Origin of the sequence: Pseudomonas sp. p21 (genome assembly GCF_001642705.1) — a bacterium.
Classification (GTDB): domain Bacteria; phylum Pseudomonadota; class Gammaproteobacteria; order Pseudomonadales; family Pseudomonadaceae; genus Aquipseudomonas.
In genome coordinates this window covers 1-114457 of record NZ_LWBV01000010.1, presented here as the reverse complement: position 1 = coordinate 114457, position 114457 = coordinate 1, and the positions used below count along the sequence as shown (strand labels likewise).

At 64.3% G+C, this 114457-nt stretch carries 99 protein-coding genes and 1 pseudogene (1 of these 100 cut by a window edge); 43 read left to right on the top strand and 57 right to left on the bottom strand.

All coding sequences use genetic code 11. The features are described from left to right. The 4 genes and pseudogenes from A4C63_RS24285 to A4C63_RS24275 all read left to right on the top strand — a co-directional run. Positions 1-1145 (top strand): annotated as a pseudogene (locus A4C63_RS24285) (T6SS effector BTH_I2691 family protein); its annotated part reaches 352 nt to the left of the window's first position; the annotation flags it as partial. A 364-nt stretch (positions 1146-1509) separates the two neighbouring features. Further along, the gene (locus tag A4C63_RS26155; protein ID WP_082888413.1) at positions 1510-1767 is read left to right on the top strand and encodes a PAAR domain-containing protein; all 258 of its coding nucleotides are present in this window, start codon (positions 1510-1512) and stop codon (positions 1765-1767) included. 341 nt (positions 1768-2108) lie between these two features. Beyond that, positions 2109-2486 (top strand): histone-like nucleoid-structuring protein, MvaT/MvaU family, encoded by a 378-nt coding sequence (locus A4C63_RS24280; protein WP_063914981.1) that lies wholly within the window; start codon positions 2109-2111, stop codon positions 2484-2486. 303 nt (positions 2487-2789) lie between these two features. Next, entirely contained in the window at positions 2790-4115 is a 1326-nt protein-coding gene (locus tag A4C63_RS24275; protein WP_063914980.1) for an MFS transporter, read from the top strand. Between the two features lie 200 nt (positions 4116-4315). Here A4C63_RS24275 and A4C63_RS24270 read toward each other — a convergent pair whose 3' ends face one another. The 3 genes from A4C63_RS24270 to A4C63_RS24260 form a co-directional block, all read right to left on the bottom strand. Further along, positions 4316-5131: a sugar phosphate isomerase/epimerase gene (locus A4C63_RS24270; RefSeq protein ID WP_063914979.1), complete on the bottom strand. Its 816-nt coding sequence runs from the start codon at positions 5129-5131 to the stop codon at positions 4316-4318. Between the two features lie 17 nt (positions 5132-5148). Further along, positions 5149-6201 (bottom strand): Gfo/Idh/MocA family protein, encoded by a 1053-nt coding sequence (locus A4C63_RS24265; protein ID WP_082888412.1) that lies wholly within the window; start codon positions 6199-6201, stop codon positions 5149-5151. A gap of 140 nt (positions 6202-6341) precedes the next feature. Further along, complete coding sequence (locus A4C63_RS24260; RefSeq protein WP_063914978.1) at positions 6342-7118, bottom strand: IclR family transcriptional regulator; 777 nt, start codon at positions 7116-7118, stop codon at positions 6342-6344. A 195-nt stretch (positions 7119-7313) separates the two neighbouring features. Here A4C63_RS24260 and A4C63_RS24255 point away from each other — a divergent pair, with 195 nt between their 5' ends. Beyond that, positions 7314-9026: an FAD-dependent oxidoreductase gene (locus A4C63_RS24255; protein ID WP_063914977.1), complete on the top strand. Its 1713-nt coding sequence runs from the start codon at positions 7314-7316 to the stop codon at positions 9024-9026. 191 nt (positions 9027-9217) lie between these two features. Here the strand turns inward: A4C63_RS24255 and A4C63_RS24250 are convergent, their stop codons facing one another. The 4 genes from A4C63_RS24250 to A4C63_RS24235 all read right to left on the bottom strand — a co-directional run bounded on the left by A4C63_RS24250 (position 9218) and on the right by A4C63_RS24235 (position 16342). Then, a complete protein-coding gene (locus A4C63_RS24250; protein ID WP_063914976.1) occupies positions 9218-12103 on the bottom strand; it encodes an HD domain-containing phosphohydrolase in 2886 nt (961 codons plus the stop codon). 317 nt (positions 12104-12420) lie between these two features. After that, positions 12421-13914 (bottom strand): aldehyde dehydrogenase, encoded by a 1494-nt coding sequence (locus A4C63_RS24245; protein ID WP_063914975.1) that lies wholly within the window; start codon positions 13912-13914, stop codon positions 12421-12423. 161 nt (positions 13915-14075) lie between these two features. Further along, a complete protein-coding gene (locus tag A4C63_RS24240) occupies positions 14076-15458 on the bottom strand; it encodes an aspartate aminotransferase family protein (protein WP_063914974.1) in 1383 nt (460 codons plus the stop codon). 41 nt (positions 15459-15499) lie between these two features. Beyond that, positions 15500-16342, bottom strand: a complete 843-nt coding sequence (locus tag A4C63_RS24235) for a helix-turn-helix transcriptional regulator (RefSeq protein ID WP_063914973.1) — start codon at positions 16340-16342, stop codon at positions 15500-15502. Between the two features lie 282 nt (positions 16343-16624). Between A4C63_RS24235 and A4C63_RS24230 the strand changes: the two genes are divergently transcribed. The 3 genes from A4C63_RS24230 to A4C63_RS24220 all read left to right on the top strand — a co-directional run bounded on the left by A4C63_RS24230 (position 16625) and on the right by A4C63_RS24220 (position 21499). Continuing rightward, complete coding sequence (locus tag A4C63_RS24230) at positions 16625-18028, top strand: APC family permease (RefSeq protein ID WP_063914972.1); 1404 nt, start codon at positions 16625-16627, stop codon at positions 18026-18028. A 292-nt stretch (positions 18029-18320) separates the two neighbouring features. Then, positions 18321-19901, top strand: a complete 1581-nt coding sequence (locus A4C63_RS24225; RefSeq protein WP_063914971.1) for an aldehyde dehydrogenase (NADP(+)) — start codon at positions 18321-18323, stop codon at positions 19899-19901. Positions 19902-20125: 224 nt separating this feature from the next. Continuing rightward, positions 20126-21499 (top strand): 8-oxoguanine deaminase, encoded by a 1374-nt coding sequence (locus A4C63_RS24220; RefSeq protein WP_063914970.1) that lies wholly within the window; start codon positions 20126-20128, stop codon positions 21497-21499. 88 nt (positions 21500-21587) lie between these two features. Here the strand turns inward: A4C63_RS24220 and A4C63_RS24215 are convergent, their stop codons facing one another. Both A4C63_RS24215 and katG read right to left on the bottom strand, forming a co-directional pair. Beyond that, positions 21588-22079, bottom strand: coding sequence for a GNAT family N-acetyltransferase (locus A4C63_RS24215; RefSeq protein ID WP_063914969.1), 492 nt, complete (start codon positions 22077-22079; stop codon positions 21588-21590). A 120-nt stretch (positions 22080-22199) separates the two neighbouring features. Then, positions 22200-24446 carry a catalase/peroxidase HPI gene (katG, locus tag A4C63_RS24210; RefSeq protein WP_063914968.1) on the bottom strand — a complete coding sequence of 749 codons (2247 nt, stop codon included), beginning with the start codon at positions 24444-24446 and terminating at the stop codon, positions 22200-22202. A 450-nt stretch (positions 24447-24896) separates the two neighbouring features. Between katG and A4C63_RS24205 the strand changes: the two genes are divergently transcribed. Then, a complete protein-coding gene (locus tag A4C63_RS24205; protein WP_063914967.1) occupies positions 24897-25802 on the top strand; it encodes a LysR family transcriptional regulator in 906 nt (301 codons plus the stop codon). A gap of 99 nt (positions 25803-25901) precedes the next feature. Beyond that, positions 25902-26498 (top strand): hypothetical protein, encoded by a 597-nt coding sequence (locus tag A4C63_RS24200; RefSeq protein WP_063914966.1) that lies wholly within the window; start codon positions 25902-25904, stop codon positions 26496-26498. Between the two features lie 106 nt (positions 26499-26604). Here the strand turns inward: A4C63_RS24200 and A4C63_RS24195 are convergent, their stop codons facing one another. Further along, complete coding sequence (locus tag A4C63_RS24195; protein ID WP_063914965.1) at positions 26605-27483, bottom strand: DMT family transporter; 879 nt, start codon at positions 27481-27483, stop codon at positions 26605-26607. A gap of 247 nt (positions 27484-27730) precedes the next feature. On the opposite strand from A4C63_RS24195, the gene A4C63_RS24190 reads away from it, so the two are divergent. Then, complete coding sequence (locus A4C63_RS24190; protein WP_063914964.1) at positions 27731-28555, top strand: aldo/keto reductase; 825 nt, start codon at positions 27731-27733, stop codon at positions 28553-28555. A gap of 173 nt (positions 28556-28728) precedes the next feature. Here A4C63_RS24190 and A4C63_RS24185 read toward each other — a convergent pair whose 3' ends face one another. The 5 genes from A4C63_RS24185 to A4C63_RS24165 form a co-directional block, all read right to left on the bottom strand. Next, positions 28729-30825: a bifunctional diguanylate cyclase/phosphodiesterase gene (locus tag A4C63_RS24185; RefSeq protein ID WP_063914963.1), complete on the bottom strand. Its 2097-nt coding sequence runs from the start codon at positions 30823-30825 to the stop codon at positions 28729-28731. 127 nt (positions 30826-30952) lie between these two features. Next, on the bottom strand, positions 30953-31447 hold the full coding sequence (locus A4C63_RS24180; protein WP_063914962.1) for a GNAT family N-acetyltransferase: 495 nt from the start codon (positions 31445-31447) through the stop codon (positions 30953-30955). Positions 31448-31609: 162 nt separating this feature from the next. Further along, entirely contained in the window at positions 31610-32545 is a 936-nt protein-coding gene (gene catA, locus A4C63_RS24175; RefSeq protein ID WP_063914961.1) for a catechol 1,2-dioxygenase, read from the bottom strand. Between the two features lie 43 nt (positions 32546-32588). After that, a complete protein-coding gene (catC, locus tag A4C63_RS24170) occupies positions 32589-32879 on the bottom strand; it encodes a muconolactone Delta-isomerase (RefSeq protein WP_060497109.1) in 291 nt (96 codons plus the stop codon). A 150-nt stretch (positions 32880-33029) separates the two neighbouring features. Then, the gene (locus tag A4C63_RS24165; protein ID WP_063914960.1) at positions 33030-34151 is read right to left on the bottom strand and encodes a muconate cycloisomerase family protein; all 1122 of its coding nucleotides are present in this window, start codon (positions 34149-34151) and stop codon (positions 33030-33032) included. Between the two features lie 135 nt (positions 34152-34286). On the opposite strand from A4C63_RS24165, the gene catR reads away from it, so the two are divergent. Together catR and A4C63_RS24155 are read left to right on the top strand one after the other, a co-directional pair. Further along, positions 34287-35159 carry an HTH-type transcriptional regulator CatR gene (catR, locus tag A4C63_RS24160; RefSeq protein WP_063914959.1) on the top strand — a complete coding sequence of 291 codons (873 nt, stop codon included), beginning with the start codon at positions 34287-34289 and terminating at the stop codon, positions 35157-35159. Positions 35160-35372: 213 nt separating this feature from the next. Then, positions 35373-36707, top strand: coding sequence for a D-serine ammonia-lyase (locus tag A4C63_RS24155; protein WP_063914958.1), 1335 nt, complete (start codon positions 35373-35375; stop codon positions 36705-36707). A gap of 76 nt (positions 36708-36783) precedes the next feature. Here A4C63_RS24155 and A4C63_RS24150 read toward each other — a convergent pair whose 3' ends face one another. The 16 genes from A4C63_RS24150 to A4C63_RS24075 all read right to left on the bottom strand — a co-directional run bounded on the left by A4C63_RS24150 (position 36784) and on the right by A4C63_RS24075 (position 57340). Continuing rightward, positions 36784-37617, bottom strand: a complete 834-nt coding sequence (locus tag A4C63_RS24150; protein WP_172827555.1) for a helix-turn-helix transcriptional regulator — start codon at positions 37615-37617, stop codon at positions 36784-36786. Between the two features lie 53 nt (positions 37618-37670). Then, on the bottom strand, positions 37671-39083 hold the full coding sequence (locus A4C63_RS24145; RefSeq protein WP_063914956.1) for an aminotransferase: 1413 nt from the start codon (positions 39081-39083) through the stop codon (positions 37671-37673). Positions 39084-39117: 34 nt separating this feature from the next. Then, positions 39118-40221, bottom strand: a complete 1104-nt coding sequence (locus tag A4C63_RS24140; RefSeq protein WP_063914955.1) for a polyamine ABC transporter substrate-binding protein — start codon at positions 40219-40221, stop codon at positions 39118-39120. Between the two features lie 252 nt (positions 40222-40473). Then, positions 40474-41175, bottom strand: coding sequence for an NAD(P)H-dependent oxidoreductase (locus tag A4C63_RS24135; protein ID WP_063915017.1), 702 nt, complete (start codon positions 41173-41175; stop codon positions 40474-40476). A 43-nt stretch (positions 41176-41218) separates the two neighbouring features. Beyond that, positions 41219-42634, bottom strand: a complete 1416-nt coding sequence (locus tag A4C63_RS24130; protein WP_063914954.1) for an aldehyde dehydrogenase family protein — start codon at positions 42632-42634, stop codon at positions 41219-41221. Then, positions 42627-43817, bottom strand: coding sequence for a pyridoxal phosphate-dependent aminotransferase (locus A4C63_RS24125; protein ID WP_063914953.1), 1191 nt, complete (start codon positions 43815-43817; stop codon positions 42627-42629). Before A4C63_RS24125 ends, A4C63_RS24130 begins: the two co-directional genes overlap by 8 nt. Before the next feature lie 24 nt (positions 43818-43841). Then, positions 43842-45071: an alanine racemase gene (gene alr, locus A4C63_RS24120; protein WP_063914952.1), complete on the bottom strand. Its 1230-nt coding sequence runs from the start codon at positions 45069-45071 to the stop codon at positions 43842-43844. A gap of 34 nt (positions 45072-45105) precedes the next feature. Further along, positions 45106-46713: a 5-guanidino-2-oxopentanoate decarboxylase gene (locus tag A4C63_RS24115; RefSeq protein WP_063914951.1), complete on the bottom strand. Its 1608-nt coding sequence runs from the start codon at positions 46711-46713 to the stop codon at positions 45106-45108. Then, the gene (locus A4C63_RS24110) at positions 46706-48823 is read right to left on the bottom strand and encodes an acetate--CoA ligase family protein (protein ID WP_063914950.1); all 2118 of its coding nucleotides are present in this window, start codon (positions 48821-48823) and stop codon (positions 46706-46708) included. The genes A4C63_RS24115 and A4C63_RS24110 overlap by 8 nt, the downstream gene beginning before the upstream one ends. Positions 48824-48840: 17 nt before the next feature. Then, on the bottom strand, positions 48841-50001 hold the full coding sequence (locus A4C63_RS24105; RefSeq protein ID WP_063914949.1) for an acyl-CoA dehydrogenase family protein: 1161 nt from the start codon (positions 49999-50001) through the stop codon (positions 48841-48843). A gap of 33 nt (positions 50002-50034) precedes the next feature. Continuing rightward, positions 50035-50826, bottom strand: a complete 792-nt coding sequence (locus A4C63_RS24100) for an enoyl-CoA hydratase/isomerase family protein (RefSeq protein ID WP_063914948.1) — start codon at positions 50824-50826, stop codon at positions 50035-50037. Positions 50827-51257: 431 nt separating this feature from the next. Continuing rightward, entirely contained in the window at positions 51258-52664 is a 1407-nt protein-coding gene (locus A4C63_RS24095; RefSeq protein WP_063914947.1) for an amino acid permease, read from the bottom strand. 217 nt (positions 52665-52881) lie between these two features. Then, complete coding sequence (locus tag A4C63_RS24090; RefSeq protein WP_063914946.1) at positions 52882-55134, bottom strand: hybrid sensor histidine kinase/response regulator; 2253 nt, start codon at positions 55132-55134, stop codon at positions 52882-52884. Beyond that, on the bottom strand, positions 55131-55907 hold the full coding sequence (locus A4C63_RS24085; RefSeq protein ID WP_063914945.1) for an ABC transporter substrate-binding protein: 777 nt from the start codon (positions 55905-55907) through the stop codon (positions 55131-55133). Before A4C63_RS24085 ends, A4C63_RS24090 begins: the two co-directional genes overlap by 4 nt. Next, on the bottom strand, positions 55904-56620 hold the full coding sequence (locus tag A4C63_RS24080) for a response regulator (protein ID WP_012271826.1): 717 nt from the start codon (positions 56618-56620) through the stop codon (positions 55904-55906). The genes A4C63_RS24085 and A4C63_RS24080 overlap by 4 nt, the downstream gene beginning before the upstream one ends. Before the next feature lie 75 nt (positions 56621-56695). Continuing rightward, the gene (locus A4C63_RS24075; protein ID WP_015270774.1) at positions 56696-57340 is read right to left on the bottom strand and encodes a TetR family transcriptional regulator C-terminal domain-containing protein; all 645 of its coding nucleotides are present in this window, start codon (positions 57338-57340) and stop codon (positions 56696-56698) included. A 102-nt stretch (positions 57341-57442) separates the two neighbouring features. Between A4C63_RS24075 and A4C63_RS24070 the strand changes: the two genes are divergently transcribed. Next, the gene (locus tag A4C63_RS24070; RefSeq protein ID WP_063914944.1) at positions 57443-58189 is read left to right on the top strand and encodes an enoyl-CoA hydratase; all 747 of its coding nucleotides are present in this window, start codon (positions 57443-57445) and stop codon (positions 58187-58189) included. A gap of 52 nt (positions 58190-58241) precedes the next feature. Here A4C63_RS24070 and A4C63_RS24065 read toward each other — a convergent pair whose 3' ends face one another. Genes A4C63_RS24065 through A4C63_RS24055 form a run of 3 tightly spaced genes read right to left on the bottom strand, consistent with a single transcriptional unit; the run spans position 58242 to position 62414 of the window. Then, positions 58242-59297 carry a lipocalin-like domain-containing protein gene (locus A4C63_RS24065; RefSeq protein WP_063914943.1) on the bottom strand — a complete coding sequence of 352 codons (1056 nt, stop codon included), beginning with the start codon at positions 59295-59297 and terminating at the stop codon, positions 58242-58244. Next, positions 59287-61749, bottom strand: coding sequence for an FtsX-like permease family protein (locus A4C63_RS24060; protein WP_063914942.1), 2463 nt, complete (start codon positions 61747-61749; stop codon positions 59287-59289). Before A4C63_RS24060 ends, A4C63_RS24065 begins: the two co-directional genes overlap by 11 nt. After that, positions 61749-62414 carry an ABC transporter ATP-binding protein gene (locus A4C63_RS24055; RefSeq protein WP_063914941.1) on the bottom strand — a complete coding sequence of 222 codons (666 nt, stop codon included), beginning with the start codon at positions 62412-62414 and terminating at the stop codon, positions 61749-61751. The genes A4C63_RS24060 and A4C63_RS24055 overlap by 1 nt, the downstream gene beginning before the upstream one ends. Positions 62415-62758: 344 nt before the next feature. Between A4C63_RS24055 and tssG the strand changes: the two genes are divergently transcribed. Genes tssG through tssK form a run of 4 tightly spaced genes read left to right on the top strand, consistent with a single transcriptional unit; the run spans position 62759 to position 66480 of the window. Further along, the gene (gene tssG / locus A4C63_RS24050) at positions 62759-63769 is read left to right on the top strand and encodes a type VI secretion system baseplate subunit TssG (protein ID WP_063914940.1); all 1011 of its coding nucleotides are present in this window, start codon (positions 62759-62761) and stop codon (positions 63767-63769) included. Continuing rightward, positions 63766-64338: an FHA domain-containing protein gene (locus A4C63_RS24045; RefSeq protein WP_063914939.1), complete on the top strand. Its 573-nt coding sequence runs from the start codon at positions 63766-63768 to the stop codon at positions 64336-64338. The genes tssG and A4C63_RS24045 overlap by 4 nt, the downstream gene beginning before the upstream one ends. Next, entirely contained in the window at positions 64335-65117 is a 783-nt protein-coding gene (gene tssJ / locus A4C63_RS24040; RefSeq protein WP_063914938.1) for a type VI secretion system lipoprotein TssJ, read from the top strand. Before A4C63_RS24045 ends, tssJ begins: the two co-directional genes overlap by 4 nt. Positions 65118-65145: 28 nt before the next feature. Next, positions 65146-66480: a type VI secretion system baseplate subunit TssK gene (gene tssK, locus A4C63_RS24035; RefSeq protein ID WP_063914937.1), complete on the top strand. Its 1335-nt coding sequence runs from the start codon at positions 65146-65148 to the stop codon at positions 66478-66480. A 76-nt stretch (positions 66481-66556) separates the two neighbouring features. Here tssK and tssM read toward each other — a convergent pair whose 3' ends face one another. Further along, positions 66557-70006, bottom strand: coding sequence for a type VI secretion system membrane subunit TssM (tssM, locus tag A4C63_RS24030; protein ID WP_256202974.1), 3450 nt, complete (start codon positions 70004-70006; stop codon positions 66557-66559). A gap of 241 nt (positions 70007-70247) precedes the next feature. On the opposite strand from tssM, the gene mrdA reads away from it, so the two are divergent. The 4 genes from mrdA to sfnR all read left to right on the top strand — a co-directional run bounded on the left by mrdA (position 70248) and on the right by sfnR (position 75410). Further along, positions 70248-72143 (top strand): penicillin-binding protein 2, encoded by a 1896-nt coding sequence (gene mrdA, locus A4C63_RS24025; RefSeq protein ID WP_063914935.1) that lies wholly within the window; start codon positions 70248-70250, stop codon positions 72141-72143. A 399-nt stretch (positions 72144-72542) separates the two neighbouring features. Continuing rightward, positions 72543-73103 (top strand): FMN reductase, encoded by a 561-nt coding sequence (gene msuE, locus A4C63_RS24020; RefSeq protein ID WP_063914934.1) that lies wholly within the window; start codon positions 72543-72545, stop codon positions 73101-73103. Positions 73104-73112: 9 nt separating this feature from the next. Then, positions 73113-74300: an acyl-CoA dehydrogenase family protein gene (locus A4C63_RS24015; protein ID WP_063914933.1), complete on the top strand. Its 1188-nt coding sequence runs from the start codon at positions 73113-73115 to the stop codon at positions 74298-74300. Positions 74301-74309: 9 nt separating this feature from the next. Next, a complete protein-coding gene (gene sfnR / locus A4C63_RS24010) occupies positions 74310-75410 on the top strand; it encodes a sigma54-dependent transcriptional activator SfnR (RefSeq protein ID WP_063914932.1) in 1101 nt (366 codons plus the stop codon). A gap of 197 nt (positions 75411-75607) precedes the next feature. Here sfnR and A4C63_RS26640 read toward each other — a convergent pair whose 3' ends face one another. Both A4C63_RS26640 and A4C63_RS24000 read right to left on the bottom strand, forming a co-directional pair. Continuing rightward, on the bottom strand, positions 75608-75919 hold the full coding sequence (locus A4C63_RS26640) for a hypothetical protein (RefSeq protein WP_063914931.1): 312 nt from the start codon (positions 75917-75919) through the stop codon (positions 75608-75610). A gap of 375 nt (positions 75920-76294) precedes the next feature. Further along, positions 76295-76921, bottom strand: coding sequence for a glutathione S-transferase family protein (locus A4C63_RS24000; protein ID WP_063914930.1), 627 nt, complete (start codon positions 76919-76921; stop codon positions 76295-76297). 177 nt (positions 76922-77098) lie between these two features. Between A4C63_RS24000 and A4C63_RS23995 the strand changes: the two genes are divergently transcribed. Next, positions 77099-77416 carry a DUF2388 domain-containing protein gene (locus A4C63_RS23995; RefSeq protein ID WP_063914929.1) on the top strand — a complete coding sequence of 106 codons (318 nt, stop codon included), beginning with the start codon at positions 77099-77101 and terminating at the stop codon, positions 77414-77416. A 128-nt stretch (positions 77417-77544) separates the two neighbouring features. Here the strand turns inward: A4C63_RS23995 and glcC are convergent, their stop codons facing one another. Next, positions 77545-78309: a transcriptional regulator GlcC gene (gene glcC, locus A4C63_RS23990; RefSeq protein ID WP_063914928.1), complete on the bottom strand. Its 765-nt coding sequence runs from the start codon at positions 78307-78309 to the stop codon at positions 77545-77547. Between the two features lie 195 nt (positions 78310-78504). Here glcC and glcD point away from each other — a divergent pair, with 195 nt between their 5' ends. The 5 genes from glcD (at position 78505) to A4C63_RS23965 (ending at position 85016) form a co-directional block, all read left to right on the top strand. Continuing rightward, on the top strand, positions 78505-80004 hold the full coding sequence (glcD, locus tag A4C63_RS23985; protein WP_063914927.1) for a glycolate oxidase subunit GlcD: 1500 nt from the start codon (positions 78505-78507) through the stop codon (positions 80002-80004). Continuing rightward, a complete protein-coding gene (glcE, locus tag A4C63_RS23980) occupies positions 80004-81056 on the top strand; it encodes a glycolate oxidase subunit GlcE (RefSeq protein ID WP_063914926.1) in 1053 nt (350 codons plus the stop codon). The genes glcD and glcE overlap by 1 nt, the downstream gene beginning before the upstream one ends. 9 nt (positions 81057-81065) lie before the next feature. Next, positions 81066-82301 (top strand): glycolate oxidase subunit GlcF, encoded by a 1236-nt coding sequence (glcF, locus tag A4C63_RS23975; RefSeq protein WP_063914925.1) that lies wholly within the window; start codon positions 81066-81068, stop codon positions 82299-82301. Next, complete coding sequence (locus A4C63_RS23970; protein ID WP_063914924.1) at positions 82294-82692, top strand: heme-binding protein; 399 nt, start codon at positions 82294-82296, stop codon at positions 82690-82692. Before glcF ends, A4C63_RS23970 begins: the two co-directional genes overlap by 8 nt. A 152-nt stretch (positions 82693-82844) precedes the next feature. Further along, positions 82845-85016 (top strand): malate synthase G, encoded by a 2172-nt coding sequence (locus A4C63_RS23965; protein WP_063914923.1) that lies wholly within the window; start codon positions 82845-82847, stop codon positions 85014-85016. A gap of 46 nt (positions 85017-85062) precedes the next feature. On the opposite strand, the gene A4C63_RS23960 is transcribed toward A4C63_RS23965, so the two are convergent. Continuing rightward, complete coding sequence (locus A4C63_RS23960; RefSeq protein ID WP_063914922.1) at positions 85063-85644, bottom strand: flavin reductase family protein; 582 nt, start codon at positions 85642-85644, stop codon at positions 85063-85065. 196 nt (positions 85645-85840) lie between these two features. On the opposite strand from A4C63_RS23960, the gene A4C63_RS23955 reads away from it, so the two are divergent. Next, complete coding sequence (locus A4C63_RS23955; protein ID WP_063914921.1) at positions 85841-86179, top strand: hypothetical protein; 339 nt, start codon at positions 85841-85843, stop codon at positions 86177-86179. Between the two features lie 193 nt (positions 86180-86372). After that, positions 86373-87806, top strand: a complete 1434-nt coding sequence (locus tag A4C63_RS23950) for a PLP-dependent aminotransferase family protein (RefSeq protein WP_063914920.1) — start codon at positions 86373-86375, stop codon at positions 87804-87806. Here the strand turns inward: A4C63_RS23950 and A4C63_RS23945 are convergent. Then, positions 87799-88995: a cyanate transporter gene (locus tag A4C63_RS23945; RefSeq protein ID WP_063914919.1), complete on the bottom strand. Its 1197-nt coding sequence runs from the start codon at positions 88993-88995 to the stop codon at positions 87799-87801. The two genes, A4C63_RS23950 and A4C63_RS23945, sit on opposite strands and share 8 nt — an antisense overlap. Further along, entirely contained in the window at positions 88992-89450 is a 459-nt protein-coding gene (locus A4C63_RS23940) for a nucleoside deaminase (protein WP_063914918.1), read from the bottom strand. The genes A4C63_RS23945 and A4C63_RS23940 overlap by 4 nt, the downstream gene beginning before the upstream one ends. Positions 89451-89647: 197 nt before the next feature. Between A4C63_RS23940 and A4C63_RS23935 the strand changes: the two genes are divergently transcribed. After that, complete coding sequence (locus A4C63_RS23935; RefSeq protein ID WP_063914917.1) at positions 89648-90085, top strand: carboxymuconolactone decarboxylase family protein; 438 nt, start codon at positions 89648-89650, stop codon at positions 90083-90085. 129 nt (positions 90086-90214) lie between these two features. Here the strand turns inward: A4C63_RS23935 and A4C63_RS23930 are convergent, their stop codons facing one another. After that, complete coding sequence (locus A4C63_RS23930; protein ID WP_063914916.1) at positions 90215-91225, bottom strand: AraC family transcriptional regulator; 1011 nt, start codon at positions 91223-91225, stop codon at positions 90215-90217. 168 nt (positions 91226-91393) lie between these two features. On the opposite strand from A4C63_RS23930, the gene A4C63_RS23925 reads away from it, so the two are divergent. From A4C63_RS23925 to A4C63_RS23915, 3 genes are read left to right on the top strand one after another with little or no spacing between them, the layout of a single operon-like run. Then, the gene (locus A4C63_RS23925) at positions 91394-92578 is read left to right on the top strand and encodes an acetyl-CoA C-acyltransferase family protein (RefSeq protein ID WP_025338698.1); all 1185 of its coding nucleotides are present in this window, start codon (positions 91394-91396) and stop codon (positions 92576-92578) included. A gap of 13 nt (positions 92579-92591) precedes the next feature. After that, positions 92592-93440 (top strand): 3-hydroxybutyryl-CoA dehydrogenase, encoded by an 849-nt coding sequence (locus A4C63_RS23920; RefSeq protein ID WP_063914915.1) that lies wholly within the window; start codon positions 92592-92594, stop codon positions 93438-93440. 12 nt (positions 93441-93452) lie between these two features. Next, positions 93453-94034: a TetR/AcrR family transcriptional regulator gene (locus A4C63_RS23915; RefSeq protein WP_063914914.1), complete on the top strand. Its 582-nt coding sequence runs from the start codon at positions 93453-93455 to the stop codon at positions 94032-94034. Positions 94035-94143: 109 nt separating this feature from the next. On the opposite strand, the gene A4C63_RS23910 is transcribed toward A4C63_RS23915, so the two are convergent. From A4C63_RS23910 to A4C63_RS23890, 5 genes are read right to left on the bottom strand one after another with little or no spacing between them, the layout of a single operon-like run. Then, positions 94144-94521 (bottom strand): response regulator, encoded by a 378-nt coding sequence (locus A4C63_RS23910; protein ID WP_009686481.1) that lies wholly within the window; start codon positions 94519-94521, stop codon positions 94144-94146. 43 nt (positions 94522-94564) lie between these two features. Next, positions 94565-95791, bottom strand: coding sequence for a hybrid sensor histidine kinase/response regulator (locus A4C63_RS23905; protein ID WP_063914913.1), 1227 nt, complete (start codon positions 95789-95791; stop codon positions 94565-94567). Beyond that, positions 95761-96360, bottom strand: a complete 600-nt coding sequence (locus A4C63_RS23900; RefSeq protein WP_063914912.1) for a chemotaxis protein CheB — start codon at positions 96358-96360, stop codon at positions 95761-95763. The genes A4C63_RS23905 and A4C63_RS23900 overlap by 31 nt, the downstream gene beginning before the upstream one ends. Beyond that, a complete protein-coding gene (locus tag A4C63_RS23895) occupies positions 96357-97178 on the bottom strand; it encodes a protein-glutamate O-methyltransferase CheR (RefSeq protein WP_063914911.1) in 822 nt (273 codons plus the stop codon). The genes A4C63_RS23900 and A4C63_RS23895 overlap by 4 nt, the downstream gene beginning before the upstream one ends. After that, the gene (locus A4C63_RS23890; protein ID WP_063914910.1) at positions 97175-100642 is read right to left on the bottom strand and encodes a response regulator; all 3468 of its coding nucleotides are present in this window, start codon (positions 100640-100642) and stop codon (positions 97175-97177) included. Before A4C63_RS23890 ends, A4C63_RS23895 begins: the two co-directional genes overlap by 4 nt. Positions 100643-100892: 250 nt before the next feature. Here A4C63_RS23890 and A4C63_RS23885 point away from each other — a divergent pair, with 250 nt between their 5' ends. Beyond that, on the top strand, positions 100893-101243 hold the full coding sequence (locus A4C63_RS23885) for a response regulator (RefSeq protein ID WP_063914909.1): 351 nt from the start codon (positions 100893-100895) through the stop codon (positions 101241-101243). 122 nt (positions 101244-101365) lie between these two features. Here the strand turns inward: A4C63_RS23885 and cobF are convergent, their stop codons facing one another. Next, complete coding sequence (cobF, locus tag A4C63_RS23880; RefSeq protein WP_063914908.1) at positions 101366-102115, bottom strand: precorrin-6A synthase (deacetylating); 750 nt, start codon at positions 102113-102115, stop codon at positions 101366-101368. 67 nt (positions 102116-102182) lie between these two features. Next, entirely contained in the window at positions 102183-103472 is a 1290-nt protein-coding gene (locus A4C63_RS23875; protein WP_063914907.1) for an OprD family porin, read from the bottom strand. Between the two features lie 362 nt (positions 103473-103834). Here A4C63_RS23875 and A4C63_RS23870 point away from each other — a divergent pair, with 362 nt between their 5' ends. The 3 genes from A4C63_RS23870 to A4C63_RS23860 all read left to right on the top strand — a co-directional run bounded on the left by A4C63_RS23870 (position 103835) and on the right by A4C63_RS23860 (position 105287). Next, complete coding sequence (locus tag A4C63_RS23870) at positions 103835-104194, top strand: histone-like nucleoid-structuring protein, MvaT/MvaU family (protein ID WP_063914906.1); 360 nt, start codon at positions 103835-103837, stop codon at positions 104192-104194. A 225-nt stretch (positions 104195-104419) separates the two neighbouring features. Beyond that, positions 104420-104947, top strand: a complete 528-nt coding sequence (gene gloA / locus A4C63_RS23865; RefSeq protein ID WP_063914905.1) for a lactoylglutathione lyase — start codon at positions 104420-104422, stop codon at positions 104945-104947. Positions 104948-105044: 97 nt separating this feature from the next. Beyond that, complete coding sequence (locus A4C63_RS23860) at positions 105045-105287, top strand: hypothetical protein (protein WP_063914904.1); 243 nt, start codon at positions 105045-105047, stop codon at positions 105285-105287. 126 nt (positions 105288-105413) lie between these two features. Here the strand turns inward: A4C63_RS23860 and A4C63_RS23855 are convergent, their stop codons facing one another. Further along, entirely contained in the window at positions 105414-106235 is an 822-nt protein-coding gene (locus tag A4C63_RS23855) for a shikimate 5-dehydrogenase (protein ID WP_063914903.1), read from the bottom strand. Positions 106236-106397: 162 nt separating this feature from the next. Between A4C63_RS23855 and A4C63_RS23850 the strand changes: the two genes are divergently transcribed. After that, positions 106398-106742: a hypothetical protein gene (locus tag A4C63_RS23850; protein ID WP_063914902.1), complete on the top strand. Its 345-nt coding sequence runs from the start codon at positions 106398-106400 to the stop codon at positions 106740-106742. A gap of 93 nt (positions 106743-106835) precedes the next feature. Beyond that, the gene (locus A4C63_RS23845) at positions 106836-107018 is read left to right on the top strand and encodes a hypothetical protein (RefSeq protein WP_028613209.1); all 183 of its coding nucleotides are present in this window, start codon (positions 106836-106838) and stop codon (positions 107016-107018) included. Positions 107019-107215: 197 nt separating this feature from the next. Here A4C63_RS23845 and A4C63_RS23840 read toward each other — a convergent pair whose 3' ends face one another. Next, the gene (locus A4C63_RS23840) at positions 107216-107581 is read right to left on the bottom strand and encodes a hypothetical protein (protein ID WP_063914901.1); all 366 of its coding nucleotides are present in this window, start codon (positions 107579-107581) and stop codon (positions 107216-107218) included. Positions 107582-107744: 163 nt separating this feature from the next. On the opposite strand from A4C63_RS23840, the gene A4C63_RS23835 reads away from it, so the two are divergent. Beyond that, positions 107745-108569 (top strand): S24 family peptidase, encoded by an 825-nt coding sequence (locus tag A4C63_RS23835; RefSeq protein ID WP_063914900.1) that lies wholly within the window; start codon positions 107745-107747, stop codon positions 108567-108569. A 273-nt stretch (positions 108570-108842) separates the two neighbouring features. Here the strand turns inward: A4C63_RS23835 and A4C63_RS23830 are convergent, their stop codons facing one another. After that, positions 108843-109166 (bottom strand): DUF1654 domain-containing protein, encoded by a 324-nt coding sequence (locus tag A4C63_RS23830; protein ID WP_063914899.1) that lies wholly within the window; start codon positions 109164-109166, stop codon positions 108843-108845. Positions 109167-109402: 236 nt separating this feature from the next. Between A4C63_RS23830 and A4C63_RS23825 the strand changes: the two genes are divergently transcribed. Continuing rightward, the gene (locus A4C63_RS23825; protein ID WP_063914898.1) at positions 109403-110077 is read left to right on the top strand and encodes a polysaccharide lyase family 7 protein; all 675 of its coding nucleotides are present in this window, start codon (positions 109403-109405) and stop codon (positions 110075-110077) included. 428 nt (positions 110078-110505) lie between these two features. Here the strand turns inward: A4C63_RS23825 and A4C63_RS26620 are convergent, their stop codons facing one another. From A4C63_RS26620 to A4C63_RS23810, 4 genes are all read right to left on the bottom strand, one after another. Beyond that, on the bottom strand, positions 110506-110679 hold the full coding sequence (locus A4C63_RS26620) for a hypothetical protein (protein ID WP_172827554.1): 174 nt from the start codon (positions 110677-110679) through the stop codon (positions 110506-110508). 412 nt (positions 110680-111091) lie between these two features. Continuing rightward, complete coding sequence (locus A4C63_RS26905) at positions 111092-111370, bottom strand: N-acetyltransferase (protein ID WP_256202975.1); 279 nt, start codon at positions 111368-111370, stop codon at positions 111092-111094. A 299-nt stretch (positions 111371-111669) separates the two neighbouring features. Beyond that, positions 111670-112104, bottom strand: a complete 435-nt coding sequence (locus tag A4C63_RS23815; RefSeq protein WP_063914896.1) for a MarR family winged helix-turn-helix transcriptional regulator — start codon at positions 112102-112104, stop codon at positions 111670-111672. After that, positions 112101-112526, bottom strand: coding sequence for an SRPBCC family protein (locus tag A4C63_RS23810; protein WP_063915016.1), 426 nt, complete (start codon positions 112524-112526; stop codon positions 112101-112103). Before A4C63_RS23810 ends, A4C63_RS23815 begins: the two co-directional genes overlap by 4 nt. Positions 112527-112886: 360 nt before the next feature. On the opposite strand from A4C63_RS23810, the gene A4C63_RS23805 reads away from it, so the two are divergent. Then, a complete protein-coding gene (locus tag A4C63_RS23805) occupies positions 112887-113540 on the top strand; it encodes an HAD hydrolase-like protein (RefSeq protein WP_063914895.1) in 654 nt (217 codons plus the stop codon). A gap of 728 nt (positions 113541-114268) precedes the next feature. On the opposite strand, the gene A4C63_RS23795 is transcribed toward A4C63_RS23805, so the two are convergent. Then, the coding region (locus tag A4C63_RS23795; protein ID WP_156510922.1) for an integrase core domain-containing protein at positions 114269-114457 on the bottom strand (189 nt) is incomplete at its 5' end.

Here is a 114457-nt window from a genome sequence, read left to right as displayed (position 1 = left end):
TGTGGGCCGATACCTGCCCCGATACCGCCAGGGAAGTGTGGATCGGCTACAGCCCGCACCTGTGGACCAACGCCATGACCGCCCGCATCACCAGTTCAGCCGCCTTGCGCCAACGGCACATGCGCCAGCTGGACATGGCCGAACTGATAGCCGGCAACCAGGCACCCTCAACCCAGCCCCATGTCTTGCCGGTCAGCGCTCTGCAAACCTGGGTCGAAGACTTCAAGCCAACCGAGCGGCGCATGCCCCTGACCTGGAGCAGCGACCCGATCACCGAAACCCTGCCGATCGGCAACCTCGTTGCCATCGGCCGGCACTACCCCTACACCCAGCCGAAAGTACCGGTAGTGGTGGCGCTCACCGATGCCGAAGGCATGGCCCTGGACCTGAGCCTGACGGTGTCGGCCTATCAACATCAACTGCGCGACCTGATGCCCGCCGAACAACTGGAGCACATGAAGCCGGCACAAGGGTCCGAGCAGGAACGCGTACCGGCGTGCTACAAACTGGATGCCGAACAGCTGAGCGTGCAAAGCCACGATTTCCACCACCGCAACCTGGTGGCCATGCTGCTGAACAAGACGCTGGAAAGCCTGTACCCGGCGGATGCCCCTTCACCGGAACTGGCCGAATTCCGGCTTGGCACCGAGCGCCGCGGCCCCGCCCTGTCGCCGTCCGAGTCGCGTTTTCAGGCCCTCACCCACGAAGACTACTCACCCAACGGCGCCCGCCTGGCACAGCGCCTCGACCTCGCCAAGTACCGGCGCTTCCTCACCGAGCGTGATGAACTCGAACGCCGGATCATCGCGTTGCGCAACCAGGCCTTGCAGGCCAGCCACGACCATGACGCCTGGCTCGGGACCGCCGAACCCCAGCATGTCGATAACCCCTACAGCCTGGCTGCGGCCCTGGCCTGCTACGACCGCGACGAAATCACTTCCGCCCGCGGCCTGGAAATATCCTTGGCGCTGCTGATTCAGTCGATGGGCCAGCCGGCGCCCGGCACTGAAGAACTGGACCCGCGGCTCAAACGTCTCGAACAGTGGCTGGACCAGCACGACAGCCCGCTGTACACCGCCCTGGCGCCATTCAACCCGTTCAAGGACAAGGCGGATTCGATCGGCAGCCTGCTCGGCGCAACGAACCCACCGAGCCCGGCGTCAAGCACGTCGCCGAAGTCTGGGAATACCTCCGCCACTTCATGGACCACGGCCCGGACAAACTCCCCCCTCCCGGCGAACCCAACTGGTGGCACAAGCCACTGCACGCGATCTGCCTGACCCCGGCAGAAGCCTGGCGCCACTACGCCCCCTGGCGAACCGGCGAACCTGGTGAAATGCAGGGCAAGAAGAACTGGCAACTGCCGTTCTGGGCCGTGCTGTTCCCTTACAACCTCTCCGTTGCCATCTGCTGGTACGGCGTCTGTCGGCTGTTCAACGTCCGGGCAGCCCCACCGCCCCCAGAAGCCTTCGAAGAGGCCCTTGTCCGACCAAGCAAAAGGAAGCGCAAATGAAACCCATCGTACTCGTAGGTCATCGTCATAGCTGCCCAATCCATGGCGTAGGTACCGTGAAAACCGGTGCTAGCGCAACATTCGTCGATGGCAGGGCCGTCGCACGGGTGGGTGATCGCATCAGTTGCGGTGCCGTCATCGAAACAGGCGCTGCCTGCACGATCATCGAGGGACAACCAGCGGCCAGGGAAGGAGACACAACCAGCCACGGAGGGACTCTGATTGAGGGAGATCCAGGCTGGCTCATTGATTGAAAGCATGAGCCAGCCACTTCGACGATAGCGGTTGAACAGCCGCAATCAATTCCCGGATAGAAACAGGCCCATAGGCTGAAGCCTGACAGTCGAGCCTTCTGGGCCGCCCTGCGGCCCATCACCGGCGAGCCAACTCCCACCAGCATGCCCATACCAACTTACTCTATTTCAAAAAATATCGTCGGGTAGGAATATACTTACACTGGCAACTAAAAACCAAACAGACCCAACAACGGCAACACCACCACAGGCACCTAAAAACATTTCACAAATTATTTCATTGCTTGCATTCCCACTTAATACCCACTAACACTACATCCATCAACCGATGGAGAAACGACATGTCCAGACTTGCTGAATTTCGTGCGCTCGAGCGCCTTCTTGCTGCCAAAAAGTCCGAGCTCTCCTTCATAAAAATCAACCCCCACCTAAAACGCGAGTTTGAATTCGAAAGCAAACTCCTCGCGCTGCTTGATGAATACCAATTCGACTTATCTCATGTCCTGGCCATTAGTGAATGTGAAAGCTACAAGACTCAACACCCGTGGTTACCACTTCCACCACTCCCACGCTTCAGGTCTCGGCAAAGCAAGTACTACATAAACCCGTACACCGGCGAGATGGTAGAAGCGAAAAGCACCTTGCACAAAACCCTTCAAATGTGGATTCAGCAGTATGGCCGCGCGGAGGTCGAACGCTGGGCAACGGTATGGTTCTGATTGCTCCAGAAACAGTTCATGCCCAGCCTGGAACACGACCGCCCTTCCCTCCCACCAGCACCTCACCAGCCTGCGGTATTGAGCAACGAGGGGCCACGCCGTCTACCCTCAATATACGTTGACCCGTTGCCTCACCCGCAGGCCAACGCAACCGTTCGATAACCGAACACTAGCCCCTCCCTTGAATTGACGCTGCCGCCTTCACTGCTCACCATGCACCGGCCTTGCGTGTCCCCCTGCCTGGGAATAGGTCACGCACCCGTAGCACCGCAGCTGAATACAATTTCAAGAAACGAGCAGTTTATGAACCACTCCAGGATCACCCCCGCCGCCCCCCGGATGCCCCAGGGTTCGATCGGCGACAAGCTTCGCGGCGCCTTCGGCGTCGGCAAGACCCGTTGGGGCATGCTTGCCCTGGTGTTCTTCGCCACCACCCTGAACTACATCGACCGTGCCGCGCTCGGCATCATGCAGCCCGTCCTGGCCAAGGAAATGAGCTGGACGGCGATGGACTATGCCAACATCAACTTCTGGTTCCAGGTCGGCTACGCGGTCGGCTTCCTGCTGCAGGGCCGGCTGATCGACAAGGTCGGGGTAAAACGCGCGTTCTTCTTCGCCGTGCTGCTGTGGAGCCTGGCCACCGGCGCCCATGGCCTGGCCACTTCGGCCGCCGGCTTCATGGTCTGCCGCTTCATCCTCGGCCTGACCGAGGCCGCCAACTACCCGGCCTGCGTGAAGACCGTGCGCCTGTGGTTCCCGGCTGGCGAGCGGGCCATCGCCACCGGCCTGTTCAATGCCGGCACCAACGTCGGCGCCATGGTCACCCCGGCCCTGCTACCGCTGATTCTGGCCGTATGGGGCTGGCAGGCCGCGTTCATCGCCATGGGCAGCCTTGGCCTGGTGTGGGTGGTGCTGTGGCTGCTGAAGTACTACAACCCTGAAGATCACCCACGCGTACGCCAGAGCGAGGTGGCATACATCCAGCAGGACGACGAGCCCGAGCCGACCCGCGTACCGTTCAGCCGCATCCTGCGCCTGCGTGGCACCTGGGCGTTCGCGGTGGCTTACGCGATAACCGCGCCGGTGTTCTGGTTCTACCTGTACTGGCTGCCACCGTTCCTCAACCAGCAGTACAGCCTGGGCATCAACGTGACCCAGATGGGCATCCCGCTGATCATCATCTGGCTGACGGCGGACTTCGGTAGCATCGGCGGCGGCATCCTGTCTTCCTGGCTGATCGGCCGCGGCGTGCGCGCCACCACGGCGCGGCTGGTGTCGATGTTGATCTTCGCCTGCACCATGGTCAGCGTCACGCTTGCCGCCAATGCCAGTGGCCTATGGGTCGCAGTGGCGGCCATCTCGCTGGCAGTGGGTGCACATCAGGCGTGGACGGCGAATATCTGGAGCCTGGTGATGGACTACACGCCCAAGCACCTGGTGAGTACCGTGTTCGGTTTCGGCAGCATGTGCGCGGCGATTGGCGGGATGTTCATGACGCAGATCGTCGGTAGCGTACTGACCGCTACCAATAACAACTATGCCGTGCTGTTCACCATGATCCCGGCGATGTACTTCCTGGCGCTGGTATGGATGTACTTCATGGCGCCGCGCAAGGTCGAAAGCGCCTGAACGCGCTAGCCACTTTCCTCTACGGGGCCCTTGCGGGCCCTTTTTTTGGCCAGTTGGCAAACAGCAATTCTTGCCTGCCCCGGCCACATCGCCGGCAAGCCAGCTCCCACAGGAGTAGCGGCTTGCGCAGTCCACCCTGTGGGAGCGGGCGTGCCCGCGAACACGGGCGATAGCCCGTGCCATGCGCCGCGTTCTATCAATCAGACTCTGGCCAGCACTGCCATGGCCTTCTCCAACGCCATGCGCGCACGCTGTTCGCCACTTATGCCCTGTTCCAGCAACTGCCGCGTGGGGATTTCCAGGCTCAACGGCACACTTGGTGGCAAGCCGCGCAGCAAGCCGACCAGGTCGGCATCGCCCTCGCCCGGGAAGCGCCGTTCATTGCGTGCCTGACGCAGGATCTCGTCCATGTCGGCCGGTACCGGGCCAGCAACGTCGCACAACTGGGCATAGCGCATGCGCTGCGGCGCCAGCTGCGCCAGATCGTCCAACGAAGACCCGGAGCGGTTGAAGTGGAAGGCATCCACCAACACGCAGCCATTGGCGCGGCCGGCATTGGCCACCACCCGCATGGCCTGGCGCAGGTCACGCACATCGGTCCAGGGCATGAACTCCAGATGCGGATGAATACCATACCCCACCGCCAGGTCGCACAACGCGGCAAAGCGCTCGGTCAAACGCGCCTCATCCGGATCGTTGCCAGCCACCAGCAGCTCCGTGCCGCCCAACTCGGCCCCCACCGCCAGAATCGGCTCGAAATCGGCCACGCAGGTTTCCGGCTTCAGCCGCAGGATTTCCAGGTCGAGCACCTTGATGTGGGTGTCGCGCAGGCGCGCCTGGGTTTGCCGGCGCAGGCCGGCATCGGCCACCAGCGGGAAATGCTGTTCCTGCTCGGTGGCGGGCACCAGGCGCAGGCCTACATGGCTGTAACCGGCGCGGGCTGCTGCTTCGACCATGTCCGGCGGGGACAGCTCGAGCACCGTCAGGGCTGCCAGGGAGAAAATTCGATCAGTCATTATCGTCACCAAACACGTTAAGCAATGTGCTCGGGCGCACAGGCCCGGCCACTTTCCGCTGCCTTGCGGATCGCCTCGATCAGCGCCAGGGTGCGGCCACCGTCGGCGGCATCGATCAGCGGCGCCTGCTCACCCCGGGCAACCCGCACAAAGTGCTGCAGTTGCAGGGTCAATGCCTCGCCGACGGGGATGCTTTCCTCGCTCTGCAACAACGGAGTGTGCCAGCCCGAGCCGGCCTCGGCATAGTGCCAGCGCTTGAGTTGCGGAATGCTCAGCGCCCCTTGGGTGCCGGCCAGCAGGTAGCACGGCTGGCCATCCTGGCGTGGGTACACCGGGCTTTCGCCGGAATCCAGTTCCCAGCTCCACGGTGCGGCCACCGCGTCGGAGCCGGTCAGGCTGCCCAATGCACCATTGGCGAACTGCAGTAGCACCGCCGCGCTGTCTTCGTTGGCAAAACCGCGCACATCGTTGCGGGTGAACGCCTGCACCTGCACCACTTCGCCGCACAGGTGGCGCAGCAGGTCGAGGTCATGGATCAGGTTGGTCAGCAAGAAGCCAGCGCCCGGCTCGCGGCGCCAGGGGGTTTCGAAATAGCTGTCGGGCTTTTGCAACTGCCAGAGCGCGGTGACGTTGATCAGCCGGCCCAGCTTGCCGTCGGCAATCACCTGGTGGGCCTTGGCGATAAGCGGGTTGTGCCGACGGTGATGGCCAACCAGCACGGGTACCCCCCGGCGTCGCGAGGCCTCCACCAGCGCGCGGACTTCATCCAGATTCACGCCCACCGGTTTTTCGACCAGCACCGGTACGCCAGCCTCGACACAGTCCAGGGCGGTGGCGACATGCAGGTTGTTCGGGTTGGCGACGATCACTGCCTCGGGGCGCACGTGCTCCAGCATCTGGCGGTGGTCGGCAAAACAGGGCACGCCGCATTCGGCCGCGAAGGCCTCGGCCTGCGGGCCCGGGTCGGCCACGGCGCACAACTGGGCCTGCGGCACATTGAGCAGATGCTGGTAATGCTGGCGGCCCATGTTGCCAGCGCCGATCAAGGCAATACGAAGGGGTGCGTTCAACAGCCTGTCCTCTTGTCATTGTTGTCATATGAATTCTGAAACCAGGTTCCACAATCCACACTCGACAATTTAGAACCATGTTCAGCTTTTCAGAAGAACCGGCAGAACAGACTGTGCGGTAATCGACCGGAAATGCACCGTCAGGCGAACAGCTCGCTGGCCCGACTGGCCGCCGACAGCTCTTCTGCCGCCGCCAGCAACAGCGGCGCCAGCTCTGCCAGACGGGTTTGCGCCAGGCGGGCACTGGGCCCGGCGATGCTCAGTACACCGATCACCTCGTCACTTTGCGGGCGGCGCACCACCGCAGCCAAGGCCGAGGTGCCAATGGCCGAGGTTTCCTCGACCCAGGCATAGCCGCGCTCGCGGGCGCGGTGCAGGTAAGTGAGCAGCTCGTCGGTGGAGCGTGGCGCATTCGGGCCGAACTGCGCCGGGTCGGCAATGCCCTGGCGCAACACCATCTGCAGCGCCTGCTCATCGTCCAGGCTGGCCAGCCAGGCATGCCCGGACGCGGTATAGAACAGCGGTGCGTCGCGGCCCATGTCCGGGTCGTAGCGCAAACCGGAGCGAGCGCCCTGGGACTTGGCGATCCAGGTCTGGCGGGTACCGTCGATAACGCCAAGGCGCACCAGTTCGCCGCTGTCCTGGGCCAGGCGGTCGAGTATCGGCTGGATGATGTCGGCACCGCTGCTGGCCAGGTAACGAAAGCCCAGCGCCACCAGCTTGGCCGACAGTTGGTAGCGGTTGTTGTCACGGTTCTGCCGCACATAGCCCAGCCGCACCAGCTCGGTGAGCATGCGATGGGCGGCGCTTTTGGGGATGTCCAGGCGCTCGGCCAGGGTTTGCAACGGCAACCCCTGTGGCTCGCCGGTAAGGCTTTCTACAAGACTGAAGGCGCGTTCGATCTGACTACCAGCCATGACACAGGTCCCTGAAATTTTTTGCGAATTCTAGAAGATGATTCCACACCGCCGATAGACGCCGCAGCCTGAGCTGCGCGAACTGTCCGGTTATCGCCCATTACTTGCCCGGCGTGGTCGCCACACCCTTGCGGGACGATTCGCTGCCAATAAGAATATGGAACCTTGTTCCAATAACAATACAGGAATCCCGCAATGCCTTCCGCTCCCTTCGAAACCGAATGCGATGTATTGGTCATAGGCTCTGGTGCCGCCGGGTTGGCTGCTGCGGTGACGGCTGCCTGGCACGGGCAGAAGGTGATCGTGGTGGAGAAGGAGCCAGTGTTCGGCGGTGCCACCGCCTGGTCCGGCGGTTGGGCCTGGGTGCCGCGCAATCCGCTCGCACGCCGGGCCGGCATCGAGGAAGACATCGACCAGCCGCGCAGCTACCTGCGCAATGAACTGGGGGCCTATTACAACGCCGAACGCGTCGACGCCTTTCTCGAAGCGTGCCCGCACATGGTGGCGTTTTTCGAAAAGCACACGGCGCTGCAGTTTGCCGACGGCAACGGCATTCCCGACATGCATGGCGACACACCGGGCGCTGCCGAGGGCGGGCATCAGGTGATCGCCGCCCCCTATGATGCCCGTGAGGTCGGCGCACTGTTGCCACGCCTGCGCAAGACCCTGCGCGAAACTTCGTTCATGGGTATGCCGATCATGGCCGGTGCCGACCTTGCCGCCTTCCTCAACATGACCCGCTCGCCCAAGGCCCTGCTGCATGTGTGCAAACGCTTTGGCCGCCACTTGTACCACCTGGCCCGGTATGGCCGGGCGATGCACCTGGTCAACGGTGTGGCGCTGGTGGCCCGCCTGGCCAAATCGGCCCAGGACCTGGGCGTGCGCCTGCAGGAATCGGCGCCGGCCAAACGCCTGCTGCTCGACAATGGCCAGGTACGTGGGGCACTGGTAGCAACGCCGCAGGGCGAGCAACTGATCCGTGCCAAGGCCGTGGTGCTCGCGGCGGGTGGCTTCCCCAACGACAACGCCCGGCGCCGGCAACTGTTCCCGCGTGATGCCAGCGGCCATGACAACCTGGCCCTGCCTCCCAAGGGCTGTTCGGGCGACGGCCTGCGCCTGGGCGAATCGGCCGGCGGCGTGGTTGCCACCGACCTGAAGTCACCGGTGGCCTGGGCGCCGGTTTCGCAAGTGCCGCACCGCGACGGCAGTGTTGGCCACTTTCCGCACATCATCGAACGCGGCAAACCGGGCATCATCGGTGTATTGGCCAACGGCAAGCGTTTCGTCAACGAAGCACACGGCTACTACGACTATGTGTCAGCCATGATCGCAGCGGTGCCACAGAATGAAGAGGTGTGCTCGTGGCTGATCTGCGACCATCGTTTCCTGCGTCGCTATGGCCTGGGCCATGCCCGCCCGGCGCCGCTGCCGGTGTGGCCGCATGTACGCAGCGGCTATCTCAAGCAAGGCGCCACCCTGGAACAGCTGGCCTTGGCCTGCGGCATCGACCCGGTAGGGTTGCGCGCCACGGTCAGCGACTTCAACAGCCATGCCCGCAACGGCCAGGACCCGGCGTTTGGCCGTGGCTCCACACCGTTCAACCGCAAGCAGGGCGACCCGCAGCACAAAGGGCCCAACCCTTGTGTGGCGCCCATCGAGCATGGGCCATTCTATGCGGTGAAGGTACAGCCCGGTTGCTTTGGCACCTTTGCCGGGTTGCGCACCGACGGCAGTGCCCGGGTGCTGGATGAGGCCGGGCAGCCGATTGCTGGCCTGTATGCGGCGGGTACCGACATGGCCAGCGTGTTTGGCGGCTGGTACCCGTCGGGTGGCATCAACCTGGGCCCGGCGCTGACCTTTGGCTATGTGGCCGGGCGGCATATTGCCGGGGTGCGGGAGTATGAGTGATTGGTCCTGTATGCCGAAAGGAATGTAGCGCCTGTAGGACCGAGCGCCGCCCGCGCGGCGCTTCGCGGGGCAAGCCCGCTCCCACAGGTACTGTGCAAGTCTTGAAGCTTGTGATGAACCTGTGGGAGCGGGTTTACCCGCGAAGAGGCCGGAAACGGCCTACAAGGAAGGGGCTAAATCTGATTCTTCGTTCAGGCCGGGCAACGCATCTGCTCCAACCAGTAGGCCACATCCACCTCGTCGATCTGCTCGGCTCGCAGGAACCGCTCGGCATACCGGCGATACACCCCGCTGCTGAGAAACAGCTGCAGCAGCTGCCCGTCGATGTGCCCGTCGCGGGCCATGCCCACCAGGATCTTCACCGACTCGGACAAAGTCTTCGGCGCCTTGTAAGGCCGGTCGGCCGCAGTCAGCGCCTCGAAGATGTCGGCAATCGCCATCACCCGTTCGGCAATGCCCAGGTCCTGCTCGCCCAGCCGGCGTGGGTAGCCGCTGCCGTCCATTTTCTCGTGGTGGTTGCCGGCGATGTCCGGAACCCGCTTGAGCTGGCGCGGGAACGGCAAGGAACTGAGCATGATGATGGTCTGCACGATGTGTTCGTTGATCTTGAAGCGTTCCTCATCATTCAGCGTACCGCGGCGGACTGCCAGGTTGTACAGCTCGCCGTAATTGCTGGCATGGGCCGGCAGGCGCATGTCGAAGCCCCAACGGTTGCGCGGGTCGTCCTTGGCCACCGGCGGCTTGCGGGGGCCCCAGGGCACGCAATGCTCAGGCCGGTCCGCCAGCAGTGGTTCGTCAACCGGCAACGCAGGCGCTGGCACGTCGGCAAAGCGCTCCGCCTCCTCACGGGAAATGCCCAGGCGGTTGTCGAAGTGGCGCTGCCAGCGGTGCTGGCCAATCTGCTGCAGGCGCTCGATGTCGGCGTCCTGCATGAACTCACCGCCGATGTTGGCCTGGGCCACGAAGGCGAAGTCGTCCTGCAACCGGGCCTGGCTGCGCGCCAGGGTGGCTTGCAGCGCCTGCGGGTCGGCACCGCTGGCCAGGCCTTGCCAATAGGCCAGCTCGGCATCGCGCCACAGCACTTCGAAGCGCATGCGTACCTCGTGGATACGGTTGTACAAGGTTTCCAGCTTGGTCGCCTTGTCTACCACGTATTCGGGGCTGGTGACCTTGCCACAATCGTGCAGCCAGGCCGCCACGCGGAATTCGTAGCGTTCAGCCGCACTCATGCTGAAGCTGGCGTACGGGCCGGTTTCGGCCGCCACCGCCTGGTCCAGCAGCATCTGCGCCAGTTGTGGCACCCGCTCGCAGTGGCCACCGGTATAGGGGCTCTTGGCATCGATGGCGTCGGCCAGCAGCTTGATCATGGCATCCAGCAGGCGTTGCTGGGCTTCGGCCAGCTGACGCGTCTCGATAGCCACCGCCGCCGCCCCGGACAGTTCCTCGACAAAGCGCCGGAAGGGTTGGCCCACCTGCTCGTGCGCATGTTCATCGTCCAGTTGCAGGACCAGGATGCCCAACAGCGCCTGGCTACGGTCATTCAACACCACGGCCAGGCTGCGCTCATGCAGGCCAAGGGTCTGAATCACCGCCGCGGCCAACTGCTGCCGGGCAGTCTCATCCACGGCTAGCTCGCCCGGGTACTGCTCGCCGCGGCAGGCAGCGGCCAGGCGCAGCAAGGCGTGCTCGGCATCAAACAGGTACACCACGCCGGCATTGACCCCGGCGGCTTCCACCAGATGGGTCAGCACACTGTCGAGCATGCGCTCCAAGTTGCGCTCGCGGCTGAGTGTGAGGGTAATCGCCTGAAAGCTGTGGATGGTGCCGGACATGCGGCTCAATACGCGGCTCAATTCACGCACCTCGGACACCCGCGAGCGCACCCCGACGTCTCGGCTGAAATCAAAGCCGGCCAGGCCTTGCACCTGTTCGGCCAGCAGCCGCAGCGGGCGGCCGATACGCCGGCCGAGCACACCACCGAGCACCAGCAGCACGGCCATCAGCGCTGCGGTCCAGAGCAACTGCTCGAACAGTACATTGCGCGCGCCGCCCAGCAATTCGTGGCCTGGCACGGCAATCAGCACCTGCAGGTCCTGCCCGGCCAGGTTGGTCAGTTGCACACGCATGCCATACCAGGTCTGGCCGTCCACCTGATAAGGCTGCGGCCGGGTGCCTTGCGGCAAGTCCGCATAAAGGTGCTCCAGGCTGGGAATGCCCAGTTCGTCGATGCGCGACAGGCGCACGGCCTGCCCTTCGTGCACGATCACCCGCTGCAGGTCCGGGTAGCCCACCACATTGCCCTGGTCGTCGACCACGACGATCTCGGTGCCGGGGGTCATGCGCAGGTCCTGGGTCTCGCTGGCCAGGTCGTCGACCGAAACGTCCATGCCGATCACCGCCCCGCCGTCAACGCTGCGCTGGGCCATGGTCAGGCCGATTTCACGGGTGGTGAAGAACACATAGGGGTGGGTCAGCACGGTGGTGGGTTGGGCGCTGGCCTCGACAAACCACGGGCGTGTGCGCGGATCGTAGCGATACTCGGGTTTGGCCTGGGCCTGCAGCAGGTTCAGCGCGCGGTCGTAGAAGCGCCACTCACCTTGCACCGCCCCGCCCTCACGGCTGACGCTCTGCACCAGGAATGCCGTGCCCGGCGGCGCGGCGAAACGCTGCAGCAACTGCGGCTCGCGCAAGCGGCGCACCAGCAGGAACTCGCCGTTGGGGTAACCCATGTAGGCAGCGCTGAGCATGCGGTTGGCATCTAGCGTCTCGACCAGTTGCGGCAGCCGTTCCAGGCGCTGCGCGGGGGTTTGCGCGGCCGGGTTGTGGGCGAGCAGACGGATACTGCTGTGCACCGGATCGACCAGGCGCCGGGCGCGCTCGTCGATGGTCTTGCCAATTTGCTGGGCAGAATCACCCGCCGCGGCCACCAGGGTCTGGCGAATGCCGCGATAGCCCTGCCAGGCCAAGGCGGCACCGAGCAGCAGCATGCCCAGCACGATGGCCAGCGCCACCAGCCACTGCAGCGAAATGCCACGTCCGGCGTTGCCAGCAGCACGACCATTCGACACGCAGCCCATCCCAGGTACTCCATGCATGGCGGTTTGACGGGGCAGCCAGGACGATCATGCAGGCCGGAGCCTTTCGCAGGCAGCAAGATGGGACGCAGGGTGGCGCATAGTACTGCCCCATCTTCGCAGCAGTGTAGAGCGGGCCCGAGCTTTCTGCCGGGTTGGCAAAAGAATTTAGCGGAGCACCATGAACGATCCGGGCACCGCGTCGCCTGTTTCGCGGGCTTGCCCGCTCCCACAGGAATCGCGCGGCACCTGAGCCAGTGCAGTACTTGTAGGAGCGGGCGAGCCCGCGAAACAGCCGACGCGATGCAGAATCGGAAGTATCAGGCGCGCAACTGGTACCAGGTGGTCTTGAGGTGCGAATACTTGTCGAACGAATGCAGCGACAGGTCACGGCCAAACCCCGACTGCTTGCCGCCGCCGAACGGCACCGTGACGTCCAGTGCATCGACCGTGTTCACCGACACGGTACCGGCCTTCAACGCCCGCGCCACGCGGTGCACCTGGTTGAAGTCATCGCTCCACACCGATGCCGCCAGCCCATAGATGCTGTCGTTGGCCAGGCGCACGGCCTGCTCTTCACTGTCGAAGGCGCTGACCGCCAGCACCGGCCCGAACACCTCCTCCTGCGCCAGGCTCATTCGTCCATCAACACCGGCGAAAATGGTCGGCTCGATGTAATTGTCCGAACCGTCGATAGTCAGGCGCCGACCACCACACACCAACCGCGCCCCATCCTGCCCGGCACGGGCGATGGCGGCTTCGATCCGGCCAGTCTGCCCGGCGTCGACAATCGCACCGGCCCGGCTCGCCGGGTCCAGCGGGTTGCCGGGCTGCCACTGGCGGGCCTTGGCCTGCAGACGCTCGATGAACTCGTCATGAATGGAGCGCTGCACGTACAGCCGCGAGTTGGCCGAGCACACCTCGCCCTGGTTGAAGAAGATGCCGAATGCCGCCTTTTCCGCAGCCAGGTCCAGGTCCTGGCAGTTTTCGAACACCAGGTTGGGGCTCTTGCCACCGCACTCCAGCCATACCTGCTTGAGGTTGGACTGTGCCGAGTACTGCATGAAGTACTTGCCCACCTGGGTGGAGCCGGTAAATACCAGGCAATCCACGTCCGGGTGCAAGCCCAGCGCCTGCCCGGCCTGCTCACCCAGGCCCGGGACCACGTTCAGTACGCCTTCCGGCACACCGGCCTGCAGCGCCAGCTGGGCCAGGCGCAGGGCCGAGAACGGTGATTGCTCGGCGGGTTTGAGCACCACGCTGTTGCCAGCAGCCAGCGCCGGGGCGAGCTTCCAGGCAGCCATGTCGAGCGGGAAGTTCCACGGCACTACGGCGGCGACCACGCCCAGGGCTTCGCGGGTGATGGTGGCCAGTGCGTTGGGCGCGGTGGGCGCCACCTGGTCGTACAACTTGTCCAGTGCCTCGCCATACCAGGCGAACACCTGCGCCGAGCCTGGCACGTCGATGTTGTAGGCATCCATGACCGGCTTGCCCATGTTCAGCGAGTCCAGCAGGGCCAGTTCTTCGCGATGGGCCATGATCAGCTCGGCCAGGCGCAGCAGCACTTTCTTGCGCTCGCCCGGGGCCATGCGCGGCCACGGGCCATGCTCGAAGGCCTTGCGGGCGCTGGCGACGGCCAGGTCGACCTCGGCCTGGCCGCAGGCGGTGACCTGGGCCAATACGCCGTTGGTGGCGGGGTTGATGGCGGCGAAGGTGGCGCCGTCCTGGGCGTTGACGGGTTTGCCGTCGATCAGTGCATTGGCCGGGAGGTAGAGGTCCGAGGCACGTTGTTGCCAGAATTCGAGGGTGTACATTTGTACTCCTGGTGGCTGTTGGAGCAATTTTCATAGGGGCTATGCGGTTCCTGTGGGAGCGCGTGCCCGCGAATCAGGCGACACGGTGGATGGCACCGGCTTCGCCGTTGTTCGCGGGCGTGCCCGCTCCCACAGGGAAATGCGTTACCCTTGTCGGCGGTTCAGAGTTTGCCGACCAGGCGCGCCGTGCGGTCCACGGCAATGCGGGTCTTCTCCACCAGCTCATCCAGCTCGCTGTGGTTGGCGATCAGCGCCGGCGCCATGATCATCCGGCCCAGGGTGGAGCGAATGATCACCCCTTCCTCGAAACCGAAGGTGCGGCACTGCCAGGCCAGGTCGTTCTCGTTGGCGAAGCGCTTGCGCGTCGGCTTGTGCTCGGCAAACTGCAGCGCCGCCACCAGCCCGGCGCCCTGCACCTGGCCGATCAACGGGTGGTCGGCGAACACCTCGCGCAGGATGCGCTGCAGGTACGGCCCGGTGTCGTCCTTCACCTGGCGCACGATACCTTCGTCACGCAGCGCCTTCAGGTTGGCGATGGCCACCGCCGCCGCCACCGGGTGGCCGGAATAGGTCAGGCCGTGGGCGAACACCCCGCCCCGCTCCACCAGCGCCTCGGCAATGCGCTTGCTCAGCACCAGCCCGCCCATGGGCACGTAGCCGCTGGTCAGGCCCTTGGCGATCGACAGGGTGTCGGGCTCGAAGCCGAAGTATTCGTGGGCGAACCATTCGCCAGTGCGGCCAAAGCCGCCGATCACTTCATCGGCACACAGCAGCACGTCGTACTGGCGGCAGATGCGCTGGATCTCGGGCCAGTAGCTTTCCGGCGGGAAGATCATGCCACCCGCGCCCTGGAACGGCTCGGCGATAAAGCCGGCGACGTTCTCGGCACCCAGTTCGAGGATCTTTTCCTCCAGTTGCTGGGCGCAGCGGCGGCCGAACTCGGCCGGGGTCAACTCACCGCCTTCGGCGTACCAGTAAGGTTCGTCGATGTGCGCCACATCCGGGATCAGCCCGCCCATTTCGTGCATGAACTTCATGCCACCCAACGCCGTGGCCGCCAGGGTCGAGCCGTGGTAACCGTTCCAGCGGCCGATCATGACCTTCTTGCTCGGCTGGCCGACCACCTGCCAGTAGCGGCGCACGGTACGGATCAGCACCTCGTTGGCCTCGGAGCCAGAGTTGGTGTAGATCGCGTGGCTGTAGTGCCCCGGCAGCAGGCTGAACAGCAGCTCGGACAGTTCGATCACCGCCGGGTGGGTGGTGTGGAAGAACATGTTGTAGTAGGCCAGCTGGTCCATCTGCGCAGCAGCGGCAGCGGTCAGGTCGCGGCGGCCGTAGCCGAGCTGGGTGCACCACAGGCCGGACATGCCGTCCAGGTAGCGCTTGCCCTCGCTGTCCCACAGGTGCAGGCGTTCGCCACCGACGATCACCCGCGGCCCTTCGGCGTTCAGCGCCTTCTGGTCGAGGAAGGCATGGATGTGGTGCGCGGCATCGGAGGCCTGATAGTCGCGGGTCTGGCGTTGCGGGGCGAAAGGCGCATTCATTGTTGGTTTTCCTTTGCGGTGGGTTGCAGGGCTGCTGGCATTCAGCGCAGCTTGCCCATGTAGCTTTCCAGCGGGTCCTTGCCCAGCACGCCTTGGGCATTGGCCAGCGCGTCGATGAACAGGGAGAACAGCTCGGACTGGGTGCCGATGTCGAGCTTGGCGTAGACGTTCTTGCGGTGAGACTTGATGGTGTCCTCCGACACCCCCAGGCGCTCGGCCAGCGACTTGGTCGAGTGGCCACGCAGGATCAGCTGGGCGATACGGCATTCACGCTCGGTCAGCAACGAGCTGCCGAAGTTGTTCAGGGCCGCGTGGATGCGCTGCTCGAGGATGTTCTCGAAGCGCCCGGCGCGGCTGTCCAGCCCGGCAAAGTGCTTGCTGAGCACCGCCAGCATCCAGGGTGTGATACGCCCGAACAGCGCGCGGGTTTGACCATCGAGCTTGTCAGTGAACGCCAGCGATACCGCCAGGCTCTGCCCGGGTGCGACCTGCAGGATGTAGTTGAGCTCATCCTCCAGGTGCGAGTGCCGGTAGAACGACTGGTAGTACTCGCTGACCTCGAAATGGTCGGGTGCCACCTCGAACAGGCCGTAGCAACCGGACTCGACCTGCTCCACACAGGCACCGTAGAACGGGTCGAGCAGGTAGAAGCCGGACAGGTAGCGGCTGACGTTGCCCTCGGGCTGCCAGGGCGCCTTGTCGTCCTGCTCGAACAGCGCGCACGGCATGCCGTCGTGCGGGTACAGGTACACAGTGGTCGCCTGGATCGGCCGGATCACGCCAAGTGCAGCAAACAGGGTGGCGGCAAAGCCCGGCCGGCCGATCGCCTCGGTGACCTTGGCCAGGTGCTCGAACCACTGTTGCGAAAGCAATTGATTAGTCACTGTGGGCCTGCCGTATCAAGTAAAGGCACCGCTGCCAGTGCGGTGCGTTGTTGGCCAGATACTCCCATGGCACTGCAAACACCGAAATCACCCTTTGGGGTGAGCAGGTACAGCCGCCTCCCGGCTCACCCCAAAGGGTGATTCCGGGTACCTGCGGGGTGTGGGAGCATCAACCCGCCCCAGCGCTGCGAGCCACCCGCTCGACCTCCTTGCACAACCCCCCACCGGTATCGAGCCCGCTCGCATACCGCGGCGTCCTGCATCCCTTTCCAGGAGTTAGCAATGCATACAACAACAAGTACAGCCCATAGCCCTGCACATAGCCCTTCGAATAGCACCGAGCATGCCCCGTCGCCCCCCACCGCCAGCAACGGCCGTTTCCGCAAGTCCATGGGGATGACCGCCCTGGTGCTGTTCGGCCTGGCCTACATGGTCCCCCTTGCAGTATTCACCACCTACGGGCTGGTCACCCAGATGACCAAAGGGCACCTGCCCACCGCCTACCTGCTGACCCTCGGTGCCATGCTGCTGACCGCCTACAGCTACGGGCGCATGGTCCAGGCCCACCCCTACTCCGGCTCGGTCTACACCTACACACGCAAGGCCTTCGGCAGCCACATCGGCTTCATCGCCGGCTGGACCCTGCTGCTTGACTACATCTTCCTGCCGCTGCTCAGCTACCTGCTGATCGGCATCTACATGTCGGAATACTTCCCGGCCATCCACGCCTGGGTGTGGGTGGTGGGCTCCATTGCCCTGGTCACCTTCCTCAACCTGATCGGCATCGAGTCGATCACCCGGGTCAACTGGATCCTGGTGGTGGTGCAACTGGTGTTCATCATCGTGTTCGTCGCCCTGTCCATCCACAACCTCAGCGGCCAGGCGCAGCCGGTGTCGCTGCTGGCGCCCTTCCACCACGAAGGCTTCAGCGTGCCGTTGATCATGACCGGCGCCGCCGTACTGTGCCTGTCGTTCCTGGGCTTCGATGCGGTCTCGACCATGGCCGAGGAAACCAGCAACCCGACCTACCGCATTCCTGTGGCGATCCTTGCCGTGTCGCTGATCGGCGGCATGTTGTTCCTGGTGGTGTCGTACTGCGCACAGATGGTGTTCCCTGACTGGGGCAGCTTCGCCGACCCGGACTCGGCGTCGGTGGACGTGATGCGCCGGGTCGGCGGCGAGTTGCTGGTGACCGCCTTCACCGCCACCTATGTGGCCGGCTGCTTCGCCTCGGCCATGGTGTCCCAGGCCAGCGTGTCGCGGGTGCTGTTCGCCATGGGCCGCGACGGTGCGTTGCCCCGTGCGTTCGGCCAGCTGGTGACGAAAAAGCGCGTACCGGCCACGGCCATCCTGCTGGTCAGCCTGCTGTCGCTGATTGCCCTGGTGATCACCCTCGACACGGTGGCCAACATGATCAGCTTTGGCGCACTGTTCGCCTTCTCGGCGGTGAACCTGGCCGTGGTCAAACACTACCTGATCGACCACAAGCTGCGTGGTGGTCGCAACTACCTGCTGTATGGCGCCATTCCCGGCCTGGGCTTCCTCAGCACGCTGTGGCTGTGGAGCAGCCTGACCAGCCTGTCGTTCACCATCGGTTTGTGCTGGATGGGCATGGGCCTTGTGGTGCTGCTGGGGCTGACCCGGGCGTTCCGGGTGAAGCTGCCGGAGTTGCAGATGGCCGAGTGACACAAACAGCATTCCCCCCACAACGGCCTTGCTCAGATCTGGAAGCCTGCGCAGCCCTTGTGGGAGCGGGCGTGCCCGCGAACACCGGCAAAGCCGGTGCCATACACCGTGTCGGGCGCTTCGCGGGCGCGCCCGCTCCCACAGGGAATGGCACACGCTTGAACATCGTTCCTCAATAGCAGGCCACGCGATAACAGAACGTTATCACCTGATCCGCATTAATCATTATTCAGCACGCATTTCGCCCCCTACAGTCCCAGCCCAACGACTGTCATTGCCAACGGGAAACGAAATGTCCATCGAACATCGCCTGAACCACATCGCCGGCCAGCTCAGCGGCAACGGTGACGTGCTGCTGAACAGCGTCGACGCCCACACCGGCGAGCCATTGCCATACGCCTTCCATCAGGCGACCGGCGACGAAGTCGAAGCCGCCGTGCAGGCCGCCGAGGCCGCTTACCCGGCCTACCGCAGCACCAGCCCGGCACAGCGCGCCGCCTTCCTCGACGCAATCGCCAACGAACTCGACGCACTGGGCGATGACTTCGTCCAGCATGTGATGCGCGAAACCGCGCTGCCCGAAGCACGCATCCGCGGTGAGCGCGCCCGTACCAGCAACCAGCTGCGCCTGTTCGCCGATGTGGTGCGCCGTGGCGACTTCCTCGGCGCACGCATCGACCGTGCCCTGCCCGAGCGCACCCCGCTACCGCGCCCGGACCTGCGCCAGTACCGCATCGGCGTCGGCCCGGTGGCCGTATTCGGCGCCAGCAACTTCCCGCTGGCGTTCTCCACCGCCGGCGGTGACACCGCCTCGGCGCTGGCCGCCGGCTGCCCGGTGGTGTTCAAGGCCCACAGCGGGCACATGCTGACCGCAGCCCATGTAGCCGCGGCGATTGACCGCGCGGTGGCCGACAGCGGCATGCCAACAGGCGTGTTCAACATGATCTATGGCGCCGGCGTGGGCGAGGCACTGGTCAAGCACCCGGCCATCCAGGCGGTCGGCTTCACCGGTTCGCTGCGTGGTGGCCGCGCCCTGTGCGACATGGCTGCTGCGCGCCCGCAGCCGATCCCGGTGTTCGCCGAAATGAGCAGCATCAACCCGGTAATCGTCCTGCCCCAGGCCCTGCAAGCCCGTGGCGAGCAAGTAGCCGGCGAGCTGGCCGCCTCGGTAGTGCTGGGTTGCGGGCAGTTCTGTACCAACCCGGGCCTGGTGGTGGGCATCAAGTCGCCGCAGTTCGAACGGTTCGTGCACACGCTGGTGGCGCGCATGGCCGACCAGGGGCCGCAGACCATGCTCAACGCTGGCACCCTGCGCAGCTACCAGAACGGTGTACAGCACCTGCTGGCGCACCCGGGCATCCAGCACCTGGCCGGGCAGCCACAAACCGGCAACCAGGCCCAGCCGCAGCTGTTCAAGGCGGACGTAAGCCTGCTGCTGAACAGCGACCCGCTGCTGCAGGAAGAAGTGTTCGGCCCAACCACCGTGCTGGTGGAGGTGGTCGATGCCCAGCAACTGGTCGAAGCGCTGCGCCACCTGCAAGGCCAGTTGACCGCCACCCTGATTGCCGAGCCGGACGACCTGCGCGCCTTTGCCACGCTGGTGCCGCTGCTGGAGCGCAAGGCCGGGCGCCTGCTGCTGAACGGCTACCCGACCGGCGTCGAGGTATCCGATGCGATGGTGCATGGCGGGCCATACCCGGCCACCTCCGATGCCCGTGGCACTTCGGTCGGCACCTTGGCCATCGACCGCTTCCTGCGCCCGGTGTGCTTCCAGAACTACCCGGATGCGCTGCTGCCGGATGCGTTGAAAAGTGCCAACCCGCTGGGGATTGCGCGGTTGGTGGATGGTGTCGCCAGCCGCGGGGCGGCGTGATCTGCTGTTGAGGTAACCTGCACCGGCCTCTTCGCGGGCACGCCCGCTCCCACAGGTACTACACAGAATTCATGAGCTGTGCAGTACCTGTGGGAGCGGGTTTACCCGCGAAGAGGCCAGTACAGGATCACCAGCCCTGTATACAATCTACAAAAACCTTGCTTACAATGCCCTGCGCCTATGACATCGGTAATCGCCGATGCGTATTGCGACAGGCTTAAGCCATGTCATCTACAAATGCTCCAAAAACGCTACTGGTCAAAAACGCCGAACTGCTGGTCACCATGGACGGCGAACGCCGCGAGATCAAGAACGGCGGAATGTTCATCGAAGGCAACCTGATCCGTCAGGTCGGCCCCAGCGATACCCTGCCACAGCACGCCGACGTGGTGCTGGACATGGCCGGCAAAGTGGTCATCCCTGGCCTGGTCAACACCCACCACCACATGTACCAGAGCCTCACCCGCGTGGTGCCGGCGGCCCAGGATGGCGAGCTGTTCAACTGGCTGACCAACCTGTACCCGATCTGGGCGCGCCTGACCCCCGAGATGATCGCGGTGTCGACCCAGACCGCCATGGCCGAACTGATCCTGTCCGGCTGCACCACCTCCAGCGACCACCTGTACATCTACCCCAACGGCTGCAAGCTCGACGACAGCATCCATGCCGCCGACGAGATCGGCATGCGCTTCCACGCCGCACGCGGCAGCATGAGCGTGGGCCGCAGCCAGGGTGGTCTGCCGCCTGATTCGGTGGTGGAAAAGGAAGCCGACATCCTCAAGGAATCCCAGCGCCTGATCGAGGACTACCACGATGCCAGCCACGGCTCGATGCGCCGCATCGTGGTGGCGCCCTGCTCGCCGTTCTCGGTCAGCCGCGACCTGATGCGCGAAGCAGCCGTGCTGGCGCGCCAGTACGGGGTGTCGTTGCACACCCACCTGGCCGAGAACGTCAACGACATCGCCTACAGCCGCGAAAAATTCGGCATGACCCCTGCCGAATATGCCGAAGACCTCGGCTGGGTCGGCCACGACGTGTGGCACGCCCACTGCGTGCAGCTCGACCAGCATGGCATCGAGCTGTTCGCCCGCACCGGCACCGGTGTCGCCCACTGCCCCTGCTCGAACATGCGCCTGGCCTCGGGCATCGCCCCGGTGCGCAAGATGCGCGACCACGGAGTCCCGGTGGGCCTGGGGGTCGACGGTTCGGCATCCAACGACGGCGCCAGCATGATCGGTGAAGTGCGCCAGGCCCTGTTGCTGCAACGGGTGGGCTTCGGCCCCGACGCGATGACCGCACGCGAGGCGCTGGAAATTGCAACGCTCGGCGGCGCGAAGGTGCTCAACCGCAATGACATCGGCGCCCTGGCCCCAGGCATGGTGGCCGACTTCGTTGCCTTCGACCTCGGCCACGTGGCCTATGCCGGTGGTCACCACGACCCGCTGGCAGCATTGGTGTTCTGCACCCCGACCCAGGTACACACCAGCGTCATCAATGGCCGTGTGGTAGTGAAGGACGGCCAGCTGGCCACAGTCGACCTGCCACGGGTGCTGGAGCGTCACAACCAGCTGGCCCGCCAGTTGGTCAGCGGCGAATAAGCAGCCATTCGGGCCGCCTTGCGGCCCATCGCCGGCAAGCCGGCTCGCACAGAATTCAATTCGCTACGCGACAGGCAATCTTGCGAAATCAGAGGACCATGACCATTTCATGCCAGGCCATACCGCCGTGCTCCGACGGCGACGGTTTCACGTACTGATACCCCAGCTTCTGGTACAACGCCACATGCTGTTCCTTGCACATCAGGTGAATGGTCAGCTTGCCCGCCGCCTTCATGCGGGCGATGAATTCATCCATCAAGCGCTTGGCGTAGCCTTTGCCCTGGTGCGCCGGGTCCACCACCACCGACATGATCACCACGTTTGGCGCCGCCGGGTCATGCCCGACCAGCTCCTTGAATGCCTCGTCGGACATCACCACTTCGTGGGCACAGCCACTGTTGATGAAACCGACGATCTCACCCGCGTTTTCCAACACCAGGAAGCCTTGCGGATACTGCGCGATGCGGGTGCGAATCTTCTCCAGCGTGGCCGCCTCATCGCCTTCATAGGCACCGATTTCAATGGCGTAGCAGCGTTCGGCGTCGGCGGTTGTGGGGGTGCGGAACTGAGGGGCGCTCATGGCGGGTTTCCTTGGCAATGGCTAAAAACAGCCGCCATGGTAAATGAGCGCCGCCACCACAGGTACAGCATGCACCCAAAACCTGCGCTGTACCTGGGTAGAGCGCCCCCGAAAACACTGCTACTTCAAATCAAACCGATCCAGCTCCATTACTTTCTGCCAGGCTGCCACAAAGTCCCGCACGAACTTGTCACCGCCATCAGCGCTGCCATACACCTCGCTCAACGCCCGCAACTGGGCATGGGAACCAAACACCAGGTCAACCCGGCTACCGGTCCACTTCACCTGCCCGGTCTTGCGGTCGCGGCCTTCGAAGGTTTCGTTATCCGCCGAGGTCGGCTTCCATTCCACGCCCATGTCCAGCAGGTTGCGGAAGAAGTCGTTGCTCAGGGTACCGACCTTGTCGGTGAACACGCCCTGCTGGCTGCCGCCATGGTTGGCGCCGAGCACACGCAGGCCGCCGATCAGCACGGTCATTTCAGGCGCGGTGAGGGTCAACAACTGGGCCTTGTCCAGCAGCAGCTTCTCGGCCTTGACGCTGTAGCGGGCCTTGGTGAAGTTGCGGAAGCCATCGGCCAGCGGCTCCAGCACGGCGAACGACTCGACGTCGGTCTGCGCCTGAGAGGCATCGGTACGCCCCGGGCGGAACGCCACGCTGACGTTGTGCCCGGCGTCCTTGGCAGCCTTTTCCACTGCGGCGGTGCCGGCGAGAACGATCAGGTCGGCCAGGGAGATTTTCTTGCCACCGGCATTGAACTCGGCCTGGATCTTCTCCAGGGCCGCCAGCACCTTGCCCGTGCCCTGGTTCGCCGGCCAGTCCTTCTGCGGCGCCAGGCGCAGGCGACCACCGTTGGCCCCGCCACGCTTGTCCGAACCGCGGAAAGTCGACGCCGCCGCCCAGGCAGTGGCCACCAGATCGCCAACGCTCAGGCCCGACGCCAACACCTTGGCCTTGAGCGCGGCAATGTCCTGCTCGCCCACCAACGGGTGATCGACCTTTGGGAGCGGGTCCTGCCACAGCAACTCTTCGTTGGGCATTTCCGGGCCCAGGTAGCGCGCCAGCGGGCCCATGTCGCGGTGGATCAGCTTGTACCAGGCACGGGCGAACGCGTCGGCCAGCTGATCAGGGTTGTCCTTGAAGCGACGGGCGATCGGCTCGTAGATCGGGTCGAAGCGCAGCGCCAGGTCGGACGTGAGCATGGATGGAGCATGGCGCTTGGCCGGGTCGTGGGCATCCGGCACGGTGCCTGCCCCTTTGCCCTCTTTCGGCCGCCACTGGTGGGCACCGGCCGGGCTCTTGGTCAGTTCCCAGTCGAAGTTGAACAGGTTATTGAGGTACTCGTTGCTCCACCGGGTGGGGGTCGAAGTCCAGGTCACTTCCAGGCCACTGGTGATGGTATCGCCACCCTTGCCGCTGCCGAACTTGTTGGCCCAACCCAGCCCCTGCAGTTCCAGGCCTGCGGCTTCCGGTTCGGGGCCGACGTTGTCGGCAGGGCCGGCACCGTGGGTCTTGCCGAAGGCGTGGCCGCCAGCAATCAGCGCCACGGTTTCTTCATCGTTCATCGCCATGCGGCCGAAGGTGTCACGGATGTCCTTGCCCGAAGCCACCGGGTCGGGGATACCTTCCGGGCCTTCCGGGTTCACGTAGATCAGGCCCATCTGCACGGCAGCCAGCGGGTTCTCCAGGTTGCGCTCGCCCTGCAAGGTCCGGCTTTGCTCCTCCGGACGCTTGGCCGGCTCCGCCACCAGGTCGCCCTGGCCGGGCGGCTGGGCTTTGCCGTAGCGGGTGTCACCGCCCAGCCAGACCTTTTCCGAACCCCAGTACACATCTTCGTCCGGCTCCCACACATCGGCACGCCCGCCGGAGAAGCCGAAGGTCTTGAAGCCCATGGATTCGAGGGCGACGTTGCCGGTGAGCACGATCAGGTCGGCCCAGGAGATCTTGTTGCCGTACTTCTGCTTGATCGGCCACAGCAGGCGCCGGGCCTTGTCCAGGCTGACGTTGTCCGGCCAGCTGTTGAGTGGGGCGAAGCGCTGCTGGCCAGAGCCTGCACCACCCCGGCCATCGCCGATACGGTAGGTCCCGGCGCTGTGCCAGGCCATGCGGATGAACAGCGGGCCGTAGTGGCCGAAGTCGGCGGGCCACCAGTCCTGGGAGTCGGTCATCAAGGCGGTCAGGTCTTTCTTCAGAGCCTGGAAGTCGAGGCTCTTGAACGCCTTGGCATAGTCGAAACCCGGGTCCATCGGGTCGGACTTGGAGGAATGTTGGTGAAGAATTCTCAGGTTGAGCTGGTCAGGCCACCAGTCACGGTTGGTGGTGCCGCCACCTGCGGTTTGATGGAACGGGCATTTCGATTCGTTCGACATCTGCGGGTACCTTTGGGTCGGTTATCCAGATTTCCGGTCTATGCCAGGTGTTCTTTCAGCCGAGCGCATGGGCTCGTGCTACCCCTCATAAGGTCTACACGGGGCTTGCGAAGCTGTCACGACGGGGTTGGCGGGGTCTTGCACGCAAGTGCTGACATGCCGCCCGTTCGCCGAATTCGCGGGGCCAGAGGAAAGACTAGCCGAGCTTGGGCAGAGTTCTAATAGAGTGGCTATTGAGGGGTGATAGCTTGGCTCTGTCAGGGTCATGCCTGTGCTGGCCTCTTCGCGGGCACGCCCACTCCCACAGGACCTCCATAGGTCTTGAGGGCTGTGCAGCACTTGTGGGAGCGGGCATGCCCGCGAAGAGGCCGGCACATCCATACAAGGCAATCAGACTGCCCACATGCTTCAATACACCGCCACCCCCTCTACTCCGGAACCCGCCACCTCATGAACCGCAACGACCTGCGCCGCGTCGACATGAACCTGCTGGTACTGTTCGAAGCCCTGATGATCGAACGCAACCTGACCCGGGTCGGCGAAAAGCTGTTCATCACCCAGCCCACCGTCAGCGCCGCCCTCGCCCGCCTGCGCGAACTGTTCGACGACCCGCTGCTGATCCGCAACGGCCGGGCCATGGAGCCCACGCCACGGGCCATGCAGATCTTCGCCGAGCTGGGGCCGGCCATGGACGTGATTTCCGCCGCCATCAGCCGCGCCCATGAGTTCGACCCGGCCAACAGCTGCAACGTGTTCCGCCTGGGCCTGTCGGACGATGCCGAATTCGGCCTGTTCCCTGCCCTGTTACAGGCCCTGCGCGAAGAGGCCCCGGACATCAGCGTGGTGGTGCGCCGGGCCAACTTCCTGCTGATGCCGGGGCTGCTGGCCAGCGGCGAGATCTCGGTAGGCGTGAGCTACACCACAGACCTGCCGGCCACCGCCAAGCGCCGCAAGCTGCGCGACATCGGCGTGCGGGTGCTGCGCGCCGATGACCGCCCGGGCCCGCTGACACTCGACGAATACTGCGCCCGCCCGCATGTGATGGTGTCGTTTTCCGGTGACATGAGCGGCAATATCGACCTCGACCTGGCGCGCATCGGCCGCTGCCGCAAGGTGGTGCTGGCGGTGCCGCAGTTCGGCAGCCTGCGCGCCTTGCTGCGCAACACCGAGATGATCGCCACGGTGCCGGACTACGCCGCCTGCGCCCTGGCCGACGACGGCAGCCTGCGCGCCGACCCGGCACCGTTCGAGATCACCGAAGCCGAACTGTCGATGGTCTGGAGCGGCGCCCAGGACAACGACCCGGCCGAGCGCTGGCTGCGCGAACGCATCCTGCAGTTCATGGCCACGCGGTGATGCATCGACCTCATCGATAGCCACCATGAATGCCATCAAGTTCCGCTGCGGCCAGCCCGGACGGAAGATGGCGGCGTTCACTGATTGATGAGGCCTCCCATGAAAACCGGCATGATCGCTGCCCTGCTCGCCTTGCTGGCCGCCCTTGGCGGTTGTGCCAGCCCGGCCGCTACCGACTCGCAGCCCTATGGGCACTTCTATTCGGCCACGGCCATTTCCAGCGTCGCCTTGGCCCCCGGCCAACGGGTGGCGGTGCTGCTGGGGCGTGACGCCACAGCGACCCTCGAATACCTCGACAGCCATCGCCCCCAGGCCGCCGCCAAGGCCCAGGGCAAGCGCGTCCCGGTGGCTACCGTGAGCAGCGAGAGCCAGGCGTATGACTGGCTGGCGCGGTCACTGGCGCAGCAGTTTGCCGACGTGACTTTCTATGACAACCTCGACACGCTGCTGGGCGACCACCCGGATGTGATCGTGCTACTGGACACCGAAAGCCGTTTGGCCAGTGCGGATATCGAAAGCCGGGTGGTGGCGCGTTTTTTCGATGACCAGCTGACCTATATCGGCCGGGCTGAAGGGCGGGCTAGCAAGCGCCTGGGCGATGTGGCACGGGTGGTCGAGGATGAGCGTGCGGTACAGGCGGATGCGCTGCGGGACTTTGACGATTCGTTGCAGGCTTTATTGAAGAGGCGCGTTTGAAGGCCCTTTCGCGGGTAAGCCCGCTCCCCCAGGCACATCGCAACCCTCGGCCAGGGCGCTGGACCTGTGGGAGCGGGTTTACCCGCGAAGAGGCCATTAAAGGTTGTCACTTGCCCCGCTGCATCCACGCCGCCCCAAGCCCACTCAGGCAGATCACCGAGATGCCCACCAGGCTCAGGGTATCCGGCACCTGGCTGTAGACAACCAACCCAAGCAACCCGGCAAACACGATCTGGCAATAGCTGAACGGTGCCAGCAACGCCGGTGCCGCATGGCGGAAGGCCTGGGTCAGCAGCAGGTGCGCAGTCATGCCAAAGCCACCCAGCGCCAGCATCAGCAGCGCATGGTCCCAACGCGGCATCTCCCAGAAGAACGGCACCAGCGCACTCATCGCCAGGGTGTTGCACAACCCCGCATAGAAGTTGCTGGTGGTCGGGCTGTCATGCGCAGCCAGGATACGCGTCAGCAACTGATAGAAGCAGAAGCCCAGCGCCGAACCGAACGGATACAGGATGGCTGGGGTAAACATCGCCCCGCCCGGGTGCACCACCACCAGCACGCCGATGAAGCCCATCACCACCGCCACCCACTGCCCCACCGTCACCCGCTCCTTCAGCAGCGGCGCCGACAGCGCGGTGACCAGCACCGGGGCGAGGAAGTTGACCGCCGTGGCCTCGGCCAGCGGCAGGTACTGCAGGCCGGTGGTGAACAGCAGGCTGGTACTCAGCAGGCTCAGGGCACGTAACGTCTGCAACAACGGCCGGCGGGTGCGCAGCACGTTGAGCCCGGCCTTGGGCAGGAAAATGCTGGCCATCAGCAACGTGTGCACCACATACCGCGCCCACACCACCATGATGATCGGGTACAGGCCGCCGAGGAACTTGGACAGGGCATCGTGACTGGCGAACAGGAACGTCGCCACCACCACCAGGGCGATGCCGCGCAGGGGTTGGTTGACTCCGGACAGCGGTGTGCTGGAACTCATGGCACTCTCGATGACGGCGCGGCTGGATGCGGCGCCCAGGGAAGGCCGCGCAGGCGTTGCCTGGCGGATGCATCAGATCGGATTCTAGAAGAGATACCGAAGCATAAGGAAGTTCAATTGCCGCTTGTCCAGGTCGACTGCAATTTCTGTTCGCTGATCGACCACTTTCCGCTCCACGCGCATGGCCCGTGCCGTGCTGATCGCCGACCATCGAGTGCGAACCCTGCACACCCTACAAGGAATTTACATGCAAAGGCTCACCACCCGTAACGGCCTGAACCTGCCCGCGATCGGCCTGGGCACCTGGCCAATGACTGGCAGCGAGTGCACCCAGGCCGTGCGCCAGGCGCTTGAAGTGGGTTACCGGCACATCGACACCGCCACTGCCTATGACAACGAAGCCGCCGTCGGCCAGGCCCTGCGCGACAGCGACGTGCCACGCGAGCAGATTCACCTGACCACCAAGGTGTGGTGGGATCGCCTGGCGCCCAAGGCCATGCGCCAGTCGCTGGAGGACAGCCTGCGCGCGCTGGGGACCGAGCAGGTCGACCTGTTCTACATCCACTGGCCCGGCCAGGACTGGGACCTGGCCCGCAGCATCGAAACCCTGGTAGCACTGCGTGACGAGGGCAAGGCGCGCAGCATCGGCGTGGCCAACTTCCCGCTGGGGTTGCTGCGCCAGGTGGTGGAAACCCTGGGCGCGCCATTGTCGGCGATCCAGGTGGAATACCACGTGCTACTCGGCCAGCAACCGCTGCTGGACTATGCCCGCCGCCACGACCTGCTGCTCACCGCCTACACCCCGCTGGCCCGTGGGCAGGCGGCGGCGCAGCCGGTGATCCAGGCGATTGCCCGCAAACATGGCGTACTGCCCAGCCAGGTGGCGCTGAAGTGGTTGCTGGACCAGGACGGCGTGGCGGTGATCCCCAAGGCCGGCAGCCGCGAGAACCAGCTGGCCAACCTGGCGGCGTTGAACGTGCAACTGGATGACGAGGACCGCATGGCGATTGCCGGGTTGCCGAAGGACCAGCGGGTGGTGAGCCCGGCGTTTGCGCCAGACTGGAACAGCTGAGGCTTGCTCAGGCCTTGAAAGCTTGCACGGCCCATTGTGGGAGCGGGTTCACCCGCGAACACCGGCGCAGCCGGTGCCAGCCACCGTGTCGCCTGTTTCGCGGGTGAACCCGCTCCCACAGGTACTGCATGGGCCGATCGGCTGCGGTGATTCTGCAGGAGCGCGCAAGGACTCTATGCCGGCGTCATGACCTGCTTCAACCGCTCGCTCGCCGGTGCCGGCCGCCCGTACAGGTAACCCTGGAAGTGCGAGCACCCCTCCGCCGCCAACCGGCGCATCTGCTCCTCCGACTCCACCCCTTCGGCCGTGGTCTTGATCATCAGGCTGTTGGACAGGTCGGTAATGGCGCGGATGATCGACATCGCCTCGCGGCTGTCGCACATGTCATGCACGAATGACTTGTCGATCTTGATCCGGTCGAACGGGAACGAACGCAGGTAGCCCAGCGAGGAATACCCAGTGCCGAAATCATCCAGCGAAATGGACACGCCCAGGTCCTTCAGTGCACGCAGGGTTCGCACGTTTTCCTCGCTGTTGCCCAGCAGCACCGATTCGGTGATTTCCAGCTCCAGCCGCTGCGGCGGCAGGCCGGAGTCGGCCAGCGCCAGGGCCACGATGTGCACCAGGTTGGCATTCTTGAACTGCACCGCCGACAGGTTGACCGACACCGTCTGCTCGCTGTCCCAGCTGGCCGCCTCCTGGCAAGCCAGGTTCAGCGCCCGGGTACCCAGTTCGTGGATCAGCCCGGTTTCCTCGGCAATGGGGATGAAGTCCATGGGCATGACCATGCCGCGGGTCGGGTGTTCCCAGCGCAGCAACGCCTCATAGCCGGTAACGCTGCTGGTCTGCTGGTCGACCACCGGCTGGTAGTGCAACTGCAACTGGCCCAGGTGCAGCGCGGTGCGCAGGTCGGTTTCTACCAGGCGACGCTGGCGGGCGGCGACGTCCAGTTCGACGTTGAAGCACTCGTAGCGGTTGCGGCCGTTGCGCTTGGCCTCGTACAGCGCCATGTCGGCGTAGCCCAGCAGTTGCTCGGCCTGGTCGCTGTCATCAGGCGCAATGGCGATACCGATGCTCACCCCCACCGTGAACTGGTGCCCCTCGATCTGGAACGGCGGGCAGATCGCGTTGATCAGCCGCTGCGCGGTGTTACATGCGGCCTCCCGGCCTTCCAGGCCGGCCAGCACCACGGCAAACTCGTCGCCGCCCAGGCGGGCCAGGGTGTCGTGCTCGCGCAGCTCGCGGCGCAGGCGCTTGCCCAGCGCGCGTAGCAGCTTGTCGCCAAAGGCGTGGCCCAGCGAGTCGTTGATGTTCTTGAAGTTGTCCAGGTCCAGGCACAGGGCGGCGGTCAGCTTGGCGTGCTCGCTGCCACGCACCAGCGCCTGGCGCAGGCGTTCGTTGAACAGGGTGCGGTTGGGCAGCCCGGTCAGCGCGTCGTGGTGCGCCATGTGGTGGATCTGCGCGTGGGCGGCCAGCTCTTCGGTGGCGTCTTCGGCGACGAACAGCACGTAGTCGGCCTGGCCTTCGCGGTTCTGGCTAAGCAAGGTGCGGCTGCGCAGGGTGCGCGGGCCACAGGCCGTGTCGACCCGGGTTTCGGCGGCATGGCCCTTGGTGCTGCGGGCACCACGGGCCAGTTGCTGTTCCAGGTAGCCGGCAGCGCCCGCTGCCAGGCATTCGCCGGGCAACTGCCCGGTCATGCTGCGCTGCGGCCCGCCGAACAGGCGTTCGGCCTGCTGGTTGGCCAACAGGATGCGCTGGCTTTCCAGGTCCTGGACAATGACGCTGGCGGGGATGTTGGCAATCACCGAATCAAGGAACTGCGACAACTTGGCCATTTCCTGGCTGTACTGCTCGGCCAGCTCCTTGGCCTGCAGCAGTTCCAGCTCCTGGCGCTGGCGCTCGGAAATGTCGCGAGTAACCTTGGCGAAGCCCACCAGTTGCCCGGCATCGTCGTATACCGCGTCGATCACCACATGGGCATGGAAGGCCGTGCCGTCCTTGCGCAGGCGCGAACCGATCTCTTCGAAGCGCCCGGTGCTGCGCGCTTGCTCCAGGTTGCGCGCGGGCAGCCCGGCGGCGCGCTCGGCATCGGAGTAGAACAACGAGTAGTGCTGGCCGACGATTTCCTCGGCCAGGTAGCCTTTGGCGCGCTGGGCGCCGGGGTTCCAGTTGGCGACGATACCTTCGGGGGTGAGCAGGTAGAAGGCATAGTCCACCACACTCTGGATCAACAGCCGGTACATGATGTCGGGGCTTGCAACTAGCGACATGAGCTTTACCTGGGCCTTCGAAAGACATGAAAAGGATTGATGGCATTATGCCTTTGATCAACATTTTGTGAAGCAGCTCACAAAAAGCCACGATCCATTCAAAGGGCGAACGAAGGCTGGCAATCCTTCAATGGCGGGCGCCCTTCACCAGAAAATTGAGCAAGGCCGGTTCGTCATCCAGGGCTATTGCCTGCGCCGGGCGCGACAGCTCGGCCAACACTGCATTGCAGAAGGCCACGGCAGGCGCGTCCTGTGCGTAACAGCGCAACAGCCAGTCGCCCTCGCCGCCCAGCAGCTGCAACGCCACCGCCCGGCCGATGCCTTGGCGGCGGTACTTTTTCAGGATGAACAGATCGGCCAGTTCGAACGCGTCGATGCCCGGCAGCTCGCTGCGTTCGACCAGCACGAAGCCGGCGATGAAGCCGTCGGCCAACACCAGGTACGCCCCCCAGCCATCGGCCTGCCAGTAACGTTGCAGGTGCTCGTCATGGATATAGAAGCGGCCGTCCACTTCCACGTCTTCCTGCTCCCAGTCGGAGGACTCGTAGGCATAGAACTGGTAGAGGTTGCGAATAAGCGGGGCCTGGTCGGCGGTGGTTGCCAGCAGTTCGATGGGCAGCATGGTGGTGGGCTCGGGTAAAAGGCGGATTCTAGATCAGCAGCCCCTGGCAGCAAAAAGCCCGGGCCCTCCCCGCACGGAAAGGCCCAGGCAAAAACCAGTCATCAATCGGTAGGGGGCCCTGTGGGAGCGGGCATGCCCGCCCCACCGGGATCCCTTCAGGGCTCAGCTGTTTTGCAACGCGCGCGGGCGGTGGCTGCGCGCCTCGGCGTCCGGCGCCTTGGCCGCCTGCAGGTGAAAGTCGAACGCCAGCTCGGCAAAGCGCTCGCCCTGTACGCCACGGTCTCGCGCCGCCCCGGCATCCTCGACAAAGCGCAGCTCGCCAATAAGCCCGTCACGGGTAGCATAGGCAAAGTCATCCCACAGGTATTGATCGCCGGCGAAGTTGATCTGCGTGGTCAGGTGGCGGTGCCCCGGCGCCGAGATGAAGAAGTGCACGTGCGCCGGGCGCTGGCCGTGGCGGCCGAGCAGGTCCAGGCACTCCTGGGTTGGCCCCTGCGGATCGCAACCGTACCCCGACGGCACGATGGAACGCGCGCGGTAGCGCCCTTCAGCATCGGTGATGATGCGCCGGCGCAGGTTGTACTCGGACTGGGTCGAGTCGAAGTACGAATAGGTGCCCTGGGTGTTGGCGTGCCACAGGTCGACAGTGGCGCCGGCCAACGGCTTGCCATCGGCATCGAACACCTGGCCCTGGAGGAACATCACCACGCCCGGGTCGCTGCCGTCGTCCATGCGCACTTCGCCTTGCGCCAGCGGCGCCCCCGCCACATACAGCGGGCCTTCGATGGTGCGCGGGGTACCGCCGCTCAGCCCGGCCTCGGCGTCCTTGGCGTCCTGCAGCAGGTCGAGGAAGTGCTCGATGCCCAGGCCCGCAGCCAGCAGGCCGGCTTCGTTACGGCCACCCAGGCGGTTGAGGTAGTCGACGGCATGCCAGAACTCGTCCTCGGTGATTTCCAGGTCTTCGATCAACCGCGCAGTGTCCTGCAGCACACGCAGGACGATCTGCTTGAAGCGTGGGTTGCCTTCGGCATGGCCCAGGCCGGCCACTTCCTTGAAGAACGCCTGAACATCGGCAGTGTGGGAAATTTTCACGGTCATCGTGCTTACCTCATCTTGTTCTTGTCAGGTAGACAGGTGCGACTCAGCGGTCGTCGCTGTGGATCGACGAGGGGTGCCGGCACAGGCCGTTGACCTCGATGTCCATGTACGGGAACAGCGGCAGCTGCATCAGGGTGTCGTGCAGCGCCTCGACGCTGGGTACATCGAACACGCTGTAGTTGGCGTAGTGCCCGGCAATGCGCCACAGGTGACGCCAGGTGCCTTCGCGCTGCAGGCGCTGGGCCAGTTCCTTTTCGTCGGCCTTGAGCCGGGCGGCCTTGGCCGGGTCCATGTCGACCGGCAGTTTCACGGTCATCTTCACGTGGAACAGCATGCTGGTATCTCCTTTCTCTGATTTGGCGCGAACACTGTGGGAGCGGGCGAGCCCGCGAACACGGGCGAAGCCCGTGCCATCCACCGCGTCGCCTGCTTCGCGGCTAAAGCCGCTCCCACAGGGGTTGTGTGTTCTTTCAGCCAGCGTGACTCAGCGACGGGTGAAGCGCGCCAGGCGCTGTTCGTCCAGGGTCAGGCCCAGGCCCGGGGTGCGTGGAATGTGCAACTGGAAGTCGTGGTACTGCGGTGGCTCGTTGACGATTTCTTCGGTCAGCAGCAGCGGCCCGAACAGCTCGGTGCCCCAGGTGAGCTGGCGCAGGGTCAGGAAAGCATGAGCCGAGGCCAGGGTGCCGATCGAGCCTTCGAGCATGGTCCCGCCATACAGGGCGATGCCGGCAGCCTCGGCAATTTGCGCGGTGCGCAATACGGCGCGAGGGCCGCCGTTCTTGGCGATTTTCAGGGCGAAGATGCTGGCCGCGCCGTCAGCAGCCAGGCTGAAGGCGTCTTCGACGCTTTCGATCGATTCATCGGCCATGATCGGCGCCGGGCTGCGCTGGTTCAGGCGCACCTGGCCGCTGCGGTTGATGCGCGAAATCGGTTGTTCGATCAGGTCGATGCCGTTGTCGCCGAGCACCTGGCAGGCACGGATGGCCTGGGACTCGTCCCAGTACTGGTTGACATCGACCCGCACGCTGGCGCTGTCGCCCAGCTCGCGCTTGATCGCCACCACGTGCTTGAGGTCCTGGGCCAGCGGGTTGGCGCCGATCTTCAGCTTGAACACCCGATGCCGGCGAATCTCCAGCATGTGCCGGGCTTCGGCAATGTCGCGGGCGGTGTCGCCGCTGGCCAAGGTCCAGGCCACTTCCAGGCTGTCGCGCACACGGCCACCCAGCAGTTCGCTGACCGGCAGGCCCAGGCGCTTGCCCTGGGCGTCGAGCAAGGCGCTCTCGATACCCGACTTGGCAAAGGTGTTGCCCTTGGCCAGCTTGTCCAGCTTGAGCATGGCGGCGTTGATGTTGTCGGCCGGCTGGCCGATCAGCGCCGGTGCCAGGTGCGCATCGATGTTGGCCTTGATGCCCTCGGGGCTTTCGTAGCCATAGGCCAGGCCGCCGATGGTGGTCGCCTCGCCGATGCCTTCCACGCCATCGCTGCAGCGAACACGCAATACCACCAGGGTCTGCTGCTGCATGGTGTGCATCGCCAGCTTGTGCGGGCGAATGGTCGGCAGGTCGACGATAATTGCCTCAATACGTTCAATCAGCGCGCTTGTCATTATTGCCAGGTCCCGTTATATCGGGCTGCCAGCCGCAGGCCCGAGTGGTGCATTTACTTGCGTGTTCAAGGATTGCGCGAGACCCTGATAGCCGTCCAATATCGAATGAATCTCCCACCATACCCTGGAGGTCTGATGGAGCTGCGCCACCTGCGTTACTTCAAGGTCCTGGCCGAAACTCTGAACTTCACGCGCGCCGCCGAGCTGCTGCACATTGCCCAGCCACCGCTGAGCCGGCAGATCAGCCAACTCGAAGACCAGCTGGGCACGTTGCTGGTGGTGCGCGAGCGCCCGCTGCGGCTGACCGAGGCGGGTCGCTTTTTCTATGAACAGACCTGCACCGTGCTGCAGCAGCTGGAGAACATCAGCGACAACACCCGCCGCATTGGCCAGGGCCAGCGTCAGTGGCTGGGGATCGGCTTCGCTCCCTCGACCCTGTACACGGTGCTGCCGGAGCTGATCCGCGAGCTGCGCCAGGACAGCGAACTGGAACTGGGCCTGAACGAGATGACCACGCTGCAGCAGGTGGAGGCGCTGAAAAGCGGGCGTATCGACATCGCCTTCGGGCGCATTCGCATCGATGACCCGGCCATACACCAGCAAGTGCTACGCGAGGACCCGTTGGTGGCCGTGCTGCCCAAGGGCCACCCGCTGGCGAGCAGCCCGCTTACGCTTGCCCAGCTGGCTGGCGAGGCGTTCATCCTCTACCCGGCCAACCCAAGGCCCAGCTATGCCGACCATGTGCTGGCGCTGTTCGCCCACCACGGCATGAGCATCCGCGTCAGCCAGTGGGCCAACGAACTGCAGACCGCCATTGGCCTGGTGGCCGTTGGTGTGGGCGTGACCCTGGTACCGGCGTCGGTGCAGCAGCAGCATCGCACCGATATCGAATATGTCAGCCTGCTCGACAGTGGCGCCGTCAGCCCGATCATCCTCAGCCGGCGCAAGGGCGACGTGAGCCCGATCGTGCAGCGCTGCCTGGCGTTGATTGCGCAGCAGGCCGAATGAGGGCGCGGTCCTGCAGGATCAACGGTCCGCCTAGATACCCGAGGCTTGCGCGCATCCCTGTGGGAGCGGGCGTGCCCGCGAACACGGGCGAAGCCCGTGCCAGCCACGGTATCGTCTGTTTCGCGGGCGCGCCCGCTCCCACAGGGTCCTCGCCAATCCGCAGGAACGGCCTGATATTGCCCCCGGCCATCATCAACCAACAGGAAACCCAGCATGATTCACGGCAAGACACTGCAAGCATGGTGCAGCTCCCACCCTCTGATCGAAGACCTGGTGGCCCTGCGCGAAACCCGCTGGTTCAACCCGCACATCGCCCCTGCCGCCCAGGCCCTGGCCGATGTCGGCCTGAGTGCCGCCGACGTCAGTGCCGCCAGTAACCGGCTGGCACGCTTTGCCCCGTACCTGGCCTGCGTGTTCCCGGATACCACCGCCGCCGGCGGCATCATCGAGTCGCCACTTCGCCCGTTGCCTACCCTGCACGCCACCTTGCTGCAGGCGGCGGGCCTGCCGGCCAGCGGTTCGCTCTGGCTCAAGGCCGACAGCGAGCTGCCGATCTCCGGTTCGATCAAGGCCCGCGGCGGTATTCATGAAGTTCTCAAGCATGCCGAGGACCTGGCCCTGGCGGCCGGCCTGATCAGCCTCGACAGCGATTACCGGGTACTGGCCAGCGACCAGGCCCGGCAATTCTTCAGCCAGTACAAGGTTGCGGTCGGCTCGACCGGCAACCTCGGCCTGTCGATCGGCATCATGAGCGCCAGGCTGGGTTTCCAGGCCACCGTGCACATGTCGGCCGATGCCCGCCAGTGGAAGAAGGACAAGCTGCGCGCCCATGGCGTGAGCGTGGTCGAGTACGAAAGCGACTACAGCGTAGCGGTGGAGCAAGGGCGACAGCAGGCGGCGGCGGACCCGAGTTGCTACTTCGTCGACGACGAGAACTCGCCACACCTGTTCCTCGGCTATGCCGTGGCAGCCGAGCGGCTGGCGGGCCAGTTCGAGGCCGCGGGTATCAGGGTGGATGCCGAGCACCCGTTGTTCGTCTACCTGCCCTGCGGGGTCGGCGGTGGCCCGGGTGGCGTAGCGTTCGGCCTGAAGCTGATCTGGGGCGACCATGTGCACTGCATCTTCGCCGAGCCCACCCACTCGCCCTGCATGTTCCTGGGGGTGTACAGCGGTTTGCATGACGCCACCAGCGTGCAGGATTTTGGCATCGATAACCTGACCGCCGCCGACGGCCTGGCGGTGGGCCGCCCTTCCGGCTTTGTCGGCAAGGCGATGCAGCGTTTGCTCGATGGCTATTACACGGTCAGCGACGAGACGCTGTATCGGCTATTGGTGCTGGCCCATGACCAGGAGAATGCACGCCTGGAACCTTCGGCGCTGGCGGGGATGCCGGGCATGGTCAAGGTGCTTGAATCGCCTGAGTACCTGGCGCGCATGGGACTGTCGGCCGGGCGCATGGAGCGGGCCACGCATCTGGTGTGGGGGACCGGTGGCAGCATGGTGCCGGAGGCAGAGTTTGCGGCCTATCTAGCTAAAGGAAGGGGCTGAGAATTATTGGGGGGCAGCGCTCCCACAGGGATCGCGCCAGCTTTCAGATTTGAGTAAGGCAGTTGCTCATTTGCTGCTAGGCCGGCAGGTGAACGCCGCGCAGCCAGTCGATAAACCGCGCAAACAACTCCGACTGCGAGTTGATCTGCAGCTTCAGGTACAGATTCTTGCGGTGCATGCGCACGGTTTCCGGCGAGATGCCCAGCTCCAGCGCGGTGGACTTCACCGAATGCCCGCGCAAGATCATGTGCGCCACCTCCCGCTCACGGTCGGTCAGCACCTGGCAGCCGAAACTGTCGAACGCCGCCTGCAGGCTGCCACGCTCGGCCGGTGCCGGGTCGGGCTCCAGATGATGCCTGGCATAGCGCCCCAGCAGTTCACGCACCATCGGCTCCAGCGCCCGCAGCAGGTCGATCTGCCCGGCGCTCAGGCGCGTGCCGCTGCAGCCCTGGAAAAGGCTCAGCGACAACTTGCGGCCAGCGCTGAGGTCGACGATGTAGTAGCTGTCTTCACTGCAACCGGTACCCAGGTAATAGGCCTTGTAATAGTCGCTGTCGAAGAAGTTGTCCGGGGCGATTTCCTGCAGGTGGTAGAAGCCCTCGGCCAGGCCGCTCTGCACCGCCAGGCAGAACGGGTCGAGCAGGTAGCCGGCACTGAAGTAGCGCTCCAGCACCGCGGCACGGTGCAGGTCGGGGATGCCTTGCTGGTACAGCAGCTGTGGCGCCCGCCCCTGGCACTCGAGGCTGATCATCATCGACTCCACCTGCACCAGCTGGCCGATGGCAGCCGCCACATGCGCCAGCGCCTCGGGCGTTTCGCTGTGGGCCAGCGCGCGCTGCAGCGCCGCATGCCATTGCTGCAGCGCGCCCAGTGAAAGGGTAAGCGGAGTGTCGGGAGAGGCCTGGGTCATGCCCGGCAGTCTAGCCTGCCAGGCACGCCCACGCACAGCCCTTTGCGCCAGGTTCATCGGCCCTGATACAGGCCAAGCGCCGTGAGTTCGCGCGCAGTTTCGATGATGCACTGGCGCAGGGTTTCGACGATCTCGTCCACTTGCGCATGGGTGATGATCAACGGCGGCGACATCACGTTCAGGTGCATGATCGGCCGCACCAGCAACCCTTTGGCCTGGGCCTTGCTGTGAATGCGTTCACCGATGTTCACCTCGTCCGCGAACAGCGCCTTGCTGGCCTTGTCGGCAACGAACTCGACACAGGCCATCAGCTTCATGCAGCGCACATCCCCCACCAGCGGCAGCTCGCGCAGGCTTTGCAGGCGTTGTTCCAGGTAGCCACCGACGTCCTTGACGTGCTCCAGCAACTGCTCGCGCTCGATGATCTCGATGTTCTTCAGCGCCGCGGTACAGCACACCGGGTGGCCGCTGTAGGTGAAACCGTGGGTAAAGCAGCGGCCCTTGCCCGGCTCGGCGATCACCTGCCAGATCCGTTCGGAGAAGATGCACGCCCCCAGCGGCAGGTAGGCCGAGGTCAGGCCCTTGGCGGTGGTGATGATGTCGGGGGTGACGCCGAACAGTTCCTCGCTGGCAAAGAAGGTGCCCAGGCGCCCGAACGAGGTCACCACTTCGTCGGCGACGAACAGGATGTCGTAGGTCTGGCACAGCTGCCACATGCGCTGGAAGTAGCCCTTGGGCGGAATGATCACCCCGCCCGAGCCCATGATCGGCTCGGCGAAGAACGCCGCCACGTTGTCGGCCCCCAGCGAGAGGATCTTGTCCTCGAACTCGGCCACCAGGAAGTCGAGGAACTCGGCCTCGTCCATGTCGTGCGGGGCGCGATACGGGTTGGGGTTGGACACGTGGTGGATCAGGTCGTGGTGATAATCGAACTCCGGCACCCGGTCAGCGGCCTTGTTGCCGATCGACATGGTCAGCGTGGTGGAGCCGTGGTAGGCGTTGTAGCGGGCGATGATGTGCTTCTTGTGCGGCTTGCCACGGCAGTTCTGATAGTACTGGATCAGCCGGTAGGCGGTGTCGACGGCGGTCGAGCCACCCGTGGTAAGGAACACATGATCGAGGTCGCCCGGAGCCAGCTGCGCGAGCTTCTGGCACAGCTCGATGGCCACATCGTTGGCCATGTCGGAGAACGGGTTGGAATAGGCCAACTGGCGTACCTGATCGGCGATGGCCAGGGCCATTTCCTCGCGGCCCAGGCCAATGTTGGTGCACCACATGCCGCCGACGGCATCGAGGAAGCGGTTGCCGTGGGTATCGCGGATGTAGGCGCCCTCGCCGGCAACGATGTTCAGCGCGCCTTGCTCGCGGTGCTCGTCGAACACATGGTAGCCGTGCATGTAGTGGGCCTTGTCGGCGTCCACCAGCGGGTCGTGGGCAATGGCGAATGCTTTGCTTGGGGTGGCCATGGGCAGCTCCTTGGCAGTGATCGTTGGGCAGTGTTCAGAAACCGGTCTTGACCGTGCTCCAGACACGGGTGATGGCGCGCATGTCCTTCGGGCTCTGGGTTTTCTGCGCGAACAGGCGCTCGCGGGTTTGCGCGTCGGGGTAGATGGCCGGGTCCTGGCGGATCTCGTCGCGCACCAGCGCAGTGGCGGCGGCGTTGCTGTTGGCGTAGTGGATGTAGTCGGTGACCTTGGCCATGGTCTGCGGCTGCAGCAGGAACTCGATGAAGCGGTGGGCGTTGGCCGCGTGCGGCGCATCCTTGGGGATGTACAGGTTGTCGAACCAGATCAGCGAGCCTTCCTGGGGGATGAAGAACGACAGCTTGATGTCCTTCTTCGCTTCCACCGCGCGGGCCTGGGCGGTGGCGTAGTCACCGGACCAGGTCAGGGCCAGGCAGACATCGCCATTGGGCAGGCTGGTGAGGTAGTTGACCGAGTCGAACTTGCGAATGTACGGGCGAATGCCCAGCAGCAGTTGTTCAGCCGCCTTGAGGTCGGCCGGCGATGCACTGCGTGGGTCCTTGCCCAGGTACTGCAGGGCCAGCGGGATGACTTCGGTCGGCGCGTCCATCAGGGTGACGCCACAGTCGGCGAAGCGCGAGACGATCTGAGGGTCGAACAGCATGGCCAGCGAGCCGATGGGGGCATCGGGCATGCGCGCGGTGATCTTGTCGACGTTGAAGGTCACCCCCGAGCTGCCCCAGGTGTAGGGCGCCGAGTATTTCAGGCCGGGGTCATAGCCTTGCAGATTGTTCACCACCTGCTGGTCGAGGTTGTGCCAGCTGGGCAATTGCTGCTTGTCCAGCGCCTGGAACACACCGGCGCTGATCAGCGGGGGTACCAGGGAAGCGTTGAGCATGACCAGGTCGTAGCCGGAGCGGCCGGTGAGCAGTTTGGTCTGTACCGTTTCGTAGCCATCGAAGGTGTCGTAGATGACCTTGATGCCGGTGGCCTTCTCGAAGTCGGCCAGGGTGGTTTCGCCGATGTAGTCGGTCCAGTTGTACAACCGCAACGTGTTACCGCTGTCCACCTCTGCCGCCTGGGCCAGGCTTGCGCCAGACGCCAGCAGCAGACCGCCAATCACCTTCAGTACCTTGCGCATGGCAACTCCATCGTGTGAGTGCTCAGGATCGAGCCGATGGGGGCACTATCGGGGGATTTGCCGAAGGGGGACATACCCCGAATGTGTGGGTGGTCGTTTTTAGTGCTGCACAGTATGTGCTTTTTGTAGGAGCAGCCTTGTGCTGCGAAGAGGCCGGCACCAATCATGCATTTGCATGCGCCATGAGGGCCTCTTCGCAGCACAAGGCTGCTCCTACAGGTTCACCACCATCCTCGACAACGGAGTGGAAGTTCAGATAAGCGGGTAAAGCGCCTCATCGAATTGCTCCAGGCGCGGGAACACCAGTGGCTGGTCGTCCGAAAGCTGCTCCAGGCGCTGCCGGTACTGCTGTAGAAAGCCCTGCCGCGCCTCGTCACTGATGTAAGGCACATGCCAGGCCACGAACGGCGGCAATACCTCGAACCCGACATAGGCCAGCGTGCCGCGCAAGATCGGCCGCAGCATGTCCTCCAGCGGCCCGTGGATCGCCCCGTCGCCAAACATGTGCTCGCGCCCGCCCAGGGTCACGGTCACCAGCGCCTTCTTGCCCGCCAACCCGCCCTGGTCGTAGAAGCGCTTGCCGCCATAGCACACCCCCGACACCAGCACCCGGTCGATCCAGCCCTTGAGCATGGCCGGCGCCGAGAACCAGAAGATCGGGAAGTTCAGCACCAGCAAGTCGGCCCACAGCAGCTTGTCCAGCTCTTGCTGGATATCCGCGGCAATGGCGCCGCGCTTGACCCCCTGGCGTTGCTCCAGGGCATACACCAGGTACTCGGGGTTCTCGCGCTGGGTGAAGTCATCGGCACTGGCCACCGGGTTCCAGCCCATGGCGTACAGGTCGCTGACCTGCACCTGATGGCCCTGGGCGCGGAAGGTTTCCACGGCCTGGTCACGCAGGGCAGCAGTGAACGATTGCGGCTCGGGGTGAGCGTGGACGATCAGTACATTCACAAACATTCTCCTCACACAAAACAGGTTGTCTTCCAGCTGTGGCTCAGCACTGCACCGCTTTCACCTCGACGAACTCCGCCAAACCTTCCTCGCCCCACTCGCGCCCGTTGCCCGACTGCTTGTAGCCACCGAAAGGTGCCTGGTAGTTGAACCCGCCACCGTTGATGAAGCACTGCCCGGCGCGTATCTGCCGCGCCAGAACCAGGCCGTGCTCGCGGCTGCCGGCCCACACCGCGCTGGACAGGCCGAACGGCGAATCATTGGCCAGGGCCAACGCCTGGGCCTCGTCGGCATAGGGGATCAGGCACAGCACCGGGCCGAAGATTTCCTCCTGGGCGATACGCATGCGGTTGTCGACGTCAGCGAACAACGTCGGCGCCACGTAGAATCCGCGTTCGAAGCCGGCTGGCGTGTCTCCGCCGCACAGCAGGCGCGCACCCTCCTCCTGCCCCAGGCGAATGTAGTCGAGCACGGTGCGCCGCTGGCCTGCCGAACACATCGGCCCGAGGAAGCTGGCCGGGTCACGCGGGTCGCCCATGACCAACGCGCGGGCCTCGGCCTCGGCAATCTCAAGCGCTTCGGCGTAGCGGCTGGCCGGTAGCAGCATGCGGGTCAGGGCCGTGCAGGTCTGCCCCGAGTTGATCATCACGTCCTGCACGCCATGGCGCACCGCCGCGTGCAGGTCGGCGTCCGCGGTAATCAGCAGCGGCGATTTGCCGCCCAGCTCCAGGCACACCCGCTTCACCGTGGGCGCGGCCGCCTGGGCCACGCGCACCCCGGCGCCGGTGGAGCCGGTGAACGACACCATGTCCACCTGCGGGTGCCGGGCCAGGGCCTCGCCGACCTTGGCCCCCGGCCCGCTGACCAGGTTGAACACCCCGGCCGGCAGGCCGATGGCCTCGATCATCTCGGCCAGCATGAACGCATGCAGCGGCGTTTCCTGGCTGGGCTTGACCACCACCGTGCAGCCGGCGGCCAAGGCCGGTGCCAGCTTGCCGATCATCTGGTGCAGCGGGTAGTTCCATGGGTTGATGAACGCGCACACGCCAACGGCCTCGCGGTACACCAGTGAGTTACCGACTTCGCGCACCTCATCCATCAGCCCGGCCAGTTCGGCGTACTGCTCCAGCCCAGCGATCGGGCCCTCTACCTGCACCGCCTGGCACCACTGCACCGGCATGCCCAGCTCGTCGGTGATGACCGAGGCCATTTCCGCCGCGCGGCTTTTCAGCTGTGCGGCCAACGCCGTTATGTACCCGGCCCGTACGCTGGACGGCGTGCGTGACCAACCATCAAAGGCCCGCCGCGCGGCCATCACCGCCCGTTCGACATCGGCCTCGGCGCCCAACGGCACGCGGCCGATGGCCTGTTCGGTGGCCGGGTCGATCACCTCGGCCATGCCCTGCCCGCTCGGTACCTGCCAGGCGCCGTCGATGTACAGCCGCGCATACTCACGCATGGGCCTGCCCCTGCATCAGTGCGGCGGCGCAGCGGGCGATGCGCTGGCAAGCGTCGGCCAAGGCCTCGTTACCCAGTACCAGGCCCAGGCGGATATGCCCGGCAGCGCTGGGGCCGAAGGCTTCGCCGGCGAGCACCGACACACCCTGGCTGTCGAGCAGGCGATCGGCGAAGGCCTGGGCGCTGAGGCCGGTCTCGCGGATATCGACCATCACGAACATGCCGCCATCGGGCTTGAGCACCTTGATGCCCGGGCAGCCTGCCAACTGCTCGCACACCAGGTCGCGGCGCTGGCGATAGGCCTCGCGCATGGTATCGAGCTCGGGCAGTTGCTGCTCCAGTGCCACCACGGCGGCGTCCTGGATGAAGTCCGGTGAACCGTACAACATGCACAGGGCGAGGTTTTCCAGGTGGCTGGCAAGCTCTGTCGAACCGACCACCCAGCCCATCCGCCAGCCGGTCATGGCATGCGACTTCGACAGGCTGTTGAGGGTGGCGGTACGCTCGGCCATGCCCGGCAGGCTGCCGGGGCTGACATGCTCACCGTCGTAAAGCAGTTCGCTGTACACCTCGTCGGAGATCAGCCACAAATCGTGGGCGATGCACAGTTCGGCCAGCGCTTCCCAGGTGGCGCGCGGCAGGCTCGCCCCCGAGGGGTTGTGCGGGCTGTTCAGGGCCAGGGCGCGGGTGCGCGGGGTGATGCGCGCGGCCACGTCACGCGGGCACACGCGAAAGCCGTTCTCCGGCTTGACCGGCACCGGAACCACCTTGGCGCCACAGGCACCAAACACCGCCTCGTAGGTCACGTACATGGGCTCGGCGACAATCACCTCGTCACCCGGGTCGAGCACGCACTGGGCCACGCAGTACAGCGCACACTGGGCCCCGGCCAGCACCGTCACCTGGTCGGCATTGACGGCCTGGCCGCTGCGCTGGCGGTGGCGGTTGGCGATGGCCTGGCGCAGCGCCAGCTTGCCGCGCACATCGGCGTAATGGGTGTGGCCCGCACGCAGGCTGTCGATGGCCGCCTCGACGATCGGCGCGGGGGTGTCGAAGTCCGGGTCACCCACCGACAGCAGCAGGATATCCTTGCCCTCGGCCTGCAGCGCCAGGGCGCGGTAGTGGATGTCCCAGGCGGCAGCTCCGTCGCCGGCGATGCGTTGAGTGAGCTTGGCGTAGCGCATGGCAATCTCCCTTCATTGGCGGTTTCAGTCGACGAGAATCTTCGGGTTGGAACTGCCCCATACGGTGTACAAGTCGGCGAGCAGTGCACCGTTGATTTCTTCCATCTCGGCCTGGGTGATTTCACCCCCGGCCTGTTTGCCAAACAGCACCACTTCGTTGCCACCCTTCACATCGGGGAAGTCGGTGACATCGACCATCAACGTGTTCATCGACACCTTGCCCACCACCGGCACACGGTGGCCGTTGATCAACACATGGCCCTTGTTGGTGAACACCCGGCGGTAGCCGTCGGAGTAGCCGACGGTGATGTTGGCCAGGCGCGAATCACGCGCCAGGGTGAAGGTGCGGTCGTAGCCAACGGTGTTGCCTGCCGGGTAGCTGTGCACCGCCGCCACGCGCGACTTGAACTGCATGGCACGTTGGTATTCGGTATGCGTCGGTACGGTGTCGCCGAACAGCGCGCCGCCGGTGCGCACCATGTCCAGGCGCGCTTCCGGCACTTCCAGCGTAGCGAAGGAGTTGGCGGCGTGCAGGGTGAGCTTGCTGCGATCAAGCTTCGCGTGCTTGATCAGCCAGTCGGTCTGCTCGTTGAACGCTGCCAGGCCTTTGCGTACATCGTCCTTGTCTTCCACGGCGAAGTGGGTCATCAGCGCGACCAGCTTGAGGTGCTTCTGGTCGGTGATCTGCAGCGCTTCGCCACGGCCGGACCAGGTGGCCATTTCCACGCCGTTGCGGCTCATGCCGCTGGAGTTGAGCGCCAGATGGATGCGCAAGGTCTTGCCGTGGCGTTCGGCGAGGGCATCGAGTTGGCGGGCGAACTCGGCGCTGCCGACCAGCTCTTCCATGTCGTACTGCAGGGCATCTTCCACTTCGCTGACGCTGGCCAGGCGTACCCGCACCAGTTGCCCGGTGAAGCCGCTGGCGCGGACCACGCGAGCCTCCTCGTTGCTGGCCACGGCCACGCAGGGCACACCCTGGGCGATGATCGACGGCATCACCAGGCCGATACCGTGGCCATAGGCGTCGGCCTTGAGCACGGCGCACAGCTTGGACTTGCCGCCCAGCTCGGCCTGCAAGGTACGGATGTTGTGTTGCAGCGCGCCGGCACTGATTTCGACCCAGGCGTTGCTGTTCTGCACGGTCAGGGCCGTGGTGCCGTTGTCCATCGACAGAGGCGGTGCGGCGTACAGCGGGGCCTGGCCAGTGATCAGCAGAGCCAGGGATGCAGCCAGGAGGGTACGGCGAAATGGCATGGTGTCTTCTCTTGTTGTTCGTGGTGTCTGCGGCTTAACAGACGCAGGTGTGTTTAAGTTCGATAAAAGTAACGCCGGGGGTGGCGAAACCGCTGGCCAGATCGGCCTGCAGCGCATCCAGATCACGCGGCTGGCGCACCGTGCAACCGAAGGCACGGGCCAGGCCGATGAAATCCGGGTTGCGCGGCAGTACGCCGACCGGCTCGATATCCAGCCCGAGCATGTCGTCGCGGATCTGGCCAAGGGCGTCATTGTTCCACAACAGCACGACCAGCGGTCGGTCCAGTTCCTCGACCGCCGTGGCCAGTTCCTGGGCGGTGTAGAGGAAGCCGCCGTCGCCTACCAGCACCAGGCCTGGGCGGTGGTCGCTGGCGAACATGCCACCGATGCCGGCCGGCAGGCCGTAGCCGAGGGTGCCATAGCCGGTGGGGTGCAGCCAGCTGCGCGGCGCCCGGCTGGCGAAAGCGTAGTTGCCGGTGTAGGCCAGCTGGGTCATGTCGCTGCTGATGAAGGCGTCGTCGGGCAGCACGGTGGCGATGCGGTCGAGGATTGCCTGGTGCACGGCCTGCAATGGCGCATGCCCGCTGCGAATGGCCTGGCGCAGGTTGGCCACTGCTTCGCTGGCCTGGGCCGGGTCACGGTGCAGCGCTGGCAGGTGTTCGAGCAGGCCGGCCAGGGTTTGCCGGGCATCGCCGTGCAGGGCCATGGCACAGGGGTAGAAGTCGTTGAACTTGCGCGGGTCGATGTCCACGCGCAGTAGCTCGCCGCTGATCGGCAGGCGCTCGCGCCAGAAGTCGGTGTCGGCCATTTCGGTACCCACGGCCAGCACCACGTCGGCCTGGCTGATCAGCTGCCAGCCGGGCTCGACGCACAGGCTGGCACCGGCATTCAGTGGCGCGTCCACTGGCAGCAGGCCCTTGCCGGCCACGCTGGTGAACAATGGTGCTGCCAGCCGGGTGCTCAGCTGCTGCAGCTGCTCGGCCGCGTGCAATGCCCCACCCCCGGCAATGATCATCGGGCGCTTGGCGGCGGCCAGCTTCACGGCAGCCTGGTCGAGGATGTCGCGGCACGGCTGGCCACGCCTGGGGCGGCGCACCACCTCATCGCTCCAGTCACGGCTGACCGGCGCGGCCAGCACGTCCAGCGGCACCGAGATATGCACCGGGCGTGGCCGTTCGCTGTCGAACACAGCCCAGGCGCGGGCGATCAGTTCAGGCAGGTCGTCGCCGCGCAGGGCCACGGCAGAGAAGGCGGTAATCGGCGCGGTCATGGCGCGCTGGTCCTGGGTTTCGTGCAGGCAGCCCCAGCCCTTGCCCAGGCTGGCGGTGTGGTTGACGCTGGAAATCACCAGCATCGGGATGGAGTCGGCATAGGCCTGGCCGATGGCGGTGGCGGCATTGGTCACGCCCGGGCCGGTGATGACGAAGCACACCCCCGGTTTGCCACTGACCCGGGCATAGCCGTCGGCCATGAAGCCGGCGCCCTGCTCGTGGCGGGTCAGTACATGGCGGATGCCGCTGCCCGGCAGCCCACGGTACAGCTCCAGGGTGTGCACGCCAGGGATGCCGAATACCGTTTCCACGCCGTAGTTGGCCAGCAGGCGCACTAACGCCTGGCCGGCAGTCTGGGTGTGCTTATTCATGTCGTTCTCCTTGCGCCTGGCCGAGGCGGATCAGCGCGTCGACCGCGGTGGTGCCATGGGCACCGACCATCAATGGGTTCACATCCAGCTCCAGCAGTTGCCCAGCGTTTTCGCAGGCGTAGTCGGCTACCGCGCGGATAGCCGCAACCAACGCGTCCAGGTCAGCGGCCGGGCGGCCACGGAAGCCTTGCAGCAAGCTGGCGCTGCGCAGGCTGAGCAGCGCGGCGCGGATGGCATTGTCGGTGGTCGGTAGCAACAGGCTGACGCTGTCCTTGAGCAACTCGACCAGCACGCCACCAGCACCGATCACCAGGGCCAGGGCAAAGTCGTGCTCGCGCTTGATACCGACGATCAGTTCCGCCAGCGGCGGCTCGGCCATGGGTTCGAGCAGCACCTGGTCGAACGCTACCTGGGGGGCGTAGGCGGCGATGCGCTGGCGCATCTGCACCAGCGCGATCTCGAGGGCAGCGGCATCGCGCAGGTTCAGCGCCACCGCACCGGCTTCGGTCTTGTGCGGCAACTGCGCGCTGACCGCCTTCAGTACCAGCGGGTAACCGACGCGGGCGGCGTCTGCCACGGCGCGTTCGGGTGTACTCAGCACCCCGGCCGGTACCGGCAGGCCAAAGGCACGCAGGGCTTGCTTGGATTGCCATTCGTCCAACAGGCGGCTCTCGCCCGCGTAAGCCTGTGGGCACAGCGGCACCCGCGTGGCCTCACCCAGCTCCAGCAGCCGCTGGCGGTTGCGCTGGTAGGCGACGATGCGGCCCCAGGCTGCCAGGCCATCCTCCACGCCCTGCAGGGCGGCGATGCCACGTGCATGCAAGCGCTCGCGCGCACAGGCGGGCAACAGTTCCGGGAACGCCGAAGTGACGAAGCCGATCTTGCCGTGGCGTTCCAGCGCATCGCAGTACAGCGCCAGCAGCAGGTCGCATTCCTTGCGTTCGCCGGTGAACGCCGCCGGGTAGTCCAGCACCAGCATGGCCGCGTCGGCAGCGCCGCTCAGGGTGCTGTCGAGCATGCGTTGCAGGGCCGCTGCATCACCCCAGATGGCAGTGGTGAAATCCAGCGGGTTGACCAGGTTGGCATAGGCCGGCAGCACCTCGGCCAACTGCGCTACCTGCCCTTGTTCGAGCTTCGGCAGAACCAGCTGGTTGCGCTCGGCATAGTCGGCGATCAAGCCGGCATCGCCGCCGGAACAGGCCAGGGCGATCAGCTCGCCATTCACCGGCAGGCGGCCACAGGCGGCGGCCTTGAGGGTTTCAACGAAGCTCACCGGGCCACTGACGCGGATCACGCCCAGGCGCTGGAACAGGCTGTCGTACAAGGCATCGGAGCCGGACAACGAGCTGGTGTGGCTGAGCGCCAGTTCGGCGCCAATCTGCGACACGCCGGTCTTCAAGGCAATGATCGGCGTGCCCTGCTGCAACGCCTTGCAGGCGGCCCGGGCGAAGCCGGGCACGTTCTTCAGGCCTTCCAGGTGCAGGCCGATGGCGGTCACCCGGGGGTCGTCGAGCAGCACGTCCATCAGCTCGGCCACGCCCAGTTGTGCCTGATTGCCGACCGAGGCCATATAGGCCACCGGCAGCGAGCGGTCGCTCATGGACAGGTTGTAGGCAAAGTTGCCGCTCTGGGTGAGGATCGCCACGCCCTTCTCCACCTGCTGGCCACCATGGGCCACCGGCCACAGGGCAGCACCGTGCAGGTAGTCGAGCAGGCCGTAGCAGTTGGGGCCGAGCAAGGCCATGTTGCCAGCGGCGGCGAGCAGGCGTTGCTGCAGCTGGCGGCCCTCCTCGCCGCTTTCGGCAAAGCCCGAGGCGTAGCAGATGGCACCGCCGGCGCCGCGTGCGGCCAACTCGGCCACGCACTGCAAGGTCAGCTCACGGTTGGTGGCGATGAACACCGCGTCCGGGGCATAGGGCAAATCGGCCACCCGTGCCACACAGGGGATGCCTTCGAGGCTGTCATGCTGCGGGTTGACCAGCCACAGCTCGCCGCCAAAGCCACCTTCGGCACAGCGCTTGAGCGCCCGCGCCATGCTGCGCCCGCCGACGAAGGCCAGGTGCCGGGGTGCCAGCAGGCGCTTGAGGTTGTCACGAATCGAATGCGACATGGGTGTTCTCCTGGCGCTCAGCGCAGCAGCGGGCGCAGCAGTTCGCGGGCGATGATGTGCCGCTGGATTTCCGAGGTGCCCTCCCAGATGCGCTCGATGCGTGCATTGCGCCAGATGCGCTCGACCGGCCCTTCGTCCATCAGGCCCATGCCGCCGAAGATCTGCACGGCTTCGTCGGCGACCTTGCCCAGCACCTCACTGGCGAAAAGCTTGGCCATGCCGGCCTCGCCGTCGGTCATGCTGCCCTGGTCCATCTTCCAGGCGGTGTGCAGGGTGAGCATTTCCGCAGCGCGAATCTGCGTGGCCATGTCGGCCAGCTTGAACGACACGCCCTGATAGCTGCCGATGGCCTGGCCGAACTGTTTGCGGTCGGCGGCCCATTGCAGCGACAGGTCGAGGGCACGCTGGGCCTGGCCCACGCAGTTGGCGGCGACCATCACCCGGCCGGCGGTGAGCCAGGCGTTGGCCACCTCCCAGCCCTTGCCGACCTCGCCCAGCACCTTGCTGGCCGGTACCCGGCAGTCGTCGAAGAACAGCTCGTAGGTGTGGTAGCCACGGTTGCTCACGCACTTGGGGCCGCGGCGAATGGTCATGCCCGGGGTGCCACGGTCGACCAGCAAGGCGGTTACCGCATTGCGCTTGCGCCCGTTGTGCTCGTAGGTATCGGTGACGGCAAAGACGATGGCGAAATCGGCGTGGCCGGCATGGCTGATGAAGTGCTTGCTGCCGTTGATGACGAAGTCGTCACCCTGGCGCACGGCGCGGGTCTTGATGGCGTTGGCATCGGAGCCGGCGCCCGGCTCGGTGAGGGCGAAGCAGTCGATTTTTTCGCCCTGCACGCACGGCAACAGGTAGTCGTTGACCTGCTCGTCCTTGCAGGCCATGAGGATTTTCGACGGCCGCGCAACGAACACGTGCAAGGCCCAGGACACTTTGGACAGCTCGCGCTCGATCAGCGCCTGTGACAGGTAGTCCAGGCCACCGCCGCCGACTTCCTCGGGCATGTTGAAGGCATAGAACCCGGCGGCGATAGCCTTGCCGCGGATCTGCGCTGCCAGTTCGGGCGACACGGCGTCGGCGCGGTCCACCGCCTCCTCATGGGGCAGCAGCTCCTTGGCGACAAAGCTGCGTACCGCTTCCACCAACATTTCTTGTTCTTGGGTCAGTTGGAAATTCATCTGCGAAGGTCCTGGTGAGGGTCGGTTATCGGGTTACTGGCCGGTGAAACGGGGGGCGCGGCGTTCCACCGAGGCTTGCAGCGCCTCGGCACCGTCCTGGCTGCGGCCGCACAGCAGGCCGGCCTGGCGCTCGGCTTCGAGCTGCTCGGCCAGGGTGCGCCGGGCGCCGTCGCGGATCAGCCGCTTGGTCTGCGCGTAGGCGAAGGTGGGGCCGTTGGCCAGGCGCCCGGCCAGCTCGGCGGCCACGGCAGGCAGTTGCTCGTCGGCGCACACTTCGCTGACCAGCCCGGCCGCCAGGGCACGTTCGGCCCCCCACAGCTCATCGAGGAACAACAGGCGCTTGGCCTGCTCGCTGCCGATCAGTCGTGGCAAGTGCCAGCTGGCGCCGGCATCGGGGCTGTAGCCCATGCTGGTGTAACCGGCCTTGAAGCGCGCCGAGGCCGCGGCGATGCGCAGGTCGCAGCACAGGCTGAGGTCCATGCCACCGCCCACGGCGGTGCCGTTGATGGCAGCGATGGTGGGCTTGTCGAGGCTGTGCAGGCGCAACATCAGGGTGTGGGCAGTTTCGGTCCAGCCGTAGCTTTCCAGGGTGCCCTGGGCTTCGGCCGCGGCCCATTCGGCCAGGTCGGCACCGGCGCAGAAGCTGCGGCCGCTGCCGGTCAGCACCACCACGCGCACGGCCGGGTCGGTGTTGCAGGCTTCCAGCAGGGCGTGCAGTTGCTTGAGGGTGGGGATGTCCAGCGCGTTGCGCTGCTCGGGGCGATTGAGGGTGATCCAGGCAACGCCGGCTTCGACCTTGCTCAGCAGTGACGACGGGGTGGTCATGGGGGCCTCGGTGTTGTTGTGATGGTTTTGGGAGGGCTTGATGAGGGAGATACTAAACGAGTGTTCAACAAGGCGGGATGGGCTGTTACAACTTCGCACAACTCGGTTTTTGTTGTTACGCGGTGCTGTTTTGGCATGGCATTTTCGTTGCCTGGGAGATCGAGCGCCGCCCGCGCGGCGCTTCGCAGCACAAGGCTGCTCCTACATCTGTTTCGGGCCAGTTATTCCTGAGACGAAGGCGCGCGGCCCATTGGCGTCCACCGCGATATCGCGTCGGGCAAACAAGGCGATCGCGTGCGCAGGCACAGGCGTGACTGGCCCGAAACAGATGTAGGAGCAGCCTTGTGCTGCGAAGCGCCGCGCGGGCGGCGCTCGATCTCACAGGCAATAAAAATGTTTCGACGAACACTTACAACCAACGACCCACGGCATCAAACCCCAGGCGCGCTCGGCTCGAAAGCCCCCTGCCGACGGCGGTTGACGAAGAAGTACGCCGCATAGCACAGGGCAATGAAGCCAAAGCCCCAGTACAACGACGGCCGCTGGGTTTCATCCAGCGCCAGGAACACGAACAGCGAACTGCACAGGGTGATGCACAGCAGTGGCACCAGCGGGTACAGCGGCGCCCTGTACTTCAGGTCCTGCAGTTGCCCACCGTCACGCAGGTAGGCCTTGCGGAAGCGGTACTGCGCCAGGGCGATGACGATCCAGGTCACGGTGCCGGACATGCCGCTCACCGCCATCAGCACCATGAACAGGGTGTCGGCAGCAACGAAGCTGGTCATCAGCGAGATCAGCGCAAAGCACAGGGTGATGCTCAGCGCCCGCAACGGCACGCCACGCTTGCTCAGCGGTGACAGGCTTTTCGGCGCCATGCCACTCTTCGACATGGCCCAGAGGATGCGCGTGGAGGCATACAGCCCGGAGTTGCCCACCGAGAGGATGGCGGTGAGGATGACGAAGTTCATCAGGTCGGCGGCAAAGGGAATGCCGACCATGTCGAACACCTGCACGAACGGGCTCTCCATCAACCCGGCCTGCTCGTACGGCACGATGGCCGAGAGCACGGCAATCGCCAGCACGTAGAAGATCAGCACGCGGAACACCACGTTGCGCACGGCCCGTGGGATGCTCTTTTCCGGGTGCTCGGTCTCGCCGGCCGCCACCCCCATGATTTCGCAGCCCTGAAAGGCATAGACCACGGTCATCATCACCGCGAACACCGCCGACAGGCCATGGGGGAACAGCGACTCGCCCACCAGGTTGTCCAGCATCGGTGCCGGCGCCCCGCTGCTCAGCGGGATGGCGCCGAAGATCACCAGCACGCCGATGATGATGAAGCCGAGGATGGTCGCCACCTTGATCCCCGAGAACCAGTACTCCGCCTCACCGAAGGCACGGGTGGCCAGGGCGTTGAGGCCGAACAGCACCACCACGAACAGCGCCGACCAATACCAGATCGGCACCTCCGGGAACCAGCGGGTCATCAGCATGCCAGCCGCGGTGAACTCCAGGCCCACGGTGGTTGCCCAGCTCATCCAGTACACCCAGCCGATCATGAAGCCGGTGGCCGGGCCGATGAACTTGGTGGCGTGAGCCTGGAACGAACCGGACACCGGCATCTGCACCGACAGCTCACCCAGGCAGACCATCACCAGGTACATCAGCAAACCTGCGACCAGGTAGGCCAGGATCGCGCCGACCGGGCCGCCCTGGTTGATGGTCACGCCCGAGCCCATGAACAGCCCGGTGCCGATCACCCCGCCTAGCGACAGCATGAAGATGTGCCGGCTTTTCAGCGCGCGGGTGAGCTGGATCTTTTCGCGGTTGTCAGTCATGGCGCACCTCGCCTTGGCGGCCGGTGCCTGGCCACGCGGGGGTGCCGCGCGGGGTGGTACGAAGGAGGGGCTGAGCGCTACGGCATGTCATTATTCTTGTCTCCAATAAGCCTCATGGACCGCGTGCAACACGGTTGCCATGGATTATTGGAAACGGATGTAAGGTGCCGTTGTACGAACGGATCGAAGATGTAAAAAGTCGTAAGTTTTTTGTACGTCAGCTCTGGATCAGCTGTTCCAGGGTGGCGCGGGCCTGGGCAAGCTCGGTGGCCAACGGCTCGCAGAGCGCTTTCAATGCCTGTTCGTCATGCTGCCGGGCAGCGTCCTCAAGGCGTCGCAGCAGCGCAGCCAGGCCAGAAAAGCCCAGGGAATCGCAACTGCCGGCCAGCCGGTGGGCCAGGTGCAGCACTTCGGTAAAGTCCTGGGCCGGCAGCGCCTCGGCCAACGCCGTGGCGTGCTGCTCCAGCGACTGGCGCAGCACCTTCAACAGGCCTTGCAGCTTCTGTTCACCCAGCAGCGAGCGGTGGGTGTCCAGCAATGACCAGTCCATTGTCGCGTCGACGCCTGCCACCTCAGCGGGCGCCGCTTCGGCCAGCGCCTGGCGCAGGTTGTCCAGCCGCAGGGGCTTGGCCAGCACCCCCTGCATGCCGGCGGCCAGGTAACCCGGCACCTGCCCCGGTTGCACGCCGGCCGTCAGCGCCAGGATCCGGCTGTGGCGGTTCGGCCCGGGGGTGGCACGAATCTGCCGGCACAGTTCCACCCCGCTCATGCCGGGCAGGTGCACGTCGAGCAGGATCAGGTCGAAGCGCCGCTGTGCGCAGGCCAGCAGGGCCTGCCCGGCGTCTTCGGCAAAGCTCACCCGGTGGCCATCGCGCAGCAGCAGCCCGCCGGCCACCTCGCGGTTCAACGCCACGTCCTCGACCACCAGGATATCCAGGCTGGCCAGGGGCGAAGGGGCTGGTGCACTGGCCAGCACTGGCTGCCCGCGAGCCATGTCGAGCTCGAACCAGAAGCAACTGCCCTGCCCTTGCACGCTGTCCAGGCCAATGCTGCCCCCCAGCTTTTCCACCAGGTGCTTGCAGATCGCCAGGCCCAGGCCGGTGCCGCCGTAGCGCCGGGCCACCGCCTCGCTGGCCTGGACGAAGCGGTCGAAGACCCTGGCCTGCACCGCCGGCTCGATGCCGATGCCATTGTCACTGACCGACACCCGCACTCGCTGCGAGCCCTGGTCACTGGCCAGTACCTGCACCGCAAGCCGCACCTGGCCGTGTTCGGTGAACTTGATGGCATTGGCCAGCAGGTTGCTGAGCACCTGGCGCAGGTACTGTTCGGCACCGTGCTGGTACTCGGCCAATTGCTCGTCGATGTCCAGCTGCAGTGCGTCGCCGTTGTCCCTGGCCATGGGTTCGAGCAGTGCCAGCACTTCCTGGCACAACTGGCGTAGCGAGAAACCGACCAGTTCGGCGCGGCTCTCGCCCTCCTCGAGCCGGGCGAAATACAGCACTTCATTGAGAATCGCCAACAGCCCTTCGCCGGCCTTGTACAAGGCCTCGACACGCTGGCGGTCGGCCGCCTCCAGCCGGCCGCCGCGCAGCAGCTCGGCCATGCCGAGAATGCCGTTGAGCGGTGTGCGCAGCTCATGGCTCATGGTCGCCAGGAAGCGTGACTTGGCCAGGTTGGCGGCTTCGGCCTCGTCCTTGGCCCGGGCCAGGCTGGCGGTGCGCCGCTCGACCATGGCCTGCAGCTCGTCGCGCTTGTCCTGCAGCGCCAGGCGGTCGCGCTCGCGGCGCTCGATATCGCTGAGGATGGCGCGGCGCATGTCATCCAGGGCATTGGCCACGGTGTCGATCTCGTCCGGGCGCGTCGACGGGCGGCGCCCCAGGCGCAACGGTTCCTGCCACTGGCCGGCGCCAATACGCCGGGCGAACTCGGCCATCACTTGCAGGTGGCGGGTGACCAGGCGGTAGAACAGCCCCGACAACGCCACCGCCAGGCCACACAGGAACACGCCCATCCACAGCAGGCTGGCCAGGCCCGTGGCATACAGCCGCCGGTGCACCGCGCCCAGGTCGATGCTCACTTCCAGCTCGCCCAGGTGCCTGGCCGGCCCCGAGGGCGGCTGGTAATCGAGGGGGAAGCGTTCGATGCGCAGCGGCCCCTTGGGCTCGGCGGCACCGCGCAGCAGCTGGAAGTCGTCGCTGAGCAGGCGCACCCGGGCGACATCGGAAAAGTCCACCAGGCCGCGCAGTTGCGTATCCAGCTGTGCCTCGTCCAGGTCCCACAGGCTGCGCTCCAGGCTGGCCAGGTAGCCGGCGCGGATCAATGCCATGCGCGCCTCGATATCGCGCATTTCGCGACGGTATTCGAAGTACAGCTGCACCGAGCTGGCCAGCACGGTGAAGCACAGGCTGAACAGCAGGATGAACAGCAGCAGGCGGCGCAGCAGGCCATCGGTGCGCAGGCGGATCATCGGCTGTCTGCCGGCAGGTTGACCATGTCGCGGTAGGTCACTTCGCTCTGCTCCAGCCAGCGCTCGATCTCGCCGGCCTGGTTCATGCGCAGCAGTTGCGCGTCGATTTCGTCCATATGCTGGCTCAGGGGCGATAGCCGTGATACCGCAACGCGCAGGTAGTCCACGCTCAGGGCCGTGGGCAATACACGGATGTCCTGCGCCCCGGGCAGGTTTTCGATGAACAGCTGGCCGGTGCGCCGCTCCTGGATCACGTAGTCGATGCGCCCACGGATCAGCTTGCCGAAGTTCTGCTGGCTGGACGACACCCGTTCGATGTTCTGGTGGCGGGCGACGAAGCGGTCGAACTCGGCGCCGTAGCTTTCGCCGTACAGCAGGCCGCCGCGGTAGCTGGCCAGGTCCTCCAGGCGCTGGAACTGCACCGGCCGCAGGCGGTTGTAGAACACCGCCACTTCCTCGCGCACCACCGGCACCGTGGAAAAGCGCATGCGCTGGTCACGCTGGTCGCTGTTGTAGGCCAGCACCACGTCCACCCGCCCGGCGGCGGCGTCCATCAGGCAGCGCTTCCAGTTGCCCAGCACCACGGTCTGCACCTCATGGCCCATGCGCGCGAACAGCTCTCGCACCACGGTGGGGGCCAGGCCGCGCACCTGGTGGCCATCACTCCAGGAAATCGGCGGGTACACCGGGTAGTCGCAATAGCGCACCGGTTGCCCTGCGCTGGCTTGCACGGCGAACAATGCCAAGACCAGCACCCAGGCGCTGCGGGTCATGCCGCCACGCTGGCGGTGAACAGGTAGCCGGTGCCGTGGATGGTAATGATCAGCTGGGGCTCGGCCGGGTCGTCGTGCAGCTTGCGCCGCAGGCGGCCGACCAGCACATCGATGGAGCGGTCGTTGGGCACCCATTCGCGGTTGCGGATCTGGTCCATCAGCTGGTCGCGGCTCAGGGTGTGGCCGCTATTGCGCAGGAACACACTGAGCAGTTGGAACTCGCCATGGGTCAGCAGGGTTTGCCCGCCACGGGCGTCGATCAGGCGCCGGCGGTCGGTATCCAGCGCCCAGTCGGCGAACTGCTTCAGCGATTGCGCGCAGGCCGGCGCCGGGTGTACCTCGCGGGCATGGCGCACGCGGCGGATCAGGTTCTTGGCACGGGATACCAGCTCGCGAGGGTTGAGCGGTTTGATCACGTAGTCGTCGGCGCCGCATTCCAGGCCGACGATGCGGTCGATGTCGTCGTTGCGCCCCGTGATGAGGATGATGCCCACCTCCGAACGTACCCGCAGCTCGCGGGTCAGGGTGAGGCCATCCTTGCCGGGCAGGCGGATGTCCAGCAACACCAGGTCGACATCCTGGCTGCCGAGCAGGGCTTCGGCCTTTTCCGCGGTGTCGGCGCAGTGCACGTCATAGCCTTCCTGGGACAGATAGGCCTGCAGCAAGTCACGAATAAGCGGATCGTCATCGACGATCAATACCCGAGGCGTCATTGCGTGTCGTCTCTTTTATTATTGGTGTTGTTCTACACACTCGCGACAGCAGCGTACTCGTTACTGAACAGGCGATCAACAGCCCTCCGGCAGGCTGAAGCGGCGCCGGCCACCGGCCTGCAGGCCATCGACCCAGGCCTCGCAGATCAGCACGCCCTGCTCGGGGGTGAAGGTACCGGGGTTGAGCCCCGACTCCAGCCACAGGCCGTCGAGCAAGGCACTCAGGCTGATGGCCGCGAGGTCGGCATCGAAGCCCTGCCAGCCCTCCTCCCCAGCCAGCGTGGCCAGCAGCCCGCTCAGTTCATTGCGGTATTCGCCATAGGAATGGTCATGCACCTGGTTGATCGCATCGGCGGTCTTCACCGCGCCCCAGAACGCCAGCCAGGCGTCGAGCAATTGCGGGTCGAGCAGCTCGGCGCAGAACGAGGCGCGGAAGAACGCCGACAACCGCTCGCGGGCATTGGGCGCGGCCTGGGCCATGGCCTCGCGCAGCAGGCCCATCACCCGGCCGGTGACCGCCATGTAGGCTTCGGCCACCAGTTCATCCTTGCCGGCGTAGTGATGGCTGATCAACCCGACCGAAACCCCGGCCTCGGCCGAAATCTTGCGGATCGACGCGCCCTGGAAGCCATGGCGCTTGAGGCATACCAGGGTCGCCTCGACCAGGTTGGCTTTGCGCAATTCCGGCAGCATGCGGTGGTAGCGGGCTTCCTGGTTCATCGACGGCTCTCGGGCTAGGGGCTGGACTGAACGACTGTACAACAAGCCGGACTGCGTGATAAACCCTTGGCACCGATGCCCACAACAACAAAAGCGGCTGCCATGAACGACCTGATCACACGTGACCTGGACCAGGGCCTGCTGACCCTGGCCTTCAACCGCCCCGACAAGCTCAACGCCTTGAACACTGCCATGTACCAACAGCTGGGCGACCTGCTGCTGGCGGCAGGTGAAGACCCTGATGTCGAAGCCATCATCATCACCGGTGGGCCGCACTGCTTTACTGCCGGCAATGACTTGCGCGACTTCCTCGACAACCCGCCCGCCGACCTGGACAGCCCGGTGTTTCGCCTGATGCGGGTGGTGATGGGCCTGGAGAAGCCGCTGATTGCCGCGGTCAGTGGCGCGGCGATAGGTATTGGTGCCACCTTGCTGTTGCATTGCGACCAGGTACTGGTCAGCCGTACGACCAAGCTGCGCGTCCCCTTCGCGCCGTTGGGGGTATGCCCGGAGTTCGGCTCCAGCCTGCTGCTGCCGCGCCTGCTTGGCCATACCCGAGCGGCTCGCCTGCTGCTGGCAAACGAGTTGCTCGACGGCGAACGGATGGTGGCGTGGGGGTTGGCCAATGAACTGCATGAAGACGGCGAACAGTGCCTGGCCGCTGCCCGTCGTCTGGCGCGGCAACTGCAAGGCTACCCACAGGCGGCGCTGCGCATCAGCAAGCGGCTGCTCAAGGACAGCCAACGGGCCGAACTGGAGGCGACAGTGGCGCGGGAAAGCCGGTTGTTCATCGAGTGCCTGCGCACTGAAGAAGCACGGGCGGTGCTGCGGGGATTGATCAAGGACTGACTGGGTTGACGCTGTCTCTTGTGGGACCGCGTCATGGATGGGCTATGAGATGTTAATAGCCGGTCATCTCCAGATACCCACGCCCACCCGCACTCCCGCTCAAGCGCACCGGCCCCTCCCAATACGGGAACCGCGTCTCCATCCAGGCCTGCGGCTCCACCGCCTCGACCTGCACATCCACCCCATGCCCCGGTACCTGCACCCGCCATCGCGTCGGCACTTGCTTGCCGTTCTTCTGCCGGGCCCAGGCCAGCGCCTGCAACTGGATCTGCGCCCCCTGCAGCGCCACCACCTCACCCTGCGGGCCAACCCAGGTCCCGGCGCGATAGGCCTCCCCCTGCACCTCGCGCACCTGGAACAGCATCAGCCTGGCACCACTGCCCAGGTGCAGCGAAAACCAGTCCCACCCCGTCTGCCCGGCAGCCAGCGGCTGGCTGCTCCATTCCCGGTCCAGCCAGGCCTGGCCGGTGACAGCGATGCACTGGCCGTCACGCTGCACTTCCCCGCTCACCCGATAAAACGGCTGACTGTAATAGTACGAAGCCTGCCCCTTGCCGGACTTCTCGCTGTAACCCTGCTCCCCGTGCAGCACCAAGGGCCGATCACTGTGCAGTTGCAGGTCATAGCGAAAGCCTTCACCACCGGCAACCATTTGCAGATCCTCGATGCCACTGCTGCCCTGCAACGACCAGTCATTGATCCACGCCCGGAACGGCCGGGCCTGCACGCCCGCCTGGCCGATCCCCCCACGCGCCAGGGTTTCGGCAGACTGATGAGCGCCCGGCCCGGTCAGCGCCGCGTGCCCCATCCACAGGTTCGGGCTGTTCCAGCCGGCAGTCTCGGGGCCGGGGCGCAGGGCCGAGCGAAACAGCGTCCACTGCGCGCCCCAGTCCCGCCCTTGGGCGTCCTGGAGGTTGGCGGTGACATACCACCACTCGATGCGAAAGCCATCGTGGGCACCGTGGTCACGCGGAAATTCCAGGCGATGGCCGCGGCTAACCTGGCTGAATTCGCCCGCCTGCTGCCCAAGCCCGGCATAGCTTTGCTCGGCCGGCTGATCACAGCCGCCCAGCAACCCACACAGCAACAGCCAGGCGTTACGTTTCATCGGCAAACGGCCTCAACAGTTCACGCGGCTGGCGACGCGCCAGCTGCCACAGTGGCCAGGCGCAGGCCAACAGGCTGGTAAGCAGGCCCAGCACAGCCAGTTGCAGCAGTTGCGCAGGGAACACGTAAAGCGGCAAACGCCAACCGAATGCCTGCACGTTCACCACCGCGACCAGGCACCAGGCCAGCAGGATGCCCAGCGGGATCGCCAGCAGCACGGTAAGGCTGCTCAGCAGCAATGTCTGCCCAAGGCTTAGCCACGCCAGATGCGTGCGCCGCACGCCCAACGCCCACAGCGGCGCCAACTGGCCCAGACGGGTCTGGCCCAGGGTCAGCAGGTTGATGAACAGCGCTACACCAGCCACGCCAAGGGTAAGGCTGTTGAGCGCGGCGGTGGCGGCGAAGGTGCGGTTGAACACGTCGGTCGACCAGCGTTTGAGACGCGCCTGCTCGACCACGCGGCTGTCATCCAGGGCAAAGCGCTGTTGCAAGGCGGCCTTGAGCGCCGACACCTGCTCGGCCGCCAGATCGACACTCAACCCGGTCAGGGTTGCCTGCGGCCAGTGCCCGCGCAGCCAGCCGGCATTGACCAGTACATGCCCTTTGGCGTTGCCGTAATCGGCGTAGATCCCCACAACGCTCAGGGCTGGCGAAGTGTCTGCGGGTAGCCTCAGGTGATCGCCCAGTTGCAGCTTCAGTCGCCTGGCCAGCTGTTCACTGAGCATCACCGCCTGCCCACTGGCCAGTTGCTGCCAGGCCTGTTCTTGCTGCGCCAACAATGGCCAGCGTGTGCGATAGACGGGATGATCGACGATGCCCTGAACCTGCACCGGCCAGCCCTGCAGCTGCGTTTCCACACGCCAGCCGGGTAATACCACACCAACTGGAGGCTGCTGCCCGAGCCACTCGGCTATCTGCAAGCCCTGGGCGGTGTCCCTTGGGCTGACATACAGGTCGGCGGACAGGCGCAGGTCAAGCCAGCCGACAAAGGTCTTGCGAAAGCCCTCGGTCATGCTGCCCACGCCGACACTGGCGGCCAGCGCCAGCAACAGTGCCATCAACGCCAGGCTCAGGGCCGGCAGTTGCTGGCGGCTGTCGGCGACGAACCATTGCGACAAAGGCCGCCGGCAACGGCGCGCCAACCAGGCCAGCACCCGGTCGAGCAAGGCCGGCAGCAGCAGCGCCGCCGCCAACAGCAAGCCTGCCAGCAGGCCGAACGCGCTGGGCAAGCTGTCGCCCAGCACGCCACAGCCCAGTGCCAGCAACAGCAACAGGCCGGCCACCAGGGCCTGACGCCGCAACCACGGCCCCTGCGCCAACCGCCACGCCTGAGGTTGCGCCAGCGCCAGCAACGGTAACCGAGCCGCACGCATTACGCTGCCCAAGCCCGCCAGCAGTGCCCCCAGTACGCTCACCAGCACGCCCATCAGCCACCACCCTGCGGGCAGGCTCAGCGTCCCGGCGACCTGGGCGCCATACAGGCCGCGCAAGCTGGCGGCCACATCGGGCAACAACCACGCGGCCAGCCCGTAACCACTGGCCACGCCGGCCAGACCGCCCAGCACCGCGAACAGCCCCAGTTCCAGCACCAAGGCGCACAGCAGAGTTTGCAGGCCGATGCCACAGGCGCGCAGGTTGCGGATCAGGCCGCGCCGCTGTTCCAGTGCCAAACCGATTGCGGCATGGGCAATGAACAGGCCGACGACGAACGCCAGCAGGCCGAGGGCGGTCAGGTTGAGGTGGAAACTGTCGGTCAGCCGCTGCAAACCGCCATCATCCTGCTGGGGTTGCAGCTCAAGGTAAGGCGCGATATCCGCCGGTAACGGCCCCGGCGTGGCGGCCACCAGCAAGCGCGACAACTGCCCGGGTGCGTGCAGCAACGCCTGGGCGTGGCCGATATCGACCACGATCACCCCCGGCGCCAGCGCTGGTTGCAGAACCAACGGCGGCAGCAGTTGCCCTTCGCTGTCACGGACTGACGCCCCGGGGCCTGAATTCAGCTGACGCAAGGTGTCTGGCCCAACCCAGGCTTGCCCGGGCATGCCGATGAAGGCTTGCAGATCGAACGTTCGAGGTTGCACACCGGCGATGCTGCTGGCCGGCGGCAGGCTCAACGGCTCGATGCCGACCAACCGCACGCTGCGCCCCGGCTCACCGGGCAAGCGCAAGCGCCCTTCCAGTACCGGCATTACCGCCCAGCCCAGCCTGCGCAACTGCACATACAGCGCCTGGTCGAAGCGCTCGCCACGGCGTGGCACCAGTTGCGCCTGCAGCGGCCCGGCCAGCACCGCGCTGGCCCGGGCATAGTCGCTGCGTGCCTGGCTGTTCAGCGCCTGCACGCCAGTCCACAGCGCCGTGGCCAGCCACAGGCCGGTGAAGATGCTGAAAAACTGCACGCGATGGCGCCGCCAGTGGCTGAGCAGTGCCAACAAGGCCAGCGATAGAAGTCTCATCAGTCCTGCTCAGGCCGCACACGGCCGGCCTGCAGGTAACAACGCTGCTGCAAGCGCGCCGCCAGCCGCGGGCTGTGGGTCACCATCAGCAGCCCACTGCCCGCCTCGGCGACCAGTTGCAACAGCAGGCTCAACACCTCATCGCTGCTGGCTTCGTCGAGGCTGCCGGTGGGTTCGTCGGCCAGCAACCAGGCCGGGCGCCCGGCCAGGGCGCGGCCGATGGCGACCCGCTGTTGCTGGCCGCCAGACAGTTGCTCCGGGTAACGCGCCAGCAAATCCGCCAAACCCAGGCGCTGCGCCAGGTAGGCCAGCCAAAGGGGATCATGCCGACCGGCCAGCCGGGCCTGGAACGCAAGATTGGCCCCTACGTCCAGGCTGCTGATCAGGTTGTACTGCTGGAACACCAGGCCAATGCCCTCCCGCCGCCACAGCGCCAGCGACGCCTCGGAACGGCTGTCGAGCGGGGTGTTGTCGATCAGGATGCGGCCACTGTCGGCACGGTCCAGGCCGGCCACCAGGTGCAGCAAGGTGCTCTTGCCGCTGCCCGACTCACCCATCAGCGCCAGGCTGCTGCCGCGTGCCAGGCGCAGGTCGACGCCTTGCAGCACCGGAAGCGGGCCTTGGGGGGTGGGGAATGATTTGTGCAGTTGCTCGATGACCAGCATCGAAGGACCTTGGTGGGTTCAAGTGTTTTCTTAGGAATAGCAGGTTCATGCCGACTTGGGCGAACACTCGTCATTTTCCTCGCTAAAGCAATTGCCAGCCTCATTCGAAAAGCGATTTCCAACTTTACGCTCTGAAATACCTGTTAATTCCACGAACCTGAATCCCTTACAAAAAAGTCAATAAAAACAACCCAAAACCAATAAAAAAGAGAAACCTCCTACAGACGACTCCTTTATTTATTCGATATTAACTTTTAGACAAGAAAACAATGACCTCAATCAAAAACCATCGACTACGATCAGCATTCACTTCGCCCCCGTAATTTACGGCAAGAGGCTCAGCCATGGAAAAACCAGAAGTGCAGCACACCGCTGGCCAGGTCGATATCGCTTTGGAGAGCGCCCACCAGTACGCCTATTTCCAGCTACTGGAATTGCTGTATCACGTACACGACGACGATCTGGAGCAGCGTCCACTTTCTCGAGAGACGCGACGCCGATTACGGCTGGAAGTTTCCCCCAGCCTGTCTTTCCCTGTTGCCGACGTGCTGCGTGCCGATCGCTTGAAGGACGACCGCTACCGCATCCAGGCAAGCTTTCTGGGCCTGCATGGCACTGACTCGCCACTGCCCACCTACTACCTCGACGAAATCGCCTACGAAAACGCCCACGGCATCGGTTTACGCCCGGCGTTCTTCAATTTTTTCAACCATCGCCTGCATACCCTGCTCCATCAAGGATGGCGTAAATACCGCTACTACCTGCGCTTCCAGCCGGGCGCGAAGGACGGTTTCTCCCGCTATGTCTTCGCCCTGATCGGCCTGGACGACTCAGCGCTGCGCGGTGCCACCCCGCTCCCTTGGAGCCGGTTGCTCAGTTTCGTGGGCATGATCGCCAGCCGCAGCCGCTCCCCCAGCATGGTAGCCGGCATGATCGCGCATTGCTTCGACCTCCAGCAGGTTGCCATCCGCGAATTCGAAAAGCGCACCGTGTCGATTCCCACCTACCAGCGCAACTGCCTGGGGGCCAGCAACTGCCAACTCGGCGACAACTTCCTGGTTGGCGATAGCATCGAGTCACGCAGCAGCAAGTTCACCATTGTGATCGCAGGCCTCGATCAGCAGCAGTTCCGCGAATTCCTGCCCAGCGGTGACAACTACCAGAGGCTGGCGCGGCTGGTGGATTTTCTGCTCCGCGATGTCGGGGCCTATGACCTGGAGTTACGCATGCGTGCCGAGGAAGCCCCGCCCTTCAGCCTGAGGGCCGAGCATGGCACCCACCTGGGTTGGACAAGCTTCATCGCCAACCGCAGTGACCCTACGCCTCCACCTGTTCGCATCATGGTACGCGCATGAGTACAAATGTTCTCTCCCCCGGCATCACCCTCTCCGTCCTCAACCCGGAAAAGCTGTTGCACGGCAGCGAACCGCGGCATCGCTTCGATCGGGCTGGCGGCTCCATCGGCAGTCAAGGCGACTGGCGCCTGCATGATCGCGGGGCTCGTATCTTCCCGGTGCACTGCGAGATCGGCTGGCATGAAGGCCATTTCTGCATCATTGACCACAGCGGCAAGAGTTTCATGAATGGCAATGACACCGAGCTGCTGTCGGGTACGCCTATCCGCCTCAGGCACAACGACAGACTGCAGATGGGTGACTATCAGATCGCCATACACCTGCTCAGCGAGGACGAGAAGGAGCCGGAGCAGCATGCCAGCAGAAACCCGCTCTCGGAGCTGCGGGTTACGCCGCAGATGTGCCCGCTTCAGGTACTCGGCGCACCGACTACGGACTTGTCGGGACCTCTTCGGCCCGCAGCGCCTGGGCCTGTGGATGAGCTTGATCCGTTGGCCTATCTGGACAGGGCCGCACAAGCCCGGGTTGACCCGGCCATAGTCGAAATCTTCGGCAAGGAGGTGCAATGAACAAGCCTGTCGGGTTGTTACTGGCCTGCCTGGCGCTCAGTGGCTGTACCTCGATCAGCAGGATGTACCAGGTGGCGATGGATCCGTCTCTGCCTATCGGCGGCCCCAACAATGACATCAGCCATCTGGCGCTAAGCCTCTACGCCGCAGACCCGCCTGCGCCTGTCAGCCTCAAGCTGACAGATTCAGGCGCACAAGTACCGCTGCATGGCCACCCACAACAGCTGGCGGCCAACCTCAGCGCCACAAATCCTGTCGAGCTGACTGACAAGCTGAGCTCACTGGCGGAGCAGTTGCACCACAACTACCCCGCTTCTGTCGAGGGCGAACAAGCCATCTACGGGGCGAAGGCGCCTGCGGCATTGGCCAGTTACGCAACGCCCCAGGCTGGTTTGCCTCAGGAGCTTGACCTGCGACCACAATACCAAGCCCCGTCATCCATCGCTTTCAAGGTTCTTCAACTCCGGGACGATTCGCTGTTGCTGGATGCCACTTATGAGCAAGTCGAAGTAGATCTGGATAGCGCGCTGGGCACCACGCTGATCAGCGTCGATGACTACCGTCTGACCCCAGGCCAGTTCAAGTTCATCGAACACGAAGAAATCAACGAGCGCACCCGCTACATCGCGGTCGTTGCTCGCCTGGGCGATAACCCGCAGGGCCGCTGGAAAGATGCAGTACGCATCCAGACACGCGGTTACAACCATACCGTACACGTCCACTTCGAGAACAACGCCGTAGAACTCAGGCACGACAGTGAATACCGCCGTGACAAATGATCCCGCCCAATGAAAAAGGAACATACCTATGAGCTCACGCAACGCCGTACTGTGGAAAGAAGGCCTGTTCGTCAAACCACAACACTTCCAGCAGATGGCCTTTGCCGCCGAATCGGCACTGCAACAGCGCGTCTCCAGCCTGAACGATGCGTTCTACGGTTTCAGCGAACTCGAACTGAATGCCGAATACCTGAGCTTCGGCAAGATCGCGATCACCCGCGCCCGCGGGGTGATGCCTGATGGCACAGTCTTCGACATTCCCGGTGACATGCCGCCACCCGCCCCACTGGAAGTCCCCCAAGGCGCCGCGAACAAGGTCGTGTACCTCGCCCTGCCCCTGCACGCACCCGGTGCGCCGGAGGTGCGCTGGCCCGATAGCGACGTTGATGGCCGCTTCATTGCCAGGGGTGTTCCGATCATGGACAACCACGGCGGCAGCGGCGACTCGATGATTCTGGATGTCGCCATACCGAATTTGCAGATCACGCTCCAGGGAGAAGACAACAGCGCCTACAGCTGCCTGGCGCTGGCCAAAGTGCTGGACAGACGGCCTGATGGGAGCGTGATGCTCGAGCAGCGTTTCTATCCCACCAGCGTCTCGCTCAAGGCAGCACCGGCCCTACTGGGCTTTCTTGAAGAAGCCTCGCAACTGATGCGCGAGCGTGCGCGTAATCTCGCGCAGCGGATCTGCTCACCTGGCCAGTCCGGTATCGCCGACGCCACCGATTTCGCCCTGCTGCAGGTAATGAACCGGCTGCACCCTTATTTCCATCACTTGGCACGCCGCCGCAACGTGCACCCCGAACAGTTGCATATCGCCTTGGGCCAGGCCTGTGGCGAACTGGCGACCTTTACCGACGATGGCAGGCTAGCGCAGGACTACCCTGCCTACCAACATGACAACCTGACCGGCTCGTTCCATATGCTGGAAGAAACCCTGCGCCGGTCACTGAGCACCATCCTGCAGCCTCGAGCCGTGTCGTTGCCTATACAGGAGCAGCAGTACGGTGTGCTGACAGCAACATTGCATGAGCGCAAACTGCTCGAGGATGCTACCTTCATCCTGGCCGTGCGGGCCGACCTGCCGGGCGAAGATCTGCGCAAGAGGTTCCAGCAACAGGGCAAGGTCACCTCCATCGAACAATTGCCCCAGTTCGTACAACTGCAGATGCCCGGTATACCGCTGATCCCGCAACTGGTAACACCTCGCTACCTGCCTTATCACTCCGGTTTCATCTACTTCGAGCTGGACCGCCAGCACGAATCCTGGCAGAAACTTAAGAATGCGAGTGGCTTCGGGTTCCATATCGCAGGGGAATTCCCGAACCTGCAGATGCAGTTCTGGGCTATCAGGCCGGACTGAAGCACCGGAACAACCCAATAAAGAATCCCGATCCAGGCCTTTGGTATCGGGATTTTTGTGTGGCCTGCGCTATGCCCTATCGCTCTGCCACTTCGTTGGCCATGCTGTCACGCAACAACCGCTGCGGCAGGGCGAAACCTGCAAAGAGCTGGCGGGTGAAGGGGTTGTTTGCGCCCGTGGCGTGAACCTTGTAGCGCGCCATGTCGCCGGCAATCATGAAGCCAAGATCGATACTGGTGGATGTACGGGCATTCAGCCCACCGCGACTGAGTAGACGGTAGAACGACCAAGGGCCGTGATAGCCCAGGCTGACAGTGGTACCCGCAACCTGTACCAGGGTGACACGGCTATGCCCGCTCTCCCCGGCAGGGCCTGGCCAGGTCATGCCGACCGGCTCCTTGCCCCGGTCCGCAAAAGCATGCAGTTGCCCATCCAGATCGAAGACACTGCCGCGCAATCCGCCGCTGATCGCCAGAGGCTCCAGGCCAAAGCTGACGTTCAGCTCGCCGCGATTGTCGAAAAACGCGTTGCGGATGGCTTCAGCCCGCCTGAGCTGCACCATGACTTCAGGGCGGACCAGGTAACCTTCATCCGCACGGGAGTACAGTGCATTGAGGTTGTCTTCGAGAAACACCGTAAGGTATTGGTCCTGGAAGCGCTTGAGCTGGCCTTGCGGACCAAAGAAGGCTTCAAAATCCTTGAGTGAAACATCCGGCCCGGCCGGGTCGATGGGATAGCGTGAGGCCAGTCGCTCCTGGTAGACGCTGTAAACCTCCGCATCCCAGCGCTGCTCCAGTTCCCGCAACGCCATGACCATCAGCACCTGCGAAGTCTGATCCGCCAGCTGGCGAACATGGCGGTTGAGGGGCTCCGGCAAGCCTGTGGCAATGCGCTGAAGATTGCGAATGGGGTCGGGCGCCGTTTCCGAGAAACGGCTCAACGCCACCGCCAGGGCAGCCTTGCCCCGGTCAGGGTTGTCCTGCACCGCCTTCACGTAGTCATGCACAGCGCTGATCGCCTGCAACGTTTCGTCATAGTAGGACGGTTTGTCACCCCGCACGTCGAGCATCCCGGAAAGCCCCGCGAAAGATCGATAGATCCCCATGGCCTGCATGCGGACTTGCTGATCGGCTGGCGATTGCTTCTCGCTGTCCGCGGCTTGCGGATAGATCAGCGTATTGCTGCGCACGGTTTCCAGCAGTCGGCGTATCGGCGCAGCCGGGCCGCTGACCTGTTCCAGAACGCCCAAGGCACGCGTAAGATCGCTGAATTCGGCAACCGAAAACTGGTTCAGCACACGCCGCCAACTATCGATGTAATCTGCACTGTACAGGGCTCGCAGACGCTCCGTCAGGGCCTGGCGGTCCATGTCGGAGTAGTCGAGGCTACGCCGCTCCCCTAGCACCCATTGGTCGATCAGGGCGAGGTCGGCCACGTTCTGGCTATGCGGGTCGAAATAGTCGCGAAAGCCAGTCGCCGTCAGTAAAGGTGGCAGGGATAAATTGCTATCGACGGCCGCTTGGTGATCGCGCTCGGCCAGTGGCATATAGACAATATCGAACGCTGGGCCGATCTCGTTGCGCAAATCCAGCTCACCGTGCAATTGCTCCTGAGCCTGTTGCCTCAAGCTGATGTAGACACGCTGGGCCAGCGGCAGCTTGCGCAACTGCTGCTGTGCTTCGGCAACGACTTTCCGATACTCAGGCAGCTCGACATCTGCATAGGCCAAGGCGTACCTGAGGTGGCGCATCAGCGCAGCCTGCAGTTGGCCTTGGCCCGGATATGCCCTTTGCCACTCACGAGCCATCCACTGCTCGACCAGCTCTACCCGGCGATTACCGCGATCCTCGATCATGCGGTACACACGCAATGCCGCCAATTGCTCGTCGCTACCGGGGGCAGCTTGCTTGATAGACGCGGCCACGCCGCCCGCAATCACCGGTAGAAAGCGTCGGGCCAGGGCATTCAGGTACGCCTGGTCCACTTGCGGACCAATGGCTTTGCCCTGGTACAGCCCCATATCCGTGAACACGGTCCAACCAGAGCGATAATCGCCGTACAGGCTCACGGCATCACGGATCTCATCCAACGGCAGCAGCAGGCTGCGCCCGGTCAAATCATCCTTGGCGTCCGTGCTGGTGTTGGTAAACGCAAGGCTTTTCTCCAGTACCTGCTCCGCCTTGTCGCGGTTGACGCTGTAGAAGTACGCCCAACCACCAGCCATGGCCAATCCGCACACACTCGCCGCCACAGCACCGCCCTGCAACAGACGGCCCTTGCGCCGGGCGACCTTGCGGTTGTCGCCCGCCAGGCCGGCCTCGGGGTAGACCACGCGTTGCAACAGCCGCTGCGCGAAATACACCACGGAAGTGCCTTGCGGCTTGGTCGATAGCGCCGGTGCGGCGAAGGCAAAGGCACGGGCAGAAGCATCCGCGAGCAGGTTGCGCACTTCGCCTCGCTGGTAGACCGAGGAAAAGTACAGGCCACGCACCAGGGGTGGGGTGCTGTAGCGGTCACTGCCCAGTACATCATCGAGGAAACTCAGCAACATCTCCTGCGCCCCACTCAGTTCCCTGAGCAGCGAGCAGGCGCTCTTGCGCGTGGTGCCAGGCGCTGCGACGGCAGCGCCCATCAGTTGCCTGCCGAGGCGCCCAACGAAGCTCTGGTAGGCTTTCTCCAGCTCCTCCAGCCAGGCATCGAAGTCCTTTACCGAACCCAGCGTGAAGGTAAAGCCCTGCACCTCTTCCCGCTCTCGGGCCGGAAGCGTGGCGAACAGCTCCTCGAAACCATCCAGCAAGTCGAACTTGCTCATCACCACGTAAAGCGGCAAGCGCGTACCCAATTCACCGCCCAGCTCCGTCAGACGCGCACGCAGCACGAATGCCAGGTCTCGTCGCGCCTTCGCCGATCGCCCGAACAGGTTGACCATATCCACGAGCAAGACCACGCCGTTGAGTGGCCGTCGGCTGCGGTTCTGGGCGAGCCAGCCAATCATGTGCCGCCACAGGCGTCGCTCGACGCCCGCCGGCAGGCTTGTGGGCTCGGCCGGTTCTCTCCCCTTCAGTGCAGCCTCCTGCACTGCTACCGGCGCCTTGCCGTCGCCCTCCTCCTCAGCCACTGTCGACGGCTTGATGGGCTCAGCCCCCCACGCCGGGCGCTCAGGCTGGCTGATGAATTCGCCCGGCGGATCGATCAGCACCGCGTCGTCACCGACCCACCAATCGATGCCAAAAGCCAGATCCGTACTGGCCCGCTGGGTGGCGCCATGCTCGGTGCGGATGAGTGCAAAACGCTGTTCCGAACGGCTGACGAAGCTCGACTTGCCCGCATTTTCTTCGCCGAGGATGAGGTACCACGGCACATCGTAGCGGTGCCCGCGCCCACCTTGGCTATCGCGCAATCGGGCCAGGTTGCTGTCGAGGGAGCGCTGCTGGGCCTGCAGATACACCAGGCACGGGTCTTCTACCTCATGCCGCTGCCGTTGCTGTTCGCGTACGATCAAGCGGTTGCGCTGGTGCAACCGCACCAACGCACTGCCGCCATGAACAAATCTTCATTTTGCTGGCGAGCGCCCTGATTGCGGGCGTGGCAGCCCTCTTCGCTTCTGCTGCCGCAGGCCTTCACCTTGAGGGGGCTCACTACCTTGCGTAGCATCACCGCCCCCCGGGGTCGCTGCGCGGCCCATTCGCGGGCACGCCCGCTCCCACAGGCGCGTGCCCACAGCGCTCACACCTCACCCAGCCACACCATCAGCAGACAGAACCCCGATGCCGCAACCCATCCCCCTCAAGGACCACGAAAAGGAAAAGCACCTGGTCAACCGCCGGCTTCTGGCCTGCGCCGCCCTGGTCTTCAGCCTGGTCGCCGTCCTGGTGGGCCGGCTCTATGTGCTGCAGGTGCTGCAACACGACCAGCAGACCGCCGTATCGGAAAACAACCGTGTGCACGTACTGCCCATCGCCCCCGAGCGCGGGCTGATCTACGACCGCAACGGCGTGGTGCTGGCCGACAACAAGCCCAGCTTCGACCTGACCATGACCCGCGAGCGGGCCGGCGGCGACACGGCCAAGGTGCTCGATACCCTGGCGCAGGTGCTGAGCCTGACCGACGACGACCGCAAGCAGTTCGACAAGGACCTGCGCCGTGGCCGCAAGCCGTTCGAGCCGGTGACCCTGATGGTCGGCCTGAGCGAGGAGCAGATAGCCCTGGTGGCAGTGAACCAGTTCCGCCTGCCAGGCCTGGAGGTGGAACCACAGTTCATCCGCGAGTACCCGCTGGCCGAGCATTTCGCCCACTCGGTGGGCTATGTGGGGCGCATCAACGAGAAAGAAGCCAAGGCCCTCGACAGCACCGAATACCGGGGCACCCAGTCGATCGGCAAGACCGGCATCGAGCACTTCTACGAAAGCCAGCTGCACGGCCATGTGGGCTACGAGGAGGTCGAGACCAACGCCCAGGGCCGGGTGATGCGTGTGCTCAACCACAAGGCCCCGACCCCGGGCCAGGACATTGTCCTGACCCTGGACGCGCACCTGCAACTGGCCGCAGAAAAGGCCCTGGGCGACCGCCGTGGCTCGGTGGTGGTGCTCGACCCGGCCAATGGCGATGTGCTGGCTATGGTCAGCAACCCTAGCTTCGACCCCAACCTGTTCGTCAAAGGCATCAGCTTCAAACAGTACGCTGCCCTGCGCGATTCCATCGACCGCCCGCTGTTCAACCGCGTGCTGCGCGGCCTGTATGCCCCCGGTTCGACGGTGAAGCCGGAAGTGGCCATTGCCGGCCTCGACAGCGGCGTGATCACCCCGGGCAGCCGGGTGTTCGACCCGGGCTACTACGAGCTGCCCAACTACGACCACAAGTACCGCAACTGGAACCGCAGCGGCGATGGCTGGGTGGATATGTACACCGCCATCATGCGTTCCAACGACACCTACTTCTACGACCTGGCACACAAGCTCGGCATCGACCGCCTGCACGACTACATGGCCGAGTTCGGCCTGGGCCAGAAGGTGTCGCTGGACATGTTCGAGGAGGCGCCTGGGCTGATGCCGTCAGCCGAGTGGAAGCGCGCGACCCGGCGCCAGGCCTGGTTCCCGGGCGAGACGCTGATCCTGGGCATCGGCCAGGGCTACATGCAGGTCACCCCGCTGCAGCTGGCCCAGGCCACCAGCCTGCTGGCGAGCAAGGGCGTGTGGCACCGCCCGCACCTGGCCATGACCGTGGGCGGCGATGCGCCGGTCGACCCCCACCCGATGCCCGATATCGTGCTGCACGACAGGCACGCCTGGGACCAGGTCAACCAGGGCATGCAGATGGTCATGCACGATCCGCGCGGCATCGCCCGCGCGGCCGCGGCCGGTGCGCAGTACCGGATTGCCGGCAAGAGCGGCACCGCGCAGGTGGTGGCGATCAAGCAGGGCGAACGCTACAACCGCGACAAGACCCTGGAGCGGCACCGCGACAACGCCCTGTTCGTCGGCTTTGCCCCGGCTGATCACCCGAGTGTGGTGGTGGCGGTGATGATCGAGAACGGCGAGGCCGGTGGACGGGTGGCGGGGCCGGTGGTGCGGGAGGTGATGGATGCCTATCTGCTGGATGAGCAGGGGCATCTGAAGCCGGAGTATGCGGGTGGAGTAGCGCCTCGCAGCGTGCCGCATACTTGAGAATTTTGGGGGCCGCTTTGCGCCCCATCGCGACACAAGGCCGCTCCCAAAGGATTTGCACTGTCTGTGACGCAACACTGAACTTGTGGGAGCGGCCTTGTGTCGCGAAAGGGCTGCGAAGCGGCCACAGCACATCAAAAACATCTTATGGAATAAGAATATGAATTCTTATTCTTTTTTTATCATTCAGCAATCCTCTATAAATCTCCCAACTGCACAGCCGCCAACACCCGGCCAACTGTCTGCAGCGCAACACCCGATCAACAGGAAACGCCCGCAAGGCAACAGCGCCGCAGGCATCTGAAATGCGCTAACTGCTTGATTTAAAACAACATTAAATTTCGGCACGACGATTGCTCAAGCAAAGTCCCCCGCTCAACCCGAACCGGAGACCTGCCCATGAGCACCCCACTGAACGTCGTCGCCCTGTCCGGCGGCACTGCCCGCCCCTCGCGCACCCTGGCCCTGACCGAGGCAATCCTCGCCGAGCTGGCCGAGCACCTGCACATCAAGCCGCACCTGATCGAGCTGGGCGAGATCGCCCGCCCGCTGGGCAGCGCCCTGTGGCGCAGCGAACTGCCCGAGGCCGTCGAACAGCAACTGCGCCTGGTGGAAAAAGCCGACCTGCTGGTGGTGACAACGCCGGTGTACCGCGGTAGCTTCACCGGCCACTTCAAGCACCTGTTCGACCTGATCGGCCAGGACGCCCTGGTCGACACCCCGGTACTGCTCGCCGCCACCGGCGGCAGCGAGCGCCACGCGCTGGTGCTCGACCACCAGCTGCGCCCACTGTTCAGCTTCCTGCAAGCCCTGACCCTGCCCATCGGCGTGTTCGCCAGCCAGGCGGAAATGGCCGACTACCGGGTGTCCAGCGCAGCCCTAGCCGCCCGTATCCGCCTGGCCGCCGAGCGCGCCGTACCGCTGTTCGGCGCCCATCACGCGCTGCGCAAGAGCGCCTGAGGAGCGGCCATGAATGCACCTGTGAATACGCCCCCGCGCCCTGCCCTGGCCATCGCCCGCGAACTGGCCGGGCAGTTTGCCCAGACCGCCGTCGAGCGCGATGAGCGCGGCGGCACGCCAAAAGCCGAGCGCGACGCCCTGCGTGACAGCGGCCTGCTGTCGCTGGTGATCCCGCAGGCCTTCGGCGGCCAGGGCGCCAGCTGGCACGACACCTTCGCGGTGGTACGCGAGTTCGCCCGGGTCGACAGCTCGATCGCCCACGTATTCGGCTTCCATCACCTGATGCTGGCCACCGTGCGCCTGTTCTCGCGCCCGGACCAATGGCAACCGTGGTTCGAGCAGACCGCCCGCAAGCAGTGGTTCTGGGGCAATGCCCTGAACCCGCTGGACACCCGCACCGTGGTCAAGCACTTCGATGGCTGGTGCGAGTTCTCCGGCAAGAAAAGCTTCTGCTCCGGCGCCAGCGACTCGGAAATGCTCATCGCCTCGGCAGTGGACGAACGTGCTGGCGGCAAGCTGCTGATCGCCGCCATCCCCAGTGGCCGTACCGGCATCAGCCTGCACAACGACTGGAACAACATCGGCCAGCGCCAGACCGACAGCGGCAGCGCCACCTTCGAGCGGGTACGGGTGGAGCATAACGAACTGCTGCTCGACCCAGGCCCCTTGAGCACGCCGTTCGCTGCCCTGCGCCCGCTGATTGCCCAGTTGCACTTCGCCAACCTGTTCCTCGGCATTGCCGAGGGGGCGTTCGAGGAGGCCCGCCAGTACACCCTCAAGGAAAGCCGGCCGTGGTTCCGCTCCAGCGCCGCCAGCAGCGCCGAAGACCCCTACGTGCTGCGCCATTACGGCGAGTTCTGGGTCGGCCTGGAAAGCGTGCGCCTGCTGATCGAACGGGCCGCGCGCCAGCTCGATGCCGCCTGGGCCAAGGAACACGCCCTCACGGCGCAAGAGCGCGGCGACCTGGCCCTGGCCATCGGCACCGCCAAGGTCGCCGCCAGCCGCCATGGTCTGGACATCTGCAACCGGCTGTTCGAGGTCACCGGCGCCCGCGCCACCCATGCCTCACTGCGCTTCGACCGCCACTGGCGCAACCTGCGCACACAAACCCTGCACGACCCGGTGGACTACCGCATCCACGAACTCGGCGAGTGGGCCCTCAACGACAAGCGCCCTGCCCCATCCTTCTATTCCTGAGGATTGCTCATGCAACTGCTGACCCTCCCCCCGTCCCCGACACTGGCCACCTCGATCCGGGCGACCGCACAGGTCTTCGAAGACCCCAGGTCGCAGGCGCTGCTCGCCCACCTGCAACAGGTCGCCCCCAGCGAAGCCAGCGTGCTGATCATCGGCGAAACCGGCACGGGCAAGGAGCTGGTCGCACGCCACATCCACAACCTCAGTGGTCGGCGCAACGGCCCGTTCGTCGCGGTCAACTGCGGTGCGTTCTCCGAGTCGCTGGTCGAGGCGGAGCTGTTCGGCCATGAAAAAGGCGCCTTCACCGGTGCCCTGGCGGCCAAGGCTGGCTGGTTCGAGGAGGCCAACGGCGGCACGTTGTTCCTCGACGAAATCGGCGACCTGCCGTTGCCGATCCAGGTCAAGCTGCTGCGTGTGTTGCAGGAGCGCGAAGTGGTGCGACTGGGGTCGCGCAAGAGCATCCCGATCAATGTGCGGGTGCTGGCGGCGACCAACGTGCAGCTGGAAAAGGCGATTAACGCCGGGCATTTTCGCGAAGACCTGTACTACCGGCTGAACGTGGTGACCTTGCAGTTGCACCCCTTGCGCGACCGCCCGGGTGACATCCTGCCGCTGGCCCGGCACTTCATCCGCAGCTACAGCGACCGGCTGGGCTACGGGCCGGTGGAGCTGAGCGCCAAGGCCCAGGCCAAGCTGGTGGAATACAGCTGGCCGGGCAACATCCGCGAGCTGGAGAACGTGATTCACCACAGCTTGCTGACCTGCGGCGACGGTATGGTGCAGGCGCAGGACCTGCGCCTGTCCAACCTGCGTATCGAACGGCAGGAGGAAGAGCCGGCGGGCAATGGTGTGGAGGATTTGCTGCAGCGGGCGTTCAGCCGCTTGTACGAGGAGCAGTCTGGCGACCTGTACGAGAAGGTGGAAAATGCCCTGCTGCGGTCGGCGTATCGGTTCTGCCATTACAACCAGGTGCATACCGCACAGTTGCTGGGGTTGTCGCGCAACATCACCCGTACCCGGCTGATTGCGATCGGCGAGTTGGTGGTGAACAAGCGGCGCGGGCAGGAACAGCAGGTGCTGGATAACCGGGTGGTGCGGTTGTCGATCTGATTGCTTGTAAACCTGTGCCGGCCCTTTCGCGGGTAAACCCGCTCCCACAGGGACCGTGCCGAGCTCAAGCTTGGCGCGGTCCCTGTGGGAGCGGGTTTACCCGCGAAGGGGCCGGCACAGACACCCAAGTTGCTAGTTCTGATCGCCTCCGCGATCATCCCCAACATCATGGTCAGCCCCATCATCAGCACCATGCCCTACACCGTGGGGCTCGCCCACGTCGTGATTCGCTTCGTGATTCGCCTCATGGTTGGCTTCGTGATTAGCTTCGTGGTTGGCACCATCATCAGCACCATTGCGCCCGCGGCCATCATGGCCTGGGCCGCCATGGCCACCGCCATCGCCGCTGTGCCCGCTGCCACTACCGCCGTGGCCACCACCCGAGCCACCGCCGCCGCTTCCACCACCTCCGCCATGACCACCGCCACCACCGCTACCACCTCCTCCGCCGCCATGGCCACCGCCACCGCCGCTTCCACCACCACCATGGCCACCACCACCACCACCACCGCTACCATCCTTCGCATACGCGCTGGAGGTACCGCCAATGGAGTCAGGCACCAAAACAGCCGAAGCCGACAACACAGCACCGATAGCCAAAGCCAGCAAGCATTTCCTGAGCATGATGAGCCTCCGCTTGGAGTAGCACAGGGTTGCATGACGCACCCTGTGATTTCCGGCCCCCCCATGGGGCGACCTGCAAACCAGCGCGACCTTCCATCTGCAGCGGTTGAACGAGATCCTTCAGGGCCTGCTGGCCAAATATTTCAGAATGTTTCTTGATTTTTTGAGCGTAGCCACCCCGCTGCGCTTGTCACCGACCGATCATCAGAATGGTTGGCTCGCCAAAGGCTACTGCACCATGAGCCGGCGAGCCGGCTTGGTCAGGAGGCCGCGCGCGGCATCAACTCATACGGGTGCTTCCACCCTGGCAACGCCTGGATCCGCGCCTTCCATGCCTCGATGTGGGTGAACTGCGCCAACGCAATGCCAGTGTCCTCCGGCATGAACACATACCCCGCCAGCGACAGGTCAGCAATAGTCAGCCGGCCACCGACCATGAACGGCGTCTTCGCCAAGTGCGCGTCGACAATACGGTAGGCCGCCGTGGCACGCTCACGCAGGAACCGGGTCACGTCCGTTTCGCCGGTTTTCTTCAGGCAGAACAGAAAGCGCAGGGCCGCGTAGTAACTGGTGAACTTGTGGTTGTCGAACAGCATCCAGCGCCAAATCTCGCGCTTTTCGTCTTCGTCGCGGGGGCCGAACTGCCCGGTTTTTTCTGCGAGGTAGTCAAGGATCAGAGCAGACTGGGTGATGGACTTGCCGGCGTGTTCCAGCACCGGCACCTCGCCCTGCTCGTTCACCTCTTCGCGCCAGGCTTGTTCGCGGGTTTGGCCATTGAAGAAGTCGACGAACACCGGCTGCCAGTCCTGGCCGGTGAGTTCAAGCATGAGCGCAGCCTTGTAGGCGTTTCCGGATTCGGCGAAACAATGCAGCTTGTAGTCGGGCATGGGCGGGAACCTTCAGTATCCTTTGAATGATTGGGGCCATCAGCCCGAGCAAATCACGCCTGGCTCGACATGGTCAATGCCTTCCCGGGGCGAACAAGGGAACTACCTCCCTACCTGCGCTTTCTTAAACACTGAGTGGTTCAATTACTTGGGCTTCATGCTACTGGAGAACACACCATGCGCCACCTACTCTTCGCCCCTGCGCTGCTGCTCCTGCTGCCTGCCGGTGCTGCCCTGGCTGACGTCGACGCGGGCGACGTCGCCACCTCGGCCGGTGTTTCCGCTTCGCTTTACTCGACCTTCAAGGACGACAAACGGATCATCCCGGCGCGTGACGAGCTTTCGGCCTACGTCGCCAGCGGTGGTGCAATCCGTGGCGCCTATGTGGAGTCGGCGCTGGAACAAGCCCGCAAGGACCACCCTGGCCTGCAGGCCAATGATGAAGAGCTGGCCCGGGCCATCCTCTCGCAGGATGACCGCATAGCCGATCATTGATTAAGGTAATCCTGCACCGGCCTCTTCGCGGGTAAACCCGCTCCCACAGGAACCGCACCGACTTCAAACCCAGTGTGGTCCCCTGTAGGAGCGGGTTTACCCGCGAAAGGGCCGGCACAGGCAAAACCTCAACCCCAGCCATCCATGCGCATCGTCGCCCTTACCAACCGCTGCTCTTCCTGCTCGATCTCCCGCAAGCTGTCGCGGATCCCGTTGATATGCTCACGCGCCGCGCGCTGCGCCTGCTCCGGCAGCTGCTCCATCACCGCGTGATACAACCGCGCATGCTGGCGGTCGATCTGGCGCTTCTGTGCCGGACGGCAATACAGGTTGTTGACCGAGGCGAACACCGTGCTCAAGGTCAGGTCACTGAGCGATTGCAAGGTATGCACCAGCACCGGGTTGTGCGACGCCTCGCTGATCGCCCGGTGAAAGGCATGGTCGCGGCGGGCATGTTCACGGGCATCAATCGCTTCGGGGGCCTCGTGCGCAGCCAGCATTTCTTCATAACGCCGACGGATCAGCAAACGGTCGACCTCGGTGGCCCGCAACGCCGCCAGGCGCGCCGATTCGGCCTCCAGCAACGCCCGCACTTCCAGCAGGTCGAACAGCGTGCGCGGCTGCGAGCTGAACAGGTGCATCAACGGCGTGGCCCCCGCCTGACCCGTCAGGTCGGCAACGAACGAGCCCCGCCCCTGCTCGGTGTCGATGATGCCGCGCCCACGCAGGATGCGCAGGCCTTCACGCAGCGCCGAGCGCGAGCAGCCCAGCTTGTCCACCAGGCGTCGCTCCGACGGCAGGGCCTGGCCCACCTTGAGCACGCCATCGACGATCAGCCGCTCGACCCGTTCTGCCACCTGATCAGCGACCTTGACCTTGCCTTCAGTACCCACTGCGCACCCTCCTGCTGGTAGGACCACTTCGACCACCTGCCTCAATCTAGCTGGGCAAAGCCGTCAATAACCAGTACCAGCAGCAAAAACTGGTAGGACCAGTTAACCCCGTACTCGACCCAGGCCGCGGCCACGCGCAGGCTGCAAGGGTAAACGCTTTGCCAACAACAACAAAAACCGTTGCCGAGTGAGCCGATGAATATCCTGTACGACGAACGCGTCGATGGCGCGCTGCCCGACGTGGACCGGGCGGCGCTGCTGCAGGCGCTGCGCGCTGCCCTGCCGGACCTCGAGATCCTGCACCGCGAGGAAGACCTCAAGCCCTATGAATGCGACGGCCTCTCGGCCTACCGCACGGTGCCGCTGCTGGTGGTGCTGCCCGAGCGCCTGGAACAGCTGCAGGCGCTGCTCAGGCTCTGCCACCAGCGTGGCGTACCGGTGGTGGCACGCGGTGCCGGTACCGGCCTGTCGGGCGGCGCCCTGCCGCTGGCCAAAGGCATCCTGCTGGTGATGGCGCGCTTCAACCGCATACTCGAAGTCAACCCGCAGGGCCGCTTCGCCCGTGTGCAACCCGGCGTGCGCAACCTGGCCATCTCCCAGGCTGCGGCGCCCCACGGGTTGTACTACGCGCCGGACCCATCCTCGCAAATCGCCTGCTCCATCGGCGGCAATGTCGCCGAAAACGCCGGTGGCGTGCATTGCCTGAAGTACGGCCTGACCGTGCACAACCTGCTCAAGGTGGACATCCTCACCGTTGAGGGCGAGCGCCTGACCCTCGGCAGCGACGCCCTGGACAGCCCCGGTTTCGACCTGCTGGCACTGTTCACCGGTTCCGAAGGCATGCTCGGCATCGTCACCGAAGTCACCGTCAAGCTACTGCCCAAGCCCCAGGTCGCACGGGTGCTGCTGGCCAGTTTCGACAGCGTCGAGGACGCCGGCCGGGCGGTAGCCGAAATCATCGCTGCCGGGATCATCCCCGGCGGCCTTGAGATGATGGACAACCTGGCCATTCGCGCCGCCGAAGACTTCATCCACGCCGGCTACCCGGTGGACGCAGCGGCCATCCTGCTGTGCGAGCTGGATGGCGTCGAGGCCGATGTGCACGACGACTGCGAACGGGTCGCCGCCGTACTGGCACAAGCCGGCGCGCGTGATGTGCGGCTGGCCTGCGACGAGGCCGAGCGCGTACGCTTCTGGGCCGGGCGCAAGAATGCCTTCCCGGCGGTGGGGCGCATTTCCCCGGACTACTACTGCATGGACGGCACCATCCCGCGCCGCGAACTACCACGGGTGCTCAAGGGTATCAGCGAACTGTCCAGCGAATATGGCCTGCGCGTGGCCAACGTATTCCACGCTGGCGATGGCAACATGCACCCGCTGATCCTGTTCGATGCCAACCTGCCCGGCGAGCTGGAACGTGCCGAAGCCATCGGCGGCAAGATCCTCGAACTGTGTGTGGCCGTGGGCGGCAGCATCACCGGCGAGCACGGCGTGGGGCGCGAGAAGATCAACCAGATGTGCGCACAGTTCAACAGCGACGAAATCACCCTGTTCCATGCGGTCAAGGCCGCCTTCGATCCACAGGGCCTGCTCAACCCCGGCAAGAACATCCCCACCCTGCACCGCTGCGCCGAGTTCGGCGCCATGCATGTGCACCATGGGCAACTGCCCTTCCCCGAACTGGAGCGCTTCTGATGAGCATGGACCGCGACATCAGCCAGGCCCTGCTGGAGCAGGTCAACCAGGCGCTGAACCAGGCCACGCCGCTGCGTATCCAGGGCGGTAACAGCAAGGCCATGCTCGGCTGCCCGGTGGACGGCGAGGTGCTGGACACCCGCAGCCACCGGGGCATCGTCAGCTACGACCCGACCGAACTGGTGCTCACCGCCCGCGCCGGCACGCCACTGCGCGAGATCGAGGCGGCGCTACACGAAGCTGGCCAGATGCTGCCCTGCGAACCACCACACCTTGGCCCCGACGCCACCTTGGGTGGCATGGTCGCGGCCGGGCTGTCGGGCCCACGGCGGCCATGGGCCGGGTCGGTGCGCGACTATGTGTTGGGCACACGGGTGATCACCGGCCACGGCAAGCTGCTGCGCTTTGGTGGCGAAGTGATGAAGAACGTCGCCGGCTATGACGTGTCGCGGCTGATGGCGGGCAGTTTCGGCTGCCTCGGGTTGCTGACCGAAGTGTCGCTGAAAGTACTGCCCCGCCCACGCCAATGCCTCAGCCTGCGCCTGCCGATGGGCCGCCACCAGGCGCTGGCGGCGCTGGCCGAGTGGGGCCAGCAGCCGCTGCCGATCAGCGCGGCCTGCCATGACGGCGACGCGCTGTACCTGCGCCTGGAAGGCGGCGAAGGCTCGGTGCAGTCGGCGCGCCAGCGCCTGGGCGGCGAAGCACTGGACAGCCGCTTCTGGAGCGACCTGCGCGAGCAGCGCCTGGCGTTCTTTGCCAACCCCGCGCCGCTGTGGCGCTTGTCCGTGCCCAACGCCACCGGCGACCTGGACCTGCCCGGCCACCAGCTGATCGACTGGGGTGGCGCCCAGCGCTGGCTCAAGTCCACGGCACCGGCGCAGGACATCCGCCAGCAGGTCGCCCAGGTCGGTGGCCACGCCACCTGCCATGCCCCTGGCGCTGCCAGCAGCCCGCCGCTGCCCGCCGCGCTGATGCGCTACCACCGTGCGCTCAAGCAGCAACTCGACCCCCAGGGGGTGTTCAACCCTGGCCGCCTGTACCCGGACCTGTGAGGCCAGACCATGCAAACCAACCTGAGTGAAACCGCCCGGCGCCTGGCCCGCGCCGACGAGGCCGAAAGCATCCTGCGCTCCTGCGTGCACTGTGGCTTCTGCACCGCCACCTGCCCCACCTACCAACTGCTGGGCGATGAACTGGACGGCCCACGCGGGCGCATCTACCTGATCAAGCAGATGCTCGAAGGCGCGCCGATCACCGCCAGCACCCAGTTGCACCTGGATCGCTGCCTGACCTGCCGCAACTGTGAAACCACCTGCCCTTCCGGGGTGAAGTACCACGACCTGCTGGACATCGGCCGCGCCGTGGTCGAACAGCAAGTGCCGCGCCCGCTCGGCCAGCGCCTGCTGCGCCAGGGCCTGCGTGCAGTGGTACCCCGCCCGGCGCTGTTCAAGGCCCTGACCCGCAGCGGCCAGGCCCTGCGCCCGCTGCTGCCGGCCACGCTCAAGCGCAAACTGCCGGCGCGGGTCACCGCCCCCGGCCAACGCCCCGCGCCGCGCCATGCGCGTCGGGTGCTGATGCTGGAAGGCTGCGTGCAACCGGCCCTGTCGCCCAACACCAATGCTGCCGCTGCGCGCCTGCTGGATCGCCTGGGCATCAGCGTGGTGCCGGTACAGCAGGCCGGCTGCTGTGGCGCAGTGGACTATCACCTCAATGCCCAGGAACAAGGCTTGCTACGGGCGCGGCGCAATATCGATGCCTGGTGGCCAGCCATCGAGGCCGGCGCCGAGGCTATCGTGCAAACTGCCAGCGGCTGCGGCGCGTTCGTGCGCGACTACGGCCACCTGCTGGAAAAAGACCCACGCTACGCCGCCAAGGCCGCACGGGTCAGCGCCCTGTCCCGCGACCTGGTGGAGGTGCTGCGCGACGAGCCGGTCGAGCAACTGGGCCTGTGCGCCGAACAGCGCCTGGCCTTCCATTGCCCATGCACCCTGCAGCACGCGCTGAAGCTGGGCGGTGCGGTGGAGGCGTTGCTGACACGCCTGGGCTTCACCTTGACCCCGGTACCGGACGGCCACCTGTGCTGCGGCTCGGCCGGCACCTATTCGCTGACCCAGCCTGAGCTGTCGCTACAACTGCGCGACAACCGCCTCAACGCCCTGGAAAGCGGCAAACCGCAAGTCATCGCCACCGCCAACATTGGCTGCCAGGCCCACCTCGACGGGGCCGGGCGCACACCGGTGCGGCACTGGATCGAAATCGTCGAAGCAGCCTTGAACCCGGAGAACCACCATGCATAGCAAGTTCGTGATCGGCCAGGCCGAAGTCGCCCGCGTGCTGACCGCCGCCCGCCAGGAAGCCCAGGCGCAACAATGGAACGTGACCATTGCCGTGGTCGACGACGGCGGCCACCCACTGGCCCTGGAGCGCCTGGACGGCTGCGCGCCGGCCAGCGCCTATATCGCGATGGAAAAGGCCCGCACTGCCGCGCTGGGGCGCAAGGAGACGCGGGATTACGAGGAGATGGTCAATGGTGGCCGTACCGCTTTCGTCACCGCGCCGCTGCTGACCAGCCTGGAGGGTGGCGTACCGCTGCGGGTGGATGGGCAGGTAGTAGGGGCGATTGGCGTATCCGGAGTCAAAGCCGAGCAAGACGCCCAAGTGGCCAAGGCCGGGGCGGCTGCCCTCTGAATCCTGCGCCGGCCTCTTCGCGGGCTTGCCCGCTCCTACAGGGTTTTCACAAGACCTGAGACCTGCGCAGTACCTGTGGGAGCGGGCAAGCCCGCGAAGAGGCCGGCACAAGCAAAAACTTTCCAGAAGCCTGAACATAGAGCGAACAGACAATGCCAAACCATCCACTCCAGATCGCCCCCACCCTGCAGCGCTTCATCGAAGACGAAGTGCTCCCCGGCACCGGCATCGAAGCCCACGCCTTCTGGCAAGGCTTCAGCACCCTGGTCCATGACCTCGCCCCACAAAACCGCGCCCTGCTCGCCGAACGCGAGCGCCTGCAGACCGAACTGGACAACTGGCACCGCCAGCACCCCGGCCCGATCCGTGATATGGCCGCCTACCAGCATTTCCTGCAGGGCATCGGCTACCTCGTGGAGGCACCCGCAAGCGTGCAGGTCAGCACCCGTAACGTAGACCGCGAGATTGCCGTACAGGCCGGCCCGCAACTGGTGGTGCCGCTGAGCAACGCCCGCTACGCCCTGAATGCTGCCAACGCCCGCTGGGGCTCGCTCTACGATGCCCTGTACGGCACCGATGCCATCGCCGAAACCGGTGGCGCCGAACGTGGCCAGGGCTACAACCCGCAACGCGGCGCCAAGGTGATCGCCTATGGCCGACAGTTCCTCGATACCTCTGCCCCGCTCGACGGTGCGTCGCACAACGACGCCAAGGCCTACGCGATCAACCAGGGCATGCTGCAGGTAACCCTGGCCGATGGCCGCCAGGTCGGCCTCAGGCATCCCGCACAACTGCGTGGCTACCAAGGTGAGCCGAACACGCCAACAGCGATCCTGTTGCAGCACCACCAACTGCATTTCGAAATCCAGGTCGACCCGGCCAACGCGATCGGCCAGCAGGACCCGGCCGGGGTCAAGGACATCCTCCTGGAAGCCGCGCTCACCACCATCATCGACTGCGAGGACTCGGTAGCTGCCGTGGACGCCGACGACAAGGTCAACGTCTACCGCAACTGGCTGGGCCTGATGAAAGGCGACCTCAGCGAGCAGGTCAGCAAGGGCGGCAAAACCTTCAACCGCACCCTGGCCGAAGACCGCCACTACCGCAGCGCTAACGGCCAGCCACTGACCCTGCCGGGCCGCTCGCTGCTGTTTATCCGCAACGTCGGCCACCTGATGACCAACCCGGCCATCCACGACCGCGATGGTCGGGAAATCCCGGAGGGCATCCTCGATGCCGTGGTCACCAGCCTGATCGGCCTGCATGACCTCAAGCGCCGCGGCAACTCCCGCGAAGGCAGCCTGTACATCGTCAAGCCAAAGATGCACGGACCGGCCGAGGTGGCCTTTGCCGACCAGCTGTTCGGCCGCGTCGAAGCCCTGTTGGGCCTGCCCGCACACACGCTGAAGATGGGCATCATGGACGAGGAGCGGCGTACCAGCGTCAACCTCAAGGCCTGCATCGCCAGCGCCGCGTCACGGGTGGTGTTCATCAACACCGGCTTCCTCGACCGCACCGGTGACGAGATGCACACCGCCATGGAAGCCGGCGCCATGCTGCGCAAGGGCGACATGAAGGGCAGCGCCTGGATCCAGGCCTACGAGCGCAGCAATGTACTGGTGGGGCTGGCCTGTGGCCTGCGCGGCAAGGCGCAGATCGGCAAGGGCATGTGGGCCATGCCCGACCTGATGGCGGCCATGCTCGAACAGAAAATCGCCCAGCCCAAGGCCGGAGCCAACACAGCCTGGGTGCCCTCACCCACCGCCGCAACACTGCATGCGCTGCACTACCACCAGGTGGATGTGGCGGCCGTGCAGCAAACGCTGGAACAGATTGACCTGAATGCCCAGCGCGCGGAGTTGCTGCATGACCTGCTCAGTGTCCCGGTCAGCCCCGAGCGGCCCTGGAGCGCAGCCGACATCCAGGCCGAACTGGACAACAACTGCCAAGGTATCCTCGGTTACGTGGTGCGCTGGGTCGAGCAAGGGGTCGGCTGCTCCAAGGTGCCGGATATCCATGATGTGGGCCTGATGGAAGACCGCGCGACCCTGCGGATTTCGGCGCAGCACATTGCCAACTGGCTGCACCATGGGGTGGTCGATGCCGAACAGGTCGAGGCGACCTTGCAACGCATGGCCCGCGTGGTCGACCAGCAGAATGCCGGGGATCCGGCGTACCGGCCGATGGCGGCCGGTTTCGAGGCATCGCATGCCTTCCGCGCTGCGCGTGAGCTGGTGTTCAAGGGGCGGCAGCAGCCCAGTGGCTATACCGAACCGTTGCTGCATGGCTGGCGCTTGCGCTTCAAGCAGGAGGTCGGGCGCTGATGCTGACAGGGGCCGCTATGCGGCCCGATCGCCGGTACCGGTGTAATCAATTTTGCGAATCGACCACCACCGGCTCGCCAATCGCATAAAAATGCCCACCCGCCACGTAGTGCAAACTGCGCCACTGCGGGTCGGCATGCTCGTAGGCCCAATGGCCATCGCGGAACACCCGGTCATCGGCCCAGGCCGCCACCACCTCGCCGATGAACAGGTCGTAAGTGTTCTGGTTGTGCGGCTCGTCGATCACCCGGCACATCAACCAGGCCGAACAGCCTTCAACCAACGGCGCCGCATGCCCCTCGACCCGCGCCAGCTGCACACCAATGCTGGCGAGCTTGTCGGGCTGGTCGAACAGGCTGCGGGTACCCACCTGGTGGGTCAACTGCGCCTGCGCCGCGGTTGGCACCTGGATCACGAACCAGCCACTGCCCTCCACCAACTGTCGGGTGCGGGCAGTCTTGTCGAGCACCACGGTCACCTTGGGTGGGTCGAAATCCAGCGCACAGGCCCAGGCGGCCGCCATGACATTGTCCACCCCTTCGTGGCTGGCCGACACCAGCACCGTCGGGCCGTGGTTCAGCAGGCGATAGGCCTTTTTCAGGTCGACGGTTTGGAAATGGCTGTTCATGGCAATCCTCGGCAAGGCAGGTAGCGGGCGGCAGATTGTGCCGCAGGCACCGTCCTCCCGCCAGTTTGGGGTGGCATCCCGGTAACTTCAGAAATTTCCTATGCGACGCTCGGAAGCGTCCTACTTGCTGCCCCTGCCCACTGTAAACATGATCGGCACTGGATGACGCAAGGTCGCGATCCAGAGGAGGTTCCGCATGCACCTGAACGCCCGCCCCACCGCCGAATTGCGCAGTACCCTGCGCGAACTGCTGGCCCATGACATGAACAACCCGAATGAAGACCCCCACCTGTCGGGGGTGATGTTCTTCTGCGCTACCGATGAACGCTCCCGACAATTGATCGAGCGTATCGAGTTGCTGGCCAGCGAGGTGTTTTTCGACCCGAACGGGCGGGCCATTTCCGAGCAGATGAAAGCGGCGGCGGTGGAAGGCGTGCGCATCAAACGCAACCGCAAGGCGCCGGCGGACGAAACGGTGATACGCATTGCGCTGGCGGACAAGGGCTACATCACGGTGAGCACTGCCCGGATCTGAGTTTGCGTTGGCTTTCCGGGGGTGCTTCGCACCCCATCGCAACACAAGGCCGCTCCCACAGGTACAGCGCTGCATTCAAAGTCTGTGATGTTCCTGTGGGAGCGGCCTTGTGTCGCGATGGGCCGCAAAGCGGCCCCCTGCCCTTCCCCAGCCAATCCGCTATCCTGAGCAATCCCCTGCTCCGGACCACACCATGGAACTGCACATTCGCCTGGAAGGCCGCAAAGGCCTGGCAGACCAGCTTTACCAGCAACTGCGTGCCGGCATCGACAGCGGCCATCTGGCCGCCGGCACTCAACTGCCGCCAAGCCGCCTGCTGGCAGTGCAGTTGGGCGTATCGCGCAAGACCGTTGCCGAGGCCTATTCCCGGCTGACCTACGACAACCTGCTAAGCGGCGTGGTCGGCCGTGGCACCTTCATCACCCCGCGCCAGCCGCTGCGCAACAGCGAATCAAGCGCCATTCCCCTGGCCGGTGCCGCCTCGCTCGAACGCTGGCAGCAACGCGCCACCGTGCTGAGCCAACGTCAGTTGGAGGCACCCTCGCGCTATGACTTTATCGGCGGGGCGTCGAGCAAGGCGCAGTTCCCGTTCGACCAGTGGCGCAGTTGCCTGAACTACGCCCTGCGCCGCAGCCAGCGCCACCCCGAGCGACAGTTCGCGGCCCAGGGCCTGCCAGAGCTGCGCGAGGCCATCGCCCACCATGTCGCCTACGCCCGCGGCGTGCACTGCAGCGCCGCCGACCTGCTGGTGTGCAACGGCGCCCAGCAGGCACTGGACCTGATCGCCCGGGTGCTGGTCGAGCCAGGTTGCCAGGTGGCCATGGAAGACCCCGGCTACCCACCGGCGCGGCAACTGTTCCTGGCCCTGGGCGCACGCCTGCAATCGGTACCGGTGGACGATGAAGGCCTGTGCGTGGAGCAGATCGCCGACGGCACCCGGCTGATCTATGTGACGCCCTCGCACCAGTTCCCGCTGGGCATGCCGATGAGCGAACCACGCCGGCACGCCCTGCTGGCACGGGCCGCCGAGCTGGGTGCACTGATCATCGAAGACGACTACGACTGCGAGTTCCGCTACCACGGCCCCGCCGCGGATGCTTTGCAGCGCCTCGACCGCCATGGCCTGGTGGCCTATGTGGGGACCTTTTCCAAGACCTTGCTGCCCGAGCTGCGCCTGGGCTACGCCGTACTACCGCCCGCCGTGTTGAAGGCCGCCTGCGTGGCCAAGCACCTCAGCGACTGGCACAGCCCGCCCCTGTTGCAGTGGGCGCTGGCGCGGTTTCTCGGCGAAGGCCACCTGAACAAGCACATCCGCCGTTGCCACGAGGTCTACAGCGCCCGCCGCGAACGCATCCTCGCGCGCCTGGGCGGCGACCTGGCGCCGTGGTTCAGCGCCATCCCCGCCAGCGCCGGTTTCCACCTCAGCGCCCTGGCCAAACCTGGGGTCGATGTAGAACTGCTGGCCAACCTCGCGCGCAAGGTGGAGGTCGGCCTGTACTCGCTGGCACCGTTCTTCAGCGAAGCGCCAGTGCGCCCGGGGCTGTTGCTGGGCTTCGGCGCCATCGAGCTGCTGGACATCGACCCAGCGCTGGACCGGGTCCGCGACACCCTGCAGCGCCTCAGTTGACCGGCGCGACCTTGCCCGCCACAACCGGGCGGGCGATGGCCGTGGCATAACCGCGTGGGTTGAAGCACGCGGTTACCAGCAGCATCGCCACCACGGTCACGGTCAGCAGCGTCCACGCGGCCTGAAAATCGCCGCTCATATCGCGCAGCCAGCCGGTAAGGTACGGCACGATGCCGGTGATGATGAAGCCGATGCCCTGCACGAACGCCGCCAGGCTGCCAGCCTCGGCAGGCGTCTTCAGGTGTTCCAGGGTCAGCGTCAGGCTCTGGCTGAAGCAGGCGCCCAGGCCAAAACCGATCATAGCCACCCACAACCCCGAGGCCAGTGTGGGTGCCAACAGCAGGCCGAGGAAACCCACCAGCTGGATCGCCAACGCCAGCCACAGGCCCGGGCGCCGGTCTGCCCAGCGCCGCAGCAACAGCGGCAGGCCCAGTGCGCCGGCCACCTGGAAGATGGTCATCAGGCCCACCAGGTCGGCGCCGCCCTGGGCGCTGCCGCCGTGCTCGATGTGATAGGCCGGCAACCAGGCCACCATGCTGGTGTAGCCGCCGTTGATCAAGCCGAAGTACAGCGCCAGCAACCAGGCCCGGCGCGTACCGAACCAGTGCCCGCCGGTGTCACCGGCCAGCTTCAGCGCCTCCTGGCGTGGCCGCAGCGCGGCCCAGGCCAGCACCGCCAGTACGGCCGGGATCGCCCACAGGCCCAGGCCGGCCTGCCAGCGGCCGAAGTAGCCACTGATCTGCGGACCGAGCACGGCAGCCAGGCCGCCGCCACTCATCAGTGCTGCCGAATACAGGCCCATCGCTCCCGCCAGGCGCCCGGGGAACCAGCGGTTGACCAGCCCCGGCATCATGCCCTGCACTACCGCCACCCCCAGGCCGGCGACCACCGCACTGGCAATCAGCGCCCAGGCGCTGTCCAGTTGCAGGCGCCACAGGCAGGCCAGAGCGATGGCAGCCAGGCCAGCGAGCATGCCGCCATGTTCGCTGATCCAGCGCCGCAACCAGGGTTGCAGCAAGGGCACCAGGCCCATGCACAGCACCGGCAACGCCGTCAGCAAGGCCGCCTGCTGGTAACCCAGGCCGGTGCTGGCGCGCATGGGTTCGAGCAACGGGCCGATGCTAGTCAGGATCGGCCGCAGGTTCAGTGCCAGCAGGATGACCAGCAACAGGTTCAATGCCGCTCTCATTGTGCGTTGGCCTGTTTCCATTCAAGGTACAGACCGGCTTCGCCGCTGGGCTTCAGTGCGCGCAGCGGCAGGCTCTGCTGCTGGGGCGGGCGAGCCATCTGCGCGTATACCGCCGCGGTGGACAAACCGTAGGCTTCGCCCTCGGCGTTGTCGTAGGCAAACCAGGCCCGCTCGATGCCACACAGGTGCATGGCCGCCAGGCACATCGGGCACGGGTGGCCGCTGGCGTAGATTTCGGCGCCGTCCAGGCGCGCCTGGCCCAGGGCATGGCTGGCTTTGCGGATGGCCTGCATTTCGGCGTGGGCGGTCGGGTCCTGGGTGCTGTGGATCTCGTTGACCGCACGCGCCAGCACCTGCCCCTGGTACACGAGCACGGCGCCGAAGGGCCGGCCACCGGCCTGAATATTGGCGCGGGCCAGGTCGAGGGCTTCGCGCATGTAGCGTTCTTCGGACATGAATCGGTTCTCCTGTTGCAAGACCTGGTCATTATCCGGGCTCGGGCGGCCTGGCAGAAATGAAGAGATTGGATGCCTGTCAGTGGCCTCCCAAATGGTCGATTGGCCTCCCGTTTATGCGCGTGATTGGCTATCGGGCAGGCCAACGGGCGGCGCTACAGTAGCGCCATCCCTCCCCTCACCCTTTGGAGACAGCCATGCATAACCGTATCGAATGGGCCAAGCACGCCCCCGAAGCCTACAAAGCCATGGTCGGCCTGGAGCAGGCCCTGGCCAAGAGCGGCCTGGAGAATTCCCTGCTGGAGCTGGTGCGCCTGCGGGCCTCGCAGATCAACGGCTGCGCCTACTGCGTCAACCTGCACGCCAACGATGCGCGCAAGGCCGGTGAGACCGAGGCACGCCTGCAGACCTTGTGCGTCTGGCAGGATACCGCCTACTTCACCCCGCGCGAACGTGCCGCCCTGGCCTGGGTGGAAAGCCTGACCCGGCTGCCCGAGCACGGCGCGCCGCAGGCGGAATATGAGGCCTTGCAGCAACACTTCGAGCCGGCCGAGGTGGCCAACCTGACCTTGGCAATTGCCACCATCAATGCCTGGAACCGCTTCGGGGTCGGGTTTGCCATGGTGCCGGCCTGATCATTGATCGGAGCCTGTGCCGGCCTCTTCGCGGGCTTGCCCGCTCCCACAGGGATCTCACAGAGCCTGAAAGCTGTGCTGTACCTGTGGGAGCGGGCAAGCCCGCGAAAGGGCCGGTGCAGGTAAAGGCTACCGCCCGGCCAATCGCGCCCGGTAGCTCCCGGGGCTCTGCCCGGTCCACTTCTTGAACGCCCGGTGAAACGCACTGGGCTCCTGAAACCCCGTCTGCTCGGCAATCTCGGCAATGCTCAACTCCCCTTCGCGCAACCGCTCGAAGGCCATTGCCCGGCGTACCTCATCCTTGATCTGCTGGTACGAACGCCCCTCCCGCTCCAGCTGCCGACGGAAAGTACTGGCACTGACCCCCTGCTGCTGCGCCAGCGCCGCCAGCGTCGGCCACTGCCCATAGCGCCGCGCCCGCAGGTGCCGGTACACCTCGGCCACCAGCCCGTTCTGGTTGCGAAAGCGAATCACCAGCCCCTGGGGCGCGCTGCGCAGGAAGGTTTTCAGGGCCGCCAGGTCCTGCACCACTGGCAGGCGCAGGTAGGCGCTGTCGAACTCCACTTCGGTGCGCCCGCTGCCCAGGCGCAGGTCCGGCCCCCACAGCAGCAGGTCGTCCTCCTGGGCCGGGCGCGACACCGCCAGCTCGGTGCGGTCGATGGCGATCCGCCGCCCGGCCAGCCAGCACAGCATGCCAATCATCAGCACCAGGTAGGTTTCCTCGGCATACACCCGGGTCAGCGGGTCGGCAATGCTCGACTGCACGCTGATCAGCGCCCGCCCGCCGCGCACCGTCAGGCTGCCGCGCAAGTCACGCAGGAACAGGCCGAAACCAGCCATGCACTGGCGCAAGGCTTTCTCCAGGTTCGGCTCCAGGATCAGGCCCCGGCAGATCAGGGCGAAACTGCCCGGCGGCATGCCGTGGCTGTCGAGACGGAAAAACTCGTCGTCCAGGCGCTGGATCAGCGCCAGCCACAGCTGGGCGAAGGCTCTGGCCGGTACACGGGCCTGGGGCTGCTCGAGCAGTTGCGGGTCGATGCCCACCGCACGCAGCTGCGCATCGCGTTCGGCGGGGCAATCGCGCAGGGCATGGAGCATGGCATTGAGGAAGTACACGGCGACCGAATCGCTATCGCGCATGGCGGTTTTCGCTGTCTATGCTGAGTGGCAAAAAGTGCCAGGTTGTTTGAACAGTTCCGGCATAGGCTGCAACAGAGCCTTTGCCTAGACTCGGACCCACTCCGGGATCGCCGGCCATTCTCGCAGAGCCTGGCCCCGTCCCGCCATGCCTTCGCAATCGGAGCCCCTATGAGCAGCGCAGAAATCTACGTCGTCAGTGCCGTCCGTTCAGCCATTGGTGGCTTTGGCGGTTCCCTCAAGGACCTGCCGCTGGCCGACCTGGCCAGCGCGATCACCCGTGCCGCCATCGAGCGCTCGGGCGTGGCCGCCGAGCAAGTCGGCCACCTGGTGATGGGCACGGTGATCCCCACCGAACCGCGCGACGCCTACCTGGCCCGTGTAGCGGCAATGAACGCCGGCATCCCCAAGGAAACCCCGGCATTCAACGTCAACCGCCTGTGCGGCTCGGGCCTGCAGGCCATCGTCTCGGCGGCCCAATGCCTGCTGCTGGGCGACACCGACGTGGCCGTGGCGGCCGGCGCCGAATCCATGAGCCGTGGCCCGTACCTGCTGCCGCAGGCACGCTGGGGCGCACGCATGGGTGACCTGCAAGGCATCGACTACACCGTCGGCGTGCTGCAGGACCCGTTCGAACACTTCCATATGGGCATCACTGCCGAAAACGTTGCGGCCAAGCACGGCATTACCCGCGAAATGCAGGACGAACTGGCCCTGACCAGCCAGCGCCGCGCCGCCCGCGCCATTGCCGAAGGCCGCTTCGCCAGCCAGATCGTTCCGCTGGAACTGAAAACCCGCAAGGGCAGCGTGCAATTCAGCACCGACGAGCATGTGCGTGGCGAGGTGACCGCCGAGCAACTGGCGGGGATGAAGACAGTATTCAAAAAAGACGGCACCGTTACCGCCGGCAACGCCAGTGGCATCAACGACGGCGCTGGCGGCCTGGTACTGGCCAGTGGTGATGCGGTACGCCGCCTGGGCCTGAAGCCGCTGGCACGCCTGGTGGGCTACGCCCATGCCGGCGTCGAGCCTGAACTGATGGGCCTTGGCCCGATCCCGGCCACCCGCAAGGTGCTGGAGAAGACCGGCCTGAAGGTACAGGACCTGGATGTGATCGAGTCCAACGAAGCTTTCGCCGCCCAGGCCTGCGCCGTGGCCCGCGAACTGGGCTTCGACCCGGAAAAGGTCAACCCCAACGGCTCGGGTATTTCCCTCGGCCACCCGGTGGGTGCCACCGGCGCGATCATCGCCACCAAAGCCATCCATGAGCTGCAGCGCATCCAGGGCCGCTATGCCCTGGCCACCATGTGCATCGGCGGTGGCCAAGGCATCGCCGTGGTCTTCGAGCGCGTCTGAGGGAGCCTGACACATGAGCATTGAACAGATTGCCGTGATCGGCGCCGGCACCATGGGCAACGGCATTGCCCAGGTGTGTGCGGTGGCCGGCTACCAGGTGCTGCTGGTGGACGTTTCCGACGCAGCGCTGGAGCGCGGCGTGGCCACCTTGAGCAAGAACCTCGAGCGCCAGGTCAGCAAAGGCACCCTCGACGCCGACAAGGCGGCAGCCGCCCGGACCCGCATTCGCACCAGCACCGACTACACCCAGCTGAGCGGCGCGCAGCTGGTGATCGAGGCCGCCACCGAGAACCTGCAGCTCAAGCAGCGCATCCTGCAGCAGGTAGCCGCCAACGTCGCCGCCGACTGCCTGATCGCCACCAACACCTCGTCGTTGTCGGTCACCCAGCTGGCAGCCAGCATCGAGCACCCCGAGCGTTTCATTGGCGTGCACTTTTTCAACCCGGTGCCGATGATGGCGCTGGTCGAGATCATTCGCGGCCTGCAGACCAGCGACAGCACCTACGCCCAGGCGCTGGTGGTAACCGAAAAAGTCGGCAAGACCCCGATCACCGCTGGCAACCGCCCGGGCTTCGTGGTCAACCGCATCCTGGTGCCGATGATCAACGAAGCGATCTTCGTGCGCCAGGAAGGCCTGGCCAGTGCCGAGGACATCGACACCGGCATGCGCCTGGGCTGCAACCAGCCAATCGGCCCGCTGGCCCTGGCCGACCTGATCGGCCTGGACACCCTGCTGGCGATCATGGAGGCCTTCCATGAAGGCTTCAACGACAGCAAGTACCGCCCTGCCCCGCTGCTCAAGGAAATGGTCGCGGCCGGTTGGCTGGGGCGCAAGAGCGGCCGCGGTTTCTTCACCTACTGAGGAGCGAACGCCATGCCCCCGGTCAATGCCGCGATGCGCTGTGCCAACTTTGAAGAGCGACGTGACCGGGCCATGGCGCTGTTTGCCGAAAAGGGCTTTGGCCAGGTCAGCATGCGCGAGCTGGCGGCCCATGTGGGGCTGACCGCGGGCTCGCTGTACCATCACTTCCCCAGCAAGCAGGACTTGTTGTACGACCTGATCGAGGAGTTGTACGAGGAGTTGCAGGCCACCCTGGACCAAGGGCGCCGGGCCATGGCTCGCGGGGCGTCGGCGTTGAGCTGCCTGATTGCCGCGCACTGGCAGCTGCATGCCGAGCGGCCCATGCAGTTTCGCCTGGCGGAGCGTGACTTCTGTTGCCTGAACGACGACCAGCAGGCGCGTCTGGCCTTGTTGCGCAAGCGCTATGAGGCAGGGTTGCTGAGGTTGATCGCACCGCAGGCGAAGTTGCAGGGGCAGGCTCTGGTGGCCACGGCGCATGTGGTGGCGACGCTGCTGAACCAGTTGCCGGGGATGTTGAAGGCCTTGCCCGAAGAGCAGGGGCTGGGGCTGATGGAGAACATGCTGGTGGGTGGGCTGGAGCGGACCCTGCGCTAGCCTGTACCGGCCTCTTCGCGGGCTTGCCCGCTCCCACAGGAAACCCGCAGGCTTCAAGGTTTGCACAGGACCTGTGGGAGCGGGCGCGCCCGCGAAGAGGCAAACACAGTCAGCGCAGGAGTGCCTGGATCTGCTCGTGCAAGGTATCCAGGTCGAACGGCTTGGCCAGGATCGGTGCCTTGCGGGTGATCGGGCTGCCTGACTCGAGAATCTCCGCCGGGTAGCCGCTGATGAAGATCACCTTCAGGTCCGGCCGCAACTTCACCGCCGGCTCGGCAATCTCCACCCCGGAAATTCCGCCCGGCAAGCGGAAGTCCGTCACCATCAGGTCGAGGTGCGGCTTGCTCGCCAGGATCGCGAACGCCTGCTCGCCATCCTCGGCCACCAGCACGTGGTAGCCCTCGCCTGCCAGGTAATCACGCAGAATCATGCGAATCGCCGGTTCGTCCTCGACGACCAGTACCACATCTTGTGCATCTTCACTCATGTCAACGCCTTGAATACTTACACCTGGCCATCAGACCCCAGGCTCAGGCAGAGGTTGCCCGTGCCTGGTCGTTTTGTTGTTCGTAGGTTGCCAGTGGCAGTTGCAAAGTGAAGGTGGCGCCTTTGCCCTCTTCACTCTCGACCAATATGCGCCCGCCGTGGGCCTGGACGATCTGTTCCGATATGTAGAGCCCCAGGCCCAACCCACCACTGGCCCGCTGGGTGGCGACCCGCTCGAACTGCTGGAAGATGCGCTGCTGGTTAGCTGCGCAGATGCCAATGCCATGGTCCTGCACCTGCACGCACGCCAGGCCGTCCTGCTCGAACACCCGCACCTGCACTGGCTTGCGCTCGCCATAACGCAAGGCATTGGACAACAGGTTGGCCAGCACCTGCTCGATGCGAAACTCGTCCCACTCGCCCTGCAGCGGCTCGCAGCGTTGCAACTCTATATGGGTGCCCAATGCGGAGGCCTGGGCAGCAAAGTTCTCCACCAGGCCACGCACCAGTTGGCCCAGGTCGAACGCTTTGGGCCGCAGCGACAGTTTACCGGTACGGATACGCGACACATCGAGCATGTCTTCGACCAGGCGGATAAGGCTGTTGATCTGCCGCTCGTCGCGCTCGACCATGGCCTGCAGCTTGTCGCCACTGAAGGCGGCCAAGTTGCCACGCTTCAGGTGCAGCTTGCGCAGCTGGGTTTCCAGGATCAGGCCATTGAGCGGGGTGCGCACCTCGTGGGACACGATCGACATGAAATCATCACGCATGCGCACGGCATGCTCCAGTTCACCCCGCGCCTTTTGCAGCTGGGTCAGCAGCAGTTCCTGCTCCTGGCGGCTGCGTTCAAGGGCTTGCAACTGGCGGTCGAGCACCTTGCGCTGGCGGTACAGGTCGACGAACACCGACACCTTGCTTTTTACCGCCAGGGTGTCGAGCGGCTTGTGCAAAAAGTCCACCGCACCGCTTTCATACCCCTTGAACGCGTAGTTCATCTCGCGCCCGGCGGCGGTGACGAACACGATGGGGATGTTGCGGGTCTTTTCCGTGCCGCGCATCAGCTCGGCCAGCTCGAAACCGTTCATGCCCGGCATCTGCACGTCGAGGATGGCCAGGGCGAACTCGTGCTCGAGCAACAGCGACAACGCTGCCTCGGCCGACTGGGCTTGGTGCACCTCGCGGCCTTCGCCCTGGATCAGGGCGTCGAGGGCCAGCAGGTTATCTGGCAGGTCGTCGACGATCAGCAGTTTGGCGATGGTGTGGCTTGGCATGCGCTGGGTTCCAGGGCGGCGAGCAACCGCTCGATGCCACTCAGAGTAAGAATATGGTCGGGCTGGTGCAGGGCCAGGGCGGCCTCCGGCATCAGCGCCACCTGTGCGTCACAAGGGTCCTGGACCACAGTCCGGCCCCCATTGTGCTTGATATAGGCCAGGCCTTCGGCACCATCCTCATTGGCACCGGTGAGCAGCATGCCCAGCAGGCCGGCACCGTAGGCATCGGCCGCCGACATGAACAGGTAATCGATCGCCGGCCTGGAAAAATGCACCGGCGGCTCCTGGCTCAGCGACAGGGTCAGGTCACGCTCCACCGACAGGTGGTAACCTGGCCCGGCCACGTATATTTGCCCGGCGAGCAGCGGCTGCTTGTCACGGGCCTCGCACACTGGCCGCTGCAGGCGGCGCTGCAGCACCTCGGCCAGTTGGCTGTGGCGGCCATCCGGCAGGTGCAGCACGCATACCACCGGGATGGTGACGCTGGCCGGCAACGCGCCCAGCACGGTGAGCAGCGCCGTCACGCCGCCCGCCGAGGCGCCGATCACCACCGCGCGCACGCCGTTCATGCTTTGCGGTAGATCCGTTCGGGCTTGACCAGCGGCTCGAAGCGCTCGCTGTAGGCGGAAAAGTCCACCGATTCCTTGCTGCCCAGCACCAGGAAGCCGCGGTGGCACAGGGACTCATGGAACAGGCCCAGGGCGCGGTCCTGAAGTTCCTTGTTGAAGTAGATGAGCACGTTGCGGCACGACACCAGCTGGGTTTCGGAAAACACGCTGTCGGTGGCCAGGCTGTGGTCAGCGAACGTCACATTGTCGCGCAGGGTGCTGTCCATGATGGCATTGCCGTAGGCCGCCGTGTAGTACTCGGCAAAGTCGCGCCGGCCACCGGCGATACGATAGTTTTCGGCGTACTCGCGCATGTTCTTCATCGAGTAGATGCCCTGCTTGGCCTTGTCCAGCGAATGCGGGTTGATGTCGGTGGCGTAGATGATAGTGCGTTCCAGCAGGCCCTCCTCGCGCAGCAGAATGGCCATCGAATACACCTCCTCGCCCGTGCTGCAACCGGCAATCCATACCTTGATCGACGGCCAGGTGCGCAGCAGCGGCACCACTTCGTTGCGCAGCGCCACATAGTGCCCCGGGTCGCGGAACATCTCGCTGACCGGGATCGTCAGGTACTGCAGCAACTGCATGAACATGCCGGGGTCGTGCAGCACCCGCTCCTGCAGCGCCGACACCGTCAGGCATTCGAACTGGCGCAGCGCATGCAGGATCCGGCGTTTGATTGAGGCGCCAGAATAGTTGCGGAAATCGTAGCTGTACTTGAGGTAGATGGCCTCGATCAGCAAGCGGATTTCGATATCGGTGTTACGTTCGCTAGTCAAATTCGCTCCAGTTGCGGCAGCCACACACGGATCAGCGAGAACAAGCGGTCCAGGTCGATCGGCTTGGCCAAGTAATCGTTGGCGCCGGCCTGCAGGCAACGCTGCTGGTCATCCTTCATCGCCTTGGCGGTCACGGCAATGATCGGCAGCTTGCGCCAGCGCGGTTGCTGGCGGATCAACCGGGTGGCCTCGAAGCCGTCCATTTCCGGCATCATCACATCCATCAGCACCAGGTCGATGTCGTCATGCTGCTCCAGGCGCTCGATGGCCTCGCGGCCGTTGCGGCCGATTTCGACGATCGCGCCCTTGTGCTCCAGCGCGCTGGTCAGGGCGAAAATGTTGCGCACGTCATCGTCCACCAGCAGCACCTTGCGGCCTTCGAATACCTTGTCGCGGCTGCGCGCGGTCTTGAGCATGCGCTGGCGTTCGTTGGACAGTTGCGACTCGACCTTGTGCAGGAACAGCGTCACTTCGTCGAGCAGGCGCTCCGGCGAGCGGGCGCCCTTGATGATGATCGAGCGCGAGTACTTGAGCAGGTCGGCTTCTTCTTCGCGGGTCAGGTTGCGCCCGGTATACACGATCACCGGCGGGAAGGCGCGGATGTCCTCGGCGGTCATGCGCTTGAGCAGTTCGTTGCCGAGCATGTCCGGCAGCTTGAGGTCGATGATCATGCAGTCGTAGATGTTATCGCGCAGCAACGCCAGGGCATCCTGGGCCATGGCCACGGCGGTGATCTCGACATCGTCGTCGCCGATCAGGCGGGCAATGCTCTCGCGCTGCAGGTCGTCGTCCTCCACCAGCAGGATGTGCTTGAGCTTCTGGGTCAGCTTGGCCTCCAGGCGGGCGAACACTTCCTTGAGTTGTTCGCGGCTGGTGGGCTTGACCGCGTAGCCGACGGCGCCCATGTGCATGGCCGCCTCGACCCGGTCTTCCACGGAAATGATATGCACCGGGATGTGCCGGGTGCTGGCCTGCTCCTTCAGGCGTTGCAGCACGGTCAGGCCGGAATGGTCGGGTAGGCGCATGTCCAGCAGGATGGCATCGGGGATGTACTGGGCGGCCAGCTCGAAGCCCTCGTCGGCGCCCTGCGCCACCAGGCAGCTGTAACCCAGCTCGTGGGCCAGGTCGAAGAGGATGCGGGCGAAGTTCGGTTCGTCCTCGATCACCAGGATGCAGCGGTTGCCGAACGGCGCGCGCTCGCGGTCGTCGGCGAACGCTGGTGCCGGGCGTTTCGGCGCCGCAGGCACCTGTGCCTGCGGCGCGGGTGGCAGGCTATCGACCGCCGGGCGCAGGCTGACCGCCTGGATATCCTGCGCCACACGCTCATAGCGCTCCGGCAGGATCAGGCTGAACACGCTGCCCTGGCCGGGGCTGCTGTCGACGCTGATCTGCCCGCCCAGCAGGTGTGCCAGGTCGCGGGAAATGGACAGGCCCAGGCCGGTGCCGCCATAACGGCGGTTGCTGGTGCCATCGACCTGGTGGAAGGCGCCGAAGATCGCCTGCTGCTGGTCGGCGGCGATGCCAATGCCGGTATCGCGCACGGCAAAGACGATGCCGGTGCCGGGCTGATAACCGATATTCAGGCTGACCTGGCCGCGCTCGGTGAACTTGATGGCGTTGGACAGCAGGTTCTTGAGGATCTGCTCCAGGCGCTGGCGGTCGGTGAACAGCGTGGCCGGCACCTGCGCCTCGGCAGTCACCTCGAAGGCCAGGCCCTTGTGCCCGGCCAACGGCTCGAACATGCCACGCAGGCCTTCGACCAGGCGTTCCAACTGGGTGCTTTCGGGGCGCACTTCGAGCTTGCCGGCCTCCACCTTGGCGATATCGAGAATGTCATTGATCAGGCTGAGCAGGTCGTTGCCGGCCGAGTAGATGGATTCGGCGAACTTGACCTGCTCGTCGCTGAGATTGCCCTCGCCGTTCTCCGCCAGCAGTTTGGCCAGGATCAGCGAGCTGTTCAGCGGTGTGCGCAACTCGTGGGACATGTTGGCGAGGAACTCGGACTTGTACTTGCTCGAACGCTGCAGCTCCTCGGCGCGCGCCTGCAGCTCGTCCTGGGCCTGGAGCAGTTCGTCGTTCTTGCGGTCCAGCGCCTCGGTGCGCTCGCACAGCTGCTCGTTGGTCTGCTCCAGCTCCGCCTGCTGGGTTTCCAGGTGAGCCTGGGACTCCTTCAGCACGCGGGATTGCTCCTCCAGTTCTTCGTTGGCGGTTTTCAGCTCTTCCTGCTGCACTTGCAGCTCTTCGTTCAGTTGCTGGGTCTCGGCCAGCACTTCCTGCAGGCGCTGCCGGTAGCGAGCGCTTTCGATGGAGATGCCAAGGTTGCCAGCGACCCGCTGCAGCAGTTCCTCGTCACGCGCCTGCAACGGCCGCAGGAAGCCCAGCTCCAGCACGCCGTTGACCTGCCCGTCGTTGCTCGCCGGCATAAGCAGGGCACTGCGCGGCAGGCCCCGGCCCAGGCCGGAGCTGAGGTGGAAATAGTCTTCGGGCAAGTCTTCCAGGCGCAGCACCCGCGCTTCGCGCACGGCCTGAGCCAGCAGGCCCTCGTGATCGCCCAACACCTGCTCGCGGGCCTGTTCCTGCGCATCCAGGCCATAGCTGGCCATACGCACCAGGCGGCCATGCTCGTCGCGTACGTACAACGCGCCAACCACGCAGCCCAGGTAACTGGCGAAGAAACGCAGGATGTTGTCACCGAGCATGGGCAGGGTCAGTTGGCCCAGCACCTGCTCGGCCAGTTGGGTCTGCCCGTTGCGCAGCCAGGCCTGGTGCTCCAGGCGCTCGGCCGAGCGCTGCTGGGCCTTGAGGTTTTCGTCATAGGTAGCCGACAACGCCAGCAGGTCGCGCCGCCCGAGGTAGGCCAGCAAGGCGCTGAGGCCGACGATGAACAGCACGAAGGACGATATGACCGTGATGGTTACATTGCTGACCTTCTGGTTACGTGCCATACGCAGCTGTTGTTCGCTGCCGATCAGGCTGTCGAACTCCTTGCGGATCTCATCGGTCAGGCGCTTGCCGCGGCCGCTGCCGATCGCGGCGCGGTAATCACCCTGGCTGCGGCGCAGGGCGATCATCTCGTTGGCGAAGGCGTTCCAGGCCTGCTGCAGGGCGATCAGCCGGTCGATGCGTTCGACCTGTTGCGGGTTGTCCTCGACCATGCCGCGCAGGCTCTGCAGGCTGCCGAGGATGCGCGGCCTGGCCACTTCGTAGGGGTCGAGGAAACGCTCCTCGCCGGTGAGAAGGAAGCCACGCATGCCGGTCTCCATGTCGATCGACAACTTGACCGTTTCGTTGGCACTGCCGATCACCTGGTCGGTGTGCTCGACCCACTGCATGGCCGAAAGCAGGTAGTTGATCACCGCGACAAAGGCCACGGCCCCCAGCAGGCCCACCCCCAGGGGTAGGCCGACGTTGCGGCTCAACAACTTGCGGAAGCTTCGCTGGTCCATCAAGGCTGCTTGCATCATGTGAGAACGCCCGAGCTAGAAAAGTCCATTAAAAGGTGTGGCGGATCAGTTGTTGTCGTCATCTGCCACTGTGTCGTCCCTGTCAAGCGAGTCTAACCAGCTTTGCCGGGTCTGGCAGGGCATTTAGCCAGTATTTGAAGGCGGCGTGCGCCAATCGTTCCATCTGATTGCCGGGCCCGGTATTCTCGGGAACTTCTGCTGCCGTCCGGTGCACAGATTAAAGACATTCATTTTGCACAGGATCCTGACCATGCACCTTCTGGTAGTCGAAGACGACGACATCGTACGCATGTTGATGGTCGAAGTGCTCGACGAGCTGGGCTACGCGGTCATCGAGGCGGAGCATGCCAGCGCGGCGCTGTGCATTCTCGAGGACCCGGGCCAGGAGCTGGCGCTGATGATGACCGACGTGGGGCTGCCGGACATGCGCGGCGAAGAGTTGGCAGCCAAGGCGCGCGAACTGCGGCCGCTGTTGCCGGTGCTGTTCGCCAGTGGCTATGCCGACAGCGTCGACGTGCCGGAGGGCATGCACCTGATCGGCAAGCCGTTCGGTATCGACCAGTTGCGGGAGAAAGTGCAGGCCATTCTGGGTAACCCTTGAAAACTGCGGCGCCTGCTTCGCGGGCTTGCCCGCTCCCACAGGGTCACCACAGTTGCTGAGTGCAGTGGAATACCTGTGGGAGCGGGCGAGCCCGCGAAGAGGCCGGCACAGGATGTAGCTGACTACAGCTCCCTGCGCAACAGGTAGGTATCCATGATCCACCCCTTGCGCGCCCTCTCCCGCTCACGCACTTCCAGTATCTGCGCCTTCACCGCCTGCAACGGCCCGGCAATCAGCACCTCATCCTCGGTCCCCAGGTACGCGCCCCAGTAGATCATCAGCGCCGGGTCATCGAGCCGGGCAAACGCGCACTGCCCATCTAGCATCACCAGCACATTGTCGATCTGCCCCTGCCCGGCCAGGCGCCGCCCTGGCAACACGGTCAACGGCTCACCGATACGGTTGAGCGGCACCTGATGACGCGCCGCCAAGGCCTGCACGCTGCTGATCCCCGGAATGACCTGCAGCCGCAGCGCCACACCGCGCTCACGGACCAAGTCAAGAATGCGCAGTGTGCTGTCGTACAGCGTCGGCTCGCCCCACAGTAGAAAAGCACCGGTTTCCCCAACGCCAATCTCCTGCTCGATCAGCTGGGCATACAGCGCCGCACGCTGCCGGTGCCAATCCTGCACCGCGCCCAGGTAGTCATCCGCCCGGCCATCGCGTGCAGGGTCGGCCACCTGCACCAGGCGGTAGCCACCCTCGGGGCGATAGCGTTGCAGGATGGCCTTGCGCAGGCGCACCAGTTCGTTCTTGTCGCTGCCTTTGCACAGCACGAAGAACACACTGGCCTGACGCAGCGCATCGACCGCCTCATAGGTGACCTGGCGCGGGTCTCCCGGGCCGATGCCGATCAACAACAGGTCTTTCATTGCCCAGCCCTTTGCGGGAACCAGCAGCCATTGTCAGGTGGCTGCCGGTATTTGGCAAAGCGACCCGTTAGAAGATGGAGAAGTTGTAGCTGACAATGACCCGTGTCTCGTCCATGTCACGCGCCCACTTTTCATAGTTGCTGCGGTAAGTGGAATTACGCAGGCGCACGCTGACGTCCTTGAATGTGCCACTTTGCACCTGGTACTTGAACTCGGTGTCGCGTTCCCACTCTTTGCCTTCGGCCGTGCTGCCTGGCACCTTGATATTGTCACCGTTGATGTAACGGGTGAAGAAGGTCAGGCCGGGCACACCCAAGGCCTTGAAGTCATAGTCATAACGCACCTGCCAGGAGCGTTCCTGGGCGGCGGCGAAGTCGTTGACCTGGGCATAGTTGACCAGGTACGGGTTGGTGCCATCCAGGTATGGCATGGCACTGTCGCCATACATGCGCTGCCAGCCGGCACTGAGTTTGTGGCCACCCAGGCTGTAGCCGAGCATGCCGCTGAACGCGCGATGGTCGATTTCGCCGGCGCGGGCATTGCCGATGTCATCACTCTTGATCAAGCGCAGGTCGGCCGACAGGCTGCCCACCGTCAACGGCTGGCTGGCCACCAGGCCGAGGAAGTGCTGGCGGTAGATGTTCTCCAGCTTGGCCACCTGGTACTGGGCACTGAACCGCTCGTTGAAACGGTAATCGACGCCGGCCAGGTCAAAGTGGTCAGCCTCGATATCGCAGGCATAGCGCTTGTTCTTGCAATGCACGCGAATGTCCTGGCGGTCGGTGGAATCCCGTGCGGTGTACTTGTCCAGACGGGCCAGGGTGAACTTCAGGTCGCGCACTTCTTCGGAGGTGAGCATGGCGCCATGGAACATGGTTGGCAGCAGGCGGCCATCGTTGTACTTGAGCAACGGCACATCCGGCATCATCGAACCGTACTTGAGCACGGTATTGGAAACCTTGGCCTTGGCCGCCAGGCCCATCTTCGCGTACTGGTCCGCCGAGTGCCGCGGGTCGTGACCGGAAGACGGCAGCAGGCCGCTGTTACTGTCAGCCGGGCTGGAGTCAAGTTTGAAGCCGAACATGCCCAGCGCATCCACGCCAAAACCTACCGGCCCCTGGGTATAACCTGACTGCACATTGAGGATGAAGCCTTGTGCCCATTCTTCGCGTTTGGACGCACCCTGGCTGGAACTGCTGTGGCCGTCACGAAAATCCCGGTTGAAATAGACATTGCGTGCTTCGACCTTGGCACTGCTGTCTTCAAGAAAACCGGCGGCCTGGGCATTGACGCCGGCACACAACAGGAACAGGCCGGCAACACGACGCCCGGGGGCGAGGGGAAAAGGGGCAAACATGCGAGAAAACATCCAGAATCAAGGCGGGTAAACAACCTGTGGCACGTGCTGGCCACGGTACTGCGAGGGGACCGAACAATAGCCGGCCATCATCTGATGATGATCGCGCAAAGGCTCTGGCACGAGCCATTGGACCATGGTCTAGGCGCGCAACCAGGCAACCGCGAAAAAACAGGGAAATACCGCACGCAAAACTAGGAAAGTTCCCGGCTTACTTACAAAAAGTTTGCAGTTTACCCAGTACCCACGAATGACTACACTCGATATCAGCGAACAGCGGAACCCACCCGCGTGGCCGGCGTTTTTATTCTTCTTCAATGTTCGTCACGCCTTGCCACGACCGACGTACAGGAGTGATTACAGTGTCCAGACTTGCAGAGTTTCGTGCTGCCGAAAAAGCGCTCCAGGAACAGATGGCGCAACTGGAAGCGTTGAAAAAGGATGCCGGCCTCAAACGCGAAATCGAATTCGAGCAGAAACTAGTCGGCCTGATGAAAAGCTATGACAAGAGCCTGCGCGATATCATCGCCATCCTCGACCCGAAGGCCGTGGCCCGGGTTTCCAGTGCAGCACCCAAGCAACAGCGCCGCCCGCGCGTGGTGAAGGTTTACACCAACCCGCACACCGGCGAGCGGATCGAGACCAAAGGCGGCAACCACCGCGGCCTCAAGGCCTGGAAAGAACAGTACGGAGCCGCCACTGTAGAAAGCTGGGTACGCTGATGAAACGTCCACACGCACTTCACACTTTTTTCACAAGGGCTGGCTCAGTATCGAGACAGCTAAAGGACTAGCGACCCCATCACGCGCCCGCACATGCGGGCCTCTAATTCCGGCGCCCTGCCTCGTGCAGGGCGCTTTCATTTGCGCAATCGGCGCACTGCCGTATCATGGCCAGCCTGTCTGTTTTGCCGGCGCCCTGCGCCCGGCCCCGTCTCAGGAGTTCCCATGAGCCTGCACGATCTGCAAACCCTGCCTGGCGTCACCGCACAACCGGATGCCGCCACCGCCCAGTTCGTCTTCAACCACACCATGCTGCGGGTCAAGGACATCGAGAAGTCCCTGGACTTCTACACCCGCGTGCTGGGCTTCCGCCTGGTGGACAAGCGCGACTTCCCCGAAGCTGCCTTCAGCCTGTACTTCCTGGCCCTGGTCGACCCTGCGCAGATCCCTGCCGATGACGGCGAACGTCACCAGTGGATGAAGTCGATCCCCGGCGTGCTGGAACTGACCCACAACCACGGCACCGAAAACGATGCCGAGTTCGCCTACCATAATGGCAACACCGACCCACGCGGCTTCGGCCACATCTGCGTCTCGGTACCGGACGTACGCGCAGCCTGCGCGCGCTTCGAGGCACTGGACGTGCCCTTCCAGAAACGCCTGCAGGATGGGCGCATGAACTACCTGGCCTTCATCAAGGACCCGGACGGTTACTGGATCGAAGTCATCCAGCCGACCGAGCTCAAAGGCTAAGCGTTCATCGCGGCTCACTCGTCGGGCCGGGAACTCCCGGCCCCTTGCTGTGGTATATGAAGGTAACTGCTTCACATGCCACAGCGAGGTAAGGACGATGCAATCTCTTCACTGTGAATACCGCAAGCACACCATCACCGCCAGCGTGATGCCCCACCCCGACTCCCCCCTGCCCTATGCCGCCGGGTGCCTGATCACCGACCCCGACGGGCACACCAGCAAGCGCATGTCGATGCCGATGAAGTTCTTCTCCGACCTTGAGAATGCGCAGCATGTGTCGCTGGCCCATGGCCGGGCGCTGGTCGACCAGCAGCTGGATGAAGGACACAAGGTGTTCTGACCTTGTTAATGCCTGTGCCGACCTCTTCGCGGGCTTGCCCGCTCCCACAGGAACCTCACAGAATCTGAAATCTGTGCAGTACCTGTGGGAGCGGGCAGGCCCGCGAAAGGGCCGGCACAGGAGTAATCAGATATCCCGGGCGTACGCCACCGCCGCCTCCACCTGCGCCCGTGTCGGCCGCACCCCGGTGTACAGCACGAACTGCTCCAGCGCCTGCAGCGCAATCACCTCCAGCCCGGTAATTACCGGCTTGCCCAACGCCTGCGCCCGCCGGATCAAAGGTGTGTGCGCCGGCATCGCCACCACATCGAACACCCGCTCCGCCGCAGCGATGGCGTTCTCGGAAAATGCCAGCGCCTCGGCCTCCGGCCCGCCCGCCATGCCGATCGGCGTCACGTTCACCAGCATGGGCGGGCACAGGTCCCCCAGCTCCCGTACCCAGCGATAACCGCACACATCCGCCAGCTGCCGCCCAGCCTGCTCATTACGCGCAACGATGATGCCTTCGGCGAACCCGGCATCGCGCAAGGCACTGGCCACAGCCTTGGCCATGCCGCCACTGCCGCGCAAGGCAAACGCCGTTGTCGGGTCGACCTGGTGCTGTTCCAGCAACTGGCGCACGGCCAGGTAATCGGTGTTGTAGGCCTTCAGGTGGCCATTGGTATTGACCAGGGTATTGACCGACTCGATGGCCGCCGCCGACGGGTCAATTTCGTCGACCAGGGCCATGCAGGCTTCCTTGTACGGCATCGACACCCCGCAACCGCGGATACCCAAAGCGCGGATACCTGCCACCGCCGCCGGCAGGTCATCGGTGCGCATGGCCTTGTAGTAGAAGTCCAGGCCCAGCTGCTGGTACAGGTGGTTATGGAACCGCACACCGAAGGTGCCAGGGCGGCCGGCCAGGGAGATGCACAGCACGGTGTCTCTGCTGGGAGTTGTCGACATAACCTGCTCCTTTGTCATAACTGAAACGTTTGTGCAGCGTAACAGAGACAACCACTGGTCGTCCCTTACACAACCTTTACCGTTCCCCTGTGCTCAGCTGACAGAGAGTGGAGTCATAGTAATAGGACCCCACACTTGGGGTGTTCTTGCGAGGGTTGCTTCATGAACCGTCACATTCCCGGAATCGCCCTGCTGGTCGGTGCCCTGGCCATCAGCGGGTCCGCTGTCGCCCACGGCGGCCATGGTCATGGTGGTTGGTATGGCCCGGGCCCGCTGCTGGGTGCGGCCGTGGTTGGTGCCGTGTTCGGGGCGACGGTTTATGGCGGACGCGACCGTACCGTGTACGTCGAGCGCCAGCCAGTCTATTACGCGCCACAGCCGGTGTACGTGCAACCACCGCCACCACCGGTGTACTACCAGCCGTACTACGTGCCGGCGCCACCGCCCCCGGGCTACCGCACCTACTATGGCCCGCCTCCGGTGTATTACGGCCCGCCGCGCTGGTAGATGTTGATGGAACCAATGACCACTATCGAGGAAGTTAATTTCAAACCGCCGCGGCTGCTGCGTAAGGTAGGGCCATGTTTACAGGAGGTCCACATGGCCACTATCCAGATCATGTCCGTTGTCGGCAGCGCCGTCCCCACCTCACTGCGTGAGCAGGGCCTGCTGGCTTGCTGGTATCTGGTGCGCAACGGCGAAGCCGTAAGCGGCCCGATGCCGACCCTGGCCTCGGCCCAGGCCCTGGTCGAACAGTTGCAACCAGGCACCCTGGTCGCCTGACCCGTATTTGTTGTGCGTTGCTCCCTACGCCCTTCTGGCCCGCCTATCTGGCGGGTCTTTTTTTGCTTGCCGAGAGTTGTGTGGCGCCTGTGAGATCGAGCCCCCCGGCAGCGGCAGAGTCTGATCGAGCCATGTTGTCTCCACACAGAAACAGCCCATAGCATGGGCGTGGACAGAATCTGTCTTGCGGGCCGCCTTCACTCACCTTGCTTCCCGCGCAGGCGGGCGATCCCCTCGCCCTGGACGGTGACTTGCCGGGGCAGATGGCCGCGCCGACTGGTCAGCGCTTCGATCTTGCCTTCCAGGCGCCCTATGGTTACCACCAGCTCATTGCGCTCCTTGGCAAACTGATCGGCCCTGGCCTGCGCTTCTCTTCGGGCGTCACGCTCGATATCGAGCAGCTCGTTCAGGCGCCGGACCACGCCAATATCAGCAGTGTCCATGGCACGGTCAGCCGCATCCCTGGACAGCCACTTGCGCAGCCAGAGGAATGCGCCCAGCAACACGGTGCCTGTTCCGCCCAGCCAGGTGACGGTGCCTGGGCCGAGGTCAGTCGGATCCATGAAAACCTCATTACGGATGGTGATGTCGTAAGCCCCGGAGAACGACCTCTCGGTGGCTTCCCTTGTCTGCATAATTAATTTAGCTTGAAGCTAACATCGCAACAAGATAAATTTAGCCCTTCGCACATTTAGCAGTAAGCTAAACACTGGCATGCTTCGCCTCATGGACATCTATGAAATTCGCAAGCACAACCTGGTCAAGCTGATCGGCAACCAGAGAAAGGGATCCTGCGCAGAGCGCTGGGGGATGGCGCCTGCGCACCTGAGCCAGATCCTTTCGGACAAGACAGCGAAGAACCTGGGCGATGACGTGGCCCGCAGAATCGAGGGCATCGAAGGCTTGCCGCGGGGGTGGTTCGACGCAATGGCAGCGGGCGACTTGGCGCAGGCGCCAGTCGAGTCTGGCGACAGCAAGCTTTCCGCTGCCGACCTGGTCAAGCAGATGCTTGCCAGAAGCGGCAAAGGCATCCCCGAAGAAACCCGGCAAAGGCTATTGGCCGCCGCCGAGGAGCCGGCAGACTCGACGCTGGTAAAGGCTGAACCTGTTCGGCCAGGCCTGGTGGGCGACGAAGTTTGGATTGCCCACTATGACGTCCGGGCGGCCATGGGCGGCGGGCAGATCCCCCACGACTACCCCGAGATGTTCAAGGATGTTCGCGTCAGCCCAAGCCACCTGCGCGAGCTGGGCGTGGAGTTCAGCGAGCACCACCACCTGAAGATGGTGACCGGCTGGGGCCAGTCGATGGAACCGACCATCAAGCACCGCGACCCACTGATCGTGGACGTCAGCATCCGCGAGTTCGTCGGCGATGGAATCTACTTCTTCTCCTGGGGTGACCACATCTACATCAAGCGGCTGCAGATTGCTGACGAGGACCACTTTGAGATGATTTCCGACAACTCGCGGCACAAGGACCGCATGATTCGTCGGGAAGAGACCTACATCCAGGCCAGGGTGCTGCTGGTGTGGAATGCGCACCTTGTGTAAAGCGAAACCCATCACGACGACGTAAGCCGTTCACTCACCCAATTGGGCTGTCTTGTGGCCTTTGGCGGGCAAGCCCGGCCCTCATGGAACTGCACATGACTCATTGAATCAGCAGGGCCCCCTGTGGGAGCGGCGTTAGCCGCGAACACCGGCGCAGCCGGTGCCATGCACCGCGTTGGATTCTTCGCGGCTGAAGCCGCTCCCACAGGGTACGCGGACCGTTCTCTGCTCGAGGCTTGCACCGTACCTGTTGGAGCGAGCTTTTTCCGATACTCAGAAAGGTGCCGCCTCCTCAATCTGCTGTTCGCTGTCCTGCTCGACGACAAAGTCGTCGCGTTCCTCCATGCTGCTGCGCTCCCAGCGCACCGTCACACTCTCGTCGTCGTTGAAGGTCAGCGCCAGCTCGGGCGTCTCGGCCAGCAGGCCCATCACCTCCTCCCACTCGGCATCACCATCGGTATCCAGACGATGCACTGTTACCCAGCGCTGCGTCTGCGCGAGCGGGTGGTTGATCATCGCTGACACCCGCAAGCTCAGCCGCTCTATTCCGGTCATTTCCTGGCGCTGATGGGGCGTCGACTTCACGTGCTTAGACATATTCTTATCCTGACTGCTGTATATTCGTACAGTATTCAAGGAAAGCTTATCCCACCGCCAAATCAAGCGTAAAGCCCCCGCTGCGGAAAATTTTCGCCAACAGGTAATTTGTCGCCAAGCGAAATAAATTTAGCCTTAAGCTATTGACCGTCATTTAGCGAATGGCTAAATTTCACTTCGACAGCCGCCACCGTGCTGCTGCAGCGCAAACCGCCATTTTTATTCAGGAGCCTCCCATGAGCGTAAATATCAGCAACCTCACCATCGCCGTTCCTGTAGCCGAGTCGTCGATCAGCCCCGTAGCGATCGAACTCACCGGCACTGAAGCGATCGCTCAATACCCGAGCTATGTGACAGTGCTCAGCGATGGTTCGATTCAGTTGTTTGCCCCCACCAAAGGCGCTTCGAGCAAAAGCACCCACAGGACCCGTTGCGAGTGGTCAGAAACGGAATACTGGCCCCTGAACAGCGCCCAGGATCACTGGAACCGCCAGACAATGACGCTGACCAAAGTCAACTGGGCGCAGAAGGTGGTCATCGCGCAGATGCACGTCTTTGGAGACGACAGCCCGCCCGTGAAGGTGTTCTGGAAGAAAGGCGAAATCACCCTGGGGTTTCGGCGGACCTACAACCAGACTGACCCGATAAACTCGACGGTGCTGAAGGGTGTCCCGCTGGGGGCAAAGTTCGAGGTGAGCATCCACGCTACCTCGGCAGGCGTGGTCACCGTTACGGCCAAGTGCAACGGGGTGACCGGTTCATCCGGCGATCTACGGTTCGACAGCACCTGGGCTTCGCGGCTATTCGAGTTCCACGGCGGGGTCTACAACCAGGTGGACTACACCGATACGACGCCCGCCGATGACGGCTCGATCTGCATCATCAGCGACCTTGCGCTGATCCATGCCTGAGCCGAGGGAGCCGGCAAGACATCCCGATGCCCTGTATCCAAAGCGCAGGCCGCATCGGGATAGCGGTGAATTGCTTCACCTGATGGCTGCGTTTTTTCTTACATCAGGTGCCGCTTGGCGGTGAGCCGCCGCCAGGTGCTGCATACAAGCTACGTTCAATGTTCGGGCGGGTTCTCGATGGCCTTGGCACCGTGCACATACATGTCGCTCCAGCGATCCATACCACCGGGCCAGCATTGGCCCAGAAGAGGATGCACCCATGGCGACAATCGACACGCGGTCGCTTGCACAAAGATTCCAGAATCACAGCTTGCAATCCAGGCTCTTGATGATGGGTTAAATTCAGATGTTCCTGGAAATGCCCAGCCTGTAGCCGGGCATTTCCATGGAGGCATGATTCAGCTGCGTTTCGGTGTAGATTGCATGCCTCATGCCTTTGCAGTGCGCTCGCTTGCCCATGAGTTCTTCGGCTTGAGTGCTGATGTTCCGCTCACGCCAGCGGGAATCTGTTCGATATTGCCACCGCCACGAATGAACAGCTCAATTTGCTCGCTCAAGCGCCGATGTGCACGCTGCGTTTCTGGAGAAAAGGTCGGGTGCATGGTTGTTACCTCGGTCCAGGGCCAGGAAAAAGGCCCGAATCCCACTATACACGCTTTGGAAATTTTCCTTCGAAATGCTCGCCTGATCCCGTAATTTGAAAGCACGTTTCGACCTTACTTTCACGGGCAACCAGCATGCCCAGCGAGCACGACGGGCAGATAGCAGTCCCCCGGACCAACCGGCTGATGCTTTCGAGGGATACCAGGCCGGCGCCGTCACGCGTCTGAACACACTGTTCGGGCCTGTTGATCAGGGGTGGGCACTTTTGCCGCGTCGTGGATGCGTGCCGACGGCATCAACTATGAAGACCCGGGCATGACAGAACGGTTACATCATCGAGCCGATCGACTGGTGCGCGCCCCCGAGACACCGGTACGCGCTACCCGCCTCTTCCGCGAACTTTCGACGATATCAGGGGTAGTGCTTCACAAAAATTATCTCGGGGTCGCCCTCATCCAGATTCTCGACATAACCGCTCTCTATGAAGCCGAACTTTCCGAGCAGTTTTTTCATCGGTTCATTGGAGGCATTTGTCGACGTGAACAATTTTGCGGCCCCGCACTGGGATTGCAGGGTGCGGAGGATGGCGGAACCGACGCCATGACGGCGCTGCGAGTCCCTCACCATAATGAGGGGGATGAATGCGTGTCCAAAGAACGAAAAGTCAAGAACACCATACCCCAGCACCATCGACGCATCGCGAGCTTCCGCGGCGATCCAGCATTGGCCGGCAGTGACAGCCTGCGCAACGAACGCTCGGCGCATTGGTTCTCGCTTGGCGATTGAGTCCAGATCGACCAACCTGCCGATATCGCTGTTCGAGGCGAGCCGTACAGTTAACTGTGACGTCATTGTTATACCGTGAAATGGGCCTGATTTCGCAGTGTAATCGTTCTGATCAGCACGATGTCACCTGCCTCCATCAGTCACCAGCAACGTGTGGCACCAGGATGACAATCTTGCCTTTGGCAAACACCTCCAGAAGCCCTTCAACCTCGGCACGCGGCTTTATGAAAGAACGCTGTGTCGAACGCTTCAACAACCGGCATCGCGATGCGCAACCGAGCAAGCCCCTCCTTGCTGAGTGATAGCAGGTTCGCGCGGTGATCTTGAGGGTCTATCCGTTTCTCGACAAGCCCATCTTTTTCCAAGCGAGATACGATCTGCGAGATGTGCATACGGTCCATGCCGGTGAATCTCGCGATACCCTGTTGAGTAATCTGCTCACTATTGCGCGTCAACCAACCGCACACAGCCAGAATCGCGAACTGTGGCTGAGTGAGCCCCAGTGGATTCAACAGCGCATTGAGTTGTCGCTGCCAATCCAGGAATTCGCGCCAGAGTCGGAACCCCGGGCTGCTGCTCGGCCCTGCGTAGGCAGATCCACTCCACTTTTCATCAGTATCCAGACGGCCTGCACTCATGGTGCGCTCACTCGGGCTTCACTGGCACGCTTGAGACCTAGCATCGTGTTAGGCAACGAAGCCTGAATCGACCTGCCAACCAAATATCGAAACAAAAAGCTCAGAGGGCCTTTGAATTCGACCCAGTGGGTTGCAACAGTTGATCCACTACTCGACGACAAGCTGTGCCCGAACCACATGCGGCACAACGGCAACCTGGCCTGCACCGAGAATGACATGCCTTGCGTCACCTCCACGATCTGAATGTTGGCCTTAGGTCCGCTCCTGGGCTTCAGCCACCCCTTGGATCCAAGCTTCAGACCATCGGGCAAACTTGCCCCAGCCACCTCTGGATCCCAGTCGCCCCAGCGGGCAGCGTCCTGATACAGGCGGAAAACGCGCTCAGGCTCAGTATTGATTTCAACGGACGCTTTGATTTGCACGACGCGCTCCCTGGATCGTTTATCGAAGCCATATAGTAAACACATTTACAATCATGAACCAGCAGGAAACACTCAGGCCCCCACCAACGCCATTCACACAGGCCATCTCACCAAGTACGGCTGCGGTGCGCCCATCGGGATCTTCGATCAAGGCGACCTGATCGCCCAGCTCAGCCAGCCAGGCTTGCGGTAGCCCCCGACTTGCCGGTACTCCCTAAGAATTCTCCGTTCAAGCGCCCGCCCTGCCTTGATCGGAGATACCGGGGCAAGAATAATGCGACCGCCAATCGGGTGAGTTGAACACCCTGCACAGGCAAGCCCCTTGATACGGCTGCCTGCACTCCAGGAAGGAATCCTTACATGTCATACCGGCTTGCAATTTTCGACTTTGACGGCACACTCGCAGACTCCTTTCCATTCTTCGTTTCAGTATTCAATCAAATTGCTGACAAGCACTCCTTCAACCGGATCCAACCAGAAGAGCTGGACTCTCTACGCAAGCAGGGGGCTCGGGAGATCATGTCTCATATCGGAATGCCTCGCTGGAAGCTACCTCTAGTGGCGCGAACTTTTATGGGGCTGATGAAGAAGCATCGAGGCTCAATCCAGCTGTTTGAGGATATCGCCAATACGTTGAGCCATCTTGATGAGAAGGGATTGATACTCGCAGTAGTGTCTTCCAACTCCAGAGAGAATGTCATGCAGGTCCTGGGTTCCAGCTGTCGACATATCCAGGCCTTCGAGTACGGGGCTTCCATTTTCGGTAAGGCATCGCGCTTGCGCCGGGTCATGCGAAAATTTTGCGTGGCAAAAGAAGAGGTTATCTATATAGGCGATCAACCTACGGATGGTGAAGCAGCATCAACTGCCGGCATCGCCTTCGGCGCGGTTGCGTGGGGATACGGGACATATGAAGCATTTCAAAACCTTCAATCCCATGCGTGGTTCGCCGATGTAAACGAACTACGGCGACTGGCAGATAGCCATGACCATCTGGACTCCTCCCCAAGTTAGTTAACTGCTCGCGTTGATATTGCTGACGTCGGTCCATGATTAACTGTTGCCTCACGTCGACCACCAACACCAAACCCGTTGAAAACGGAGCGTGCGGGGACAAGCCCTACGGCAAGCATCATCATCCCAGGGTTTTGGTGTCATTGCGCAGGACGGAGTACAGCCGGGACGCGACCAGCAGAGGCCGAGCAGCTTGCTGTACTTGAATACGACGTTGCCAATAGGCGGGCAAATTTTTCGTCCCAGAGAATCAGGAAGCAGCTGAACACGACCATAATGACTATTCCATGCCGCGTGGAGAATCTCGCCGCTTCTGTGCCAGGCCTCTCCCTATTGGCTACTTCGTACTTGGCTGCTTGTGAATCTCCAGACGCTGTGCATCCCTGGCAAACCATACACCAACCGCAATCACCATCAGGCATATGAACACCACGTCCCATGCTCTGTGCTCAATGGCCGCCAAGATCGCGAAAAACTGCAGGGCGCCAGCCCACCATAAAAACGGTCTGATTTTCGAGTAGCGCATAGCTCACCTCACCACGGCCAACTACCCAGATTTTAGTCGATTTCGACGAGGTACCCCCATGCCCACAGAGACCCGACCCAGCAGATGAAACCAGATCTTTACTGCATCCTTTTCAATTGCAGGCACACAAATGCAACGATGTGCCCAATGGCAGGCATGAATCCAGCCGTCATTGCAGGCTTGGTCGGGCACTCTGTAGTGGTCAACTAATCCCGGAGACCGGATTACGTGTTTCCTCGGCAATCGCCGGAGGTAACCCACCGTTGAACTGATGCGGTCGCTCCCAGTTGTAGCGCTGCATCAGAAACCTGCCGATGTCCTGCTGTGCCTGCGCAGCACTCATGTAGCCCACACTTGGCACCCACTCCGTTTTCAGGCTGCGGAACAAACG

Coding starts and splice junctions, on each gene's coding strand:
- A4C63_RS23995 (WP_063914929.1), top strand. CDS start 77,099: ATGCGCCACCTACTCTTCGCCCCTGCGCTGCTGCTCCTGCTGCCTGCC.
- A4C63_RS23945 (WP_063914919.1), bottom strand. CDS start 88,995: ATGAGAGCGGCATTGAACCTGTTGCTGGTCATCCTGCTGGCACTGAAC.
- A4C63_RS24045 (WP_063914939.1), top strand. CDS start 63,766: ATGAGTACAAATGTTCTCTCCCCCGGCATCACCCTCTCCGTCCTCAAC.
- A4C63_RS24065 (WP_063914943.1), bottom strand. CDS start 59,297: ATGAAACGTAACGCCTGGCTGTTGCTGTGTGGGTTGCTGGGCGGCTGT.
- A4C63_RS24110 (WP_063914950.1), bottom strand. CDS start 48,823: ATGTCGCATTCGATTCGTGACAACCTCAAGCGCCTGCTGGCACCCCGG.
- A4C63_RS23850 (WP_063914902.1), top strand. CDS start 106,398: ATGAACCGTCACATTCCCGGAATCGCCCTGCTGGTCGGTGCCCTGGCC.
- A4C63_RS24130 (WP_063914954.1), bottom strand. CDS start 42,634: ATGCGTGAGTATGCGCGGCTGTACATCGACGGCGCCTGGCAGGTACCG.
- A4C63_RS23900 (WP_063914912.1), bottom strand. CDS start 96,360: ATGAACGGCGTGCGCGCGGTGGTGATCGGCGCCTCGGCGGGCGGCGTG.
- catR (WP_063914959.1), top strand. CDS start 34,287: ATGGAGCTGCGCCACCTGCGTTACTTCAAGGTCCTGGCCGAAACTCTG.
- A4C63_RS23915 (WP_063914914.1), top strand. CDS start 93,453: ATGCCCCCGGTCAATGCCGCGATGCGCTGTGCCAACTTTGAAGAGCGA.
- A4C63_RS23840 (WP_063914901.1), bottom strand. CDS start 107,581: ATGGATCCGACTGACCTCGGCCCAGGCACCGTCACCTGGCTGGGCGGA.
- A4C63_RS24150 (WP_172827555.1), bottom strand. CDS start 37,617: ATGACCCAGGCCTCTCCCGACACTCCGCTTACCCTTTCACTGGGCGCG.
- A4C63_RS24190 (WP_063914964.1), top strand. CDS start 27,731: ATGCAAAGGCTCACCACCCGTAACGGCCTGAACCTGCCCGCGATCGGC.
- A4C63_RS23930 (WP_063914916.1), bottom strand. CDS start 91,225: ATGCGCGATAGCGATTCGGTCGCCGTGTACTTCCTCAATGCCATGCTC.
- A4C63_RS23925 (WP_025338698.1), top strand. CDS start 91,394: ATGAGCAGCGCAGAAATCTACGTCGTCAGTGCCGTCCGTTCAGCCATT.
- A4C63_RS24260 (WP_063914978.1), bottom strand. CDS start 7,118: ATGGCTGGTAGTCAGATCGAACGCGCCTTCAGTCTTGTAGAAAGCCTT.
- alr (WP_063914952.1), bottom strand. CDS start 45,071: ATGCCATTTCGCCGTACCCTCCTGGCTGCATCCCTGGCTCTGCTGATC.
- A4C63_RS23845 (WP_028613209.1), top strand. CDS start 106,836: ATGGCCACTATCCAGATCATGTCCGTTGTCGGCAGCGCCGTCCCCACC.
- A4C63_RS24240 (WP_063914974.1), bottom strand. CDS start 15,458: ATGAATGCGCCTTTCGCCCCGCAACGCCAGACCCGCGACTATCAGGCC.
- A4C63_RS24220 (WP_063914970.1), top strand. CDS start 20,126: ATGTCATCTACAAATGCTCCAAAAACGCTACTGGTCAAAAACGCCGAA.
- A4C63_RS23875 (WP_063914907.1), bottom strand. CDS start 103,472: ATGTTTGCCCCTTTTCCCCTCGCCCCCGGGCGTCGTGTTGCCGGCCTG.
- A4C63_RS24125 (WP_063914953.1), bottom strand. CDS start 43,817: ATGCGCTACGCCAAGCTCACTCAACGCATCGCCGGCGACGGAGCTGCC.
- A4C63_RS24280 (WP_063914981.1), top strand. CDS start 2,109: ATGTCCAGACTTGCTGAATTTCGTGCGCTCGAGCGCCTTCTTGCTGCC.
- catA (WP_063914961.1), bottom strand. CDS start 32,545: ATGACCGTGAAAATTTCCCACACTGCCGATGTTCAGGCGTTCTTCAAG.
- A4C63_RS24165 (WP_063914960.1), bottom strand. CDS start 34,151: ATGACAAGCGCGCTGATTGAACGTATTGAGGCAATTATCGTCGACCTG.
- A4C63_RS23830 (WP_063914899.1), bottom strand. CDS start 109,166: ATGTCTAAGCACGTGAAGTCGACGCCCCATCAGCGCCAGGAAATGACC.
- A4C63_RS23835 (WP_063914900.1), top strand. CDS start 107,745: ATGGACATCTATGAAATTCGCAAGCACAACCTGGTCAAGCTGATCGGC.
- tssK (WP_063914937.1), top strand. CDS start 65,146: ATGAGCTCACGCAACGCCGTACTGTGGAAAGAAGGCCTGTTCGTCAAA.
- A4C63_RS23890 (WP_063914910.1), bottom strand. CDS start 100,642: ATGATGCAAGCAGCCTTGATGGACCAGCGAAGCTTCCGCAAGTTGTTG.
- A4C63_RS23940 (WP_063914918.1), bottom strand. CDS start 89,450: ATGTCCGAAGAACGCTACATGCGCGAAGCCCTCGACCTGGCCCGCGCC.
- A4C63_RS24275 (WP_063914980.1), top strand. CDS start 2,790: ATGAACCACTCCAGGATCACCCCCGCCGCCCCCCGGATGCCCCAGGGT.
- A4C63_RS23885 (WP_063914909.1), top strand. CDS start 100,893: ATGCACCTTCTGGTAGTCGAAGACGACGACATCGTACGCATGTTGATG.
- A4C63_RS24155 (WP_063914958.1), top strand. CDS start 35,373: ATGATTCACGGCAAGACACTGCAAGCATGGTGCAGCTCCCACCCTCTG.
- glcD (WP_063914927.1), top strand. CDS start 78,505: ATGAATATCCTGTACGACGAACGCGTCGATGGCGCGCTGCCCGACGTG.
- A4C63_RS24180 (WP_063914962.1), bottom strand. CDS start 31,447: ATGCTGCCCATCGAACTGCTGGCAACCACCGCCGACCAGGCCCCGCTT.
- A4C63_RS24250 (WP_063914976.1), bottom strand. CDS start 12,103: ATGGGCTGCGTGTCGAATGGTCGTGCTGCTGGCAACGCCGGACGTGGC.
- A4C63_RS24090 (WP_063914946.1), bottom strand. CDS start 55,134: ATGATCCGCCTGCGCACCGATGGCCTGCTGCGCCGCCTGCTGCTGTTC.
- A4C63_RS23905 (WP_063914913.1), bottom strand. CDS start 95,791: ATGCCAAGCCACACCATCGCCAAACTGCTGATCGTCGACGACCTGCCA.
- sfnR (WP_063914932.1), top strand. CDS start 74,310: ATGCAACTGCTGACCCTCCCCCCGTCCCCGACACTGGCCACCTCGATC.
- A4C63_RS26155 (WP_082888413.1), top strand. CDS start 1,510: ATGAAACCCATCGTACTCGTAGGTCATCGTCATAGCTGCCCAATCCAT.
- glcE (WP_063914926.1), top strand. CDS start 80,004: ATGAGCATGGACCGCGACATCAGCCAGGCCCTGCTGGAGCAGGTCAAC.
- tssG (WP_063914940.1), top strand. CDS start 62,759: ATGGAAAAACCAGAAGTGCAGCACACCGCTGGCCAGGTCGATATCGCT.
- A4C63_RS24105 (WP_063914949.1), bottom strand. CDS start 50,001: ATGAATTTCCAACTGACCCAAGAACAAGAAATGTTGGTGGAAGCGGTA.
- mrdA (WP_063914935.1), top strand. CDS start 70,248: ATGCCGCAACCCATCCCCCTCAAGGACCACGAAAAGGAAAAGCACCTG.
- A4C63_RS24000 (WP_063914930.1), bottom strand. CDS start 76,921: ATGCCCGACTACAAGCTGCATTGTTTCGCCGAATCCGGAAACGCCTAC.
- A4C63_RS24075 (WP_015270774.1), bottom strand. CDS start 57,340: ATGAACCAGGAAGCCCGCTACCACCGCATGCTGCCGGAATTGCGCAAA.
- A4C63_RS23965 (WP_063914923.1), top strand. CDS start 82,845: ATGCCAAACCATCCACTCCAGATCGCCCCCACCCTGCAGCGCTTCATC.
- A4C63_RS26905 (WP_256202975.1), bottom strand. CDS start 111,370: ATGGTGCTGGGGTATGGTGTTCTTGACTTTTCGTTCTTTGGACACGCA.
- A4C63_RS24200 (WP_063914966.1), top strand. CDS start 25,902: ATGAAAACCGGCATGATCGCTGCCCTGCTCGCCTTGCTGGCCGCCCTT.
- A4C63_RS24015 (WP_063914933.1), top strand. CDS start 73,113: ATGAATGCACCTGTGAATACGCCCCCGCGCCCTGCCCTGGCCATCGCC.
- A4C63_RS23920 (WP_063914915.1), top strand. CDS start 92,592: ATGAGCATTGAACAGATTGCCGTGATCGGCGCCGGCACCATGGGCAAC.
- A4C63_RS24230 (WP_063914972.1), top strand. CDS start 16,625: ATGCATACAACAACAAGTACAGCCCATAGCCCTGCACATAGCCCTTCG.
- A4C63_RS24070 (WP_063914944.1), top strand. CDS start 57,443: ATGAACGACCTGATCACACGTGACCTGGACCAGGGCCTGCTGACCCTG.
- A4C63_RS24205 (WP_063914967.1), top strand. CDS start 24,897: ATGAACCGCAACGACCTGCGCCGCGTCGACATGAACCTGCTGGTACTG.
- A4C63_RS24225 (WP_063914971.1), top strand. CDS start 18,321: ATGTCCATCGAACATCGCCTGAACCACATCGCCGGCCAGCTCAGCGGC.
- A4C63_RS24270 (WP_063914979.1), bottom strand. CDS start 5,131: ATGACTGATCGAATTTTCTCCCTGGCAGCCCTGACGGTGCTCGAGCTG.
- cobF (WP_063914908.1), bottom strand. CDS start 102,115: ATGAAAGACCTGTTGTTGATCGGCATCGGCCCGGGAGACCCGCGCCAG.
- catC (WP_060497109.1), bottom strand. CDS start 32,879: ATGCTGTTCCACGTGAAGATGACCGTGAAACTGCCGGTCGACATGGAC.
- msuE (WP_063914934.1), top strand. CDS start 72,543: ATGAGCACCCCACTGAACGTCGTCGCCCTGTCCGGCGGCACTGCCCGC.
- A4C63_RS24085 (WP_063914945.1), bottom strand. CDS start 55,907: ATGACCCGCAGCGCCTGGGTGCTGGTCTTGGCATTGTTCGCCGTGCAA.
- A4C63_RS24140 (WP_063914955.1), bottom strand. CDS start 40,221: ATGCGCAAGGTACTGAAGGTGATTGGCGGTCTGCTGCTGGCGTCTGGC.
- A4C63_RS24060 (WP_063914942.1), bottom strand. CDS start 61,749: ATGAGACTTCTATCGCTGGCCTTGTTGGCACTGCTCAGCCACTGGCGG.
- A4C63_RS24245 (WP_063914975.1), bottom strand. CDS start 13,914: ATGTACACCCTCGAATTCTGGCAACAACGTGCCTCGGACCTCTACCTC.
- A4C63_RS23970 (WP_063914924.1), top strand. CDS start 82,294: ATGCATAGCAAGTTCGTGATCGGCCAGGCCGAAGTCGCCCGCGTGCTG.
- A4C63_RS23815 (WP_063914896.1), bottom strand. CDS start 112,104: ATGAGTGCAGGCCGTCTGGATACTGATGAAAAGTGGAGTGGATCTGCC.
- A4C63_RS23955 (WP_063914921.1), top strand. CDS start 85,841: ATGCACCTGAACGCCCGCCCCACCGCCGAATTGCGCAGTACCCTGCGC.
- A4C63_RS24055 (WP_063914941.1), bottom strand. CDS start 62,414: ATGCTGGTCATCGAGCAACTGCACAAATCATTCCCCACCCCCCAAGGC.
- A4C63_RS23910 (WP_009686481.1), bottom strand. CDS start 94,521: ATGAGTGAAGATGCACAAGATGTGGTACTGGTCGTCGAGGACGAACCG.
- A4C63_RS24145 (WP_063914956.1), bottom strand. CDS start 39,083: ATGGCCACCCCAAGCAAAGCATTCGCCATTGCCCACGACCCGCTGGTG.
- gloA (WP_063914905.1), top strand. CDS start 104,420: ATGAGCCTGCACGATCTGCAAACCCTGCCTGGCGTCACCGCACAACCG.
- katG (WP_063914968.1), bottom strand. CDS start 24,446: ATGTCGAACGAATCGAAATGCCCGTTCCATCAAACCGCAGGTGGCGGC.
- A4C63_RS24080 (WP_012271826.1), bottom strand. CDS start 56,620: ATGACGCCTCGGGTATTGATCGTCGATGACGATCCGCTTATTCGTGAC.
- A4C63_RS24100 (WP_063914948.1), bottom strand. CDS start 50,826: ATGACCACCCCGTCGTCACTGCTGAGCAAGGTCGAAGCCGGCGTTGCC.
- A4C63_RS26620 (WP_172827554.1), bottom strand. CDS start 110,679: ATGCACCCGACCTTTTCTCCAGAAACGCAGCGTGCACATCGGCGCTTG.
- A4C63_RS24195 (WP_063914965.1), bottom strand. CDS start 27,483: ATGAGTTCCAGCACACCGCTGTCCGGAGTCAACCAACCCCTGCGCGGC.
- tssJ (WP_063914938.1), top strand. CDS start 64,335: ATGAACAAGCCTGTCGGGTTGTTACTGGCCTGCCTGGCGCTCAGTGGC.
- A4C63_RS24185 (WP_063914963.1), bottom strand. CDS start 30,825: ATGTCGCTAGTTGCAAGCCCCGACATCATGTACCGGCTGTTGATCCAG.
- A4C63_RS24115 (WP_063914951.1), bottom strand. CDS start 46,713: ATGAATAAGCACACCCAGACTGCCGGCCAGGCGTTAGTGCGCCTGCTG.
- A4C63_RS23950 (WP_063914920.1), top strand. CDS start 86,373: ATGGAACTGCACATTCGCCTGGAAGGCCGCAAAGGCCTGGCAGACCAG.
- A4C63_RS23860 (WP_063914904.1), top strand. CDS start 105,045: ATGCAATCTCTTCACTGTGAATACCGCAAGCACACCATCACCGCCAGC.
- A4C63_RS23855 (WP_063914903.1), bottom strand. CDS start 106,235: ATGTCGACAACTCCCAGCAGAGACACCGTGCTGTGCATCTCCCTGGCC.
- A4C63_RS24215 (WP_063914969.1), bottom strand. CDS start 22,079: ATGAGCGCCCCTCAGTTCCGCACCCCCACAACCGCCGACGCCGAACGC.
- glcF (WP_063914925.1), top strand. CDS start 81,066: ATGCAAACCAACCTGAGTGAAACCGCCCGGCGCCTGGCCCGCGCCGAC.
- A4C63_RS24255 (WP_063914977.1), top strand. CDS start 7,314: ATGCCTTCCGCTCCCTTCGAAACCGAATGCGATGTATTGGTCATAGGC.
- A4C63_RS24095 (WP_063914947.1), bottom strand. CDS start 52,664: ATGACTGACAACCGCGAAAAGATCCAGCTCACCCGCGCGCTGAAAAGC.
- A4C63_RS23805 (WP_063914895.1), top strand. CDS start 112,887: ATGTCATACCGGCTTGCAATTTTCGACTTTGACGGCACACTCGCAGAC.
- A4C63_RS23935 (WP_063914917.1), top strand. CDS start 89,648: ATGCATAACCGTATCGAATGGGCCAAGCACGCCCCCGAAGCCTACAAA.
- A4C63_RS23825 (WP_063914898.1), top strand. CDS start 109,403: ATGAGCGTAAATATCAGCAACCTCACCATCGCCGTTCCTGTAGCCGAG.
- A4C63_RS23960 (WP_063914922.1), bottom strand. CDS start 85,644: ATGAACAGCCATTTCCAAACCGTCGACCTGAAAAAGGCCTATCGCCTG.